Genomic DNA, 114,246 nt, shown 5'->3' on the forward strand with positions numbered 1-114,246 from the left:
CGGCTGGGCCGCGTCCGCCGAACTCAACCGGAGTTTCGTCCCGGAGGCGAAGTGGATCAAGTCCGTGGTGCCTTATGTCGCGTACCAGGCGGCACGCGTCTACCTCAACGGCGCACGGCCGTTCATCGACCGTCTCGACTCGGCGGCGCTCGGCGTGCGTGCCTCGGACAACAGGCATTACTCGATCGACTTCGCCCTGGCCTGGCCCACGGGCGATAAGCCGCCGGAGAGCGAGGACCGCGACATGCGCTGGAATCTCACCTTCAGCTACAAGCTCATGTGACGCATGTGACCGGCTCTTCACGGTCGCGGCGGCAAGATCCTGCGACCGCCAGCGCCGAGTCCCGCCATGCCCCTGTCCCTGCACCCGCCGCCGATCCGCTTCGACGAGTCGCTGGAACGCATCGAGCCGGATGAGACCGAGACCGTGGAACAGCTGATCGAGACGCTGACCCGGATCAACCAGACCACGCTCGAGCACGAGAAGCATGCGCATCGCTCGGTGCATGCCAAGAGCCATGCGCTGCTGACCGGGGAACTGCTCGTTCCGGCCGACCTCCCGCGCGAGCTGGCGCAAGGCCTTTTCGCGCGGGAGGGCAGGTATCCGCTGGTGATGAGGCTGTCGACGGTGCCGGGCGACCTGCTGGACGACAGCGTGTCCACGCCGCGCGGCATGGCGCTCAAGGTGATCGGGGTGGAGGGCGAGCGACTGGCCGGCAGCGACAATGACGTTACCCAGGATTTCGTACTGGTGAACGGCCCGGTCTTTTCCGCGCCGAACGCGAAGCGCTTTGCCGCCGCGCTGAAGCTGGTGGCCGCGACCACCGATCGCGCGGAGGGGGCGAAGAAGGCCTTGTCGGCCGTATTGCGCGGCACCGAACGGGTGATCGAGGCTTTCGGCGGCAGGAGCGCCACGCTGTTGAACCTGGGTGGCCAGCCGGAAACCCACCCCCTGGGCGATACGTATTACAGCCAGGCACCCCTGCGCTTCGGCGATTACGTGGTGAAGCTGTCAGTGGCGCCACGCTCGCCGAACCTGACCGCGCTTACCGATGCCGAGCTCAACGTCAACGGCAAGCCGAACGGTTTGCGCGAGGCGATGGTGAATCATTTCGCGGCGGAAGGCGGCGAGTGGGATCTGCGGGTGCAGTTCTGCACCGATCCCGAATCCATGCCGATCGAGGATGCATCGGTCGCCTGGCCGGAGGAGAAAAGCCCCTACATCGACGTCGCCCGCATCGTCGTGCCTGCGCAACCCGCCTGGAACGCGGCCCGCCGCGCGGCCATCGACGACGGCATGGCGTTCAGCCCCTGGCATGGCCTGGCGGCCCATCGGCCTTTGGGTTCGGTGATGCGCGCACGTCGCGTCGCCTACAAGGTGATGGCCAAGTTCCGCGCGCACCACAACCACGTGACGATTACCGAACCCCGCTCGATGAACGAACTGAAGCTGTGAACTCGCACACGCCTGCAGGAGCCGCTATAGCGGCGAGGGAAACCTGCCTTACCACTTCATGGCTCCATTGGCTTCTCGCCGCTATAGCGGCTCCTACAGGGTATTACCAACCCATGTAGTGACCGCCGTTGATGGCCAGGTTGGAGCCAGTGATCCAGCTGGATTCCTCGGCGGTGAGGAACGCCACGGCGTGCGCGATTTCCTCGGGCCGTCCAAGCCGACCCACGGGAATCTGCGCGATGATCTTGGCGCGGATGTCCTCGGGCACGGCCATGACGAGATCGGTGCCGACATAGCCCGGCGATACCGTGTTCACGGTGATACCGAAACGCGCGTTCTCCTGCGCGAGGGAAATGGTGAACCCGTGTACGCCGGCCTTGGCGGCCGCGTAGTTGGCCTGGCCGTACTGGCCCTTCTGTCCGTTGATCGAGCTGATCTGGACGATACGGCCCCATTGTCGCGAACGCATGCCCTCGATCACCGGGCGGGTGACGTTGAAGCAGGCGTTGAGGTTGGTGTTCACCACCTCGGTCCATTGCTGGTAGTCCATCTTGTGGAACGTGGTGTCGCGCGTGATGCCGGCGTTGTTGACCAGGATTTCCACAGGCCCGGCCAGCTCCTCCACCGCACGGACCATCGACTCCGCCGAGACGGGGTCGGAGACGTCACCGGGCACCATGACCACGTCGATACCGTCGCGGATCATGTCCTCGCGCCATGCGGCGGCGCGGGCCTCGTCGCGGAAGTTGGTGGCGACCCGGTGACCCTGGCGGGCAAGGTAGCGCACGATCGCCGTACCGATGCCGCCCGTGCCGCCGGTCACCAGTGCCGTTCGCTGCGTCATACCTTGCTTCATCCTCGTTCGATTCCCGTGGGTAACCCGTCGCCGGGCAAACGGTTCTTATAGCGTCGCCGTGGCGCCAAGACTACTGCGGCGAAGCGACGCAGGTGCGAATCCGTGCAGCGCGTCGCGCAGCAGGGTTTCCGGTGTGCCCGCGGTAGACGGGGACAAGACACCCAGCCGGTCCAGCGCCGCGCGCAGCGCGGGCAGGGGATCGGCGGCATCCACCGGGAGGGCGGCGGTGGACTTGGAGAGCTTCCTGCCTTCCGCGTCGAGCACCAGCGGGAGGTGCAGGTAACCGGGCGTGGGCAGCGCCAGGAGCCGCTGGAGGTGGATCTGACGGGCGGTGGAATCGAGCAGGTCGGCTCCCCGGACCACATGGGTGATGCCCTGGTCGGCATCGTCGACCACACAGGCCAGCTGGTAGGACCAGAGGCCCTCCACGCGACGGATGACGAAGTCGCCCGCCATTTCGCGCAGGTTCTCCGACTGGGCGCCTTGCAGGTCGTCCTCCCAGTGGAGGCTCAGGTCCGGCGCACGCACGCGCCAGGCGTGCGGGCGGGAAGGGTCCGCGGCGGCCACGCAATGCCCGTCGCGATGGATGCCACCCTGGGACGCCAGGTCCGAGCGGCTGCACCAGCAAGGAAACACCTGGCCGCTTTCGCGCAGCCCCTCGAAGGCGGCGGCGTACGCTTCCTGCCGTTGCGACTGATAGACAGGAGGCTGGTCCGGAGAAAGGCCGAAGGCGTCCAGCGTGGCCAGGATCGTCGCGGCCGACCCGGGAACCTCCCGAGGCGGATCGATGTCTTCGATGCGCACGAGCCATTGGCCCTCGGCGTGCCGGGCTACCAGCCAGCTGCCCACCGCCGCCACGAGGGAGCCGAAGTGCAGGGCGCCGGTGGGGGAGGGCGCAAATCGTCCGCGGTAGCGAGGAAGGGCTGTCATGGGCTGATTTGAGAGGATTCTCAAAGGCGTCTAGCCTGGAAACCGACAAGTGTAGGCGATGCCCAGACAGCGGAGCCGCGCCGGACCGGCTTCCCCCGCGCCGACGGGCTTTCCGCCATTGAATCGTTCACGCTCCGCCCCGAAAACTTGGCACAGGCGGTGCCAATCGCCAGCCGCCATGAGAGAGACAGATCATGTTCAAACGCATTGCCTTGTTCGTCGCGACCAACCTCGCCGTCATCCTCCTCCTGACCTCTGTCTGCCACGTCCTGGGTATCGACCAGTGGGCGGCCCAGCGTGGCATGGGGATCGGCGGGCTCATCGTCTTCGCCTCGGTCTTCGGTATGGGCGGCGCCTTCATTTCGCTGGCCATTTCCAAGTGGACGGCGAAGATATCCACCGGCGCGAAGGTGATCACCGAGCCGCGTAACGAGTCCGAGCGCTGGCTGCTCGACACCGTGCGCCGGCATGCCGAGAAGGCAGGCATCGGCATGCCCGAGGTCGCCGTCTACGACGCCCCCGAAATGAACGCCTTCGCTACCGGCATGACGCGCAACAACGCCCTGGTCGCGGTAAGCACGGGCTTGCTCCAGCAGATGGACCGCGAGCAGGTATCGGCCGTGCTTGGCCACGAGATCGGCCACGTTGCCAACGGCGACATGGTGACGCTCACCCTGATCCAGGGCGTGCTGAACACACTGGTCATCGTGCTGGCCCGCCTCGTCGGCCGCGTGGTCGACAGCTGGCTCAGCGGTGGCCGCGAGCGCGACGGCGAGGGCGGTATCGGTTACTTCGTCGTGGTGATGGTCCTGCAGATCGTCTTCGGCCTGTTCGCCTCCATGATCGTCATGTGGTTCTCCCGCTGGCGCGAATTCCGGGCCGACGCCGCCGGCGCCAGCCTTGCCGGCCGCGCCTCGATGATCTCGGCCCTGCAGCGCCTGTCGGGCAACCACGGCGATACGAGCCTGCCGCAATCCATCCAGGCCTTCGGTATCTCCGGCCACCTGGCCTCGGGCCTCAAGCGCCTGTTCATGAGCCACCCGCCGATCGAAGAGCGCATCGCCGCCCTCCAGGCCGCCCGCTAGAGGGTGTTGCCCCAGGTGAGGGTTTTCTGTGGGAGCCGCTTCAGCGGCGAAGGGTGCTCGCGGCAGGCTTGTCCGCTGCCGCGGGATCGCCGCCGGAGCGGCTCCCACAAGGTCATCCGCTTGGCGGGGGACTTTTTTCGCCGACCGCCTGTCCCCATACTCCGGTGCCTGTCCCACCTTGAAGGAACGGCACCGTGAGCCAGGAAACCCGTAAGTTCGAAGCCGAGGTCGCCCAGGTCCTGCACCTGGTGACCCATTCCCTCTACTCGCACAAGGAAATCTTCCTGCGCGAGCTGATTTCCAACGCGTCGGATGCTTGCGACAAGCTGCGTTTCGAAGCGCTGGCCGACCCCTCCCTGACCGATGGCGATGCCGACCTGCGCATCCAGGTCACGTGGGATCCGGAGGCGCGCACCATCAGCGTGCGCGACAACGGCATCGGCATGAGCCGCGACGAAGTGGTCGCCAACATCGGCACCATCGCCAGTTCCGGCACGCGCCGCTACCTCGAGGCGCTGTCAGGCGAGCACAAGGCGGACGCCCGCCTCATCGGCCAGTTCGGCGTGGGTTTTTATTCGGCTTTCGTCGTCGCCGACAAGGTCACCGTGATCACCCGCCGCGCGGGCCAGCCGGAAGTGGCCGGCGTGCGCTGGGAAAGCGACGGCAAGGGCGAGTACACCCTTGAGGACGCCAATGTCACCGAGCGCGGCACCACGGTCGTGCTGCACCTCAAGGCCGACGAAGACGAGTTCCTGAGGTCCTGGACGCTGCGCGGCGCGATCACCAAGTACTCCGACCACGTGGCCTTCCCGATCCGCATGCCGGCCGACAAGGACGGCAAGCCCGACCCGACGGAATGGACGACGGTGAATTCCGCGTCCGCGCTCTGGTCGCGCGCGAAGAGCGAGATCAGCGACGAGGAATACCAGAACTTCTACAAGGCGCTCGGCCACGACTTCAACGACGCACTGGCCTGGACGCACAACCGCGTCGAGGGCAGCCAGAGCTTCACCACGCTGCTTTACGTCCCGGAACAGCCGCCCTTCGACCTGATGATGGGCGGCCGCGACGAGCGGAAGGGGCTGAAGCTCTACATCAAGCGCGTCTTCATCATGGACGCGGCCGAGGAACTGCTGCCGAACTACCTGCGCTTCGTGCGGGGCGTGGTCGATGCCGACGATCTGCCGTTGAACGTGAGCCGCGAGATCCTCCAGCACAACCGCCAGCTCGAGCAGATCAAGGCGCGCTGCGTAAAGGGCGTGCTCGACCTGCTCGAGCGCATCGCGCGCGACGAACCGGAGAAGTTCGCCACGTTCCTTGCCGGCTTCGGCAATACGCTGAAGGAAGGCATCGTGGAGGACGCGACGAACCGCGAGCGCATCGCGAAGCTGCTGCGCTTCGCCTCCACGAAGGGCGAGGGTGCGGCAAAGACGGTCTCGTTCGACGATTATATCGGCCGTATGGCCGTGGGCCAGGACACCATCTGGTATGTCACCGCGGACAGCTATGCCGCCGCGGCGGGTAGCCCGCAGCTGGAAGCGCTGAAGGCCAAGGACATCGAAGTCCTGCTGATGTCCGACCGCGTGGACGAATGGATGCTCGGTTACCTCACCGAGTACGCAGGCAAGCGGCTGCGCAACGTCGCAAAGGGCGACTTCCCGCTGGACGAGGCGGACAAGGCGAAGCAGGAAGCCGCCGCCACGGCCGCCGCGCCGCTGCTCGAGCGAGCGAAGGCGTTGTTGGGCGATCGCGTGAAGGAAGTGCGTGTGTCGGCGCGGTTGACCGATTCGCCGTCGTGCCTCGCCCTGGCCGATTTCGACATGGCGCCGCATCTTGCCCGCCTGCTGCGCGAAGCGGGTCAGGACGTACCGGATGCGAAGCCGGTGCTGGAACTCAATCCTGAACACGCGCTGGTGAAGCGCCTGGCCGCGGAAACGGACGACGCGAAGGCCGGCGATCTTGCGAGCCTGCTGTTCGAGCAGGCGGAAATCACCGCCGGTGCGCAGCTGGCCGATCCGGCGGGCTTCGTGCAGCGGATGAACCGCGTGTTGCTGGGCTGAGGCGATAGTCGTCGGGTTCCTGCCTGCGCAGGCAGGAACCCAGCGACTCACCTACCCTCGCAAGGCAGCCCGTGACCTCCCGGTTCACCCGCTGTTATCGTCGTCCCCATGTCCGCGCTCCTCATCCTGTTCCTCTGCCTCGCCCTCGGCATCCTCTGTCGCCGCTACGCGCCGCTGCCCGAAGGCATCGTGCCGGGCATCAACTGGTGGGTGTTGAACATCGCGTTGCCGGCCCTCGTGCTGGCGCTGGTGCCGCATGTGCGGATCGATACGCGGCTCTGGTTCCCCGTGGTCGGCATGTACGTCACCTTTTTCGGTGCGTGGGCGCTGTTCGCGTCTCTCGGCAAGGTCTTTGACTGGTCGCCGCGGCGGGTGGGATGCCTCGCCCTCGTCTGCGGACTGGGGAACACGTCGTTCATGGGCTATCCGCTGGTCGAGGCCCTGCATGGCAAGGAAGGCCTGTCCATCGCGGTGATCGCCGACCAGTTGGGCTGTTTCCCGATGCTCGCCGCCGGTGGCATCGTCGTGGCGTCGTTGTATTCGGGACGGGGAGCCGGCGCTTCCGCGATCGTTCGCCGCCTGCTTACCTTCCCGGCGTTCATCGCGATGCTGGCGGGCGTAGCCATCGGCTTCGCCGGCGGCATGCCGCCGGCGCTGGAGAAGCCCTTGCTGCAGATCGGCCAGACCCTGACGCCACTGGCGCTGTTCTCGGTCGGCCTGCAATTCCGTCTGCACCTGCGCCGCGAACAGGTCGGCGCGCTGGCGGCGGGTCTCGGGTGGAAGCTGCTGCTGGCACCGCTCGCGGTGTTCGGCATGGGCATCGCCGCCGGCGTGGGTGGCCTGACCCTCACGGTAGGCGTGTTGCAGGCCGCCATGGCGCCCATGATTTCGGCGGCCATCCTCGCCGACCAGTACGACCTGGAACCCAGGCTGGCCAATACGGTCCTCGGCGCCGGCATCCTCCTTTCCCTCGTGACGATCCCCTTGGGTAACATGCTCCTGCCCGCGGCATGACCTTGGTATTCAACAGTACGCCTGCATCCTCCCTCACATGACCGATACCACGACGCATCCCGGCGTACGCGCCGACGTGTGGCTTTGGGCCGCACGCTTCTTCAAGACCCGCAGTCTCGCCAAGCAGGCGATCGACGGCGGCAAGGTCGAACTCAACGAGGCGGCCTGCAAGCCGGCAAAGTCGGTGCACGTGGGCGATACGCTCCGGATCACTCGTGGCGAAGAGCGGATCGCGTGTGTGGTGGCGGCGCTTTCCGAAAAGCGCGGACCGGCGCCTGAAGCGCGCAAGCTTTACACGGAAACGGACGAAAGCATCGCCGAACGCGAACGGCGCCTCGAGGACCGCCGCCTCACCGGCGGCGCGCTGTTGCGTCCCGACTCCCGCCCCGACAAGCACGCCCGCCGGCTGATCCAGGACCTGAAGAAGACCCTTTGATCCCGCACTCTGTAGGAGCCGCTATAGCGGCGAGAGCACTCTTGCCGACATGTCGCGAGATTCCCTCGCCGCTATAGCGGCTCCTACAAGAGCCCCGGTTTCAGCGCAGCATCTTTCGTAGCTTGTAGAGTTGCTCCAGCGCCTCGCGCGGCGCGAGGTCGTCCGGGTCCAGCGCTCGTAGCGCTTCTTCCACCGGGGAGGGTAGAGGGGGCGCGAACAATCCCATCTGTGGCGCCGCCACGGCAGGTGCGGCCACGGCGGCGGTGACCTCGTGCCCTTGCTCCAGCGCGGCGAGGTAACGGCGCGCATCGGCGATCACCGTCTTCGGCAAACCGGCCAGCGCAGCCACCTGCAAACCGAAGCTTCGGTTGGCGGGGCCGTCCTTCACCGTATGCATGAAGACGAGCTGGTCGCCGTACTCGACGGCATCCAGGTGCACGTTCGCGATCGTCGGAAATTCGCCGGCAAGCTCGGTCAGCTCGAAGTAATGCGTGGCGAAGAGGGTGAACGCGCAACTGGTGGCGGCAAGGTGCACCGCGGCCGCGCGTGCCAGCGAAAGACCATCGTACGTGCTGGTGCCGCGACCCACCTCGTCCATCAGCACGAGGCTGCAATCGGTGGCGTTATGCAGGATGTTCGCCGTTTCGCTCATCTCCACCATGAAGGTGGACTGGCCGCGCGACAGGTCGTCGCCGGCGCCGATGCGGGTGAAGATGCGGTCGATGGGCCCGATGGTGGCGGCCGACGCCGGCACGTAGCTGCCGATGTGCGCGAGGAGCACGATCAACGCGTTCTGCCGCATGTAGGTGGACTTGCCGCCCATGTTCGGGCCGGTGATCACCAGCATCCGCCGGCTCTTGTCGAGCCCGAGGTCGTTGGGTTCGAACGGTTCCTCGCGGACCTTCTCGACCACCGGATGGCGGCCACGCTCGATGTGGATGCCCGGCGCGTCGGTGAGTTGTGGCGCAGTCCAATCCAGCGCCTCGGCGCGCTCGGCGAGATTGGACAGTACGTCGAGTTCGGCCATTGCCGCCGCGGCGACCTTCAGTTCCGGAAGGCGCTCGATCAGCTTGTCCAGCAGCAGTTCGTAGAGTGCGCGCTCGCGCATCAGCGAGCGTTCCTTCGCGGAAAGGACCTTGTCCTCGAACTGCTTCAGTTCTTCGGTGATGTAGCGCTCGGCGTTCTTCGTGGTCTGCCGGCGGGTGTAGTGCTGGGGCGCCTTGTCGGCCTGGGCCTTGGTGATCTCGATGTAATAGCCGTGCACGCGGTTGTAGCCGACCTTCAAGGTCGGAATGCCGCTGGCGGCCTTCTCGCGTTCTTCCATGTCGACGAGGAACTGGTCCGCGTTGGTGGAAAGACGGCGCAGCTCGTCGAGTTCCTCGTCGTAACCCTCGGCAAGCACGCCGCCGTCGCGCAGCAGCACCGGCGGCTGGGAAACGACGGCGGTAGCGAGCCATGCCGCCGTGTCGGCATGGTCGCCGATGCGTTCCACCAGGGCGTGGATCAACGGACTGTCGAGGCCCTCGATGTCCTGGCGCAGGTTAGGGGCCGCGGCAAGGCCGTCGCGCAGCGTGGAAAGGTCGCGCGGCCGCGCGGAACGCAGTGCCACGCGGGCAAGGATGCGTTCCAGGTCGCCGACGCCTCGCAGGCGCTCGCGCAGGCTCGTATGCCGGCGCGAATCGATGAGGCTGCCGATGGCCTGGTGGCGACCGCGCAGCACCTGCCGGTCGCGCAACGGACGATTGAGCCAGCGTCGCAGAAGGCGCGCACCCATCGGCGTCACGGTTTCGTCGAGGACGCCCAACAAGGTATTGTCGACGTTGCCGCTCTGGTGCGTGTCGATCTCGAGGTTGCGCCGCGTCGCCGCATCCATCGCGATCGTCTCGCCGGCGTTCTCCACGGCCAGGCCGGTGAGATGGGGCAGGGCGCTCTTCTGGGTTTCTTCCACGTAGCCGAGCAGGCAGCCGGCGGCCGCGATCGCCAGCGGCATGCCTTCGACGCCGAACCCGAGCAGGTCGCGCGTCTTGAAGAAGCGGCACAGTTCGCGGGTGGCCGTGTCGCCGTCGAAATGCCAGGGCTGACGCTTGCGCAGGCCGGGCAGGGACGAGACCAGCTTCGGCCAGGCCACGTCTTCGCCGACCAGCGTCTCCGCCGGTTGCAGGCGGGCCAGTTCGGCAGCCAGGCCTTCCGCCGTGGTCACTTCGGTGAGCAGGAAGCGGCCGGTGGACAGATCCACCCAAGCCAGGCCGTAGCCCTTGGGACCGGCGGCGATGGAAAGCAGCAGGTTGTCGCGCCGTTCTTCCATCAGCGCGGCGTCGGTCACCGTGCCGGGGGTGACGATGCGCACGACCTCGCGCTTCACCGGTCCCTTGGACGTGGCGGGGTCGCCGATCTGTTCGCACAGCGCCACGGATTCGCCCAGCTTCACCAGGCGGGCCAGGTAGTTCTCCACGGCGTGATAGGGCACGCCGGCCATGGGAATCGGGGCACCCGCCGACTGGCCGCGCTGGGTCAGCGTGATGTCGAGCAGCCGCGCCGCCTTGCGCGCGTCGTCGTAGAACAGCTCGTAGAAATCGCCCATCCGGAAGAACAAGAGGATGTCCGGGTGCTCCGCCTTCGCCGCCAGGTACTGGCGCATGAAAGGGGTGTGCCCGGCGGCGGCCGAGATGTCTTCTGCCAAAGCCATGATTTTTCGAGATTCCATGCCGAAGGCGTGCCACCTGCGGCACGCCGGTCGGACATGATAACGGATGGGCGGGCACCTCCGTCCGGGGGCCTGTTCCCGTGGCGGCTGCGGGGTCCCTTAGGGCAGGAATCGGAAAATGCTAATGTGGTTGCCTGAGGAATTCGATGTTTGCCCGGTCACTACGTACTTGCCGTCCTCTTGAATCCGTAGCCCGGACAAGAGAACGGAGTAGTTTCCTTCAGGAGCGATCTCTACGACGCCGTCCTGTCCAAAATCCGTGTCCGGGCTACCGTCGGGCAGAAAGCGTCTTAGCATGCCCAAGCTGGGCACGCCAAACGTAAAGCCAACAGAAAGAATCTTTCCATCCGGCAGCTGAAGTGCAGATCTCTCATGGGTGCTTACCCTGTCTTCCCTCCAGGGGAGAAGGAGCGGCTGGCCCTTGTTGAAGCCACTGTCGAGGCCTGATGCCTTCGCATCCAAGCGCGCGATGAAGGCGACAGCGGTAAAGTCGCCCGTCTGTCCAACGACGAGGATTTTGCCGTTACTTTGTACCGTCGCATTTGAGATCTCGTCATAGCCAGATGTCATCGGCAGATAAAAATGTCCGTCATAGCCAAAGCTTCGGTCAACGCTGCCATCTGGCTCGCAGCGGGAAATCATCCCGCCTTCGTTTGAGCCGCCGTTCAACAAGATTTTCCCGTCAGGAAGGATTTGCAATCCGTAGAGACCGTTCCTCGGAAAGTCGTAGGCAAATCCATTCGTTCCAAACCCTTTATCCAAGGTGCCGTCGACGTGCAAGCGAAAGAGTAATTTGCCGTTCTTGTTGGGATCGCTCCACGTTATGCTGGCGAGTACGACTATCTTTCCATCGCTTTGGAGGCCTGCCGAGTGCAGGTCGCGAAAACGGCCAGGCAAGTCATCGATAGCCGCACGCCCACCGACTCCGAAACTGCCGTCGAGTTGACCCTGCGGTGTCAGGCGCACGTAGCAAATGTAAAGCGGTGTCTCGCTCCGGTATACAACGCCGCCGATGAGGACCTTGCCATCCGGGAGGACGTTCCTGGTCCTCGAACGAAAGTCGTCCGTGAAGCCGAGTGGCGTCTTCGCGATACCGCCCTGGCCCAAATAGGGGAAATTGGGGTCCAGCGATCCATCCGAAAGGCGACGGACCAGAACAGCGATTTTCGCATATTCGACTCCGATGGTCAGGAACGTTCCGTCCGGCATTAAGGACGAACCGCCGGATCCTCTGGAGTGATAATGAACCTGACCGCTGGTTCCAAAATCGGGATCGGGACTGCCTGCGGGAAGCATTTTGCCGGTATGTTTTCCATTCATGATATGACCTCGCGATTCCCTGCGTGGAGTTTCCCCTGCTGAGCGATTGTATGTCGCGGTGCGAGGCATCGGTCCACTTCGATTGTCCGTGGCGCCCGGTCGCCGTAGCCGAAATGGCCGAAGAAACAATACTCATCACCTTGTCACGCGCGTTTTCGCCTGACGATTTGCGAGATATCCTGTCGATCGCACTGTCCACGCCCGAGCCGTTGGCCTTCACGCGCGCGATAAGGGCGAGCGGGAGATCATTGTTTCCTGTCCCTCGGAGAGCCATGGACCGAATGACCTAGGGCGGCATGCAAAATCGGCACAAGAAGACGGTGAACCCTGCACGGTTTTGTCAACCGGTAGCTGCTAGCCTCACGCGAGGGGATCCGGACAGTTCACGATCAGGAGTTCCAATGCTCGTCAGGCGAAGGAATGGTGCGCGGGCGAACGCCCGCATGCGATGGGTGGCCGTTTTGGCCATGGGGCTGGGGTTAGCGGCGGGGGCCGCGGCGCAGGAGGCGGGGTCGCACGATTACGACACGCAGGATGCGCGGCTCAACGCCGTCTACAAGAAATTGGCGGGCTCGCTCGACGATGCGGGCCGCAAGGCATTGCGCGAGGAAGAGCGGCGATGGATCGCCGGCCGCGACCAGGCGTGCGGTGTCAAGGCCGGCGCGGTCGTCAAGAATATCTGCACCACGACGCAGACCAGTTTCCGCGCCGACGAACTGGAAAAGCGCATGGGTGGCGCGGGCAGTACAGCGGCAACCCAAGGCGCCGAGGCGGTGGCAGGCGACTGGGGCTATCGCAGCGACTGCAATCTGGGCCACTACGTCCAGTTGCACGTTCCGGCGACGGGCTCTGCCGAGGAGGGTATGTGGTCGGATGGCACGCGCACGGAAGGCAGCTCGGGCCGCTTCAAGAGCGAATGGCGCGACGGAAAGCTCTACCTGCGGTTCTGCGCCGACGAGGCCGAGCGCGGCGGCTATCCGGTGTGCCCAGCCTACGGCGATGCGGACGCCTACGTCGTACCCGAAGGCAAGCGCCTGGCCTGGTATCGGACCGATGAGAAATTCACCTCGAAATACGTCTCACTGGAGCGCGTGGCGAAAGGCGGCAAGGCGCCGCTCGACAAGCAGTGCAAGAACGACATGTAACACGCCCATTAACCAGGAGTTGCAACATGCCAGGATTGACTGATAACGAAGCGCGCGCTCTGTCCTATTTCGCCATAGGCGTGAGTTCCGAAGGTAGCGACGTCGCTTACCGACTGAGTTTCGCGGGAAACATCGGCAACGATGCCCAGGGCCATCCCAGGATGCAGCCCGTCGGCAACAGCGGGTTCTCCATCGGCACCCTGCAGACCGACCTCGGGCAACATCCCGAGGTCGCGACCGAACTGACCGATGCCTACCAGGCATGGGCGCACAACGCGCATCCGGAGTGGGCCTTGAGTCCGGCCCAGCGCACGCAGACCATCGCCGACCTTGGTCGTACCGGCCACCAGATCGAGGCCCAGAACGGCCGTCCGCTCGACGCCACGGTGAAGTCGCACCTCGATGCCTTCATGGCCAGCGAAGCGGGCGTCAATTTCGTCCACCAGCACGATACCGCGCAGGTAAACAAGCTGATGACGAATGCCATCGCGCCGCTTCAGCAGACCGACCTTTACCGGCACGCCTCCGAGGCGGATCAGGCCCGCCTCATCACGATGACGGCCAAGCTCTACAACCAGAGCGAGACCTATGGGAACCGTCTCATCGGCGAGCTTCAACGAGGCGAACTCCACAGCGTGGACGCCGTGCGGCACTCCATCGACCGCTATCCGGATTACGTGACCGAGGGACGCGATCACGCGTTGGCAGGTGCGGCCTTGTTCAACGATATGCGAACCACCGGCCCCGATCATCCGCTGCGGCCGGCGTGGGACAACGTGGTCAACCATCCGCTCGTCAATCCGACGCAGCTGGGCAACGATCCGGCGCATCCCAACCTCCCGCACGAATATGCGGCCATACGCGATGCGTTCACCGATCCGGTGCATTCCCGCGCGATGGTACAGGCGCTGGGCCAGGGCGGTTCCTATGCGAAGACCTCCAACCATCGCGGCTTTTACTCGGAAGGGCACGACCTCGTGACCTGGGACCGTTCGGGCCACGGCGAGGCGCTGATGAACGGCCAATGGACATCGGTGAACAGCCGCGACGTGTCCACCCGCGTCAATGCCGATCGCACGCTGGACGTGAACGTGCGCCGTAACGGTGAGGACGAGCGTCTGTTGCACGTGACTCACCCAGGCCACCTGCGTGCCCCGACGTCGGGGCATGCCACCGGCGATCATGTGCAGCATCCGGGCACGCTGCGAGAACACGATCACGCCCCCGCGGTCGGCGACCTTCAACGCCAGCTCGCGCAATTGGGCTATAAGGGCGCCGACGGCCGCACATTGCATCCCGACAACGATTTTGGCGCGAACACGACCGCCGCGTTGAAGAATTTCCAGCGCGAGCACGGCCTGGGCGACGATGGTATCGCAGGGGCGAAGACGATGGGGGCGTTGAACCAGGCCTTGCAGACGCGAGCCGCGGGGCTCGACGACTCCGCGCATCCCGGCAATCCGCTCTATCGGCAGACGCTGGAGGGGGTGCATGCCCTCGATGCCCGGCAGGGACGCACGCCGGACCAGATGAGCACCAACCTCGCCGCCTCGCTTGCGGTAGCCGCGCATGCTCAGGGCCTTTCGCGAGTCGACCATGTGGCGCTCAGCGACGACGCCCAGCGCCTTTACGCCGTGCAAGGAGACCTCAACTCCCCATTCAAGCGGATCGCCGAGATCGACGTGGGCCAGTCCGTCGGCAAGACGATGGCGCAGAGCAGCGCGGAATGGCAGCAGCCGCCCGCACAGACGCAACAGCCGACACAGCCTCAGCCGCAACAGCAGCAACAGCAGCAACCCGAGGTGCATCGGTAACTCAACGTGTGGGAGCCGGCTATGCCGGCGACCCCGCGGCAGCGGGCACGCTTGCCGCGGCTCCCACACAAAGCCTGGTGCCTGTCGGATCGACGCGTCAAACGGCCAGCTGCGGCACGTCCGCCTTTTTCATGAGGCGCGAGGTGAAGTACTTGTCCTGGTAGTAGCGTATCTTCTCGCACATCACAGGATGTGGGATGCCCTCGTAGAGAAATACCTCTTTCTCCGTGCCCATCGCCTTCAGTTCCTGCGGCAGCATCAGCGCACGCCTTTCCTCGCTGTGGCTGCGGGAAACGTCGCCCTTCTTGCTCCTGGTGACGTTTTCGCGGCGCACCGTGGTATAGCCCAGCATGTCCGAATAGTCGTTCGCATCCTGCTGCTCGCGCGGTGCGTAGACAATCTGCAGGGCGTGGTTGGTGATGACGGTGCGCGAGACGTCCTTGCCGTACGTGGCATCCAATTGGGCCATGCTCTGGATGATGGGTAACAGGCGGATGTTGTAGCCGGCCATGTACGAAACCGCCGAAGCGATGATCTCGACCTTGCCGATGGAGGTGAATTCGTCCATCAGCAGCAGGCACTGGTGCTTCAGGCTAGGGTCGTTCTGCGGCAACACCTTGGTGTTGAGATTGATCAGCTGGCTGAAGAACAGGTTCACGATCAGGCGGCTTTCGGCCAGCTTGTTAGGCTGGATGCCGATGTAGACCGTCATGCGCTTCTTGCGCACGTCCGTGAGCAGGAAGTCGTCCTCGCTGGTGGCCGCGTCCAGCACCGGGTTGATCCATGCGTTCAGCGGTTCCTTGAAGGTGCCGAGGATCGAGGCGAACGTCTCGTTGGCCTGGGACAGCAGGTTGGCGAAGGCCGATTGGGCATTCGCACTCAGGCTGGGATCCTTCGACAGACGTGTGTACAGCTCGCGCAGGTCCGTACCGTCGCCCGACGACAGGCGATAGATCATGCCCAGCGTAGGCTTGCTCCGTACCACTTCGGGGCGACCCTTGGCTTCGTCGTCGTCCCATTTCTCGCACAGGTACAGTGAGAAGGCCATGAAGGCGTTGCGTGCCTGGCTGACCCAGAACTTCTGGTCGTCGGACCCATCCGGATAAAGCATCGAGGCGATGCTCATAAGGTCCGACACCCGGAAGGCCGGGTCCTTCGAGACGTAGCTCAAGGGATTCCAGCGATGCGTGCGGCGGTCCTCCGCGAACGGATTGAACAGGTAGATCTTTTGTCCCTGGGACGCGCGCCAGCCGCTGGTCAGGTCGAAGTTCTCCTGCTTGATATCCAGCACCACCACCGATTCCTGGTAGTCGAGCAGGTTCGGGATCACGACGCCCACGCCCTTGCCCGAGCGGGTAGGGGCGGCGAGGATCACGAACTGCTGCCCCGGCAGGCGGACCAGGTTGCCCTTGAACTTGCCCACGAGGATGCCGTTGGGGGCGGGCGAGAGCATCTTCTGCTTGCGCAGGTCCGATGCGGTGGCGAAGCGTGCGTCGCCGTGCATGGATTGCTTCCTGGGCTTGAGAAGGAAGTACAGCGCCACGCACCAGGCGATGAGTGGGAGCACGAAGCCGATGAGACCGGCCGTTTCGATTTTCCACACGTATGGCTGGAACTCGGGCCTGCCCAAGGACTTCACGTACTCGAAGTACGTCTTCCATTCCAGCGGTACGTCGTGCAGGCCGAGGAGCAGCAGCGTGAGGTAGCCGGCGAAGTATTCGCCCACGGCGAGGGCCACGATCACGAGGCCCAGCGCCCAATATCCCCTGTGTTTGGTCATGAACGTCGCTCAGTGATCGTAGGGGGATTGTTCGCCGGTGCCGACGCCTTTCCAGGCGCCCTGGCCAACGCCGGTGCATATCGCCTGCCACTCGGCGAGGGACGCGTAATCGTCCTGCGTGGCGGGACGGCCATAAGGTGTGTTCGGCGGATCGCACGAGGGATCCCACATGAAGGTGCCGGCCGCCGCCGATACGGGCCACCAACATTTCGCAGGGTTCTTCTGTCCATAGGTGCAAAAGACAAACGGGTCGTTGTCACGGTACGTAAGCGCCTGGCCGCTTGCGGCCCCGGCGAACATCGCGGCTGCCAAGAAGATCCATGTTTTCATAGCGAGTCCTGTTTCGGTTGAAGAGTGTCCACCTGCCGGTCACATACCCGGTTGCGGTCGTGCCGGTTGCTGTTGCTCGACGGCCTGCGCGATCTGCTGCGCCTGTTGCTGGGTCTGGCCTTGTTGCAGGAGTATCTGGCTGCTCTTTTCCAGGGGCGTGGCCATCGCCTCCTGGGTGTTCACTTCGGCGACGCGCTTGAAGGCCGACTGTGGATCGCCCTGCACGACATAAGCGCGAGTGGCGTCGCCGTTGAGCGCCACCTGGTCGATGCGCTGGAGATCGGCTTGCTTTGCCGCCACGGTCAGCGATGCGGCCAGTCGGTCGCTGCGCTCGTCCGACGGCCGCTGGTGCTGCCGATCCAGCTCCTGGACGCCATCGCGGGCCTGCCGGAAGAGAGCGTGGTCCGGATGCTCGGGCTGGTCGACGCGAGGTGCGGGTTTGTCGTGATCGAACCAGGAGCCCGGATGGGTCAGGGTGTCCCAGGTACCGGATACCTTGTTACCTATGGCGTGACCCGCGGCACTGGCGTCCTCGGCAATCTCGTGGCCCACACGCTTCGCGGCTTCGGCGACTTCGTGGGCGGCATGCCCAATCGCCTGGCCGGCCGCCGCCACGTCCTTCACCACCTCGTGGCCGAGCCGATCGATCCCTTCGCCGATCTCCTTCGGTATTTCCCAAGTCGCCGACAGCCCCTTGCGGAGATCCATGACGTCGTCGCGGTAGCGATCGATCATGCCTTCGTGGGCGCGGTAGCGGGCCTGGCTCTCGGGGTTGACGATCGACTGGCCGAGCAGCTTGCTGTCCGGCACGAAGTTGTCGATGGCATGGGCATCGAAGTCCGTCGCCTTGATCGGATTGCGCGGCGAGAGGATGCCGCCGTCGTCGCGATAGCCTGCCTTCGAAAGCGTGTCGATATCCTGTTGCGCGGCATAGACCCGCACTTCGCCGAAATGCGGGCTGGCTGCGCTTACGGGATCGCCGGCACGTACGTGATCGATGACCTGGTTTCCGCCTTCGGGTACGCCAAAGAGGCTGGCTGCGCCGTAGGCGTTGAAGGTTTCGCCGTGAAGCCCGAACTTGGCGGCGTTGATCTCGGCCAGCGTGCCTCCCAGCGAGTGACCGGTGACCGTGACCTCGATGGGGTTGGGTGACCGTTCCGATTCGCTGGCGGCGCGGTCAAGTACACGTTTGGTGAACTCGGCGGCCTTGCTTTCCTGGGCGTTGACTCCTAGCAGGACCATGCCGGCATCGACACCGCCATCGTGGATTGGCTCGCGGTCAAATTCCGTACCCCGATAGGCAATGATGATCTCGTGCGTGTCCTGGCGTTGGTATGCAGTCGCCTGCAAGCCCGTGCTGGGATCGTTGATGGTGTCGATGGCCGAGTAGGTGACTCCGTCGAGGTCGAAATTCTTCCTCAGGACGGGATCGTGATAACTCTCCTTCGCCAATAGAGCGTAGTCGGTCGAGCGCAAGCTCACGGCAGTTTCTCCGCCGCTTCCAGCGTCACGGTGAAGGTGTCGTCAGGAAGCTTATAAGCCTTCGGGCTGTCCGCTCCGATATCGATCCGCTCCATCCGTCTGTCGGTATAGGACCCGTTCGCGAAATATCGCGTCACTGAGGAGCTGGCAAAGATGTCCTTGCTGAAAATGGACGGGCTGAAGGTGATAGGCCCGCTTATCAGGCCGGCGCTGACGGCAACGATCGACCAGCGACACACACCCTGACCGAAATAGTCTTCATCCAGAAATTTGTCGACATAAACCTCGGCCTTGTAGACGTTATCGCCTACGCGCTTGAACTCGATGGGCTCGTGCCTCTCGGGTTCCACCGTGGCACCAGTGATGGGCGTCAGAGGCACGCTCGCCGGATTGCTCACCTTGTAATCCGCGTAGCCATCGATGCTGTCGAAGCTTCCGGGTGCACCCTTGACCGTCATGGTGATCTCGTAGCGCATGCGCGGATTCGGGTTGAGCTTGATGTCGGGCTGTTTCATGGTGGCACCGTATGCGTGGGTAGACAGGAGCAGGAGGAGGGCGGAGGTGGCGCTGCTTATCGTCCTCATGGCCCCGCCCCCAGCGTCGCCCGAGCGGCCTGTTGCTGTTGCGACTGCTGCTGTTGTTGATGGTCGGCCAACGCCTGGCCTTGCTGGGCTACCTTCTGCGAGGCTTGGCTGCTGTGCTCGACAGGCGTCGCCATGGCCCGCTGCGTAAACACTTCGGCGACCTGCTTGAACGGTGAGTTGGCATCGCCTTGCATGGCGTAGACCCGGCTGGCGTCCGTGCTCAATTCGACATGATCGATGCGATGCAGGCCGGCCTGTTGCGCCGCGACTGTCAGCGAAGCAGCGAGACGATCGCTCCCACCGTCTGAGACTCGCTCATGCATCGCATCGAGACGGTGGACGCCCTCGAGGGCCTGCTTGTAGATCTCATGGCCAGGGCGCGCCGGCGAGTCGAGCTTTGGCACGTCCTGCGTCTGCTGGTGCTGGAGTGCTTCCGCCGTGCGCGGACCCACGACGCCGTCCGGCGTCAGTCCATGCACACGCTGGAAGTTCTCCACGGCTCCCCGGGTGTGCTCGCCGAAGTGGCCATCGGGCGAAATAGGACGGCCATGCGCATCGTGGACACCAAGCGCGTTTAGCCGCTCCTGTAAGGCCTGCACGTCATGACCCGTGGCGCCTTCGCGCAGAGCGTGCGCCCTGGTCCCGTGCGCGGGTGCATCGTGGGCGGGATGGGCACCGACCGCCGGGGCCGGACGTTCGCTCCAGAAGGTCTCCGGATTCATGGGATGCCCCTTCGGGTCCTTCATCTGGTAGTGCACGTGCTGTGCGTACTGAGTGGCACCGTCAGGGCCGCGTCCGCCCATGTGGCCGATCTCGTCGCCGGCCTCGATATGCTGGCCGACTTTCACCGACTGCGACTGCGTATGCAGGATCTCGTGGCTGTTGCCATCCGCATCGCGGATCTTGATCGTGCCGTACTGCCCGCCGACGAAGGTGACTTCCCCTGCGATCGGCGAATGCACGGAGGGATGGGTGAGGTTGATCCCAGCCTGTCCGCCTTCGTAGTTGAAGTCGGAACCGCCGTGAGGCCCCTTGGCGCGATGCTCGCCGTAATGCCCGGTGATATGCGCCGAGCGATTGCCCTGGTGAGGCAGGATGACATTCATGACGTCCTGGTATGGCATGTGTGTGTCCTCCCTCAGAGCGAATCGTCTTTGACGCGGTAGAGGTGCCAGCAGTCGTCCTTCCGGAAGAAGAACGTCGTCTGGTAGTCGGTGTCCGGCTTGACCAGCTTCACGGCGATCTCGGTCGGACCGCTCACGGTCTGGGTGGCGACGAGTCCGTCCTTCGTCTGGTCCGCCTGGCTGGGCATCACCGGAAAGGCGACCTCGGCCCTGGCGAGCGACTTGGAGACCGGCTTAGGCTCGGGATCGGCGTTGGGATCGACCGAATCGCTTTGCAGCGGATCGGTGACATACGCCTTCTGGATCGCGACATCGTTCTCGAACAACGGCAGGAAGCGGTCGAACTGCTCGGCGGGGCAGGTGGGTGCGGAAGAAGCCGTCGACGCCGGTGTCGCTGCGGCAGCCGGAGCGGTCGTCGGAGTGGGAGCCTTGTCGCAAGCCGTCAACAGAACCGCGGCGAGCAGGAAGGGCAGGGCTGGGATGCGCATCGTCGATCCTCTCAAAGCGGGGGCAGGGACGGCGAGGCCTGTTGCTGGCTCGCCTGCTGGGTCTGTTGCTGTTCGTGGGTGGCCTGGGCGGCGTGTTTCGCGAGCGCCTGGGTGCTCTGCTCCACGGACGTGGCTGTCGCCTGCTGCGTCACGACCTCGGCGACCTGCTTGTGGGGTGACTGAGGATCGCCTTGCACCGCATACGTGCGAGCGGCATCCGTGCTCAGCGCCACGTGATCGATGCGCTGCATACCTTGATGACGGGCGGCGACCGTCAGCGCGGCGGCGAGGTTTTCGCTGTGCTGATCGGGTTTGCGGCTGTGCTCGGCATCCAGGCGGTGCACGGCGTCCTGCGCCTGACGGAACAGCGCATGGTCCGGATGCGAGACGTGGTTCAGCGCCGGCATCGGCGGGTAGCCGGGACTGTGAGGGTGATGATGGTGCGGGCGATGACGCCGGCCGGCTTCGACGAGGTCTTGAGCGTGCTCGATGGCGGATAGGGTATCGTGCCCGGCGACGCCATCCTGGGCGATGCCCGAATGGCGTTGCATGGCCTTCACCGCTGCCTTCGTCGCAGGACCGAAATCGCCGTCCGCCTTCAGGGCGTGACCGTGATCGTCCTTGTACCCCAGGCTGGCGAGGCTGCTCTGCAGGCGACGGACATCCTCGCCATGCGCGCCTTCCTTGAGCAGCGGCGCAGCGTGCGGGTGGGCCGGTGCGTGTGTTGCGGGTCTGGCGTCGGCTGGATGCTGCGAGAGCCGTTCCATGACGTCGGGCGTCAGGCGCTTCTCCCAGGTAGCGAATCGTTCCTGGCGATCCTCCAGGCCGTTGTAGCGGCCGTTGATCGCATGCGTCGCGGCTTTGACGTCTTCTCGCGCGTTCTCGGGCACCCGGTTCTGCCAATACCAGACGGCGATGCGTGCCGCGTTGTTCGATTCCGCGGCCAGTTCCGGGTGTTTCACAAGGTCGAGGTCGAGAGCCTCGCCCGCCGCCCGGTAATTGTCCTTGCCGGTGAGCTGCATGTAACCGCGCCCGCGGTATAGATAGCCCTCACCCGGACGATCGTTGCCATTGCGGCCGCCATACATGAGTTCGGCCAGCTTTTCCGGACGTCCCTGCAAGGCACCGAGGCGCGCGGTTTCCAGCGATTTCTCGCCTTCGCGCCAGGCTGACTGCACAGGGATCTGCGAGATGTTGCGCGTGTAGCGGAAGCTTTCTTCCATCCGGTTGAGGCCGTTGGACTCGTGCGAGACCTGGGCCATGAAGTTGGCCAGTTCCTTTGGCCGGGTGATGCCTGCCGCAGCTGCCGCCGCGAGCAGTTGTGATTCACGATCAATCGCCATGTGTAGCTCCTGTCTGACTACCACGTTCGGCGGGGCTCCCTGCTCGCCCTAGGCCCACCCATCCGGGCGGGTCGATGCCCCTCAGGGCAATGCCACCTCCGGAAGACGCGACGGATCGAAATCGCCGAAAGCGATATCGCCCAGGTCGCCGGCGTTCAGGTCGATCACTTTGCGCGCCCCTGTGTCTTGGTCTTCGACGCGCCGGATCGCATGCGTGACGAACCAGTTCTTGCGTGCGGCAACATAGGTGAAGGTGAATTCGTCGGACCAGCGCTCGCGGCTCCCGCCGCCGATAGCGACCGTGAAGTTGCCGCGTTCGATCCGCGTGTATCCGTAGGGATCGCCGGCGATGCCGCCGCACGTTGCGCAGGGGACGAGGCGCGCATTGGAGACGACCTCCTGGAGCTTCCCCGCATTATCGCGAACGAGGATCTTGACGGTGCGGAAAGGTGCCTCTGTCGACTCAGGCACCCCCGCGGATGGCGGAGCGAGTATCAGCACGACGCCAGTCGAGCCGTCCCCCTTCAGGTCACCGGAAGTGGACTCGAGGATTTTCGCTCCACCGGCCGCGAATGGTTTCAGGTCGTCCATCTTGCTTCCTTTGGTCCCGGTGTCCGACGTCGAGGCGGTTCGAGGCGCTTGTGTGGCGAGAGCGGCGATCGGATTCAGCGAAGAGAGGAGGACCAACAGCGCGAGGGCGACACTACTGTTCATTTAACTCATCCTCATGCGACAAATCATCGAGTGCGTGCAACCCTCCATTCACTGCATGCCGGCCGGGAAGCATTACTGCACTTGCTGCGCGGCGCTACAATCGCTGTAGACCACCTTGCAGCCCTGAGCCGATTGCTCGCAATACCTCATGGCATCGCGCTCCGCCCCCGACTGACTTGAACCACTTGCTACGCCGTGCCCGCCTGTTCCCCAGGCTACTGCGCCACATCCATTGCGGTATGTCATCTCGACCTTGCAGCCCCTCGCGCCACGACTGGCGCAGTCGCGCGTCGCGTCGCGTACAGCATCATTTTCGCTGGCACGTCCGACGACTGTTCCAGCCCCCCCAGTTTCGCTGTCGATGACGATAGCGCCCCAGGTAAGATTCCATTTGGGCGGAGGAGGTTGAGGAACATTGCCTTGGCCTGAATTGTAGTCGGGCATCCCAGGGGCATCTGGCGGTACGCAGTTGCCGCCACCCGTGTTTACACCGGTGGCGCATTGAGCCCAGGCGGCATTGGCCATGAAGGCCAAGCAAGTAGCCATCACTTGAAGAGGTTTCATGCGCAAGGTTCTCATGTGTATCCAGGGTCTTTCGGGTGGTAGCCGGTTTCTTTTTGTTTGAGGTTATCGTTTCCGGCGATGTAGCCCGCCGACGAGGATCCTAGCTGGGAGTAATTCCCGAATGTATGGCTCTGGCCCACGTTTTGACTTGAGCCACCCCGGTCTGGAGCTGTGTAGGAAGGGGGCGTGTAGCTTGGGGTCCCCGGCACGCCATACCCACTTCGCGAACCCGGCGGCTCAGGCTTGATATGCCCGAACGGCGAGTACGAGTTGAATTGGCCCAGGGTACCTTGGAAGAACGCTGCCGCCATCGGCGGGGCGCTGATGATCATGGTGGTGAGCAGGAGGCCAAGGCCACCTTGTTGCAGAGCCATGCTGTTGATGCCGTCGGTGTCGCCGGCGCCGCCAAGGCTTGGCATGGATAGCAGGTATTTCACCGCGAAAGCGGCGGTGACGGCGGCCATCATCTTCATGGCTATGGTGACCATGACGCTGAGCACGGCCAGGGAGAACACTGTGCCGATGCCGTAGAGCAGCCACTTGCTGAAAAGCTGCTTGGTCGGCTCAAAGAGCAGGCACATGATGAAGATCGGGCCGAAGCCGACAAAGAGGGCGAGGGCAATCTTGTTCAGAAGTAGCATGGAGCCTGCGATAACGCTGGGCCCGGCAATGCCGATGCCGGTGAACCAGCGGTCGCGGTCCTTTGCGTCCTGCGCAGCCTGGTTGCCACCCGTATCGATGGCGTCGATGGTGCCCATCGCGACTTCCATGCCGGCGAGATTGTTGTCGATATGCTGGAACGGGCTGCCGTCTTCCCCGGTCACGTACTGGGCGATAGCGGTCGACATGCCGTCGCTCAGTGTCCAGTAGATGGACGACGACGAATAGGCGGCGGAGGTAGCGATGAAGACCACGAGCGTGGCCTTGAGCGAGTCGCCCACCAGCACCATCATCGGCTGGCGAGACTGGCCGGTGACGATACGAAATCCCTGGAACATGATCCAGACAGTCAGCACGCTTACCGCGACGAACCCGATGATCTGGGCCGATCCCGTCAGGAGCTTCCACTGCATGATATCGATTTCAGTGCGAAGGAAGTCGTTGATCGTCTGGAAGAAGACGAACTGGGTCGCCGAATCCAATGGACCGGCGAACATGGCCAGGGCCGGGTGGCCTGTGAGGGTGCTCATGAAGTCAACCATGACGCGGTATTCCGTTCGTGATGATGTCGAGAAGTCGGTCAGAAGCCATTGGACTTACCAATGCCAAGGGTCTGCATGCCATTGGGTTTGGCCGTCTGCACCTCCTCCAGGCTCGCCTTGAGCGCGGCGCCGGTCGCGAGGCCGCTGATGGCGCTGCCGATGTTCACGTCGCCGATCCCCGGCAAAGAGATCGAGTCCCACTTGGAGGGGTTCTTGCCGGTGCTCGCGGCGTTGGCTGCGATGGTCTGCTGGGAACGCAGGAAGCGCAGGTTCGCTTCATAAGCGTAGTTCACCGTCTGCATCTGCTGCTGGTCGAGAGCGATGAGGTTGTAGAGCGCGGTGAGCTTGTTCGTGTTGTCCTCGAGCTTGCCGAACTGGTTCGGGTCTTTGTCCGTGATCGCCTCACGTTCCTTGAGGAGTTCGCGCAACATGGAGTCCCGCGTCTCGGTATTTTTGTACATGGTCAGCATGTACCGGTATTGGGCGTTCTCCAGATCGATAATCTGTTTGCAGACGTCCTGCTGCGGCTGGGCAACGGCCTTGCAGCGCGTGCCATCGTCCAGCACCGTCGAATCCGCTGGAAGCGCCTTCACGGGATTGCCCACCCGCGGTCCCGGCTGGCTGTCCTTGTAAGTGCCGATCTTCAGCTTTTCATTGATGGCATTGATGTTGCCGTTGATCGTCGAGCCATCTCCGAGCGTCTTGCCGAGCACCGTGTTCATGTCGGTAGTCTGCTTGTCGATATCGGTGGTCTTGTCCGCGGTGGTATGCGTGTTCGACTGGATCTGCTCCAGCGTGCTGTTGGCCTGGGCGTCGTTCACGGCCCACTGCGCATGCGCCGCAGGCGCGACGAACCCCAGGGCAAGGAGGAGCGTCGCGATGCCGGCGAAGCGGCGAAGAGGGGAGGTGTAGCGACGATTGTCAGTATGGATAGCCATGGTGGTCTCCAGGGTCAGCGAGCCGCCGAGCGGGCAGGGCGTGTCGTGGGGGCGGCGGGCGACGGCTTCTTGCCGCTGCCTTTCCGGTTTTCGTAGAACGAGGGCAGCCACTGGTCCGGCGTCAGGTCGTCAGGCTTGACGCCTTCGATTTCCGCCTGGCGGGCCAGTACCTCGTGCATGATCTCGATGTTGTCCGTGGATGCGGAAATGACCGCCAACGCGTCATCCATGCCGCGCAGGTTCAGCTGGCATACGGCCGAGGCATGGCCTTGCTTGACGAGGAAGCGGCGCGAGCGCTCGTCCAGGCTCACGACCACCTGGTACTCGGCATCGGTGAGCTTGAGGCCGTCCACGTAATCCTCGCGGCTGGCGTTAGGGTTAGGCAGCAGGATCATCGTGGCGGTCTGCTCGATGAGCGCCGCCGAGATGTCGCTGGCCAGCGCATCTTCCGGGCTCTGCGTAGCGAAAATGCCCATGCCGTTCTGTTTACGGATGGTCTTCTGCTTGTTCTTGGCGAATTCCTTGAGGCCTCCCTTGCCGTCGAGGATCTTCCAGAACTCGTCCATGACGTAGATGAGCCGGCGGCCGTCGATCAGGGCCTCGAGGCGATGCAGGAGGTAGTTGATGACCGGCGCGCGGACTTCCGCATTGTCGATGATTTCGGTGTAGTCGAAACCGATGATGTTGGCCCGCGACAGGTCCACCGTGTCCTGTGGATTGTCGAAGACCCAGCCAAGCGAATTCCCCGCAGTCCACTTGCGCATGCGGATGAAGAGACCGTCGTCGCCGAGGTTCGGCAGGTTCTTCTGAAAGTTCGTCATGCTGCGCAGGTGCATCGGAATGTCGAGGACGGCCTCCACGGCGCGGTAGATGTCCTCTTCCTCGCGCGAGCTATAGACGCTCTTGCCGGCCAGCACTTTGATGAGATCGGCCAGGAACTGCACGTTCTCCTCGGTACGCTCGCACTGGAACGGATTGAACCCGGTGGGCTTGCCGTTCTCCAGGGCGAGGTAGTTGCCGCCGCAGGCGCGCACGAAGATCTCCGCGCCGCGATCCTTGTCGAAGAAGAAGATGGTGGGCGCAGGATCGAGTTTCTGCACCTGGCTCAGGAGGAAGTTGATCAGCGCCGTCTTGCCGGTACCGGACTTGCCGATGACCATCGTGTTGGCGATAGCCTTCTCCCCGTAGGAGTTCTCGGCAGGATGGGTGGCGTGGAAGTTGAAGAAGTACGGCTGGCCATTGGTGGTCTGCAGCGTAGTGACGCAATCGCCCCAGGGATTGTTCTGCTTCTTCCCCGTGGCGAAGTTGTGCAGCGGCGACAGGCCGAGGAAGTTGAGCGAACTGACGTTGGCGAGCCGCGTCCGGTATTTCCAGTTGCCGGGGAACTGCGCGTAGAAGGCCGAAGTGACGGCCAGGTCTTCCTTCACGGAGACGAAGCCGGCGTTGGACAGTTCCGCGCGAGTGGCGGCGATCTGCTGCGACAACATTTCCTGGGCGGTCGAGTACACGGCCATGGTGAAGTGGTACTCGCCGAGCACGAAATTGCCCGACGCGAGCTGGTCCATGGCCTGGTCCATCTCGATGATCTGGCTCACGGCTTTGTCGCCGGAGGAAATCATCATGCCCTTGGTGCGCTCCAGCGCCTTGAGTGCGTCCTGACGGCCCATCGGGCTGAAGGAATGGGTGATGACGTATTCGAAATCGAGGTATTTCAGTCCATTGAGGATGCCCGGATAAGTGCCTTCGACGTATTCCTTGATGTTGAGGATGGCGCCGAAATGGTTGACGCCGTTCGGCGTGGTCAACACGAAATCGCCTGTCTTCGACGAGAAACGCTGGCGGCTGACCGGCAGGTAGTCCTTGACGGCGGCGGTGAGTACCGGCACCGGCTCGTCCAGGCGGTTGAGAATGTAGCCGTAGAGTTCGAGCACTTCGGAGAACACCACGCCGTTCGGGGCTTCGTACATGCCCATGCGGCTGGGGGCGTAATCCTTGAGCACGGCCTCCACGTTGCCCGCAAGCTCCAGGATCGTAGCGACCGCCTGCGCTTGCTCGGACTGGAGCCGTTCGGCGTTGGAGGACTTCTCGACGAATCGCTTACCCGATACCACGGGGCGATAGATCATCGTGAGATATAGCTCGTTCTGCATGAGCTTCTGACCGGACAGCGACTCGTAGTAACCGTCGGACAGATCCTGGTTGAAGCGATGCTCGAACCGGCTCTTGTCCTTGATGCCACGGCGGCGACGGACGTCGTGGACCCAGAACGCCACGTTCACGAAATCCGGCGCACGCAGTGTCTGCAGCATGCGGTTGAAGGTGTTATGACGGTGTTCGATCTCCCATTCCTCCCTGCCTACGAAGGGCAGGCCGCCGAGGCGCCACACGAGCAGAAAGTCGCCCCCCGTCGTCTTGAGGACGGTCGGCGAGACATGGGTCGAAAATGGAATGAATTCGCCGATCGCTGCATCTGGAATGAACATGGCTGGTGTCTACCGTGAGACGCTCTGGAAAGGCCCTGGCAGCAGGGCTGCCAGGGCGAGGGATGCCTTATCGTTTCGCCCTGCCGGGCTCGCGATAACTGTTGGGTGTGAACACCCACGTGCCGTCGTGCTCCGCCAGGTTCCTCACCCGCGTCCGGAACTGCAGGCGCAGTCCGAGCAGCCGGAAGATCATCTCGTCGCGACGGGCCATCTGGCGCATCACGAAGATGGAGGTGGGAATCCACAGCAGGAACCACATGTTGAAGTACATCGCCATCAGCAAACCGCTGCCTGCCCCTACGAAGAAGGGCACATAGGGCACGCCCATGAACATGGGTGGGCGCGTGCAGCCGCGGAAGAGCGCATTCTTATGCATGGAAGTGCAGCAGGTGCATGGCGGTCTGCAGCGACTCCATGAGGAACGTGGTGGCTGCGCCACCGCTGCTGGAGGTGCAGGCGGTCGAGTCGCCGCTACCGCCGACGACCATCTTCGCCACCTGGGCGGCAGCGCCGATCAGTACGCCACCTACGAGGGCCGGGGCGACATCGGCGATACGCTTATGGGCGAAGGCGATCTGGTAGCCGGAGAAGATCACTGCGATGGTCACGACTACGATAGACGCGGCGTTCAGCAGCGAATTGATGTTCTGGAAGAAGCCGCAGACCTTCTTCGAGGTTTCGGTCACGTCCTGGGCCAGGCCGATCGAGGGCAGGAGCAGGGCGGCGGCGATCATGAGGAAGATCGCCATCTTGTTGAGTGACGCGCGGTCGTTCGGGATGCTGGGCAGGTTGGACATCTCGTGATTCCTTCGTGGTGCTGGGCTGGATGCGGCCGATTGTTTGCGGCCGGGTTGAGGACGGCTACGAATAAGGCAGCCGGTTTCGCGATGACAGGCTTCCCCTGACGGCGGAAGCAGGTCAGAAAACGAAGGCGCCATCGGCTCCTCCACGGCGAAGGTCCGCCGGATCGCCGGCGGGTGTGGTGGGCGCCGTGGGCGTGGCGACGGAGGAGGGTGCCGGGTCGTTGGGTCCCTGCACCTGGGGTTCGAAAACGCCGTTGTCGTCGGCGGGACCGGTCCCTGTCGGGTTGGACGACACGCCGATCTGCGACATCACGGCCGCCGTCGCCGGATCGATGGGAATCCTGCCCGGAGTGGCGGGCGGCACAGGCGTCGGCAGGGTCCCACCCGGAAGCGGGATGGCCCCATTCCCCGGAACGAGCGGCATCACCTGGTTCTGCGCCGCCTGCGCCGCTTGCAACGCCTGCGCGATGGACGCGGCGTCGGGCAGTGTGTCGGCCACGGCGGAATTGGGACCGGGTACGATCGCCCGGCTCGGCGGCGGAACCCCTGCCACCTTGGCGACGGCGGGCGCCATGGCGGCCGCGAGTGCGGCATCGGCCACGCTACGCATGGCGACGCGGTAGGCGGAGCCGTCGACGGGACGAACAGGTGTTCCCTTGACCGTTGTCATAGGCTTGGTTACCAGCGGTATCGGTATGGCATTCGCCACCAGCGCGCCCTGGCGCGCCATCGAGTCGAAGATCTTCTGAACGTAGCCGTCCTGGTAGCCGGTGGTGAAGTTCCCGGAGTAGTAGCAGCTGAAGGCCTTGCCCCAGTCGCCACCGGCGCTGGCATAGCACTGCGCGAGGATCTGCGATCCCGCGACCAGGTTCGGGCACACGTCGAACGCCTTCTCGTAGGTATCGAGACCGAACTTGCCGAGGTTCGCACGATTCACCTGGGCGACGCCGAGCGAATAGTTGTAACCCTTCGCTTCGAGCATGCGCGCGGTCGCCACGGCTTCGCCGAGATTTTCCGGCTGGCGCACGAGTTGGCCGCCCACGACGCCGATGGCGTACGGGTTGCGCGACGATTCGACGTTCACGACGTGCTGCATCACCTCCGCCGGTACGGCGAGGTTGGGGCAAGCCATCATTTCCAATCCTGGTAGCACCGTTACAACTCCTGTCTGATGACCGATGTGTTTCGCGTGTTACCCCCCGTCCGGAGCCAGGCCCCGAGCGGGGTTGAAGTCGATGCCGGTAATGTGGCGGCGCCCGGCGTGTGCCTTGATGTGTACGACGATGTCGATCGTGAGCATCAACAATCGCTTGATCGTGGAGAACTCAAGCCCCGCGCCTTCGTTGGACGCTTTCACCATCAGGCCCAGCTGGTCCCAGGTCTGTTCGACACTGCCCGCGTGGCAACTGGTGATCGATCCGGGATGGCCCGAGGCGCAGTTGCGGATGAAGTAGAACGACTCGTCGCCGCGAAGCTCGGCCAGGATGATCCGGTCGGGCTTCATGCGCAGGCAGGCTTCCATGCAACTCTTTGCAGTGATGTTGCTCGCGCTCTGTCCGCCCTTCGAATACAGCAGGTGCACGACGTTCGGCTGGTCGATGAACAGTTCGCGCGCGTCCTCGATGGTGACGAGGCGCTCGTCCGCGGGGATGTGTCCCACCAGGGACTTCATGAAGGTGGTCTTGCCGCTGCCGGTGGCACCGGCAACGACGATGTTCTTCTTGCTCAGCACCGCGTGGCGGAAGAAATCCGCGTAGCGGCGTTCCGCGCGCAACTCCAGCAGCTCCCGGTCCGCTTCGGCGACGGTGTTCGCACCTTCGAGGATCTGGTCGAAGAAGCCATCCTCCTGGTACTGCGCCAAGGTCTTGCTCTGGCGCGACGGCAGGCGGATCGTGATCGAGACCCGCCCGGCTTCGCAGGCGGGCGGAATCACGAACTGCGCACGCTGTCCGGTCGGGAAGGTCAGCGACACCACCGGGTCCACATCGGTGATGCGCTGACCCGTATTGCTTTCGTTGACCACGGCCGTACAGAACTGCCGTGCCCGGTCGAAGGTGAGCGACGGCACGTCCATGCGCTCCCACTTGCCGCGACGCTCCAGGTAAAGCTCACCCGGCTTGTTGATGCAGATTTCGGTGACGTCGGACGACGAAAGGTAGTCCCGAATACCCAGCACTTCGTACTGGTAATCCAGGAAGTCGTTGCCGATGGCGGCGAGTGCGGGTTCGTTCATCGGTCAGTACCGCGCCACCACGCCGCTGAAGTCCACGTCCTTGGCGACGTAGATGGCGAGCACCGTGCCCTGGTTGATCGTGACGGTGGCCGGGCGATTGACCGCACGCTGCACAGCCGAATTGGCGATCTGCTGGATCGTCGCCGCGGTGTTGCTCTCGAACGGGCTCTGCGTGACCACGCCATTGCTGATGGTGGTCTGGCGCGGGCCATGCTCGGCGGCCTCGTACTTGAAGGCATCGCTGAGCAGTGAGATCAGCAGCGCGGCGCCGATACGGCTGCCCCAGTGGGCGTTGTAGTGACCGGGATGGCCGGCACCGCCCAAGGTATCGATACCCGGGCTGGCCATGTTCACGTCGATGCCGGTAGGTGTGACGATGCGGTCCCAGATCACGGCGACGCGCGGGCCGTTCGGCTCCATCTCGTACTTGCCCAGCACCTTCGAGCCCTTCGGCAGGAGCAGTCGCTTGCCGGTGAACGAATACACCGGTTCGGTGACCACGCAGGACGTGAATCCGGGGATGTCGGTGATGATCTTTGTTTCGAGCACGCAGCGGATGAAGGTGCCGCGCAGCATCAGCGTATCGGGGTGGGTAAGCGGCGAGGCGTTGGAGACGTCCGGCAGCTCCTTGGCGCTGTAAGCGGAGTTCACCGGAACACCGCCGCCCCCCACTGCGCCCGGCATCCCGGGAATCATTCCGAACGCGCCGCCGGGACCACCCCGACCGCCACCACCTGTCGATTGCCCGGTACCACCCGCGATCTGCGCCGCTTCGGTGTCCATCATGCGGCGCTCCATGAGCGACGGGCCCGTGCGCGCCGGCGGCATGGCCGCCTGACGCGGCGGGAGCGTGGAAGGCAGCGGCGGAGGCGGCGCCAGCGCGATCGGTTCGGGAAGACGGGGTGCCGGCTCCGGCACCGGTGCGACCCTGGGCGCTTCCGGAATGGTGACCGTCTCTTCCGCCTTGGTCTTTTTCGGCGCCGGCGTGGAGCTGCCGCCGCTCATGAAGAACCAGGCAGCGAAAAGCAGCAACGCGACGATGCCGGCAAGGAACGCGAGGGCACGACGGTTCATCCGGCGGACATCGGCCGCGGCAAGTTGCGGCGCGCCGGCGTCGAGGTCTGGCGGCGGCGCCTGCCGACGCTGGGTCGAATACGGATTGCCTGCGAGCGGGTCGACGTGCTCGCCGCCCTCTTCCGGCGGCGGCACGTGGTCGTCGCGGGTCTCGTCGTCCGGGTGATAAGGATTATTCGGGCTCACTTCTTCGTGTTCCTTCGCAGACCCACGACGTTGTCGTCGTGCCGGATGACCAGGTAGTTGTACGTGCCGTGGACAACGATGGTGTTGCCCTCGACCGTGGTGTTCACCACCGAATCCTCGCCGTGTTCCTTTTCACGCATGTAGACCGTCGGGAAGTTCCCGGTGGGGAACTGCTTCAGGTCGGGCATCTTGATGTAGGTGAAGCGGCCGTCGTCATAGACGTTGATCGGCACCAGCCATGGCGCGGTCTTGCGCTTCATGGCGTAGTCGTAATCGAAGTTGTAGTCGCGCCCCTTGACCAGCGCGGTGTCGAGCTCGGGTGTCTCCGCCACCTTCTTGGTCTCGGCCATGAAGCTGGTATCGGATGGATAGGTGAAGGTGATCTTGTACTGCACGCCCGCACGACGGGCCTGCTCGAGCGTCTTCCAGTCGGTGGCGACCACCTTCAGTTCAAAGATGTACGAGTGTGTCGCGGTACGAATCATCATGTTCGTATCGACGTCGACGTTCTTCGGCTTGACGTAGAACACGTTGTCGCGCCGCGTGAGCTCCCAGCCACTGCTGAAACCGGTGCTGTAGTCGAGGATCCTCTCGTTCGGACTGAGTTCGATCTGCGTCGTGATACCGAGGCCGGTGCGGACCGTGTAGATCTTGTCCGGCTCGTACTGGTAAGGCGTGACCACCTGCGCGCGGACGACACCCGTCAGGCCGGTCGCGACAAGGCACGCGGCCAGCGACAGCCGTAGCAAGGTTCGATGCTTCATCGACGGCGCCCTCCGTTGGCGGCGTTCGGTTGGACGGTGGCGACGCTCTGCGGCGCGGCCGTTTGTGCAGGCATGCCAGCGGCCGGCGCGTTATCGACAGGGATCGGCGACTGCGGCAGCGCTTCCAAGGAAGCCGGCGGCTGCTGCGCGGGCCCCGGTGCGGCGGCGGGAGCCTGCGTCGCGGCGGGTGCCTCGCTTTCCGGCGGCGGGGGTTCGGCGTAGTCGCTGTCCACCCGGTAATCGGTGACCTGGAAGCCGAGCGGATTCTCCACGCGGTATTGGTCGTCCATCTTCAGGTTCGGCTTGTACGAGAACGCCAGCGTGGCAATCTTGTTGTCCAGCGGTACGGTTTGCCCGGACAGCTTGTTGTACACGCTGCGCTGGAAGCGGACGGTCGCCCCCTTTGGTGTCGTGCCGTTGTCGCCGCCGATGAAGATGATGCTGGAGATCTTGACGCGGATGGCGCGATCGCGGCCATAGGTCTTGTACGGAGCGTCCGGGTTGTCCAGCGAGTGCAGGTCGGTGTAACCCTTGGCGACCTTCGGCGCGGCCATCGTCAGCACGGTGGCCCAGTCGCGCAGGTTGATCATCGTCACGTCGAACGATTCGCGCGCCAGGATGAAGTGGGTGACATTGCTGCGGTTGATGGCTTCGCTGGCGGTGATGCGACGATTGACGACGTCGTCGGTGATGCGCGTGACCGAACTCATGCCGGTGTAGGCATCGGCAAGAACGATGTACGGCACCTTTTCCTTCAACGGCAGCATGTAGAAATAGCCGCCGGCGAGGATCAGCGACAGCGAAATCGCGCAGAACGCCACCATCCACGCGCGACGCTCGCTGCGTTGTGCAAGGTCGGAGATCGTGATTTCGAAGTCGACCGATTTCGCTACCGCGGCGTCGATCTTCGGAGATTGCTTCTTGTTGAGCATCGAGGGAGCCTGGTTAGCGGGTCTGGGGCGCGGCGACGTCAGCCTTGCCCGTCGCTTGCGCGATCGGCGGCTGTTTGTCCGGAGTGGATGAGGGTCCGGTAGCGGCCGGTGCTGACGGCACGATGCTGCTGGTCTCCTCGACGACGATTTCAGGCCCATCCACGACCACCGTCACCCCTTGCTGCGCAAAGATCGCGCTCAACTGGCTCATGGCATCGCGGACCTCCGAGGTGTGGATGTCCGCGGCAGCCTTGGGCAGGGTGAAGTCGGAGCGCAGGCGATACGAGAGCTTGGTACCCGTGTCGTTCGTCCAGCGCGTCAGCATCGTTTTCAGCGTGCCGTCCATGGGCGCGGCGTAATAGGTGTACGGCACGGCGAGCGGGATCTCGACAGGCTTGTCGTCGTAACGATTGATCGGTCGCCAGCGACCACCGAAGTCCTTGGCCGACGGCGTCCCGCAGCCCGAGAGAAGGGTGGCCAGCGAGATAACGAGAAGAGCGCAGAGCTTCGAAGACAGGTGTGTTTTCACGCGTGGCTCATAAGTCATTGATAGGCAATGGAGCAGCGGCGACGGGCGCGATGGGGCCTCGCCGCGAGGCGTAGCGTTTAAAACAGCCGGAAAAAGGTTTGAGCTGGAAGGTCGGGAAAGGGTCGTTCCCGACGGAGAAGCCGCGGCGGAAGTTCCGCTGGCGGATGTCCTACCCCTGGCCGGAGCCAGTCTCGAGCCGGCACGGCCTCGAGCGAAATGCAAATCATCCATACAACATCCTGTACAAGCGCCAAGGGCGCCCTTGCATTACGTGCCAGCGAAGAATGGCCGTACGCCTTCGGTGGCGATCACAGATCGCCTACCTAAAGTTGCGTCTACCGAAGCCTTTGGATTCCCCACCCCTTATGCGGACCCTGTCCGCGGCGTAAAGGTAACGCAACAACTGTTTTTTGACTAGGACCTGATACGGCCGTTTTTGCGACACTTGTCACACATTGTGGGCATGTAATATGCCTGAAACGCGTCAAAGTCTTGACGGGTTTCGCGGAGCGAGTGCGAACCGGATACGGATTCTGCCGAATACGCATATGGCTCGTTAAGGTTGCAATGGTAACCATCATGTATGTCCCTATCGAAGCAAAGGCTTTCCGTTCAGCGTGTCGGTCGAGCGACCTCGGGATGACTTTCCATGCCCCATCGGTCTTTGGCTCGGACCTAAACGCTTCTGGAATGCTGATCCAGGCGTAGATCTGCCGGCGAGGGGTTTTGGCCTTTCGAAGGGGTGAGGGGGTGCCGCGCGGAGCAGGCGGACTCGCCCATTGATCCTCGACCGGCGAGACGATGGGCTGGAAGCGGCAGCGGCCCGAAAATACGCATCATGCTGTGTCTTCTCCAACGGTGTGCGCGATGTCATCTCGACAAAAACGGCACCCATAACGAGTCCATGTGAGCAACTGAATGTTGAAATTGTATCGCCAGTCAGGTGTGCTGACAATCGATCCTCGTGTGCAAGAAGCGCATCGACATCGCGGGGAGCCGGGAGTAGAACTTCTCTCTTTGCCCAAGGACCGCCCGTGACTGCCGACTCCATCCCCACCGACGCCCAGCTCGACGACCTGGCCCGGGAGGTCGCCGAGGCCGCGCAGGAGCGACGCCTGATGGTCGCCACGGCCGAGTCGTGCACCGGTGGCTGGATCGCGAAGACCCTCACCGACCTGGCAGGGAGTTCAGCCTGGTTCGAGGCAGGCGTCGTCTCCTACAGCTACAGCGCGAAGGAGGCACTGCTCGGCGTCAACCCGCGTACGCTCGAACGCACAGGCGCCGTCAGCGAGGAAACGGTGCTGGAAATGGTCTCCGGTGCGCTCGCCCGTTATGGTGCGGGCGTGGCCGTGGCGGTCACCGGCATTGCGGGCCCGTCGGGCGGCACACCGGACAAACCCGTCGGCACGGTCTGGATCGGCTGGAAACGCCGCGGGGGCTACGCTCACGCGCGGCTCTATCATTTCGACGGGGATCGCGAGGCGGTCCGACGGCAGACGGTGGCCGCGGCGCTTGTTGGAATGACCGCCGAACTGAAGGGCTGATCGGGGCCGGCTATGGCAAACTTGGCGATTGCGGATCGCAGCCCCTGAGACCACGGTCGGGCAAGATACTCACCTACACACGAGACTGGAATTCACGATGGACGACAACAAGCGCAAGGCGCTGGCGAGCGCGCTCGGCCAGATCGAAAAGCAGTTCGGCAAGGGTGCCGTGATGCGTCTTGGCGACCGCGTCGACGACCAGATCGACACCGTGTCGACCGGTTCGCTCGGCCTGGATATCGCCCTCGGCATCGGCGGTCTGCCGCGCGGCCGCATCGTCGAAATCTACGGTCCGGAATCCTCGGGCAAGACCACGCTGACGCTGCAGGCCATCGCCTCCTGCCAGCGCGACGGCGGCACGGCGGCCTTCGTCGATGCCGAGCACGCCCTCGACCCGAGCTACGCCGAGAAGCTGGGCGTCAACGTCGCCGACCTCCTGGTCAGCCAGCCGGATACCGGCGAGCAGGCCCTGGAGATCGCGGACATGCTGGTCCGTTCGGGCGCCGTGGACATGGTCGTGGTCGACTCGGTCGCCGCGCTCACCCCGAAGGCCGAAATCGAAGGCGAGATGGGCGATTCCCACGTGGGTCTGCATGCTCGCCTCATGAGCCAGGCGCTGCGCAAGCTCACGGCCAACATCAAGAAGTCGAACTGCCTCGTCATCTTCATCAACCAGATCCGTATGAAGATCGGCGTGATGTTCGGCAGCCCGGAAACCACCACCGGCGGTAACGCGCTGAAGTTCTACGCCTCCGTGCGCCTCGACATCCGCCGCATCGGCGCGGTGAAGAAGGGCGAAGAGGTCATCGGCTCGGAAACCCGCGTGAAGGTGGTGAAGAACAAGGTGGCACCGCCGTTCCGCCAGACCGAGTTCGAAATCCTCTACGGCGAAGGTACCTCGCGCGAAGGCGAGATCATCGAACTGGGTGTGCGCGAGAGCCTCATCGACAAGTCCGGCGCCTGGTACAGCTACAAGGGCGATCGGATCGGTCAGGGCAAGGAGAACGTCCGCCAGTTCCTGCGCGACAACCCGGCCATCGCCAACGAGATCGACACCGAACTGCGTGCCCGCCTGCTGGTGAAGCCGGGCAAGGGCGACGGCGCGGTGGCCAGCGACACCGAGCAGGATGCGCTCGAGGAAGTCTGATCCTGGCAAGGGCAAGGGCGATCGGAAGGCCGATCGCCCGACCCGTACCGCCTATGACAAGGCGCTTGGCCTGCTGGCCCGGCGCGAACATTCCCGCCGCGAACTCGCGCAGAAGCTCGAGCGCGGCGGTTTCGCGCGCGACGAATCCGCGGCCGCGGTGGAGCGGCTGGGCGACCAGGGCTACCAGGACGACACCCGATTCGCGGAGGCGCTGGTGCGCAGCCGCGTGGGACAGGGCTATGGGCCCGCCCGCATTCGCGCCGAGCTGCGCAGCCAGGGTCTCGGCGACGCCACCATCCGCCAGCTGGTCGACGCGGCGGAAGTCGATTGGGACGTGCTGGCCGCCCAGCAGCTGCGCCGGCGCTACGGTGCGCCGGTCGCCGATCCCGCCGAAAGAGCCCGCAGGGCGCAATTCCTCTTGCGTCGTGGCTTCGCCGCCGCCACAGTACGTGTTCTTACCCACGCCGATGCGGAAGACGCCGACGACGACTGAAGGCAGCGAGCCTTGATTCTGGACGGAGCGTCCCCCGCGACAGCCTCGCCGCTCCGAAGCCACGATCGCTCATGAAAACAGCCGACATCCGTTCGACCTTCCTCGAATTTTTCCGCTCCAAGGACCACACCATCGTGCCCTCGGCATCGCTGGTGCCGTCGAACGACCCCACGCTGCTGTTCACCAACTCGGGCATGGTGCCCTTCAAGAACGTGTTCCTTGGCAGCGAGAAGCCGGGTTACGTCCGCGCGGCCGACGTGCAGCGCTGCCTGCGTGCAGGCGGCAAGCACAACGACCTCGACGCGGTCGGCTACACCGCCCGTCACCATACGTTCTTCGAGATGCTGGGCAACTGGTCGTTCGGCGACTACTTCAAGCGCGACGCCATCCGCTATGCCTGGGAACTGCTGACCGACATCTACAAGCTGCCGGCGGAACGCCTTTGGGTCACCGTGTACCACACGGACGACGAGGCCTACGACATCTGGCACAAGGAAGTCGGCATCCCCGCGGACCGCATCGTGCGCATCGGCGACAACAAGGGTGCACCGTTCGCGTCGGACAACTTCTGGCAGATGGCCGACACCGGCCCCTGCGGTCCCTGCACGGAGATCTTCTACGACCACGGTCCGGACGTGGCCGGTGGCCCGCCCGGTTCGCCGGACGAGGACGGCGACCGCTACATCGAGATCTGGAACCTCGTGTTCATGCAATTCGACCGCGCACCGGACGGCACGCTCTCGCCCTTGCCGGCACCCTGCGTCGATACCGGCATGGGCCTCGAGCGCCTGGCGGCCGTACTCCAGCACGTGCACTCGAATTACGAGATCGACCTGTTCGCGCACCTGATCGCCGAAGCGGCGCGCCTGACCGGCACCGCCGACCTCGCGAACAAATCGCTGCGCGTGATCGCCGATCACGTGCGCGCCTGTTCCTTCCTGATCGTCGATGGCGTGCTGCCGTCCAACGAAGGGCGCGGCTACGTGCTCCGCCGCATCATTCGCCGCGCGCTTCGCCACGGCTGGATGCTCGGCGTGCGTGGCGATTTCTTCTGGAAGATGGTGGCGCCGCTCGTCGCGGAGATGGGCGTGGCCTATCCCGAGCTGGCCGCGAAGCAGTCCTTCGTCGAGCAGGCGCTGAAGACGGAGGAAGAGCGGTTCGGCGAAACCCTCGAGAACGGCATGCGCCTGTTCGACGATATCGCCGCCAAGTCGGGTCAGATCATCCCCGGCGAGGATGCGTTCCGCCTCTACGACACCTATGGTTTCCCGGTCGATCTCACCGCCGACATCGCCCGCGAGCGCGACATGAGCGTGGACATGGAAGGCTTCGAGCGCGCCATGGGCGAGCAGCGCGCGCGGGCCCGCGCGGCCAGCCAGTTCGCGACGAAGGCGCAGCTTCCGGCCGAGGTGGCCAGCGCGCTGGCGCCCACCGTTTTCACCGGTTACGACGACCTCGACCTCACCGACGCCAGGGTGCTGGCCATCGTCCGCGAAGGCAAGGCCGTGGATCGGCTTGCCGACGGCGAGGATGCATTCGTGCTGCTCGACCGCACGCCGTTCTATGCCGAGTCCGGTGGGCAGGTGGGCGATACCGGTACGCTAAGCAATCCCTCAGGTTTGTTTGCCGTGGCCGACACCCAGAAGGTGGGCGGTGCATTCTTCGCCCACTTCGGCACCTGGCAGGGTTCGGCGCCGCTGGAGAAGGGGGGCGCCGTCGCGGCATCCGTCGACGCCGCGCAGCGCCAGGCGACGGTCCTGAACCACTCGGCCACGCACCTGCTGCACGCGGCGCTGCGCGCCGTGCTGGGCGAGCACGTGACGCAGAAAGGCTCGCTGGTGGCGCCGGAGCGCCTGCGCTTCGATTTCTCCCACTTCAAGGCAGTTACGCCGGAAGAGCTGTCCCAGATCGAGCGCATGGTCAACGACGAGATCCGTCGCAATGCGCAGGCGGAAGTCCACCACATGGGCTACGACGAGGCGATCGACTTCGGCGCCATGGCACTGTTCGGCGAGAAGTACGGCGCCGAGGTGCGCGTGCTGAAGATGGGCGGCTTCTCCACCGAACTGTGTGGCGGCACCCACGTTTCCCGTACGGGCGATATCGGCCTGTTCAAGATCGTCTCGGAGTCGGGTGTCGCGGCCGGCGTGCGACGCATCGAGGCGGTCACGGGTGCCGGCGCCATGGCTCGCGTCGCCGACGAGGAGCGCATCCTGGGCGAAGTGTCAGGCCTGCTGGCGGCCACCGGCGGCGACGTGATCGAGAAGCTGCGCCAGCTGTTCGACCGCCAGAAGAAACTGGAACGCGAGATCGAATCGTACAAGGCCAAGGCGGCCAGTTCGGCGTCCGCCGACCTCGCGGCCTCGGCAGTGGACGTGGCGGGCATCAAGGTGGTGGCCGCCCGCCTGGAAGGCCTGGACGCCAAGTCGCTGCGCGACAGCATGGACGTGCTGAAGCAGCAGCTGGGCGACTGCGCGATCGTCCTGGCGGGCGCGGTGGATGGCCGGGTTTCGCTGGTGGCGGGCGTCGGCGGCGCCGCGCTGGGCAAGGTCAAGGCCGGCGACCTGGTGGCCGAGGTCGCCTCGCGCATCGAAGGAAAGGGCGGTGGTCGTCCGGACATGGCGCAGGGCGGCGGCCTCGACAGTCCGGCCCTGCCGGGCATCCTTGCCGGTATCCCGGCCTGGGTGGAAGCGCGCCTGCGCTGAACGAAACGTGGCCGGGATCGTCGTCGGGGTGCCAGAAGGGCGCTCCGATGCACGTATTCGGGGATTCGTGCGTTGCGTCCCCCGGTTTGGCTCGGCTAGTATCATCCGAATGTCGAAAGCATCCTTCGGCATCGATCCTACGGATCGCGATGGCAGGACAGCTGGTCAGCGACACACACAACTAGAGCCGGGGAAGGCAGATCGGCCTTCGATGGTCGAAACGTCGATCCATTGACGGCAAGCACTCGGGGTGAGGTTGTCGTTGGTGGGGAAGCCAATACCTGATTTTATGGAGTATCAATCATGCTGATTCTGACCCGCCGGGTCGGTGAAACCCTGATGATCGGCGACGAGGTGACCGTCACCGTTCTGGGTGTGAAGGGTAACCAGGTGCGCATCGGCATCAATGCGCCGAAGAACGTCGCGGTTCACCGCGAAGAAATTTACCAGCGCATCAAGAACGAGAACGATCCGGCCGGCCATTCCGGGGACGACCAGTAAAAGCTTTACGGCCGAAGCAAGGCAAAGTATCCTTGCTGGCTCGTTACACGGAGAGTTGCCCGAGAGGCCGAAGGGGCTCCCCTGCTAAGGGAGTATAGGGTCAAAAGCCTTATCGAGGGTTCGAATCCCTCACTCTCCGCCAGTTACGCAAAGCGCCCCGAAAGGGGCGTTTTGCGTTATGGCAGTGCGCCGCTGTCGTCTCACGAGGCCAATGCGGGAAACGACGTAATGCGCAGTTTGGCGCCGGCGTATGGCACCAGGCGCAGGGTGGTGTATGGCTCGTCTTCCATTGCGGGTTTCTTCGGTACGGGGTCGGCAGCGCCTTCCTCCGCTTTCCACGCCACCAGCCGCGCCTTTACTGTGAGCGTCATCGCCGGTGTCGCGCCCGCGAAGGGGCGCTCGCCGACCGGATGCCGTTCCACGGTGCCCGCGTCGCCGGCGGCATAATTCCACGCCGAGGTCGGGTACACCTGCCAGTCGTTGGTGAGGCCGCGCTTGCGCCATTTGACCCAGGCCTCGCCGACCGGTAACGAGAAAACCAGCGGACCCCGACTGAAACTGACAGAGTCGTTGAAGCCTGTTTCGGTGACGACGTCGGCGGGGAACGAAAGCTCGACCTTGTCACCCGCCGCCCAACGACGTTCCACGGTGAGGAAGCCTTCCCCGGGCATCGCCTTCACCGTTTCGCCGTTGATTTTCACCGAAGGCGAGCGGCACCACGCCGGGAGGCGCAGGCGCAGGGGAAACGCCACGGACGAGGCCGGGCGCAGCGTCATGACGATCTCGTCCCGGAACGGATAGTCGGTCTCCTGCTCGATCTCGATGGGCACGCCCCGCGCCACGGTGCCGACACGGCAGGGGGCATAGACGGTCGCCGCAAGGCCACCATCCGCGCAGGCCATCCACAGGCTCGCCGTCAGCTTCGGCCAACCCTGATGGAAGTTGGCCGTGCAGCAGCCGAAGTGCGGATCGAGACCGAACAGGTTCGCCTCGGGTCCGTTCGTTGTCCATGGCCTTCGATGCAGGCTGCATTCCACCTGGTTGGGTTGCTGGTCGTACTGGTGAGCCCACATGTCGTCGGTGAAGGCGGCCGGCAGCGCGTTGTAGGCGATGCGTTCGATCCGGTCGCCGAGGACGGCGTCGCCGGTGATGGCGAGTGCCGTTTCCAGCGAGTACATGGCCTCCACGACCGCGCACAACTCGATGCCCTGCGAAGGGCTGCGCCCGGCCAGATGCTCGTCGGCCGAAAACATGCCGTTGGGCAGGCCGTGATACGTGTCGAGTTGCGCCAGCTGATGGTGGATGGCGGCGCGATCGTTCGCGTCGCGGGAAACCAGCGACCAGACGGGAGACGCCTTCAGCGACTGGGCGACATTGACGCCATGCACCTGCAATCCATCGTCCTCCATGAAGGCGTTCTTGCCGCCTTTGGCTTCGACCAGCTTCGCGTCGGTTTTTTCCCGGAAAGGAAATTCGGCGAACATGCCCTGCCAGTCGTAACCCTGCTTTTTCAGCAGTGCGGCCAGTTCGAGGAGTTTCGGGTCCTGCGTGCGCGAATAAAGCCAGAGAACCGAGGCCACCTCGTCCTGCCAGCGCATGCGTCCCCAGTCGCGTAGCGGCCGTTCCGGCAATGCGCCCAGCTGGTAATGGAAATAACGCGTCATGAAGGGCAGCACGCGCGCGTCGCCGGTCAGCTCCTGGTACTGCGTCAGCACCTTCAGCATGACCATGCGCGGCCACCAGTCGTCGTTCGACGTCGGCCCGAACATGCCGTTGGGCCAGGGATGGTCGAGCGTCCAGTCGATGAAGCGTTGGGCTTTGGCTTTTAGTTTCGGCGAGTCGAGTTGCCATGCCAGGGGCAGCAGGCCATCGACGAAGTAGGGACCGCGCTCCCACGATTCCCCGTTACCGCCCAACCAGCCACTGTGCGGCCCCAGGTCGGCCCAGGTCTCGTCCACCCGGCCGCCGAGTCCTTCCGCCTGGATCTCGAGCTGGCGCCGAAGCCAGCCGGTCGGGCGGATCGAGCCGGCGGGAAGCAACTGGAAGGGCTGCGGCGCGAGGGGCGCCTGCGGAAAGACGGCGGCGGCTTCCGGCTTCGCCGCGGCCCCGGCCTTCTCCGCGGGCAGCAGGGACACCATCGCCCCGAGAACCGACGCCTGGAGAAAACCCCGGCGGCCGGTGAGGGTGGAATCGTGCATTCGGACTATCCTCTCGACGTCGACCTCCTTGTGAATATGTACTACTTTTTCAGTCGAAGGAAGGGCGCCCGGTTACTGCGCCACCATTTCGACGCGGCGGTTCTGCGCCTTCCCCGCGTCGCTCGTGTTGGCAGCGACCGGCGAATACGAAGCGACGCCCTTCGCCGCGAGCCGATCGGCAGCCACGCCGTAATCCTTCGCGAGACTCCGCACCACGGCGGCCGCGCGCTCCTGCGAAAGCGTTTCGTTGTGCGCGAGCGAGCCGGTATTGTCGGTATGACCGACGATGAAGACCTTGAGTCCCGGCGACGCCTTCAATGCCTTCGCCATCTCCGACAATGTGGCCTTCGAATCCGCCGTGATGGTCGCGCTGTCCGTGGCGAAGTGAAGTCCGTACAGCGCGATCTTTCCGTTGGCCCGCAGCGCGGAGGTCATCGCGTCGGCATCGACCTTTACCTGGCCCTGGGCCATCTCCGTGGCTTCGATCACGCGTAGCAGGACACCCACCGGCTGGTCGTCGTCCTGGGACACCATGAGCGCGACGGTGGTTGCACCGCCGCCGTGCCGGTGCGTCGCGAGTACATAGCTGACATGGTTGTTGGTGGCGTCGAGCAGGTCGGTCATCGTCGTACTGTCGCCGCCCAGCGTCGCGATGACCGGATCGGCGAGATCGCCGGCGAAGCGGAAGCCTCCGCAGCCGCCGTCCCGCGTGCCGGGGCCGCAAGTCCAGGCAGACTCGAATCCCGCGGCGGCAAAAGCCTTACGGTAGTTCTCCAGGACCTCGACGGCGCTCTTGCCCTGCGGGATCCGATAGACGATGTCGGTCATCCGGCCCGAGGCCTCGATGTGCTTTTCTCCCGGCCCGGAAGGCAGGCTCGCGCGCCCGAAATCCGCCTCCCTGAAGCCCACGATGTCCGCACCCTTGAAGCGCGAAACCAGCGGATGGTCGTGGCTCTTCGGTATGTCCGCGCCGCAGGCGGCCGAGGAGGCGAGGAGCGCGAACGGCAGGGCAAACACCGGGGACCTGTAACCCATGAGTTACTCCGTTTGAAATCCAATGTTGACAAGAGGGAGGAATATCGGACGGTTTCGTTGTTTCTTGAAGGCAACAACGGCCTTGACAATTGTTGACTAGAAACTGCGCAATTCAGCGCTAACCGATTGATATCGTTGAGAGCATCCAATGATATGAAGTTGATTATTCTGAACTATGACTGAATAAAACTCGGTGGTTGTCACCTTTGAGTGAGAAAGTTCTCGTAGTTTCCTGCTCCAGGTCCCGGGGGAAATCAGTGAGATGTCGGGGCCGCTGGGTGGCGTGGAGGACGATGTCCTACAGGGGGACGGTCACGCTGGAGCGATAAGACGCCAGACCCCTTCGGGGTTCATCCATTCCATGGAGCGACCGAAATATGAAGAAGTGCACCGTTCGTCACGGTATCCGAGTCCGTCAACGCGGCCAGGGCATGACCGAGTACATCATCATCACGGCATTGATCGCGATCGCAGCGATCGGCGCGGTGACCTACTTCGGCGGCACTGTCCGTGCCCAGGTAGGCGGCATGGCCCAGGAACTCTCCGGCCACAAGGCCACGGCCAGCATCGGCGATGCGGAATCGTCCGCAGGCAAAGCCGCGTCGGAAGGCAAGGCAGGCAAGCAGAAGGGCCTGGCCAACTACGACAACAAGACCGCGAAATAACGCCCGGTTTCTTGGCAGCCCGCCGGCGCGGTGCCTCGGCACCCGTCGGCGGGCCATAGGGCGGACCGGCTCGCCGTGGGGGCGACGGTTCATCTCGAATCGCGGGAGGGACAATGCGAACGAACGACAGGACCCGGTCCGGCTTTGCAGGCCACCGGCAGCTTCCGTTTTGCCGCATCGGATTTCATCGGGCGAAGGGCCAGGCGCTGATCCTTGCATGCATCTGCATGCTGGTGTTCTGCATCGGCGTGCTCGTGCTGTTCAATACCGGGCAGGTCGTCAACAAGAAGGTCCAGCTCAACAACACGGCCGATGCGGCCGCATACAGCGCTGCCGTGCAGCAGGCCCGCGCGTACAACATGGTGGCGTATCTCAACCGCGCACAGGTGGCGAACGAGGTCGCCGTCGCGCAGATGGTCAGCCTGCACTCCTACATGAATTACGTGATCACCGGCGCGCGCAATGCGAAGGACGTCGTGCAGGTGATTGCCATCATTGCCGATATCACCATCGTGGGCGCCGAGATCGGCGCCGCGTTGCAGGAAGCGGTGACGGCGCTCAATGAAGTGAAGTCGGTCCTCCAATCCACCCGCGATGCCATGCAGCCGGCGCTTTCGGGCCTCATCTCGGTGCTCAGCGGCGCCAACGTGGCTTACTCGGGCGCGAGCGAGTTCCTTCTCGCGGAGCAGGCGGTCGAGATTCCCCTCGTCGTCAACTCGGTGATCAAGGCAAACACGACGGGTGCGAGCGGAAGCAACGACAAGCCCGCCTCGCTCAGCGCGAAGTCGCTCGTCCTGCTCGAATCGCAGATGCTCTCGGCGCGCTCCTTCGTCCGCCGCTACCGGGTCCCGAATTCCACCAGCACACGGCAGCCGCGCCGGACCGCCGATGCCGACCGCTTCGAGAACGTGGTGATGGAAGCGCGCGACGGGTTCTCGAAGGATCGCAGCCACAGCATGTTCTTCCTGCATCGCCAGGGCGGCACCGATCTGGTCGGATACAACCGGTGGGTCGCCGTGGACACGATGAATCTCTACTTCCACATTCCATTCGTCATCAAGAAGAATGTGCCCATCGCGTGGGGTGGCGCGGCCGCCATCAAGTACGGCATGTCGACCGACTTCAGGCGGCTGGCCCAGCCCGGCATCAACGGCGGGAGAGGCTGGAAGGCCCCTTACCCGTCCGACCACGCCACCTACAAGCCCTATGGCGATGCCTTGAACGCATCGAAAAGCAGGGCGGGCGCCACGGCGCAGATGGTGCTGAAGAGCCCGGCGACACCCAAGGCCAGCGCGGCGATCCTGCGCGGCTACAACGGACTGCAGAGCTACAACGACGTCGCCAACGACACGTCGAGGCAATACGCCAGCCGTACCTACGACAACGACAACGTCGATCTCAAGGTGGGCCCCTATTTCACCGTGCTGGTGGAGCAGGGCATGGCCGATGTGGATACCAGCAGCAACACGCACATGGGCGGGCCGGGCGATGGATCGTTCGTCGACATCAGTGCGCCGGACAAGGCGCAGAACAACAAGATGACGGCACTGTCCTCGGCACAGGTGTTCTTCAGCCGCCCACACGAACTGTTTCCGCGGACGTCCGACGACAACTATCGCGAACTCGGCAGCCTGTTCAGCCCCTATTGGCAGGCACGCCTCGTCGACACGCCCGCCATCGCCAGGACGGAAGTCTTCGGCGCCGACATGATCCCCTGAAGAAAGGATGTTTTGATGCAGTATCGAGTTGGCTTCGCCCCGGTTTATGCGATCGCCGCCGCCGCGCTGGCGCTTGGTTCCACGGCTTGCTCTTCTTCCGGCAATGGCGATGGCGGCAGCACTTCGTCGGGCGACATGCCCTCGGTGCACCTCGAGCAGACGATCGTCATGCTTTCGGGCGGCCGACCGCAGGAAGAGGCCACATACCGGCAGATGCTGGCGGATTGCCAGGCGGCGGGCACGCCGACCACCCCGGTGCCGGCCGGCGACGTGGCGAAGATCGGACGGAAGAAGCTCGTGGAAACCATCGAAGCCGAGCGCGCGAGCAGGCGCATCGACGCGTGGAAGGTCGACGCTACCGCGCCATGTCAGTTCCGCCTTGTGCACTCGGGCGAGCAGGAGATCCAGACGGCGGACGGCAAGTCCTACCGGATCGACCTCGCGACCAACCAGGGCGACGTGCAGGACCTCGGCGCGCCGCAGCCGCGCGAGGCCGTGGACGACGGCGACCTGGACGCCGCGGCCCGCGCCACCGGATGGAAGCGGGGAGGCGAAAGCCAGGTGCAGGGCCAGCGCTGCGAGAGCTGGACGGCGCCGACGGGTGACCGGTATTGCGTCTGGACAGGCGGCACGAAGTGGGGCTTCTCGCGTGCCGGCATCAACGCCCTCGACGGCGATGGGATCACATCCGACGGGGCGATCGTGCTGCAAGCCACGCCCCCGTCAACGGGTTTCGGCTGGGCCGTCCAGACGGACAGCTTCACCGTGGGCAAGGCCGCCGACGAATCCACGTTCGCCGTCCCCAGCGGCGCACGGATCGCCGCGTCCGACTGAGGAGAGCGACATGGGCATGCATCGACGCTGGAGCTCGCATCAACGCGGTCAGAGCCTGACCGAGATGGCGATTGCGTGCATCGTCATCGTGCCCATGTTCCTTCTCGTCAGTCTCCTGGGCAAATACATGCACGTGCGCCAGGAGGCGCAGGCATCGGCCCGGACGGCCGCTTGGGACGCCTCGGTGAGCCCGAAGATCGTGGAGTCCAACGGCGGCCTTCCAGCCATCGCCACCGAAGAGGCACGCATGCGGCTGCACCATCACGGCGACGGCAGCGAGACCTTGCGGACGGGAGAGGGGACGCCGTCGAAGCTCAAGGATCCGATGCTCCAGACCTTCGCCGGCCGCGATCTCGTCCTCGCGCCGAGCGTGAAGCTCACCGCATACACCAACACGGAATCGCCGGCTCCCGCGACCAAGCTCATCGACAAGCTCGGATCGATCGGCGGGGCCATCGGCCTGGACGGCATCCCACCGGATCGCCGCGGCTACATCACGGCCGAAGTGAATACACGCACCGAGCGCATTCGCGGCAAGGACGGGCAGGCGCTGGATTTCCTCGATCCGCTCGACCGCCTCGATCTCGATTTCCATGGAAAGACCGTGCTGCTCGCCGACACATGGGATGCGCGCGGTCCGGGGGAGAACGCGGACGGCGAAGGGGAGAACGACGTGGCGAGGACCGTTCGTCACACCGTCAAGCCGCTGTCGCCCGTATCGGCGTTGCCGGACGGACTGCTCGAGGGCATCCACGACGCCACGAACATCATCGACAAGATTCCGCTCATCGGCACGTTCTTCGGCATCAACGACTGGGTGCCGGGGAAGACCGCCCCCGATATCGTTCCGTCCGACCGCCTGGTGAAAGATGTCCGCCGCTAGGTTCCGTGGATGGCTTGCGGCCCTCCTCTTCGTCCCTCTCTGCGCGGGCGCGGAGTCGTGGCCCAGCGTGGCGATGCCCGATGGCACGGTGATGGCGAGCACGGCCCCCCGCATGATCTTCAACGGCAGCGACATGCGCAGCGAGATCTTCCGCTCCGCGATGAAGCCCGACGCCCTGCTTGAATGGTTCAAGCGGGAGTGGAAGGGCGACTGGGTCAGGGACACGGTCAACGGGTGGGACGTGCTGGGACATAAGGACGGCGACTTCTATGTCACCGTGCAAGTGCGTCCCGACGGCGAGGGAAGCCGCGGCGACGTCGGCATCGTGCGCGTGCCTCCACCCGGCACGCGTCCGCAGCCCATCGGAGAGGGCTTCGCGAGGCCTTCCGCCACCACGGTCGTCAACGACATCAGCTATCCCGACGATCCGCACAACGTGCGGACGCTCGCCATGGTCAACCGCCTTTCGGTGGCGCAGAACATCTCGTGGTATCGCGAGCACATGGCGGCGACGGGCTGGCGGCCCGCGCAGGCGAACACCTGCGGCGATACCGTAGCGGGTTGCATGCTCGCCTACGAGAAAGGGGCCTCGACGACGATGATCACGGTCACACCGGGAAACGGCCTGTCGAACATCGTCGCGAACATCACGGAGGAAAAATGAGGAGGCTCAACGCCCGCTCGCAACGTGGCAGCGCCATGATCGAGTACATCGTGGTGGCGACGTTCGTCGTCATCGTCCTCGTGGCCAACCCCAACGTCATCAAACAGCTCGCCGACGCGCTCAGGGACGTGTACGCGAGTTTCGTCTACACCCTGTCAGCGTCGTGGTTCTAGAGGAAAACGGATGCCCCGTATCAATCGCAATCTGCTCTTCGTGGTCGTGGCCCTGGGGCTCGGCATACTGGCGAGCCTGCTCGCCGTGAAATACGTCAATAACCAGGTGGCCGCGCGCACGCCGGCGGAGGCCAGGACGCAGCCGGTGGTGGTCCCGGTCCGCAACATCGAGAGGGGCGAGATGCTCGGGGAGGACGACCTCTCGGTACGCGACGTGCCGGTCGACCTGGTGCCCGCCGATGCGATCACCCCCGATACCTACGGCCAGTACGTCGGGCAACAGCTGCGGGCACCGGTCGCCAAGGGCGTGCCGCTGTCCGTGGCGTCGCTGGACCTCGTCGCCGATCACTTCTCGAGCATCATCAACCCGGGCGACGTGGCGACCACCATTTCCGTGGACGACACGAATTCGGTCTCCGGACTCATCGTTCCCGGCGATCATGTGGACATCCTCCTCATGCTCGCCAACGACGACCAGAACCAGCGGATCATGCCGCTCCTCGGCAACGTGCTGGTGCTGGCCACCGGCCACCACGCAAAGGGCGTGCAGCAGAGCGAAGGGCAGTCCGCCAACTACTCCAACCTCACGCTGGAACTGGGTCCCCACGATGCGCAGCGCCTGGCCATGGCGAACAAGGCCGGGGAGTTGCGCGTGATCCTCCGCCAGGCCGACACGAAGGAGCCGTTCAACCTCTCGTCGCTCAGCAAGGCGGACCTGCTTCGCCTTTCGCGGCCGGCACGCAAGACATCCGGAATCGAATACATCATCGGGGGTAAGAGCTAGTCATGGAAGCGATGTCATGTTTTGCGCGCGCGCCGCGCCGGAAATGGCGGGGCGCCGTCACGGCGGTGCTGGGACTGATGGCCGGCATCGCCCTCGCGGCCGATGCGCCGCCGATGCCCGAGAGCCTGAACCTCTATGCCGGCCAGGCGGTGGTACATAGCGTCACGGGGTCCATCAAACGCGTGGCGGTGGGAAGCGGCGACCTCCTGGACGTGAAGGTGCTGGGCACCCACGAAGTGGTGATGATCGCCAACCAGCCCGGCGATACGTCCGTGCAGTTGTGGATGACGGACGGGAGCCAGAAGACGGTCCCCGTGCACGTCGTCCAGGGGAATACCGCGCAGGTCGCCGAGGCCGTGCGCTCGATCATGGGCGACGTGTCGTCGCTCGGGGTGAACGAGGTCGGCGGCAACGTGGTGGTGACGGGCAACAATCTGTCGAGCGGGGACATGGACAAGCTCGCCCAGCTCAAGAAGGTCTACCCGCAGATCCTCGTCTTCGCCTCGCCCAATGCCGTGGAGATGCGTCCGACCGTGCTCATGGAAACCCGCATCATGGAATTCGACAAGAAGACCATGGACGAGATCGGCATCCAGTGGGATACCCAGATCAACGGTCCGAGCGGCGGCCTCATCCGCGACTGGAAGACCAATCCGTATTTCAACGTGAGGCCCGACCAGTTCGCCGGGATCGGGAACCTGTCCGGCACGCAGAGCTACTTCGGCATCGCCACGTCGATCACCTCGCGCATCAACCTGGCCATGCAGACGGGCAATGCGTGGGAGCTGGCGACGCCGCAACTGAGCGCCCGCAGCGGCGGTGCGGCGGATTTCCTCGTGGGTGGCGAGGTTCCCGTGGCGACCACCTCCGGCTTCGGCAACGTGGACGTCGAGTACAAGCCTTACGGCATCAAGATGCACATCGAGCCCATCGTGAGCGCGAGTGGCGACATCTCCGCGAAGATCGAAACCGAGATCAGCAAGATCGATCCCACCATCACGGTGCTGGGGAACCCGGCGTTCCTCACCCGGCGCACCAATACCGAGATGAACGTGCACGAGGGGCAGACCATCGTGCTGTCCGGGCTGGTGGACGCCAATGCGACGAAGACCTTCGACAAGGTGCCGGGTCTGGGCCAGATCCCCGTCCTCGGCGCACTCTTCCGCTCGCGCAATTTCCAGGCGAACCGCACCGAGCTCGTCATCTTCGTCACGCCCCACGTGATCGACCCCGAATCGGAGCGGAACCGCGCGCTCGTCGACCGCAGCGAGCAGCTGAAGAACGATCTGCGCCAGACGGCGGGCGCCGACATCGTCGACTGAGGTAGGAACCATGTTCGAAGTACTGATCGAAACGTCCAACCGCGACACGCGACAGGTCCGCTGCCTCAACGACAATTGCGGCATCGGCAAGAGCGAGGGCAACCTCGTGATGCTGCAGGGGTGGAACATCGCCGCGGAGCATGCGGCCTTTCGCGTCCGCAACGGGGCGGTGTTCATCGAGGTCCTCGCGAGTCGCGCGACCGTGACCGTGAACGGCGAGAAGATCAAGGAGGCGCACGGACCGCTGTGCAGGGACGACATCGTCGTCATCGGCGGTTACCGGCTCCGCGTGATGATGGACGAGGCGGCCGCGTCGTCGCCTCCGCCGGGTGCGACCAAGGTGGCCGGTAACGATGCCCCCCTGCGTCCGGTGGCGGTCCCCAAAACGACCGAGTCGAAGGAAGTGGTGCCGGTGCGGCCCGCCGGCCCGAGCCTCAAGGACTACCGCCTCGACGTCCATGCCTCGCTGGTGCGGCAGATGGACCTGCGCCGCGTCGACGTGCACGGCATGAGCGACGCGGACCTGCGCGCCAAGACGTCGGAGCTCATCGACGAGATCATCGCCCGCGAGTTCGCGGATCTCCCGGCCACGATCAACCGCCGCCGCCTGGCCAAGGAAGTACTCGACGAGGCCATCGGCCTCGGGCCGCTGGAAGACCTGCTGGACGACGACTCGGTCACCGAGATCATGGTGAACCGGGCCGACCAGATCTTCATCGAGCGGTCGGGCCGCGTGGAGGAATCTCCCGTGGTGTTCACCTCGGACAAGGCCGTGCTCGCCGCCATCGAACGCATCGTGGCGCCGCTGGGCCGGCGCATCGACGAAAGCTCGCCCATGGTGGATGCGCGCCTCAAGGACGGTTCGCGCGTGAACGCCGTCATTCCCCCCGTGGCGCTGCGCGGACCCAGCCTGTCCATCCGCAAGTTCGCCAAACGGCGTCTCCTGGGCGAGGACCTGCTCAACTTCGGGTCCATCGACGAACGCATGCTCGAGTTCCTGCAGGTCGCCGTCCGCGAGCGCCGCAACCTGGTCGTCACCGGCGGCACCGGTTCGGGCAAGACGACGCTCCTCAACGTGCTCTCGAACTTCATCCCCGACAACGAGCGCATCGTCACCATCGAGGACGCCGCCGAACTGAGGCTCAACCAGCCAAACCTCGTCGGTCTGGAAGCACGGCCGCCGAACCTCGAGGGCAAGGGCCTCATCGCCATCCGCGACCTCGTGCGCAACGCGCTGCGCATGCGTCCCGACCGGATCATCGTCGGCGAGTGCCGCGGCGGCGAGGCGCTCGACATGCTCCAGGCGATGAACACGGGCCATGAAGGATCCATGACCACCGCGCATGCCAACTCCCCGCGCGACGCGCTCTCGCGTCTCGAGGTGATGGTGCTCATGTCGAGCATGGACCTGCCCATGGTGGTGGTGCGCGAGCAGATATCGTCCGCGCTCGACCTGATCGTCCACCAGCGGCGGTTCCCCTGCGGCTCGCGCAAGATCACCCACATCAGCGAGATCACCGGCATCGAGTCGGGCACCATCCAGACCCAGGACATCTTCACCTTCCGTGCGCGCGACCAGGGCGGCCCAGGCGGCAAGGTGAGGGGCGAGTTCTCGCCTACCGGCGCCGTGCCGGAGTTCTACGAGGAACTGGCCGAGAGTGGCGTGCCCGTGGACCTTTCGATCTTCCGCGGCGCGGGGGAGGGGTCGTGAACGGCCAGATCCTTCCCTTCATCGCCGCGGTGTTCCTCTGCACGGCATGCCTCGGCTACGTGCTCACCCGTGTCTCCGCCGTGTTCTGGGGGCGTTATCGCGAGACCTTTACCGAGCAGGCGCGCTTCAACCTGTCGGACATGTTCATGTTCATGGACCCGAAGCGGCTGTTCTACGTGAACGCCGCCGCGCTCGCGATCGTTCCCATCCTCGTCTGGCTGCTGACCGGCAACCTGCTCTTCGCGGCGCTCACGGTGATCGGCCTGGTGTTCCTGCCGCGCAAGATCTACACGCTGCTGCGCCAGCGGCGCATAGACCGCATCCAGCAGCAGTTGCCCGATGCCCTGATGATGGTAGCCAGCAGCATGCGGGCGGGGCTGGGCTTCGCTCCGGCGCTCGAGGGGCTGTCGCGCGATATCGACCCGCCGCTGGCGCAGGAATTCGCGCTCGTCCTCCGCGAGCAGCGCCTGGGCGTGAAGCCTGACGAGGCGCTGGAGAACTTCAATACCCGGGTGCCCATCCAGGACGTCACGTTGTTCGTGTCGGCAGTGGCGATCTCGCGCGATGTCGGCGGCAACCTCGCCGAAAGCATGGCCTCGCTCAGCGACACCCTGCGCCGTCGCCTCATCATGGAGGGGAAGGTCAAGGCGCTCACGGCACAGGGGCGGCTGCAGGGCATCGTGATGGCATTGCTCCCGGTGGGGCTCATCGCCTTCCTGAGCCTGGCCTACCCCGACACCATGCACGACCTCTATCACACGCCCATGGGATGGATCGTCATGGGCATCGCCGCGGTGATGGAGTTCCTCGGTTACCGGATGTGCCGGAAGATCATGAGTATCGACATATGAGCGCGATGTTGATCGTGCTGATCGTCTGCGTCGGTGGCGCGGTGGGACTGGCGTTCTGGGGCATCAACGGCTTCATGCGAGAGGTGCCGCAACAGGACAGGCATTACCAGGATCCGTTGCCGTTCGGCCTGCGCCTGATCTGGCCCCTGGTGAACCTCGCCACCAACCTGATCGGCCCGCACCTCTCGCCCAACCAGCTGGAGCCTGCGCACAAGAAGCTGCAATCGGCCGGACAGGATTTCGTCCTGACACCCGAGCAGCTTTACGGCCTGCGGCTGGCCGCCGTGTTCATCGTGGCGATGCTCGGTTTCCTGGTGCTGTTCATGCTCGACGACCTGGGCCTCGTGCCGGTGCTCTGCATGGTGGCGGTCTCCTTCGCGGTGGGTTGGTACTACCCCGATATGTGGCTGGGCGAACGGCGCAGGAAACGCCAGCGGATCGTGGTCCGCGACCTGCCGACCTTCCTCGATTTCATCATCATGTCGATCGAGGCGGGCCTGAATATCACCGGCGGTATCGAGCAGGCCACGCGCAAGGGGCCCGCCGGTCCGTTGAACCAGGAATTCAATCGCCTGCTTCGCGACCTGCGCTCGGGCCTTCCGCGGGCGGAGGCGCTGCGGCGCATGGCGGATCGCATGGACATGAACCAGATCTCCAGTTTCACCGGCACGCTCATCCAGGCCGATCGCGTGGGTGCCAGCCTCGGCCTCGCGCTGCGTGCGCAGGCGTCGCAGCGCCGCGAGGAGCGTTTCCTCCGTGCCGAGAAGCTCGCGCTCGAAGCCCCGGTGAAGATGATGTTCCCGCTGGTCATGTTCTTCTTCCCGCTGATCTTCCTGGTGCTCGGGTACTTCATCTTCCTGCGCATGAAACAGGAGGGCATCCTGTGAAGCTCGGCGGCATCTACCTCGGGGACACGTGCATCGTCCCGCGCGTGTGGCGTGCCAGCGCATGGTGGGACCGTGCGCGCGGGTTGCTGGGCCGGCGCGCGTTGGGGGAGGGCGAGGGGCTCCTGCTCGAACCGTGCGGGAGCGTGCACACCTTCTGGATGCGCTACCCGATCGATCTCGTTTTCCTCGACGCGCAGGACCGTCTCCTGCGCACGTGCGCGAGCGTTCCGCCGTGGCGCGCACGCGCTGCGCGCGGCGCGTCCAAGACGCTCGAACTACCCGCCGGTGCGCTGCGCGCGCTCGTACTCAACCCTGGAGACCCGTGCATATGGCGCGCATCGTGAAACCTGGCATTCCCGTGGCGGCGCTTTCATGCCTGCTCGCGTTGACCGGCTGCGGCCATCGAGGCGATACCCGGTCGCCACAGACGAGGATGAACACGGTGCTGGCGACAGCCGACCAGGCGGCCAAGGCCTATGCGGGCGGCGACATGCGCCAGGCTGCCACGCTCTACGACAGCGTGGTCAAGTCCATGCCGGACGATCCGGAACTATGGTTCCGCCTGGGGAACGCACGCTTCCGGCTGCAACAGCCCGACGAAGCGGTGGCCGCGTACCAGCACGTGCTCCAGTTGATGCCCACGCATGCCCGTGCCTGGCACAACCTCGGCATCGTGAGGCTCAAGCAGGCGCAGGCCGCCATGCTGGCGAGTTCGGAAGTCGCGAATACCGACAAGGCCCTGGAAGCGTCGAGTGCCGACCTCGCCCGGCGCATCGCGAACATCGAAGACGAACCGGCGGCGGTGTCGACGACGCCACAGGCCGGGAAATCGCCATGATGTCCCGTCGCCAGCGCGGCCAGTCCATCACGGAATTCCTGGTGACCATGTTCGGTTTCGGGTTCCTTTTGCTGGGCCTGTTCCAGGCGATCCTGTTCTATCGCGCAAAGGCGACGGTCGACTACGCGGCACTCGAGGCCGCGCGCGCAGGTGCCGTGCACGGCGCGAGCAAGGCAAGCCTGCGGGAGGGTCTCGCCCGTGGACTGGCACCCCTGTATGCGGCGGCATCCGGTAACCCCGGCAAGGCGGGTGCCGCACTGGCCTTCCTCGATGCGAAGAAGGACATCCTGCTCGGCACCGCGAAGATCGAAGTGCTCGCGCCCACGCGTGCGGCCTGGCAGGGGCTGAAGCAGACGCAATACGACGGCAAGAAGGCCCTGCCGAACGACAGCCTCTATTTCCGCAACGCGTCCGCGGCCGGTGTGTCCGTGCAGGATGCGAACCTGTTGAAGATCCGCGTGACCTACGACTATCCGCTCATCGTGCCGGTCATCGATCGCATGCTGGCCGCCTTCCAGGCGTTCGGCGGTCCCGCGAAACGCGACCTGATCCGGTCGGCGACGCGGGGAAGGGTGGTCTACAGCCTGCCCATCCAGTCCACGGCGATGGTGCGCATGCAGTCGCCGGTGACGGATGCGGGCAACCTGGCGGGCGGTCCGTGATACGGGCGATATCGGCAAGCTGTCTCCTCGCCCTGGCGATCCCGATGGCGCATGCGGCGGAGGAGAAGTCGTACACCGTCTCCGCGATCGGCGTGGGCGACGGCTATCGTTATGTGAGCAAGGAAGAAGGACGGCGGGGCACGGCGTTCACCATCCGGCAGAAAGGCGAACGTATCCGCGTGGACATCGACGCCGGCTCCCACCACGGCACCACCTGGGGCGATGGCAAGACGAGCTGGATGGTGGTGGACGATCAACCCGTGGCCCTGCCGTTAGGAGGAAAGGCGAGCCCCAAACCGATCGTCTACGACCTGGACGCGCCGTGCACCCGGATGCTCGCCACCTGTAGCCATGCGGAAGGCAAGATGCTGTTGGGACACCGCGCCGCGGGTTGGGCCTATCGCAACGCTGGCGGCCGAGGCCCGGATGGCACCGACAGCGGGACGCTATGGATCGACAAGGAGACGGGTGTCCTGCTCGAAATGCGCGGCGAGGATGTCGGCCGGCGTCATTACGAGTGGCGAGCGACCGCGGTTTCCTTCGAGCCCATCCCGGACGGCATCTTCGCGCTGCCCGCCGGCGTGCAGAAAATGAAAGGGGCGCCGAAGCCGATGAAGCGCTGAGCCGCATCGCGCTACCCCGGCGAGGACCCAAGAAAAAAGGCCCGGAAAGCTCGCTGAGATGCGATTTTCCAAGGCCTTGATTCTTCGAATATTGGTCGGGGAGACAGGATTCGAACCTGCGACTTCTACGTCCCGAACGTAGCGCTCTACCAGGCTGAGCTACACCCCGACGGGAGCCGCGTATATTAGCCATGGGCCGGTTCCTTGGCAACAGGTGCCCGCACTTTTTTTACCTGGGCCGTGGCCCTGCATGGCCATCTGCTAATCTAGGCGGCTGCCGCCTGGCGGCCTCCGTAAAGCCTGTCCGAAGAGGAATTGCATGGCACTCACCCCGGCCCGCACCATGCCCGGTGTCCTCGAGCTCCTGCCGCTCGACCAGATCGCGTTCCAGCGCATGCTGGACACGATTCGCCGCAATTACGAACGGTTCGGCTTCCTGCCGATCGAAACCCCGGTCATCGAGTACAGCGACGTGCTGCTCACGAAAACGGGGGGCGAGACCGAGCGCCAGGTGTATTTCGTCCAGTCGACCGGCGCCCTTGGCGCGGCGGAAAAGGGCGGGGTGCCCGAACTGGCCCTCCGCTTCGACCTGACCGTGCCGCTTGCCCGTTACGTGGCCGAGCACGAGCACGACCTCAGCTTCCCCTTCCGCCGCTACCAGATGCAGCGGGTCTATCGCGGGGAGCGCGCACAGCGTGGCCGCTTCCGCGAGTTCTACCAGTGCGACATCGACGTCATCGGCAAAGACTCCTTGTCCGTCCGTTACGACGCCGAGATCCCCGCGGTCATCTATAGCGTGTTCCGCGACCTCGCCATCGGTCCGTTCACCATCCAGCTGAATAACCGCAAGCTGATGCGCGGCTATTTCGAGAACCTCGGCATCGCCGACCCGGAACGGCAGATGCTGGTGCTGCGCGAGGTCGACAAGCTCGACAAGCGAGGCCCCGATTACGTGCGCGACACGCTCACGGGCGAGGCATTCGGCCTTTCGGCGGAGGCCGCGGCGAAGATCCTCGGTTTCGTCCAGGTACGTTCCACGTCGGTGGCGGAGGCCTTCGACAAGCTCGACGCCCTCGGCACCGGTTCGGACACTTTCGAACAGGGCAGGGCGGAACTGAAGGAAGTGCTCGGTCTTATCCGCGACTTCGGCGTGCCGGAGACCCATTTCGCACTCAACCTGTCCATTGCCCGTGGACTGGATTACTACACGGGCACGGTCTACGAGACGACGCTGAACGATCATCCGGGCATCGGCTCGATCTGCTCGGGAGGCCGTTACGAGAACCTCGCCGGCCAGTACACGAAGTCGCATCTTCCCGGGGTGGGTATTTCCATTGGCCTGACTCGCCTTTACTGGCAGCTTCGCGACGCCGGACTGGTGTCGACCGCGGAGAGCACCGTCGATGCCCTGGTCACGCAAATGGATGCGGCCCAGATGCCCACCTACCTCGCCGTCGCCGGCGAACTGCGGAACGCCGGCATCGCCACCGAAGTCGTGCTGGAGGGCGGCAAGCTGGGCAAGCAGTTCAAATACGCCGACCGCGCCGGTATCCGCTTTGTCCTGGTCATCGGCGAAGACGAGATCGCCAAGGGCGTGGTCACCGTCAAGGACCTGCGCCGCGAAGACCAGTTCGAGGTGTCGCGCGCCGACCTGGTGAAGGCGCTGCGTGTCGAACTGGCCCAGGCCGAGATCGGCCGCTGATTTCCCCTTCCATCGACGTCCGACGGCCCTACCCATGACCAGCAGCATCCTCCTCGACGGCCGCAGCCTCACGCGCGCGCAGGTCGCCGCCATCGCCCGCCAGGGCTTCACGATCCGCCTCGACGAGGCGCAGCTGGCGAAAGTGAAGCGGGCCGCCGACTTCCTTGCGGAGAAGGTGGGCGGTGGCGAACCGATCTACGGCGTGACCACGGGCTTCGGCAGCAATGCCGACAAGTTGCTGGGTGCGCACCGCGTACGCGATGAACTGCCCGGCGGCAATCCGGAGCCGCGCGAAGGCACGCTGCTCGAGGAGCTGCAGCACAACCTGATCATCACCCACGCGGTGTGTGTCGGTAAGCCCTTCTCGGCCGACGTGGTGCGCGCCATGCTGGCCATCCGCGTGAACACCTTGATGAAGGGGCATTCGGGCATTCGCGTGGAAACGTTGCGTGCGCTGGCCGAGCTGTTGAACCGCGACGTGATCCCCGTGATCCCGGAGAAGGGTTCCGTGGGTGCCAGCGGCGATCTCGCGCCGCTCTCGCACCTCGCCATCGTTCTGCTCGGCGGCGGCGAAGCGTTCCATAAGGGCGAACGGATGCCGGGGGCGAAGGCGCTGGCGGCGGCCGGCCTGGAACCGGTGCGTCTCTCGTTCAAGGAAGGCCTCGCGCTGAACAACGGCACGACGCAGATGCTCGCCACCGGCGTGCTCGCGCTCGACACGATGGACATGCTGATCCGTACGGCGGACCTCGCCGCGGCGATGACCCTCGACGCCTTTGCCGGGCGTACGGGCGCTTACGCGGAAGAGGTGCACGCCCTCCGTCCCCATCCGGGCCAGGTCGAGGCGGCGCGCAACATCCGCGGTCTGCTCGAAGGTTCCACGCTCGCCGATATTCCATACCACCTCGTGCCGCGCTTCCGTTCCTGGCTGTCGGACTCGTGGTCGGAACCCGCCGAACAGGCCTACCGCTTCGACATCGGCTGGGATTGGGTGCCGGCCACCCAGCGTCACGGCAAGGAAGCGTTCTACTCGCGATTCCTGCCGTTCAAGGGTGGCAAGAAGCACCAGCCGCAGGATGCCTATTGCCTGCGTTGCGCTCCCCAGGTCCACGGCGCCGTGCGCGACGCCTGGGAACAGGCCTGCCGCGTCTTCGACGTCGAACTCAATGCGGTCACCGACAACCCGCTGGTGTTCCCGGACGCGAAGGATGCCGAGGTCATCGAAGACCAGGTCATTTCGGCGGGTCACTTCCACGGCATGCCGCTCGCCCTCGCCATGAGCTACGTGAAGGCGGCGATTCCCGTGCTGGCCTCCATCTCCGAGCGGCGCACGGCGAAGCTGGTGGACCCTGCGAACAACGACGGCCTTCCGGCCTTCCTCATCGGTAACGAGGATGCGACGGACTCCGGTTTCATGATCGTGCAGTACACCGCGGCGGCGCTGGTCAACGACCTCGCCACGCGTGCGCACCCGGCCTCGGTCTACTCCGTGCCCACCAGCGCCAACGCCGAAGACCACGTGTCGATGGGCGCCAACGAGGCGCGCCACGTCCTGGAAATGACCGAAGACCTCGGCCACGTGCTGGCGATGGAGCTGTACACCGCTGCGCAGGCACTCGAGTACCGGCAGGACATGCTCAACGCGGCGCGTTCGCTCGCCCACCGTGGCGACTTGCATGCCCTGGCCTCCAAGATCTCCGGCGCGCCGCGCGCGGACTCGCCGCATTACGCGCGTTTCGAGAGCGAAGTTCGTGCCCTGATGGACGCGCTGGCCTCGGCCGAGGATTTCCACGGCGGTCGGGCGGTGCGCACTGCCTTGACCACGTTGCGTGAGCACGTGGCCTTCATGCAGCGCGATCGCGCGATGGACGGCGACGTGCGCGCCGTATGCGAACTGGTGGCATCCGGCCGGCTGGTGGCCGCGCGGTAAGCCTAAGGAGTGGCAGGCCTCGCACCCGAGGCCGTTCCCGTGGCGGGCGACCAGTCTTCGATCGTGCCGGCGCGCACGCCGGCGAGGTACTGATAGAGCTGGGCGTCGTTGACGAGGCCCAGCTTCGCCATGGCCGAGCGCTTCTGTCGGCTGATGGTCTTGAAGCTGCGGCCCATGCGCTCGGCGATGTCGGACAGCCCTTGCCCTTGCGCGAACGCGCGCAGTACCTCGATTTCCCGGGGCGACAGGCGTGTGATGAGTTCGTCGTGCCCCGCCGCGCAATCCGCTTCGTGGAACAGCCGGCGAATGGCCGGACTCAGGTAGGAGCGGCCCACGTCGGCCGCATGCACCGCGACCGGAATGTCGCGCAGGTTCGTGCGCTTGTCGAAGATGGCGGCCACGCCCATGTCGAGCAGGCTGCGCAGGATGGCCGGGTTCGAGAGCATGGTGAGGACCACGATGCCGATATCCGGCCGGATGGCGCGGATGCGCCGGATCATGGGCATGCCGTCGGGCTGGATACCCTCCGGCATGGAATAGTCGGTGACGACGACGTCGCACGGGTTGTCTGAAAGGGCCTCGAACAGGGTGTCGGTATCGTGGGCGCGGGCGACGACGTCGTATCGGTGCGCCTTGAGAATGGTTTCGACCCCCGCGACGACGACCGGGTGATCGTCGGCGATGATCACGGTGCTCGGCATGGTAGGGCTCACGGCATGGAATGGGGCCATGGTGGCGAGCGCCTGCCTCGAAATATATGGAAGAAAAGCGCAATCGCGTCCCAGGCGCTTGCCACGGGCCGGTTGCGCAGCTACGATGAGCTATCGTATTAACGCGTTAGTACATTATGAAGCGACGCTCCCTGGCCCCGGAAACCCCCGCCGACTCCGCCGAAACCAGCCTTTGCGAAGCTCTCGCGGGCCTCTCCACGGTGGAGGAGATGCGCGCCTTCCTGCACGACCTCTGCACCCCGGCGGAGATCGAGGTGATGGTGGACCGCTGGCGCGTCGTGCCGCACCTCCTGGAGGGTCGGTCCTACCGCGAGATCCACGAGCGGACGGCGGTCAGCATCACCACCATCGGACGGGTCGCCCGTTACCTCAACCAGGGTAACGGCGGGTACATGGCCGCCGCGGCGCGCCGCAACGGCGGAGGTGCGGCATGAAGCCGCGCGATCGCCTGCGCATCGCCATGCAGAAGTCCGGCCGGCTCACCGAGCCCGCCCAGGAGCTGCTGGCGCGTTGCGGCCTGAAGTTCCGCCAGAGTCGCGACAAGCTGTTCTGCTTCGGCGAAGGCGAGCCGGTGGACCTGCTGCTGGTCCGCGACGACGACATTCCCGGACTCATCGCGGAAGGCGTCTGCGACCTCGGCATCGTCGGCCGGAACGTGCTGCGCGAGTTCCAGTTCTCGAACGTGGAAGCGGGTACCGGGCTGGACGAACTGCGGCCGCTGGGCTTCGGCCACTGCCGCCTTTCGATCGCCGTTCCCCAGGAGGACGCCTACGACGGTCCCGCGCAATTGGGCGGGCAGCGCATCGCCACGTCGTATCCGGGCCTGCTCGGCGAGTGGCTCCGGTCCAACGGCGTGGACGCGAAGGTGGTGATGCTCGCCGGTTCCGTGGAAATCGCGCCCAGACTCGGCACGGCCGATGCGATCTGCGACCTCGTTTCCAGCGGTGCCACGCTCGTCGCCAACCAGTTGCGCGAAGCCGCGGTGGTGGTCGAGAGCGAGGCCGTGCTGGCGGGACGCCGCGAGCTTCCGGCCGACGAGCGCGGCGAGATCGCCGAGTTGCTCCTGCGCCGGCTCGACGGCGTGATCCAGGTGCGCGATTCGCGCCTGATCCTGATGCAGGCACCCCGCCATTCCCTGGCGGAGATCACGCGCCTGCTGCCCGGCGCGCCCGTCCCGACGCTCACGGCGGTCGACGGCGCACCGGACCAGGTCGTGTTGCAGGCGCTGTGCGCCGGCTCGGTGAGCTGGCGTCAGCTGGAGGAAATGAAACGCGCCGGTGCCCGCGACATGCTGGTGCTGCCGGTGGAGAAGATGCTGGCATGAAGCGGATCGACTGGAAGACCCTGGACGAAATGGGGCGCGTAGAGGCATTGGCACGGCCCGCGCAGTCGCGCGCGCCCGGCTTGCGCCAGGGCGTGGAAGCGATCGTCGCCGAGGTCCGTGCGCGAGGCGACGCGGCGTTGTTCGAACTCACGGCCCGCTACGACGGCGTCGAGTTGGACGATCTCGCCGTCACGGCGGAAGAGTTCGACGCCGCCGAGGCGCGCCTCCCGGCGGAGCTCAAGGCCGCGGTGCTCGAAGCGGCAGGGCGCATCGCGTCCTTCCATCGCGAAACGGCGCCCGTGCCGGTCGCCGTCGAGACGGCGCCGGGCGTGCGCGTCGAGCGCGTGCTGCGCCCCATTCGTCGCGTGGGGCTATACGTTCCCGCGGGTGGCGCGCCACTGCCGTCGACCGCGATCATGCTCGGCGTACCGGCGACGATCGCCGGCTGCCGCGAGGTGCTGCTGTGCACGCCCGTGCAGGCGAACGGACGTTGCGACGATGCCGTGCTCTTCGCGGCACGCGCGGTGGGCGTCCATCGCGTGTTCAAGGTCGGCGGTGCGCAGGCCATCGCCGCGATGGCCTATGGCACGGCCTCCATCGCCCGTTGCGACAAGCTGTTCGGCCCCGGCAACGCCTGGGTCACGGAAGCGAAGCTGCAGGTGGCGGGCGATCCCGCCGGTGCGGCCATCGACATGCCGGCCGGTCCGTCGGAAGTCCTCGTGATCGCCGACGATTCGGCCGATCCGCGCTTCGTCGCCGCCGACCTGCTGTCGCAGGCCGAGCACGGCCCCGATTCCCAGGTGCTCCTCGTCAGCCCGTCGAGCGGATTGCTCGATCGCGTGGAGGCGGAAGTGGAAAGTCAGCTTGGCCTGTTGCCTCGCGCCAACATCGCCGGCATGGCGCTGGGCGAAAGCCGGCTGGTGCTGGTGGGTGGCCTCGACGAAGCACTGGAGGTCAGCAACCGTTATGCACCGGAGCACCTCATCGTCCAGACGGTCGAGCCGCGCGCGTTGCTCGACGGCATCGAGTCGGCGGGCTCGGTTTTCCTCGGCGAGTGGACGCCCGAATCGATCGGCGACTATTGCAGCGGCAGCAACCATGTCCTGCCTACCTACGGCTACGCGCGCAGCTACAGTGGCGTGTCCGTGGCCAGTTTCCAGAAACAGGTGACCGTGCAGGAACTCACCGCCGACGGATTGCGCGGCATCGGGCCTTGCGCGGCGATTCTTGCCGAGGCCGAGCAACTGGAGGCGCACCGCCGCGCGGTCACCTTGCGGCTCGCCGCCATGGATGCCGTCGCATGAGCGTCCTCGACCTCGCCCGGCCGGATATCCGCGCCCTCGCGCCGTACTCAAGCGCGCGCATGGAGGCACAGGGCGGCACCGTGCTGCTCAACGCGAACGAATCGTCCCGGCCGCCGAACATTCCCGGCGGCGAAGGACTCAACCGCTATCCCGACCCGCAGCCGCCCGCACTGGTCGCATCGCTGGCGGAGCTTTACGGGTGCGATCCGGATCGCGTGCTCGCGACACGCGGCAGCGACGAAGCCATCGACCTGCTGGTCCGGGCGTTCTGCCGGGCGGGCCAGGACGCCGTACTGGTCTCGCCGCCGACCTTCGGCATGTATGCCGTGTGCGCACGGATCCAGGGCGCGGCAGTGATCGAGTCGCCGCTCGACGCGTCCGGCGCGCTGGATGCGGACACCCTGCTTTCCGCCGTGAGTCCCGCCGTGAAGCTCGTCTTCGTCTGCACGCCCAACAATCCGACGGGAAACCTCGTCGGCGTGGACGTGCTCGACCGCCTGGCGCGCGAGCTTGCCGGCCGCGCGGTCCTGGTGGTGGACGAGGCCTATGCGGAATTCAGCGGCACGGCCAGCGCCGTGTCCCTGATCGACGCGTACGACTACGTGGCCGTGCTGCGCACGCTCTCGAAGGCGTGGTCCCTGGCGGGCGCACGCGTGGGCGCGCTGGTGGCGCGACCCGACGTGATCGGCCTGCTGCGCCGGATCATTCCGCCCTATCCGCTGCCTTCCCCGTGCGTCGATGCCGCGTTGGGCGCGCTGTCCTATGAAGGCCGCCGCGTGCAACGTCACCACCTCAATGAAATCCTCGCCGAGCGTGCACGCATGTTCGCGGAACTCGCGCGGGTGCCCGGGGTGCGCGAAGTGCTTCCCTCGCACGCCAATTTCCTTGCCGTACGCTTCGACGATGCGCCGGGAACGTATCGCCGCCTCCTCGCGGCGGGTGTGGTGGTGCGCGACATCACGAAATATCCCGGTCTCGGCGACGCATTGCGCATCACCGTCGGTACCGGCAACGAGAACGACCGCGTGCTTGCGGTCCTCGGAGCGGGCGCATGAGCCGGAAAATCCTCTTCGTCGACCGCGACGGCTGCCTGATCGAGGAACCTGCCGACGAACAGATCGACAGCTACGAGAAGCTGGCACTGATGCCGGGCGTGATCGCGGCGTTGCAGCGTTGCGTCGCGGCGGGTTACGAACTGGTGATGGTGACCAACCAGGACGGGCTGGGCACGCCGTCGTTTCCGCAGGCCTCGTTCGATGGCCCGCACCTGCTCTTGCTGCGCATCCTTTCCTCGCAGGGCATCGTCTTCCGCGAACAGCTGATCGATCGCAGCTTCGCCCACGAGTGCCGCGACACCCGCAAGCCGGCGACGGGCCTGGCCCGGCACTGGCTCGCCGACGACAGCTGGAGTCGCGCGCAGTCGGCCATGGTCGGGGACCGCGACACCGACCTTGCTTTCGCCGCGAACATGGGCGTGCGCGGTTTCCGCGTGGGGCAGGGCGGGATGGCCTGGAGCGAACTGGCCCATGCGCTGCTCGACGCGCCGCGCACGGCGGAAGTGGTCCGGGGCACGCGGGAGACGTCGGTCCGCGTGTCGGTCGATCTCGATCGCGTCGGCGACCCCGTCGTCCACACCGGCCTCGGGTTCTTCGACCACATGCTCGAGCAGATCGGCAAGCACGGTGGCTTCGCGCTGGACCTGCGCTGCGACGGCGACACGCACGTGGACGAGCACCACACCATCGAGGATGTCGCGCTCGCTTTGGGCCAGGCGTTGCGCCAGGCCCTGGGCGACAAGCGCGGCATCGGGCGCTACGGCTTCGCGCTGCCCATGGACGAAAGCGCGGCACGCGCCGAACTCGATCTCTCCGGGAGGCCGTACTTCGTTTTCGACGGATCGTTCCCGCGTGAGCGGGTGGGCGACATGCCGACGGAGCTGGTGCCGCATTTCTTCCGTTCGCTGTGCGAAACCCTTGGCGCGAACCTGCATCTGGCGGTGCACGGCGAGAACGCGCACCACATGGTGGAAGGCTGCTTCAAGGTCGTGGCGCGCACGCTGCGCCAGGCGATCCGGCGCGATGGCGCCGACCTTCCGAGCACGAAGGGTAGCCTCTGATGCGGGTCGTCCTCGTCGATGCCGGCGGCACGAACATCGGTTCCGTGCGTTACGCCTTGCAGCGCCTCGGTACCGATGCCGAACTCACGTCCGACGCCCAGCGCATCCGCGCGGCAAGCCACGTCATCCTGCCGGGCGTCGGCGCGGCAGGGCCGGGCATGCGCATGCTTCGCGAGGCCGGCCTCGTGGACGTGCTGCGCGGGCTGACCCAGCCGGTGCTCGGCGTATGCCTCGGCATGCAACTGCTGTGCGAGCATTCGGAGGAGGGCGATACCGAATGCCTGGGCGTCGTTCCCGCCACGGTACGCCGGTTTGCCGAAAGCCCGGGACGGCGCGTGCCGCACATGGGCTGGAACGCCTTGCACGTGACGGCCTGCCACCCGCTCGTCGCCGGTTTGCGCGAAGGCGATGCGGCGTATTTCGTCCATAGCTACGCCGTGCCCACCGGCGACTACACGCTCGCGTCGAGCGAGCACGGTCAGCCCTTCGCGGCGGTCGTCGCCGCCGGCAACTTCATGGGCATGCAATTCCATCCCGAGCGCTCGGCGGGCCTGGGCGCGCAACTCCTGCGGAATTTCCTCTCCTTATGACGCTTCCCATTCCCGCGATCGACCTGCGCGATGGCAAGGTCGTCCGCCTCTACAAGGGCGACTACGCTCGGCAGACCACCTTCGCCTTCGAGCCCGAGGCGCTCGCCGCACGCTACGCCGACGAAGGCGCCGGATGGCTGCACGTGGTCGACCTCGACGGTGCGCGGTCCGGGCATTTCGAGAACCTCGCGACCATCGCCGGCATCGCCTCAAGCGGGCGCCTGCGCGTGCAGGCAGGCGGTGGCATCCGCGACGAAGACGGCGTGCGCCGGTTGCTGGAGGCGGGGGCCGATCGCGTCGTCGTCGGCAGCGTGGCCATCCGCGATCCGGAAACCGTCGCCATGTGGATCGGCCGTTACGGTGCCGACCGCATCGTGCCGGCATTGGACACGCGCTTCAGGGACGGGGAGTGGAAGCTGCCCAGCGCGGGATGGACCGCCGACGAAGCGCGCACGCTGGACGACCTGGTCCCCTGGTACGAGGCCGCGGGCGCGCGCCATCTGCTTTGCACCGACATCGACCGCGACGGCACGATGAGCGGCCCGAACGTCGCCCTCTACCGCCATCTGGGCACGCTGGCGCCGGCGCTGGAGGTGCAGGCGTCCGGTGGCGTACGTTCCCTGGAGGACGTCGCCGCGCTGGCATTGCAAGGCAGTGCCGGCGTCATCCTCGGAAGGGCGCTCCTGGAGGGCGCCTTCACGCTGGCCGATGCCTTCGCCGTGGCGGAGCGGGCGGGCGCGTCATGCTGAGCCGTCGCATCGTGCCCTGCCTGGACGTACGCGATGGCCAGGTCGTGAAGGGCGTGCGCTTCCGCGACCATGTCGTCGTGGGCGAGATCGTCGAACTCGCGCTGCGCTATCGCGACGAGGGCGCCGACGAACTCGTCTTCTACGACATCACGGCGAGTCCGGAAGGGCGAAGCGTCGACCGCCACTGGGTGGAGCGGGTCGCGCGCGAGATCGACATTCCGTTCTGCGTCGCCGGCGGCATCCGCAGCGTCGAGGACGCGCGCGCCGTGCTGCACGCCGGTGCCGACAAGGTGTCGATCAACTCGCCCGCGCTGGAGCGCCCGGCGCTGGTCGGCGAGCTTGCCGATGCCTTCGGCGTGCAGTGCGTCGTCGTGGGCGTGGACAGCCTGCGCGACGACGACGGCGAATGGCGCGTGCGCCAGTACACGGGCGATCCCTCGCGTACGCGCGCGCTGCGCAAGCGCACGCTGGATTGGATCGACGAGGTGCAGCAGCTTGGCGCGGGAGAGATCGTGCTGAACTGCATGGGTACCGATGGTGTCCGTCGCGGCTACGACATCGAGCAGCTGAAGGCCGCGAGGGCCATGAGTCGCGTGCCGCTCGTGGCGTCCGGCGGTGCGGGTGTGCCGGCGCACTTCACCGAGGTTTTCCGCGAGGCCGACGTCGACGCGGCACTCGCGGCAAGCGTCTTCCATTCCGGCGACATCGGCATTCCCGCGTTGAAACGGGAGCTGCGCGCGCAAGGCATCGAGGTGAGGCTATGAACGGCTTGAACGCGGATTTCGCCAAGGGCGGCGGCCTGCTGCCGGCGATCGTGCAGCATGCGCGCACCGGCGAGGTGCTGATGCTGGGATACATGGACGAAGCCGCGTTGAAAGCGACGAGGGATCGCGGCCTGGTCACGTTCTTCAGTCGCAGCAAACAACGCCAGTGGACGAAGGGCGAGACCTCGGGGAACACGCTGGCCGTCGTCGATGCGCGCCTGGACTGCGATGCGGATACGATCCTGGTGCGTGCGCTTCCGGCGGGTCCGACCTGTCATCGCGGCACGTCGAGCTGCTTCGGCGACGACGTGCGGCCTTCGCTCGGCTTTCTCGCGGAACTGGATGCGCTGGTCGCGGCCAGGCATGCCGAGCGTCCCGCCGGCAGCTATACGACGTCGCTGTTCGAAGACGGGATACGCCGCATCGCGCAGAAGGTGGGCGAGGAAGGTGTGGAAACCGCGCTTGCCGCGGTGGCGCAGGACGACGATGCGTTGATCGGCGAGGCCGCCGACCTGGTGTTTCATCTGATGGTGGCGCTGCGCGCGCGCGGCATCGGATTCGATGCCGTGGTGGCAAAGCTGGCGTCGCGGCATGCGCCGGCGGACGTGTCGCGAGGCCCTTGAGTCGCTGGGCTACAGGATTTCCAGCACCGCCTCGGGAGGCCGCCCGATCGCCGCCCTGTCGTCATGGATCACGACAGGCCGCTCGATCAGCTTCGGCGTCGTCGCCATCGCCTCGATCAGCTGCGCCCGCGAGAGAGTCGCCGGCAGCGCGGCATATTCGTCTTCGCCCTTGCGCATCAGCGCGCGCGGCTCGAGCCCGAGCAGGCCGAGCACGCGTTCGATCTCGGTCGCCGAAGGTGGCGTGGCCTGGTAGTCGACGATCGACGGCGACAGGCCGCGGGCCTGCAACAGCGCCAGCGTTTCCCGCGACTTGGAGCAGCGCGGGTTATGCCAGATCGTCAACATGGCGCTTACCGGTTGCCGCCGCGATTGCCGCCGCCCGGGCGTCCGCCGCGGTTGCCGCCGGGACGCGGGCCGCCGGTGCGATTGCCGCCACCACCCGGACCGCCGGTGCGATTGCCGCCGCCGGGACGGCCGCCGCGATTTCCGCCGCCTTCGAAACGGCTGCCGGAGGCGCGATTGCCTTCGTTACGCGCCGGACCCTGGCCCGCCGCGCGGTTGCCGCCCGCATTGCCCGAACGTCCGCCCGGACGCGGACCACGGTTGCCGGCGGTATTGCCGGCCGTGTTGCCCGCCGTATTGCCGCCACCGGTGCGGCTGTCGCCCGCGAACCAGGTGCGGATCGACGGCAGTTCCTGCCCCGGTGCCACACGGCGCGACTTGCGCTGGGCACCGCCGCCCGACCGTTCCGGACGGGCGACGTTGCCGTTGACCTCGCGGCGCTGGCCGCCGCCGGCGCCCTGCGCGCGACCGCCGCGGCCGCCACGCCCGCCACGCGGGTTGTCGTCGCGGATACGATCAAATGCGGTGAGTTCGCGGGCTTCGTCATGCCGCGCCGAGCTCCAGGCGCCAGTGGCGCGGGTGTCGGGACGGTACTCGGTGACGTGGCGCGGTGCGCGGCGCTGGTGCACCACCGCGCTCAGCGTCAAGACGGGGTCCGGTGCACCGAGGCCGGCGCGCTCGCGCAGTTCCTTGATGGCGGTCTCGTCGAGCGATTCGCAATCGCCACGGCGTAGCGCTCGCGGCAGCTCCACCGAGCCGTAACGGATGCGCTTCAGGCGGCTGACGAGGAAGCCCTGCGAATCCCACAGTCGGCGGACTTCGCGATTGCGGCCCTCGCGGATGGTGACGCGGAACCAGCTGTGGCTGCCGCCGCGGCTGATGATGCCGATCTCGTCGAAGCGGGCGGGGCCGTCTTCCAGTTCCACGCCGGCCTTGAGCCGCTCGATCGTCTCGTCCGGCACTTCGCCGTGGACGCGGCAAAGGTATTCGCGCTCGAGGCCGCTCTTCGGGTGCATCAGCGCGTTGGCGAGTTCCCCGTCGGTCGTGAGCAGGAGCAGGCCCGTGGTGTTGATGTCGAGGCGGCCCACGGCGACCCAGCGCGCGCCACGCAGGCGCGGCAGCTGTTCGAACACGGTGGGGCGACCTTCGGTGTCCTCGCGGGTGGTCACCACGCCTTCCGGCTTGTGGTAGACCAGGACTTCCGCGTCGCTGCGGTTGTCGGTGGCGACGACGAACTGCTTGCCGTCGAGGACGACGCGGTCGCCGGCGTGGACGCTGGCGCCGATCGTGGCGACGGTGCCGTTGACCTCGACCTCGCCGGCCTGGATGCGCTGTTCGAGCATCCGGCGCGAGCCGAGCCCGGCGTTGGCGAGGACCTTGTGCAGGCGCTCCTCGAGTTGGGGGGTGCCTTCGGCGGCTTCGTTGCCGCCGCGTTTCAGGGTGAGCAGGGAACGCTGTGGCGCATTCATGCGCGTGACTCCTCGGTATCTTTCTCGGCGTCGCCGTCTTCGGCGTCGCTTATGGGGTTCTCTGCCTCGTCGGCAGTGGGGGAAGCCGCGGCGACGTCGTCGCCGTCAGGCACTTGGTTCGAGTCCTCGACCGCATCGCCTTCGGCATGCGCGGTCTCGGGGGATTCCTGGTCTTCGCCGTCGGGCATCGCGGCCCGGGCCGGCGCGGGCTCCGCATCGCCTTCGAAGCGCATCTGCGGATTAAGTTCCTCGAGGTCGCGAATTTCCGACAACGGGGGCAGGGCGTCCAGGGACTTCAGGTTGAAGTAGTCGAGGAAGGCGCGGGTGGTACCGAACAGTGCCGGCTTGCCCGGTACGTCGCGGTGGCCCACCACGCGGATCCATTCGCGTTCTTCGAGCGTCTTGATGATGTTCGACGACACCACCACGCCGCGGATCTGTTCGATTTCGGGGCGGGTGATCGGCTGGCGGTAGGCGATCAGCGCCAGGGTCTCGAGGAGGGCGCGCGAGTAGCGGCTCGGCTTTTCGGCCCACATCCGCGAGACCCACCCGTGCACCTCCCGCCGCACCTGGTAGCGCCAGCCGGATGCGACCTCCACCAGCTCCACGCCGCGCCCCTCGCAGTCGGCGCCGAGGGCCGCCAGGGCCTGCGTGAGTTCGTCCGTGCCGATCTCCTCGTCCTCGCCGAAGATCGCCTTCAACTGCGCGATGGTCATCGGCTGTGTCGACGCCAGCAGCGCCGCTTCCACGATGGGTTTGAGCTGTTCGGGTTGCATAGGCCCTTGGATGGTGGTTTCGTGGCCCCTGGGGGAGCCGTCAGGCGAGCGCTTCTTCCGACGCGGCCTCGGTCTGTACCTTCGTCTTCAGGTAGATCGGCCCGAGGGCCTCTTCCTGCACGATTTCGATGAGCATTTCCTTAGCCAGCTCGAGCATGGCCAGGAAGGTGACCACGACGCCGAGGCGACCCTCGCTCACGTCGAACAACGTTTCGAAGCGGTGGAACCCGCCGCCTTCGCTCAATGTGCCGAGCAGGTCGCCCATGCGCTGGCGAACGCTGAGCGGTTCGCGCTGGATCGCATGGTGCGTGAACAGGTCGGCACGGTTGAGCACGTCCTTGAGCGCGAGCAGGAGCTCCTTGAGATCCAGCGGGGGCGGCACGCGTACCACGTTGTGCTCGCCGACGAAGGCGTGGACCACCGTGGTGTCGCGTTCCAGGCGCGGCAGTTCGTCGATATCCGCCGCGGCCTTCTTGAAGCGTTCGTACTCCTGCAGGCGACGGACGAGTTCCGCGCGGGGATCCTCCTCCACGCCTTCCTCGGCCGGCGGCCGCGGCAGCAGCAGCCTGGACTTGATCTCCGCCAGGATCGCTGCCATCAGCAGGTATTCCGCCGCGAGTTCCAGTCGCATCACCTCGCGCATCATCTCGATGTAGTCCATGTACTGCCGGGTGATTTCGGCGACGGGGATATCGAGGATGTCGAGGTTCTGCCGGCGGATCAGGTAAAGCAGCAGGTCCAACGGACCTTCGAACGATTCGAGGATAACTTCGAGCGCGTCCGGCGGAATGTAAAGATCCTGCGGCATTTGCAGCACCGGCTGCCCGCGCACCAGCGCGAGAGGCATTTCCTGCTGCTGCGGGATGCCCGCGAAGGCATCCTGGGTTTTTTCGACCACCTGGACTGCGGTTGTCTCGTTAGTCATCGGCACACGTCAGAAGGGTCGCGGGAGCGACCGGTAGCGCAACAATCGATGCCGTCCGGCGGCTTTACCGCCACCTCGCCCGGCATGCCACGCGTCGTCGCCGACGAGCGATAGGCATGGCCGCTGGACACCCCAGGAGGGTCACCGTCTGTGAAGGAACGTCGGGAGCAGAGCGCGGCCGGTCCCGCGAACGGACCGGTGAGGGCGCGACGCCCGAATAAGTTCACCCGATTGCCATACAGGGTATCGCCTGTGCCGATCCAAGTCCAGCGGCGGCGCCGGGCGGCCGGGCCTTGCGGCACAATAGTCCCATGCACCCCGCCCAGCGCGCCATCATCCACGTCGACATGGACGCCTTCTACGCGTCCGTCGAGGAGCTGGACGACCCCTCCCTGGTGGGCAAGCCGGTGATCGTGGCCGGGCTGGGCCGCCGGGGCGTGGTGTCGACGGCGAACTACGAGGCGCGGAAATACGGGGTGCGCTCGGCCATGGCCACGTCCGAGGCGCGCCGGCGCTGCCCGGACGGGATGTATATCGTCCCGCGCCATGAGCGCTACCAGGCCATCTCGACCGTGGTCTTCGGTGTCTTCGCCGAGTTCACCCCGATGATCGAGGGCCTGTCGCTGGACGAGGCCTTCCTCGACGTCACCGCCAGCCTGAGATTGTTCTCATCGATCGAGGCGATCGGCCGCTGGATCAAGGGCGAGATCCGGTCACGCACCGGCCTCAATGCCTCGGTAGGCATGGCGCACAACAAGCTGCTCGCCAAGCTGGCCAGCGAACTGTCGAAACCGGACGGCTTCCTGCGCATTCCCCCCGACGAGGTCCGCGGGTACCTCGACCCGCTGCCGATCGGGCGCATGTGGACGGTGGGCAAGGTCGCCGAGGAGGCCCTGCACAAGGTGGGCATCCGCACCATCGGCGATCTCGTCCGCGCCGATGCCTGGCGCCTGAACAAGGCGGTAGGCGAACGCCACGCGGCCCAGCTGCGCGAACTGTGCCGGGGTGAGGACCGGCGGCCCGTGGTCACGGACGCGCCCGAGGTGTCCATCGGCGCGGAGTGGACGTTCGAATACGACCTCGAGGAACTCGCCATCGCCGAGGCGTGGCTGCTTCGCCAGTGCGAGCGGGTAGGGGCACGGGCAAGGACGCGGGGGGTGAGCGCCCGCACGGTGTCGGTGAAGCTGCGCGAGCCGCCGTTCACGACCCACAGCCGACAGGCCCAGTTGCCCGTGCCGGGCAATGCCACGCCGGAAATCTATGCCGTGGCACGACGCTTGCTTCAAATCTGGTGGAACCAGCACCCCCGGCCGAGACTGCGTCTGCTGGGGGTGACCCTGTCGGGTTTCGACGCCAGGCACGGCGACGAACAGCAGGACATGTTCGCCGCGCCGGTATCGGACAAGCAATCCGACGGTGTACAGGATCTCATCAACGGGCGCTTCGGCGCCGGGGCCCTGGTTCGGGCGGGTGTTCTGAAAACGCGCGGGAACGAGTGAGCGCTGCGGTATATGTATGCGTCATCCCGGCTGCGCTAATGTGTCCGTTTGTGACACGGAACGTAAGTGGACGAGGTGCGTCATGCCGATAACGACTGGCACGGACGAGGTATCGGGATGGGTGGAGAAGCTGATGTCGAACGATAAGGAAGACCCGCACCCGCGCTATCGCCACGCGCGGATGCGAGTGCAGACCGCGGTGCTCATGAGCCGTGGCGGCGAGGCGCACCCCACCGACCTGGTCGACATCTCGGCCACGGGCGCGCTCCTGCGCCGCCCGCTGGGCTGGCGCGGCGAGCCCGGCCAGACCTGGATCCTCGACATGATCTTCGGCCACGATCTGCACATCCACCTGGAGGCCTCGGTGGCGCGCGTATCGGCGCGGCAGATCGGCATGGAATACACGCTCATCCCGGAGGACAAGCAGGCCTCGCTATGGGAGCTGCTCGGCGGTTACGCCGATACGCTCGAGGCCTGGCAGGACGACTGAACCGCACCGACTGTAGGAGCCGCTATAGCGGCGAGAAGCCAACGGAGCGATGAAGCGGCGAGGCAGGTTCCCTCGCCGCTATAGCGGCTCCTACACAAGCCGCTTCGGCCTTCAGGTGCTGTGCTTCTTCCTCTTCTCCTCGTCGCGCAACTCGCGGCGGAGGATCTTGCCGACGTTGGTCTTCGGCAGGGCGTCGCGGAATTCGATCTGTTTCGGGCGCTTGTAGCCGGTGAGGTTTTCCCGGCAGTACGCCTTCAGGGCCTCGATCGTCAGCGACGGGTCCTTGCGGACCACGAAGAGCTTCACGATCTCCCCGGAGTGCTCGTCCTCCACGCCCACCGCCGCGACTTCGGCCACACCGGGATGGTGCATCACGACGTCCTCGATCTCGTTCGGGTACACGTTGAAACCGGAGACCAGGATCATGTCCTTCTTGCGGTCGACGATGAACGCCTGGCCGGTTTCGTCCATGCGGGCGATGTCGCCGGTGCGCAGCCAGCCGTCGGCATCCAGCACCTTCGCGGTTTCCTCCGGCTGGTTCCAGTAGCCCTTCATCACCTGCGGGCCGCGGATGCAAAGCTCGCCCGTTTCACCCAGGGGCAGCACCTTGCCGTCCTCGTCGCGGATCTGCGCGTCGGTGGCCGGGATCGGATAGCCGATGGAACCCGTGTAGTCCTTGATGTCCACGCGGTTGGCGAAGGCGACGGGGGAAGTCTCGGTAAGGCCGTAACCCTCGATGATCGGCTTGCCGGTCACCTTCTTCCAGCGCTCCGCGACGCTTCGCTGCAGGGCCATGCCGCCGGCCATCGTCAGGTGGAGCCGCGAGAAATCGACCTGGTCGAATCCCGGCGTGTTCAGCAGGCCGTTGAACAACGTGTTGACGCCGGTGATCGCGGTGAACGAGGTCTTCCGCAGTTCCTTGACGAAGCCGCGCATGTCGCGCGGATTGGTGATGAGGTGGTTCAGGCCGCCCAGGCTCGTGAAGATCAGCCCGTTCACGGTCAGCGAGAAGATGTGGTACAGCGGCAGCGCCGTGATGATCGTTTCCTCGCCCGGCGTGGCGTGGCCCGCCACCCAGGGGCGGGTCTGCAGCATGTTCGCGATCATGTTGCGATGGGTGAGCATGGCGCCCTTCGCCACGCCCGTGGTGCCGCCGGTGTACTGCAGGAAGGCGACGTCCTCGTGGGCGATCTCCACCGCCGGCATCGGATGTGCCTTGCCGCGCTCCAGCGCGTCGCGGAAGCGCACGGCCTTCGGCAGGTGGAAGGGGGGCACTTCCTTGCGCAGGGTCTTCACCACGAAGTTGATGATGTTGCCCTTCGGGAAGCCGATCATGTCGCCGACGGCGGTCGTGACGATGTGCTGCACTTTCGTGCCGTCCAGCGCCTGCTGGGCCGTGGCTGCGAAGTTGTCGAGGACCAGCAGCGCCTTCGCGCCCGAATCTTCCAGTTGGTGATGCAGTTCGCGCGCCGTGTACAGCGGATTCGTGTTCACTACGGTCAGGCCGAGGCGCAGGGCACCGAACAGTGCGATGGGGTACTGCAGCAGGTTCGGCAGCATGATCGCGAGGCGATCGCCCTTCTTCAGGCCGAGTTCGCCGGAGAGGTACCCGGCGAATGCCCTGGACAACTCGTCCAGGTCGCCGTAGGTGAGGACTTTGCCGAAATTCGCGAACGCAGGGCGGTTGCGAAATTTCTGAAAGGATTCATCGAGGAGGGCCGCTATGGAGCGGTATGCGTTGACGTCGATGTCGGCGGGAATGCCGGCCGGGTAGTGGTCAAGCCACGGACGCTCGATGCTCATGAATCGGACGGACTCCAGGAAGTGTGACGCATGCACGATTGTCGTGCGGTCGCGAGGCATTGGAGCATACGCGCGCGTATAGCGGCAAGCCGCATTGCAGCGGTATCCCGGCAGGAGGAAAGCACGATGGGAAAGGTGGGAAAGCTGATGCTGTGCCTTTTGCTCGCGAGCCTGTCCGCGTGCCGCCACGCGCCCGACGAGGATCGGGTGCGCGAGGCGATCGCGGCGATCGCGGAAGCGGCCGAGGCGGGAAAAGCGGGGGATACGGTAGAGGCGTTGACCGAGGACTTCGAGGGAAACGCGGGTGCGCTCGATCGGCGCGGGTTGGCCAATCTCGTCCGCCTGTACGCGTTGCGTGGACAGACGGTCCATGTGCTGATGGGCCCGACCGAGGTGACGCCACGTGGCGACCGCATGGTTGCGACCTTCACCGTGACGCTGACGGCCGGTGCGGGTGTACTTCCCGACAACGCCGGCGCTTACGAAGTGGAGACCGGCTGGCGGAAGGACGGTAGCGAGTGGCGTTGCTTTACCGCCACGTGGAAACGCGCCTTGTAGTCGCAGAGCCTTGTGGGAGCCGCTTCAGCGGCGATCCCGCGGCAGCGGGCAGTCTTGTCGCGAGCACCCATCGCCGCTGAAGCGGCTCCCACAAAAAACGCCCCGGTTTCCCGGGGCGTTCTTCAGAGCCTTGTCAGGCCGCCTTCGCCAGCTGGCGAAGCACGTACTGCAGGATGCCGCCATGGCGGAAGAACTCGCGCTCCTTCGGGGTCAGCAGCAGCACCTTCACGGTGAACGACTTGACCGAACCGTCCGGGCGCGTGGCCTTGACCGTCGCCGTCTTCGACTCGCCGCCGTTCAGGCCGGTGATGTCGAATACCTCGTCGCCCTTCAGGCCGAGCGTCTGCGCGTTCTCGCCGTCCTGGAACTGGCAGGGCAGGACGCCCATGCCGACCAGGTTGGAGCGGTGGATGCGCTCGAAGCTTTCGGCGATCACGGCCTTGACGCCCAGCAGCAGCGTGCCCTTGGCCGCCCAGTCGCGCGAGGAGCCGGTGCCGTATTCCTTGCCGGCCAGGACCACCAGCGGCGTGCCATCGGCCTTGTACTTCATGGCGGCATCGTAGATGGCCATCTGTTCGCCGGTCGGGATGTACTTGGTGTAGCCGCCTTCGACGCCGTCCAGCATCAGGTTCTTGATACGGATGTTGGCGAAGGTGCCGCGCACCATCACGTCGTCGTTGCCGCGACGCGAACCGTAGGAGTTGAAGTCCTTCGGTTCCACGCCCTTCGAGATCAGGAAGCGGCCCGCCGGGCTGTCCTTCTTGATGGAGCCGGCCGGCGAAATGTGGTCGGTGGTGATCGAGTCGCCGAAGATGCCCATGGCGCGGGCACCGTGGATGTCCTCGATGGTGCCGGCCTCGGCGGTCATGCCGTCGAAGTAGGGCGGGTTCTTGATGTACGTGGAATCGTCCCAGGCGTAGGTCTTGCCATCCGGCGAGGCGATCGCGTTCCAGCGGCTGTCGCCCTTGAAGACGTCGGCGTAGCTGTCCTTGAACATCTGCGGGCTGATCGCGCCGGCGATGGCGTCGGACACTTCCTGATTGCTCGGCCAGATGTCCTTCAGGTACACGGGCTTGCCATCGCTCCCCGTGGCGATCGGATCCTTCGTCAGGTCGATGTTCAGCGTGCCGGCCAGCGCATAGGCGACCACCAGCGGCGGCGAGGCCAGGTAGTTCATCTTCACTTCCGGATGCACGCGGCCTTCGAAGTTGCGGTTGCCCGAGAGCACGGACGCCACGGCGAGGTCGCCGTCGGCGATGCCCTTGCTGATCTCGGCCGGCAGCGGGCCGGAGTTGCCGATGCAGGTGGTGCAGCCATAGCCGACCACGAAGAAGTTCACCTTCTCCAGCTCTTCGAGCAGGCCGGTCTTCTTCAGGTACTCGGTGACGACGAGCGAGCCTGGGCCGAGCGAGGGCTTCACCCAGGGCTTGGAGGTAAGGCCACGCGCGGCGGCCTTCTTCGCCACCAGGCCGGCGGCGAGCATCACGGCCGGGTTGGAGGTGTTGGTGCACGAGGTGATCGCGGCGATCACCACCGAGCCGTCATTGAGGCGGAAGGACTTGCCGTCCTTCTCCACCAGCACGCCGTCGTCGTCGAGCTTGTTGCCTTCGTTGCCGACGGCCGTGCCGCCGCCTTCGTTGTTGAAGCGCGACACGTCGCCGTTCTTCGGCTTGCGGTTGGCGGTGAGCGGGCCCACGGCGTCGAGGAAGCTCTGCTGCACGCCTTCCAGCAGGACGCGGTCCTGCGGGCGCTTCGGACCGGCGAGCGAAGGACGCACGTCGGCGAGGTCCAGTTCGAGCACGGTAGTGAATTCCGGCTCCGGCGTGTTGATGTCGTGCCACAGGCCCTGGGCCTTGGCGTAGGTTTCGACCAGGGTGATGTGAGCCTCTTCGCGGCCGGACAGGCGCATGTAATTCAGCGCTTCCTGGTCGATCGGGAAGATGCCGCAGGTGGCGCCGTATTCGGGGGCCATGTTGGCGATAGTGGCGCGGTCGGCCAGCGGCAGGTTCTGCAGGCCGTTGCCGAAGAACTCGACGAACTTGCCCACGACACCGAGCTTGCGCAGCATCTGGGTGACGGTGAGGACGAGGTCGGTCGCGGTGACGCCCTCGGCCAGCTTGCCGGTGAGCCGGAAGCCCACGACCTGCGGGATCAGCATGGACGACGGCTGGCCGAGCATGGCCGCTTCGGCCTCGATGCCGCCCACGCCCCAGCCCAGTACACCGATGCCGTTGATCATGGTGGTGTGCGAGTCGGTACCGAACACGGTATCCGGATAGGCGAAGGACTCGCCGTCTACTTCATTGGTGAACACGACGCGGGCAAGGTTCTCCAGGTTCACCTGGTGGACGATGCCCGTGCGCGGCGGCACGACCTTGAAATTGTTGAAGGCCTTCTGGCCCCAGCGGAGGAACGAGTAACGCTCCTGGTTGCGCTCGAACTCGATGGCGACGTTCTGTTCCAGCGAGCTTTTCGAACCGAAGGCGTCCACCTGCACGGAGTGGTCGATGACCAGCTCGGCCGGCGCCAGCGGGTTGATCTTGTTCGGGTCGCCGCCGAGCTTCGCCACGGCATCGCGCATGGCGGCCAGGTCGACCACGCAGGGAACGCCGGTGAAGTCCTGCAGGACCACGCGCGCCGGCATGAAGGAGATCTCGGTGTCGGGCTCGGCCTTGGCGTCCCACTTGGCGACGGCCTCGATTTCCTTCGCCGTGACGTTCACGCCGTCTTCCTGGCGGAGGAGGTTCTCCAGCAGGATCTTCATCGAATAGGGGAGGCGCTTGATGTCGAAGCTGTTGCCGAACTTGGCCAGGCTCGCGATGGTGTGGCGCTTGCCGTTGACTTCGATACTGTCTCGGACCGAGAACGAGTCTTTCATGCTGTACTCCTGGCGTGGTTCTAAAGCTGGGGAGGCCGGACGGACCCTTGCGGGCCGCCAAAGGCGTCGATTATCGCGCAGTCTGCCGTTCGTGTGCGACCGCCATGGGGGTCTCTATGGCTAGAATGGCCGGTCGGCGGCTAAGGTCGCGCGAATCTTGGGCGCGAAAAGGATGAGGGTGGCGGTCCATGGGCGCAAACGCATTTGATGGCATGCAGCGTTCGATGATTTCGATGGCCCTGTCGTCGGTGTCCCTGCGCGACCTTGCGCTCGTCCAGGCGGTGGCGCGTGAAGGAAGCTTCAACAGCGCCGCCCGGGCCATGTACATCAGCCCCTCGGGTCTTTCCCACCAGGTACAGAAGGTCGAGCAGGCGCTTGGCGTTCCCCTTTTCGAGCGCGGCGGACGGCGTGTCGTACCCACGGCCAGCGGGCAGCGCCTGCTCGGCTATATAGAAGAGGTGCTCGCCTCGGCCGAGCATCTCGAGCACGCCGCGCGGGTGGGCGACGTCGCCTTCGGCGGGGAGCTGAGGCTCGGCGTGCCGTCGACCCTCGGGCCTTACCTGCTGCCGCATTTCATCGAGCCGTTTCCCCAGCGTTTTCCGGGGGCGCGGCTGACCATCTCGGAGGGCAAGCCCCGGGGCCTGCTGCGCCGGCTGCACGAAGGGGAGCTGGATGCCGTGCTGGCGCCGCCCGCGGCCACGGTCGCGGGGTTGGACGCCGTCCCGCTGTTCTTCGAGCCCTACGAGCTGATGTTCCATGCGGCGCATCCGCTGGCGGGGCGGGGGTCTGTGGCGCTCACCGAACTCGACGCGTCCGAGGCCACCCTGATGGCCGAGAGCCACGGCAATGGCGTATCGGACCTGGGTATGGCGGGATCGGCGCGGCCGGAACGCATCCAGGATCTCAGCATCGAGAGCCTCGCCACCCTGGTGGCCCTGCGCGGCGGTTACACGCTGGTGCCGATCCTGGCGCACGAGCGTCTGGGGTCGATTCCCAACGTGGTGATGGCCGCGGTGGAGGGCGCGCGGCCGGGGCGGCATATTTCGCTGTATTGGCGCAGCGCTACGCCGTGGCGCGAGGATCTCGCCGGCTTCGGCGAGTTGCTTCGGGCACTTGCGGAGAAAATCCCCGGCCTCGACGCCGCGGGCGTTTAACCGCGCTTTGTGTGGGAGCCGCTTCAGCGGCGATGGGTGCTCGCGGCGAGCTTGCCCGCTGCCGCGGGATCGCCGGCATAGTCGGCTCCCATAAGGAGGCGCGTCAGCCGCCGTCGTCCAGCGTCGATCCGGTCAGGAGGCCGCGGGCCAGCATCGCGCACTGCTTGCGCGAGATGAGCAATTGCCATTGGCGGCCGCCCAGCTGGTGCCACAGCACCGCGGAGCGCACCGACGCCAGCAGCGCCGCGCGCACCTTGTCCACATTGCCTTTCTGCTGCAGGTACGCCGGCGTGCCCGTGACCATCACGCGCGGCTTCAAGGTGGAAAGGGTGGAGGCGTAGAGCTCGGCGAGGCGCGCCGCGACGTTCGGATGACCGAGGCCGAAATGCTCCACCTGTCGCTGGGCGGACACGATGCCCTCGCGCAGCCGGTCGAGGAGGCCGCGATTGCGCGACAGCGAGCGTTCCAGGCGAAGCACGGTGATCGCCATGCGCATCACGGCGACGTCGCGCGTCTCGTCCTCGAACTGCGCCACCAGCGTGCGCAGTCCGCGTCGCACGCCGGACACGCCCCCGTAGACCGCCGCCACCGAATCGGCGTCGATGCGGAACACACTGGCGAGACTTGTCTCGAACGCCACCTCGTCGCAGCGGCCGTCGGTAGCCAGCTGCTGGGCAAGGGCGGCGCCCTGGAAAACGCCTGCCAGGGCGAGGACGCGTTCTTCGTTCATTCGTAGTGCCTGGAAGAAAATGGGGAATGCGTGCTTCGTGTAGGAGCCGCTATAGCGGCGAGAAGCCTACGGAGCCGTGAAGTGGTGAGGCGCGTCGTCCTCGCCGCTATAGCGGCTCCTACAAAGGTGGGCGATGTGTTCATGAAGGCAGGCCGCCGTAAGGCGCATCGGTGGCTGCGATCACCGCGCCGCCCAGGCAAACCTCGCCATCGTAGAGAACCACCGACTGGCCGGGTGTGACCGCGCGCTGGGATTCGTCGAAGACGACATGCAGCCTGTCGCCACGCACGTCGACCGCGCAGGCCTGGTCGGTCTGCCGGTAGCGCGTCTTCGCGGTGCAGCGGAAGGTGAGCGCGGGCGGCTCCCCGGCGACCCAGGTCGGATCGGTGGCTTCGAGGCGGGTCGACTGCAGCCAGCGGTTTTCGCCGCCCTGCGCGACGATCAGGGTGTTCGTGCCCACGTCTTTGCCGACGACATACCACGGCTCGTTCGGCGCATCGGTCCGGCCGCCGATGCCGAGGCCGTTGCGCTGACCCAGCGTGTAATACATCACGCCCTGGTGTTCGCCGATGCGACGTCCGTCGGGATCGACCATCGGACCGGGCCTGGCCGGCAGGTACTGGGCGAGGAATGCGCGGAAGTCGCGCTCGCCGATGAAGCAGATGCCGGTGGAGTCCTTCTTCGCGTGCGTGGGCAGGGCGGCCTCGCGGGCCATCTCGCGCACGCGCGGCTTCTCGATCTCGCCCACCGGGAAGAGGGTGGCGGACAGCGGCTCCTGGCCCAGCGCGTGGAGGAAGTAGCTCTGGTCCTTCGCCGTGTCGACCGCGCGCAGGAGCCGGTAGCGGCCTTCGTGGAAGTCCACCCGCGCATAGTGGCCCGTCGCGATCTTTTCCGCGCCGAGGGCGCGCGCGTGTTCCAGGAAGGTCTTGAACTTGATCTCGCGATTGCAGAGCACGTCCGGATTCGGCGTGCGGCCGGCCGCGTATTCGGCGAGGAAGTAGGCGAACACGCCGTCCCAGTACTCGCCCGCAAAATTTCGCGAATGGAAGGGGATGCCGAGGCGCCCGCACACGGCCAAGGCGTCCTTGCGGTCGTCGTCGGTGGTGCAGGGGCCGGAGCGGTCGTCTTCTTCCCAGTTCTGCATGAACATGCCCTCGACCTCGTGCCCGGCCTGCTGGAGCAGGAGGGCCGCGACCGAGGAATCCACGCCACCGGAAACGCCGAGGATCACTTTCACCGATGCGCACCCGGAAGCAGGCTGGTCACGGTGTCCAGCGGTAGCCGGCGCCCGTCCAGCCACGCGTCGATCGCGTCCAGCACGAGCGGCGTGCGCAGGCGCTCGCCGAGCGCCTCGATCTCGTCCCGGCGCAGCCACAGGGCGCGGTGGATCCCCTCGTCCAGTGGGCGCAAGGCGTCGTGCGAGAGCACGTGGCCGGCGAAGGCGAAGCGGAGCACCTGCTCGCCGTGTTCGTGACTGGTCCACTGCCAGACCCCGAGAAAGGCGTCCAGCGCCACGTGGTGGCCGGTTTCCTCGAGGGTCTCGCGGATCGCCGCGGCCTGCAGCGTCTCGCCCGGGTCGAGATGTCCGGCGGGCTGGTTGTAGGCGAGGCGGCCCAGGGCCTCTTCCTCGACCACGAGGAAGCGGTCGCCGCGCGCGATGACGCAGGCCACCGTGACCCTGGGGCACCACACGTTTCCGCTGGAGGGGGTTGTCTGCGACATCGGCTTAAGGAGATAGGGGCTCTGGAAAAAGGCCTATTGTGCCATTACCTGTGGTAACCGGCCCGAAAGCGGGCCGGATTCCGGTGTATAAACGAATCGCGTATCGAAGGCTCCGAATTAATGTCCCAAGAACACGAACACGACCAGGAAAGTGAGCGCGGGCATGGTCTCGCCGTCGAGACCTCCCGTCCGGAAACGGCCAGGCCGCCTCTGTTCCAGGTCGTCCTGCTGAACGACGATTTCACGCCGATGGATTTCGTGATCGAGGTGCTGCGCAGTTTCTTCGGCATGGACCAGGAGCGGGCGGTGCAGGTGATGCTCCATGTCCACACACGAGGTAAGGGCGTCTGCGGCGTTTTCACCCGGGAGGTGGCAGAAACCAAGGTGACTCAGGTCAACGAATACTCACGGTCTCATCAACACCCGCTCCTGTGCACTATGGAAAAGATGTAGCCGATCCCCCATCTGGAGTTCATGCGGCATTGACATGGGGCTGGTCCCCGCCGCCCACAGCTATCGGAGACGGTCCGTATGTTCAGCAAGGATCTCGAAGTCACCATTGGGCACTGCTACAAGCAGGCCCGCGAGCAGCGCCACGAATTCATGACCGTGGAGCACCTGTTGCTCGCCCTCACGGAAAACACGTCCGCCCTGGCCGCCCTGCGTGCCTGTGGGGTGGACCTGCCGCGCCTGGCGGCCGACCTGCAGCGGATCATCGCCGAGACGGTACCGGTGCTCCCGGCCGGCGACGAGCGCGACACCCAGCCCACCCTGGGCTTCCAGCGCGTGCTCCAGCGCGCCGTGTACCACGTGCAGTCCTCGGGCCGTAAGGAAGTCACCGGCGCCAACGTGCTGGTGGCCATTTTCGGCGAGAAGGACTCCCACGCCGTGTATTTCCTGCACCAGCAGGAAATCACCCGCCTGGACGTCGTCAACTACATCTCGCACGGCATCGCCAAGATCGGCGACGAGTCCGCCTCGGCGGCCCCGAATGCCGAGCGTGACGGCGAGGAGGGGGGCGAGGGCAAGGGCAACCCGCTCAGCGAATACGCCTCGAACCTGAACGAACTGGCCATCCAGGGCAAGATCGACCCCCTGATCGGCCGCCAGGACGAGGTGGAGCGCACCATCCAGGTGCTCTGCCGCCGCCGCAAGAACAACCCGCTCTACGTGGGCGAGGCGGGCGTGGGCAAGACGGCGCTGGCCGAAGGCCTCGCCAAGCGCATCGTGGAAGGCCAGGTACCGGAGGTGCTGGAAGACTGCACGATCTGGTCGCTGGACCTCGGCGCGCTGGTCGCGGGTACCAAGTACCGCGGCGACTTCGAGAAGCGCCTGAAGGCGGTCATCGCCCAGCTCAAGAAGCAGCCGAACGCCATCCTGTTCATCGACGAGATCCACACCATCATCGGCGCCGGTTCGGCGTCGGGCGGCACCATGGACGCCTCGAACCTGATCAAGCCCATGCTGGCGTCGGGCGAGTTGCGCTGCATCGGTTCCACCACGTTCCAGGAGTTCCGCGGCGTGTTCGAGAAGGACCGCGCCCTGGCTCGCCGTTTCCAGAAGATCGACGTGGTCGAGCCCACCGTGGCCGACTCCATCGAGATCCTGCGCGGCCTGAAGAGCCGGTTCGAGGAGCACCACTCGGTGGAGTACACCGGTGAGGCGCTGCGTGCCGCGGTGGACCTCTCGGTCAAGCACATCCCCGACCGCCTGCTGCCGGACAAGGCCATCGACGTGATCGACGAGGCCGGCGCCCGCCAGCGCCTGCTGCCGGAAGACGAGCGGACCGGCAAGGTGGACGTGCCCGAGATCGAGTACATCGTCGCCAAGATGGCGCGCATTCCCGCGAAGCAGGTGTCCGCGTCGGACCGCGACGTGCTGCGCAACCTCGAGCGTAACCTCAAGATGGTCGTCTTCGGCCAGGATGCCGCGATCGAGGCCCTGGCGTCGTCGATCAAGATGGCGCGCTCGGGACTGGGCGATCCGTCCAAGCCGATCGGCAGCTTCCTGCTCGCCGGCCCGACCGGTGTCGGCAAGACGGAAGTCACCCGCCAGCTCGCCATGCAGCTGGGCATCGAGATGGTCCGCTTCGACATGTCCGAGTACATGGAAGCGCACTCGGTCTCGCGCCTGGTCGGTGCGCCCCCGGGGTATGTCGGTTTCGACCAGGGCGGCCTGCTCACCGAGCAGATCACCAAGCATCCGCACTGCGTGCTGCTGCTGGACGAGATCGAGAAGGCCCATCCGGACGTCTACAACATCCTGCTCCAGGTCATGGACCGGGGCGTGTTGACGGACACGAATGGCCGCGAGGCGAACTTCAAGAACGTGATCATCGTGATGACCACGAACGCCGGCGCGCAGTTGGCGTCCCGTCGCGGTATCGGTTTCGTGAAGCAGAACCACTCGCTGGACGCGATGGAGACCATCCGCCGCATGTTCACGCCGGAATTCCGCAACCGCCTGGACGCGATCATCCAGTTCAATGCCCTGGACTTCGACCACATCCTGCGCGTGGTCGACAAGTTCCTGATCGAGCTGGAAGCCCAGCTGGCGGAGAAGAAGGTGAGCGTGGACGTGTCGCCGGAAGCCCGCCGCTGGCTGGCGGAGCACGGCTTCGACCCGCAGATGGGCGCTCGTCCGATGGCCCGCGTGATCCAGGACAAGGTGAAGCGCGCGCTGGCCGACGAACTCCTGTTCGGCAAGCTGGCCGACGGCGGGAAGGTCTCGCTTTCGGTCGAGGGCGACGAGCTGCACGTGGAAACGGAGTCGGCGGAGCCGGCGACGGCAGAGGCGTGAACCCCGGTGCGGGACCTGCGGGAGCCGGCTATGCCGGCGATCCCGCGGCAGCGGGCAAGGGTGCTGTAGGAGCCGCTACAGCGGCGAGAAGCCTACGGAGCGATGTAGCGGTGAGGCGGATTCCCTCGCCGCTATAGCGGCTACTGCACAAGCATCCCGCACAAAACAAAAAGCCGCGGCGCGTGCCGCGGCTTTTTTCGTTCCGAACGAAGTCGGCGCCGGGCGCCTTACTTCATGCGGTAGGTGATGCGCCCCTTGGTCAGGTCGTAAGGGGTCATTTCGACCTTCACCTTATCGCCCGTGAGGATGCGGATGTAATGCTTGCGCATGCGGCCGGAGATATGGGCGGTAATGACGTGCCCGTTCTCGAGCTGCACGCGGAACATGGTGTTGGGCAGGGTCTCCAGGACCGTGCCTTCCATTTCGATGACGTCGTCTTTTGCCATGTGTCCCGGGTCGGCAGACGGCCGGAATGGCCGCATAAGTCCTCTAGTATGCCATAGGATCAGCCGAACTGCTCGTCCAGCTTCTTTCGGATCTCATCCTCGATGGTGCCGCGCAGGGGCGAGAGGAGCATGCCCAGCTCCGCGGTGACGTGCACGTCGCTGGCGGAAACGGCGATCGCGCCCTTCACTCCCGAGCGCGCGAAGGTGAGGGTGTCGCCCTGCCAGGTGCCTTCCGTGCCGAATTTCTCGCGCATGCGCGCGGCCACCTTGTCGACCACGGCCCGGGCGTTCTCCACGGTGGTTCCGTGGGGACGGCGGATGTCGATCTTCGCCATGGAAGACTCCTCGATTCGGAAAAGGAGGAGTCTAGCAGGCCCCCGGCGGAGGCGAGTCGCACCTCACGCTTCGTACGCCACGACGCGCGCTCAACTGCCCCTTTGCGTTCAATTAGATACCGCACTCTGCTAAAGTCGCGTCGTCAACGTCCCGGTCCCTCCATGCGCATTGAATTCGTCAGCTCGGCACGCGGTGATTTCCACTGGTCACGGCCCGTGCTCACGATCGGTCGTGCGGACGAGTGCGACCTCGTCGTGTCCGAGGCCCAGGTGGCCGCCCGCCACGTCACCATCCATCGCGACCGTCGCGGGCTGGTGCTCAAGGTCGAGCCCGGGGCAGGGCGCGTGTACGTCAACGCGCGGCCCGTTCGCGAGCGGGCGCTGCTCCGGCCGGGCGACAGCCTGTCGCTCGGCGACTGCCGCATGCTCGTGCGCGACGACACCGACCTCGATGCGCGCGAACGGGCCGCGCCGACGGAATCGCGTTGCACGGTGGCCCTGCGGCCGGTGGCGGGCCCTCTTTCGGGGCGCGTGGTCGCGGTGGGCGATCGCCTCGAGCTCGGCTCCACGCACGGCGCACTGCCGCTCGAACTGCCCGGCAACGATGCCGCGCTGCTGACCCTGGCCTGGGACGACGGGGAGCTGGTGCTCGACGCCTCGCGCGTGCCGGCGCGCCACGCCGTTCGCGTCAACGGCGTGAAGGCGGTGCGAGCGTCGCTGCAACCCGGCGACCAGATCGGCATCGCGGCGCACCGGTTCGTGCTCGAAGGACCGGGCTGGGCCGCCGAGCCCGTCGTGGTCATGCCGGAACCCGAGCCGGAGCCGGCGTCCCGCGAAGCGGAAGCGCCGCGCGGCGACGTCTGGTGGCTGATCCTTACCGCGGCGTTGCTAGCGCTCGGTATCGCGGCGGTCCTGTTCGTCCAGTTCTAGTTACGAGTAAGGATCTTCGCGATGCCTTGTGGGAGCCGGCTGCGCCGGCGATCCCGCGGCAGCGGGCCAGGCGCCGCGAGCAATCATCGCCGCTGAAGCGGCTCCCACAGAGAGCGGCTTGCCGCCGTGCGTGTGGGCATAATGCGGGTTCCTCCCCGTAAGCGAGAACGAAGTGAGCAGAGCGTGGAATTTCAGCGCCGGCCCGGCGGCGCTGGCCGAAGCGGTCCTGAAGCGGGCGCAGGCGGAGATGCTCGACTGGAACGGTTCCGGGGCCTCGGTGATGGAGCTTTCCCATCGCGGCAAGCGCTTCATGGAACTGGCCGCGGCCACCGAACGGCGGTTGCGCCGCCTGTTGGACATACCGTCGAACTACAAGGTGCTGTTCCTGCAAGGCGGTGCGACCCAGCATTTCGCTCAGATCCCGATGAACCTCGCGCCGGAAGGCGGCACGGCCGATTACATCGTCACCGGGATCTTCAGCAAGAAGGCGGCGAGCGAAGCGGCGTTCCATGTCGACGCGCGCGTCGCCGCCACCTCGGAATCGACCGATTTCCTCACGCTTCCGCCGCGGCCGGCATGGCGATTGAATCCGCAGGCCTCGTACGTCCATTACACGCCCAACGAAACCATCCGCGGCCTCGAGTTCCATGAGATTCCGGATGTCGGCGACGTGCCGCTCGTGGCGGACATGTCATCGAACATCCTCGGCGCGCCGCTGGACGTTTCACGGTTCGGAATGATCTACGCGGGCGCGCAGAAGAACATCGGCCCGTCCGGCCTCGTGCTGATGATCGTTCGGGACGACCTGCTGGCACGTCCGCCGCGACCGATCGCGAAGATCCTGCGCTACGCCGAGCAGGCGGCGAACGATTCGATGCTCAACACGCCGAACACCTGGGGCTGGTACCTCGCCGGCCTCACCTTCGAGTGGATCGAGCAAGAGGGTGGCCTCGCCGCCATGGCCGAGCGTAACGCGCGCAAGTCCGCGATGGTTTACGACACCATCGACGGCTCGAATGGTTTCTATCGAAACGATGTGGAGCGTGCCGCGCGTTCGCGCATGAACGCGTCCTTCGTGCTGCACGACGGCGCGCTGGACAGCATGTTTCTGGCCGAATCCGAGGCTGCCGGCTTCATCGGCCTCAAGGGGCACAAGGCCGTCGGAGGCATGCGCGCCTCGCTCTACAACGCGGTGTCGCCGGCCGCGGTGGAAGCGCTCGTGCAATTCATGCGGGACTTTGCGGCGCGGCACGGTTAAAGTCGGAAGTCGCCGCGGTGCAACATGGCCTCGCGGCGCAACCGTTTCACCTGCAACCACTCAGCCGCCTGGACGTCCATGAGCAAGACCCCTGCCGATAAACAAGCCACGCTTGCCGAAGCGCGTACGCGCATCGACAGCATCGACCAGCAACTGCAATCGCTCATCAGCGAGCGCGCCCGTTGGGCGCAGCAGGTCGGCCGGGCCAAGGGCCCGTTGAAGGCGGCGGTGGAATATTACCGGCCCGAACGGGAAGCCCAGGTGCTTCGCGGCGTGATCGACCGCAACGACGGCCCGCTGCCGAACGCGGAACTCGTGCGCCTGTTCCGCGAGATCATGTCGTCCTGCCTGTCGCAGCAGCAGCCGCTGAAGATCGGCTTCCTCGGCCCCGAAGGCACCTTCAGCGAGCAGGCCGTGCGCAAGCACTTCGGCCATGCCGCTTACGGCCTCCCGCTGGGCAGCATCGAGGAAGTCTTCCAGGAAGTCGCCGCCGGCAACGCGGATTTCGGCGTCGTGCCCGTGGAGAATTCGGGGCAGGGCATGATCCAGATGACGCTGGACATGTTCCTGGTATCGAAGGCCACCATCTGCGGCGAGGTGGAGTTGCGCGTCCACCAGAACCTGCTGTCGCTGAGCGGCGAGCTGAAGGACGTGAAGCGCGTTTATTCGCATCCGCAGTCGTTGCAGCAGTGCCAGGGCTGGCTGCGCGTCAACCTGCCGCACGTGGAGCGCGTGCCGGTGTCGAGCAACGCCGAGGCGGCACGCACGGCGAAGCTCTCGCCGGAGTCCGCCGCGATCGCCGGCGAGACGGCAGGGCGCGTCTACGGCCTGAAGACCGTCGCGGGTCCCATCGAGGATCGCTCCGACAACACCACGCGCTTCCTGGTGATCGGCCGCTCGATCTTCCCGCCGTCGGGTAACGATCGCACCTCGCTGCTGGTGTCGGTGCGCGACAAGCCAGGCGCGTTGTTCGACGTGCTGAAGCCGCTCGCCAAGCACGACATCAGCATGAACCGTATCGAGTCCCGTCCGGCACATACCGGGAAGTGGCAGTACGCGTTCTTCATCGACGTGTCCGGCCATGTGGACGATCCGGCCCTGCAGGCCGCGCTCGAAGAAATGAAACCCGCCGCCGCGGACGTACGCGTGCTCGGCTCTTACCCTGTCGCCCTCCCATGACGTCCCCTTTCGATGCAGCCGCGCTCGCCAACCGGGCGACGTCGGCACTCCGCGCCTACGATCCCGGTCACGACCTGCCCGCGCTGCGCCTGCGCTTCGGCGCCGTCATTGCCGAACTCGGCTCCAACGAAAACCCGCTGGGTCCGAGCCCCCGCGCGATGCGCGCCGCCACGCAGGTGCTCCAGGACATCTGGCGCTATCCCGACCCGCTTGGCGCCTCGCTGAAGCGCAGGCTGTCCGAGTCGCAGGGAGTGCCCGTCAACGGCATCACGCTCGGTAACGGATCGCACGAGCTGTTGATGCTGCTGGCGCAGTGCTTCGCGGATGCCGAGCATCCGGTGGTGCACTCGCAGTTCGGCTTCGCGGTGTTCCCGATCGCGGCGGCCGCGGCGGGCGCGCCATCGGTGGCCGTGCCCGCACTCCCCGCCGATCATCCCGAAGCGCCTTACGGGCACGATCTCGAGGCGATCGCCAAGGCCGTCACCGCCGACACGCGGCTGGTCTACCTCGCCAACCCGAACAATCCCACGGGTACCTGGTTCGGCGACGCGACACTGGAGGCCTTCCTGGGCAAGGTCCCGGCACAGACACTGGTGGTCGTGGACGAGGCTTACCACGAGTATGTCGACGCGGAGGGTCTGAGCACCGCGGCGCGCCTGCTCGACCGTTTCCCGAACCTCGTCGTCACGCGTACCTTTTCCAAGGCCTATGCGCTCGCCGGCCTGCGTATCGGCTACATGCTGAGCCATCCGTCCGTGGCCGCCGTCTGCGAACGTCTGCGCGAGTCGTTCAACGTGAACACGGTGGCGCTCGTGGCGGCGGAAGCCGCGCTGGGGGACGATGAATATCTGGCCCGGGTGCGCGAGACGAACCGCCGCGACCGCGCCTGGCTTGCCGAAGAACTGTTGGCGCGAGGCTATCGGGTGCTGCCGTCGCAGACCAACTTCCTGCTCGTGGACCTTGGGCGCGACGCCGCGTCGTTCGAGGCGCACCTGTTCGAGCGCGGTGTGATCGTGCGTCCGATGATCGGCTACCGGCTGCCACATACGGTGCGCGTGAGCATCGGGAGCCGGGCGGAACTGGAACGCCTGCTGGAGAACCTCCCGTGAGGCGGGTGGACTGGACCAGCCGCGCGGGCGGCCCCCTGCGCGGCGGGATCGTCGTGCCGGGCGACAAATCCGTTTCGCATCGCGCGCTGATGTTCGGCGCCATCGCCGAAGGTGTGACGCACATCCGCGGCTTCCTCGAAGGCGAGGACACACGCGCCACCGCCGCCATCCTCGGCCAGCTCGGCGTGCGCTTCGAGACCCCGTCGGCGGGAGAACGCGTCGTCCACGGCGTGGGCCTCCACGGTCTTCGGGGCAGCGTCGAGGTGCTCGACTGCGGCAACGCGGGAACCGGCATGCGCCTGCTCGCCGGCCTGCTCGCGGGGCAGGCCTTCGACTCCACCCTGGTCGGCGACGAATCGCTGTCGCGCCGGCCGATGCGCCGTGTGACCGATCCCCTGGCGTCGATGGGCGCGTCGATCGACACGACCGACGGCAAGCCGCCGCTGCGAATCCATGGCGGTGCCGCGCTGCACGGCGTGACCTACCATCCGCCGGTCGCCAGTGCCCAGATCAAATCAGCGCTGCTGCTGGCAGGCCTCTACGCGGAAGGATTCACGGAGGTGGTGGAACCCCATCCGACGCGCGACTACACGGAGAGCATGCTGAAGGCTTTCGGTTGGCCCATCGACTATTCGCCGGGACGCGCGCGCCTCGAAGGCGGCCATGTGTTGCGGGCGGTCGACGTGGATGTACCGGCCGACTTCTCGTCCGCGGCGTTCTTCGTCGTGGCCGCCTGCATCGTGCCGGGTTCCGACGTGCGCCTGAAGGCCGTTGGCCTCAATCCGCGGCGCACGGGCCTGCTGGCGGCACTTCGCCTCATGGGTGCCGACATCGTCGTGGAGAACGAGCGCCGCAGTGGCGGCGAGCCCATCGGGGACCTCGTCGTCCGCTACGCGCCACTGCACGGCGTGGAGCTGCCGCTGGAGGTCGTTCCCGACATGATCGACGAGTTCCCCGCATTGTTCGTCGCGGCCGCCGTGGCCGACGGCACCACGACGATCCGCGGCGCGGCGGAGCTGCGCGTGAAGGAATCCGACCGCATCGCCAGCATGGCCAGCGGCCTGAAGGCCTGCGGGGTGTCGATCGAGGAGCTTCCCGACGGTGCGATCATCCGCGGCGGCCCCATCGGGGGCGGTCACATCGACAGCCATGGCGACCATCGCATCGCCATGAGCTTCGCCATCGCGGGGCTCGTGGCCTCGGCCCCCATCGCCATCGGCGACTGCGCCAATGTCGCAACCTCGTTCCCGGGCTTCATGGAACTGGCGAATGGAGCGGGATTCCACCTCGTCCAAGCCTGAGGAAGCCCAAACTGTAGCAATTGTCTTTGTGGGAGCCGCTTCAGCGGCGATGGGTGCTCGCGACACGCTGGCGCGCTGCCGCGGGATGGCCGGCACAGCCGGCTCCCAGAAGGTTCCCTCAGGGCCCGCTTCTGTAGGAGCCGCCATGGCGGCGAGAGCACTCTTGCCACGTGTTCGCAAGGTTTCCTCGCCGCCATGGCGGCTCCTACAAGGGCCGCGAAGGCGCTACGCTTCCGTTTCCCGAGGACTCGGATACCCCCCATGGCTGCAAAGATTCCCCCGTTCGTCGTCGTGGTGCCCGCGCGCTTCGGCTCCACCCGGCTTCCGGGCAAGCCGCTGCTGAAGATCGGTGGCGAGTCGATGATCCGGCGGGTGGCCGCGAGAGCGGGGCAGGCGGGGGCGGCGCAGGTGGTGGTCGCCACCGACGACGAGCGCGTGGTCCATGAACTCCGCGGCTGTGGCGACATCCTGGTCTGCATGACCCGGGAGGACCACGCCTCGGGCAGCGACCGTATCGCCGAGACCGCGGGTTACTTCGGCTGGCCGGACGATACCGTGGTCGTGAATCTCCAGGGCGACGAGCCGTTCGCCCCCGCCGCGGGGATTCGCGCCGTGGTGGCCACACTGGCCGGCGACGAGGCGCCCATGGCCACCCTGGCGACGCCCATCGAGGAAGCCGGCGAGCTTTTCGATCCCAACGTGGTCAAGGTCGTTCGTGGCGGCAACGGCAGGGCGCTGTACTTCACCCGCGCGCCCGCCCCGTGGGCCCGGGACGCTTTCGCCCGCGACCGGGGCGCACTCCCGCCCGACGTGCCCTTCCTGCGTCATATCGGTATCTACGCCTACCGGGCAGGCTTCCTGCGCCGCCTGGCGGCCCTGCCGCGGACGCCACTGGAGCAGGCCGAATCGCTCGAGCAGCTCCGCGCCCTGGAGCACGGCTACGCCATTTCGGTCAGCCCCACCCCCGAACCCTTCCCCCCCGGTATCGACACAGCCGAAGACCTGGCCCGGGCCGAGCGCTGGCTGGCTGGGCAGGTCCGGGAGAAGTTGTAGGGTTTTTCCTGCACATGGCCGTGGACCGGCCCTACAAGCAGCGCAGGACTTCACCGAGCGCGCGAGCAAGGGCCCCGACGTAATCTAACCCCGTCGCCACACTCACCCCTAGCAGGACGGCGACGCTCCCAAGGAAGGTCCTCGCCGGCATGGCCCATCCCCATGCCGGCGTTTTCGCGTCCGCGATCCGCCAACGCGGTAAAATGACGGAATGGAGCACATCGAGTCGCATCCGTTCGACGGCAAGGCCTTCGTCCGCCATCTCACCACCTCTCCCGGCGTCTACCGCTATTTCGATGCGGAAGACGAGCTTCTGTACGTCGGCAAGGCGGCCAACCTCAAGAAGCGGGTAGGCAACTACTTCCTGAAGCCGCCGATGGACCCGCGCATCGCGTCGATGGTGTCGCAGATCGCCCGCGCGGAGGTCACGCTCACGCGCACGGCCGGCGAGGCGCTGCTGCTCGAATCCCAGCTGATCAAGTCGCTGAAGCCGCGATACAACATCGTGCTGCGCGACGACAAGAGCTACCCCTATATCTACCTGTCCGGCGGCGAGGACTACCCGCGCCTGGCCTTCCATCGCGGGGCCAAGACAGGCCCGGGACGCTATTTCGGGCCGTATCCGAGCACTTTCGCCGTGCGCGAGAGCCTCGGCCTGATGCAGAAGCTGTTCAAGGTGCGCCAGTGCGAGGACAGTTACTTCAAGAACCGTTCGCGCCCCTGCCTGCAACACCAGATCGGTCGCTGCAGCGCGCCCTGCGTGCGCCTCATCGACGTGGACGACTACAAGAGCGACGTGCGCCACGCCGAGATGTTCCTGGAAGGGCGCAGCAGCGCGGTGATCGATGAGTTGGCCGCGTCCATGGAGGAGGCCTCGCGCTCCCTCGCCTTCGAGCGTGCGGCCAGCCTGCGCGACCAGGTGGCCGCGCTGCGCAAACTGCAGGCCCAGCACTTCGTGCAAGGCGCCAGTGCGGACATGGACGTCATCGCCTGCTGCATGGAAGGCGGCATGGCCTGCGTGAGCGTGCTGTTCTTCCGCAATGGCGTCAGCCTCGGCTCGCGCGACTTCTTCCCGCGCCTGCCGACGGACGCCTCGATCTCGGACGTGCTCTCGCAGTTCATCGCGCAGTACTACCTGGAACGGCAGGTACCGCGCGAACTGGTGCTGAGCGATCCGGTGGAGGACATGGACGTGCTCGCGTCGGTCCTGTCCGATCATGCCGGTTACACCGTGTCGCTGAAACCCAGTGTCCGCGGCGAGCGGGCACGCTTCCTCGAGATGGCCCAGCGCAACGCCAGCGCGGCGCTGACCTCGCGTCTGGCGAGCCGGCACACGCTGCTGGCGCGCTTCGACGACCTGCAGAAGGTGCTGGAGCTCGATGCCGCCCCACGGCGCATCGAATGCTTCGACATCAGCCATACCCGTGGTGAGCTGACCGTCGCCTCCTGCGTGGTGTTCGGGCCGGAAGGACCCGAGAAGTCCCATTACCGGCGTTTCAACATCGCCGGGATCACGCCGGGCGACGATTACGCGGCCATGCACCAGGCCCTGACCCGGCGCTTCAAGAAGGTGGTGGAAGGTGGCGCGAAGCCCGACATCCTCCTGATCGACGGCGGCCTGGGACAGGTGGCGCAGGCCGTGGACGTGCTGCGTGAGCTTGGGGTGGAAGAGGGCATCCGCGTGGTCGGCGTGGCCAAGGGGCCCGGCCGCCGTGCGGGCGAGGAGACCCTGGTGCTCGCCGACAGCGGCAAGGCCCTGCACCCGGGAACCTCGTCGCCGGCCCTGCACCTCGTGGCCGCCGTGCGCGACGAGGCGCATCGCTTCGCCATCAGCGGCCATCGCCGCCGCCGCGAGGCGGCACGCGAGCGGAGTACGCTCGAGGACGTGGCAGGAGTGGGCGCGCGTCGCCGCGCGGCGCTGCTGAAGGCCTTCGGTGGCCTCGCGGGCGTCGAAGCCGCGGGCGTCGAAGAATTGATGAGCGTAAAGGGCATTGATCGCGGCCTCGCAGAGCGCATCTATGCCATGCTGCACCCCTGAACGAATGGACGTGCGGCCTTCGGGTTCCGCTTCCTGCACCGGCTGACTTATGCGAATCAATCTTCCCACGTGGCTGACCTTGTTCCGGGTGCTTCTGCTCCCCGTCATGGTCATCGTCTTCTACCTGCCGTTCCGCGGCGCGAACCTCGCGGCCGCGGTCGTGTTCGTGCTCGCCGCGGTCACCGACTGGCTGGACGGTTACCTGGCGCGGCGGCTGAACCTCACCTCGGCCTTCGGCGCCTTCCTGGACCCGGTGGCCGACAAGCTCATGATCGCCGTGACCCTGTTCCTGCTGGTGCAGTCGCACCGGGGCGGCTGGCCGGGCATCCTGATGGCCGTGACGGCTTCGATCATCGTGGGCCGCGAGATCGGCGTGTCGGCGCTGCGCGAGTGGATGGCCCAGATCGGCGCCCGGTCCAAGGTGAAGGTGGCCTTCCTCGGCAAACTCAAGACCGCCATGCAGATGGTGGCCCTCGTGGTGCTCCTGCTCCAGCACGACGCGGAAACGCTGCGCCTGTACCACGTAGGCGAGGCGATGCTGGTGCTCGCTGGCGTCCTCACCATCTGGTCCGGCCTCGACTACCTGCGCGCCGCGTGGCCGAGCCTGCGCGAGGATTCAGGAGAAGTGAAAAAAAGTGAAAAAAAGACGGTGCAAAGTGGTTGACACATTCCCCATCTGATCTAAAATAGCCGGACAACGACGCGGGAATAGCTCAGTTGGTAGAGCACGACCTTGCCAAGGTCGGGGTCGCGAGTTCGAGTCTCGTTTCCCGCTCCAAGTAATTCCACAAAGCCTCGGTCCGCCGAGGTTTTGTTTTTTAAGCGCTTCGCGGATACTCTTCGCGCTGCGCAAGCGATGGCCGGGTGGCAGAGTGGTCATGCAGCGGACTGCAAATCCGCGTACGCCGGTTCGATTCCGACCTCGGCCTCCATCGCATTCCAAGGCGCACCCGCTCACGCGGTGCGCCTTTTTTCTTTCCGCCCGGATGGCGAAACCGGTAGACGCAAGGGACTTAAAATCCCTCATCCGAAAGGGTATGTGGGTTCGAGTCCCACTCCGGGCACCATCGGCAAGTTCAATACCCCGATTCGCCCCCTCGATCCTAAGTGGCCGACTGCCCAGGGAGCATGCGGAGCGACAGAGTCGCCGAAGCATTGGCGAGGGTGGACAGCACTTGCGGAAGCCGACGACGCTTAATCTCTATGCGCGTCAAGTTGCGCTCTGCCTCAATCCGGCGGCACGGTGGGCTGCAACATGCACCATCAGCGCCATCGCAACAACCGACCACATTGAACTCCTGTGCTGCACGGGCCACGGCGCCTTCTGAAATTCGCTCTTTAGAAAACTCGCGGAACAAGAGCCGAAGTTCTTTCCTTATAGGCCGCATAGACCTCGCCGAAGGTCTCCCCCAGCATGCGTTCCTCCATTCGGAGCTTGCGCCAGAATGAAGCGAAAACGATCAGTATGGCGAAGATGCCACGCACGTCGCCTACCTGGATCGCCGTACCGACAAACGCCATGAGAATTCCTGTGTAGATGGGGTGCCGGATATAGCGATAAGGGCCGGCTTCAATCAGTTCGTGATCCTGCTTGATCTGCACGACGCTGCTCCAGTTGCGGCCCAACAGGTAACGCGACCAGCAGGCGAGCGCGACTCCCGCGGCTACGATCAGGAGGGCCACGGCAAACACGGGGGCGGTATGTGGCACGATGCCTTCGCGCAGCCAGTTGCGCCCATACCATTCGCCCGGGCCAAGCAGTACGAAAGCGAGCGCCAACGGCAACCAGTAAAGGAGAAGCCGGGTCATCCACGGCTCGCCACGCGCGACGGTCTTATTGCCGCGGGCACTCCAGAGCCACCAGGCGAGCAGGACATACCAACAAGCGCTGATTCCCAGCTTCAGCCAATCTTCTGTCTTCATCCATTCCCCTTGATCGGCGGGCCCCAGTTCCCGCCGCTGTCTGGAATATTGCACTTCGGGGTCGGATTGCCTAGTGGGGTTTCCCGTGACGCTCAAGCGTGCAAGGGTCGAGTCAGCATGGGTTTCGGTAAGCGGACGCGAAAGCGGAACCGCGTCCCCACTAATGATTCACGACGGCATCACCGTTACGCAGCGCTAATTCGAGCCAGAGGAGGCCCGAACATGCTGCAATTGAATCCCGCGCTACCGCTCAATACACCAAAGGGGGAGGGCTTCGCCCACTTCCTGATCGATTATGGTCCGGAGTCCGATCTTTACTGGACAGTGTTCATCACCGAGACCGGGGAGATATGGACTTTCGCGAACAAGGACGTGCGCGCCTCGAAGAACATTACCCTGGGTCGAAGCTCGCCGTCGCAGCCGCCCCGGGCCCCCGCTCGCGGCGTGTCGTCGGAAGGACGAGGGCCCGCGCTTGTTCCGCTGAACGGGAAGGACGGGTAACTCGAGGGAAGAGCTAATCGCGGCTCACGAGCCATGCATTGGGCAGGTGCAAGCTCTCGCATCCCCGCTGGCATACCAGTGCGGTGCGGGGACCGGAAAACTCGAGGTGGGTACCGTCCGCCAGTTCGAGCACGAGGTCGCCTTGTTTCGAGGCGTCGGTCTCATGGGCCAGCCCGTTCTTCACGACGGTGACTTCCACGGTGAAGTTGTCCGGTCCCCACGACCAATTGGCTACGCCTTCGTCGCCGTCGATCCGGATTTCGGCGGCATCCCCTTTTTTACCGCTGACGAGGTGCCATGTTTCCTGCGAGCAGGCGGAAATCATGGTCAATGTGCCTGCCAGCGCGAAGATCGCGATACTCCTCATGACGTCCGCTCCCCGATACCTGCCCCTGTATCGGCAGCGGACGCCGTTCCTTTAGCAAGATCGATCAGAAGTCGTAGTTCATTCCCAGTCTTACATAGCGCGGCGGTTCGAGCACGGTGGCCGTGCCGTAGAGGTCGTTCCGCTGGGAGGGCGTGGCCTTGGAGTTGTTCTGCGAATAGATCGCAAGCGGGCGCTGCTCGTCGAAGACGTTGAACACGCTCAGGTCGAAAGACAGGTGGTGGTCCGCGAACGCCGGGGAATAGTCGAGGTTGAGGTCGACCTGGCGCGTCCACGGCAGGTCGCCCTGCTTTCCGGGCGGCGAGGGCTGCCCGTCGCACCAGTGGTAGAGGCTGCCGTAGCCGTTGGGGCCATTGGTCGCCGGATCGTCGGGTGTCGGCCCGTAGAAACCCAGGCAATAGCGGGGAGCGCCCGAGGCGACCCTCACTACGCCGGAAACCATCCACTCGGGCGAGAAACGGTACACGCCGTTCAACTTGAGCTGGTGGGTGTGGTTGTTGCTCAGCAGGCCATTGGCGTTCTCCATGACGTAGGCATTGTCCCAATCCTGCGTGACGCCCACCGAGTCGTCGCCGCGGCTGGCGGTGAGCAGGCCCGACGAGTTGCCGTAGCTTCGCGAGAATACGTAATCGACCCGGCCACCCCAGGGCCCTTCGGCCAGGGGGTGCTCCAGGAACATCTCCAGGGCGTAGTAGTTGCGTTTGGGGCCTTGCCTGAACCCCCAGTCGTCGTCGCTCATCGGTACGGTCACGTACCCACCGGTCGTCGCGACCTCGAAGTCGTTGGTCTTGCCGGGATTGAAGATGTAGCAGCTGCCGCGGTTGGCGACGACCTGGTCGTCGGTCAGACCGTACTGGTCCTTCGCCTTGCCGATCAGCAGGTTCGCACTGTCGCATACATCGTCCGAAATCTGCCGGAGCTTGCGGAAGGTACCCTTGACGCCGGCGATCCAATGGTCGCCGAGCGCCTTCGTGGCGCCCAGGATGAATTCGTCCTGGTATTCCGCGCCGAGATTGGTCGAGGCGACTGTGCGTGGATCGGGGGCCGAACCCGTATGGCCGTTGACGTAGAAGCTGCCGAACTGCGCGAGCCCGGTGGGCATGCCATTGGGCGCGATGCCCGTATAGGTGTAATAGCTGCGCTGCCACTGGTATCCGGTAGCGCCGTCGTAGGCCGTGTTGTTGTTGATGGCGAGGTAATACCGGCCCAGGTTACCGAACACCTTGAGCGTGGCGTCGCCGAACACGTCCCAGCTGAAACCCGCACGCGGGGACCAGTTGTGGTCCTGCGAGGTGAACTTCACGCTGCTGTTGTTGTAATTGTCGAACGAGTCGTTCCGCACGCCGAGACTGAGCAGGAAGCGGTCGCTGACCTGCCAATTATCCTCGAGGTACTGCGCCCGTTCGACGGTCTTCACACCTGACGCGCCGTTGGTGATTTCGTTGACGACGTAATAGCCGCGGCCGCCGGGCGCGCCGATGCCGTTGGCGAGGTCGATCGCGCCGGCGCTTTGTCCGTAGGTCCAGGTGGATTGGTTGTTGCCCTGGTCGATCGTCTCCGGCTTGTCGTTGTCGACGCCGAGGTTGATCGTGTGGTCGCCGAGCTTCCATTCCAGGTTCAGCTGCAGGCTCGTGTTCTGCGAGCCCTGGTCGGGTGCGGACAGCGACGAGATGGTCTGCGAATTGCTGATCGACTGTCCGCCGTTCAGCAGCGGATCCTGGTCGGTGATGTTCTGCAGGTAGGGGAGGGTGGGGTCGTAACCTGCGGGAGCGCTGTAGTCATGCAGTCGCATCCGCCCCCACAGGGCGGTGAAGGTGACATCGTCGGTGACGTAGCTGGTGAACTTGCCGATATATGCCGTGCCACCGGTTTTCGTGAAGACCGACGGGACGGCCTGGCCATTCGTGCCGAGGTCCGCGTAGTTGAAATTCCTGTTCTGGCCGGAGCCGGATTGCTCGCTATGGATGCCGGTCACCTCGAGGATGTTGTTGTCGGTGATGTTCCAGTTGATCTTCGCGTACCACTTGGGCGTCTTGTTCCTGTAGTGGAGCCGCGACGATTGTGCGGAGAGGTTCGAGGGATCGGCATTCGTCGCCGTGGTGTCCCCGCGTGTCGTGTCCTGCTCCGCCGCCGCGAACAGGTACAGGCGGTCGGCGATCAAGGGGCCGCCGATGTAGGCGCTATAGGTCGTCGTCCAGCTCTTGTCCTCTTCCCGGAAGTCGTAAAGCTGACCGGCGAAGCGGTTCCGCGCATAGCGGATGTTCTCCGGCGAGGAGGCGAGCGAGCGCGGGCTCCACTGGGCCTGGAAGCCATAGTGCCAGGTATTCGTGCCGCTCTTTCCCACCTGGTTGATGACGCCGCCGTCCGAGCGTCCGTACTTGGCGCTGTATCCGCCGGTGAGCACCTCCTGCTGGTCGATGGCGCCATAGGGCAGTTGCAGCGCTCCTTCGCCCTTGTAGGGGTCGGTCGTATTGAATCCGTTGATGTAGTAGGCATTCTCGGCGCCGCTCGATCCGCCGAAGGACACCAGGTTCCCACCGCCGCCGATGCGGCTGGCGTACAGCGCGCCCGAAGTCGCCGTGCCGGGGGCGAGCAGGGCGATGTCTTCGGCCGTTCTCGCAAGGGGCAGTTGCCGCAGCTGCTCGGCGGAAATCACCGTGCGCGAATCCACGGTCGTTACGTCGATGGCGGGTTGGGCATTCGCGGACACCGTTACACCGCCCAGATTCGTCGCGGCGGTGGATGTCGCCGCCGCGGTGCCTGTGAAGTCGATCTTCGCGGCGCCACCGACGCGGAGCGCCACGTTGCCATGCGTGGAGACGACGGCACCGCCTCGAAGGAGGCTGACGGCATACGTGCCGACAGGCAGCGATCCGGCCTGATAATGACCCGAGGCATCCACCGCCACCTCGCGGCGCACACCGTTGGAGCCTTCGACGCGAACGGTGTCACCCGAACCGCCGCCGGCGATCGCCCCGAAGACCGAGCCCGTGGTCGATTGCGCGGCGACCGTACCAGCCAACGCCATGCCCATGCACAAAACGAGGAACTTCCGCGTGTCGGTCATCGTGACGTACCTTCTCGAGGGTTTCGGTCACCATGACCGATGCGGACCGGGTGGTGATGTGAGCAGCGTCACGCGACGAAGCGTAGGCCTTTGTCGGATTGACGCCCGGGGACGCGGCTGTGTAGCGTTGTCGGGAGATATAGCGCATCGCACAGCTGAGGGAGCGACACATCGTGAAACCTGTGACCACGCGTAACCTGCACGGCCAAGTGGTCCGGGAACTGGGTCAGCTGATCGTCAGCGGCAAGCTGGCGCCGGGTGAAGGGTTGCCGCGCGAGGAAGTCCTCGCGGAGCGGATGAAGGTGAGCCGCACGGCCCTGCGCGAGGCCATGAAGGTATTGGTGGCAAAGGGCCTCATCGAGTCCCGTCAACGTACCGGGGCGCGCGTGCGCGATGCGATGTACTGGAACCAGCTCGATGCCGACGTGCTTGCCTGGCGCTGCGCCCTGATGCCTACGGACAGCTTCGTCGAGAAACTCATCGAGATGCGCGAGCTTATCGAGCCCGCGGCCGCGGCGGCAGCCGCGAAGCGGCGCACTCCCGGGCAACTCGCCGAGCTGAAGGTCGCTTACGAGGCGATGGCCGCCTCGGAAGACCTCGACGCCTGGGCGGAGGCCGACCTGGCCTTCCACGAGACCCTGCTGCGCGCGACCAACAACGAGCTCATGGTCTCCTTGTTCTCCGTGATCGAGACGGCTCTCGGCACCTTCTTCCTGCTTTCCGCGCGGAATGCGGCGAACTTCAAGCTGGCGCTCCCATACCACGAGAAGGTCTATGAGGCGGTGCGTAAACGCCAGCCCGAGATGGCGCGGCAGGCCATGCTGAGCATGGTGGCGGAGTCGCGCAACAACATCCGCGGGCGCGGCCGCCGCACGAAATCGTCCTGATCCCCCGGTTCCGGCCGTTTCCGGCCATGCTGCGCCGCAGCTTGCAGTCGGATAATAATAAAATACTACAATTCAGCCCATCGACGGTCGGGCGGGTGTAGTGCCGGTCGGGGCGTCGCGGGGAAACGGTTCGGGATCGGCAAAGAGACGCACGAAACCAACGGGGCGACAGGTCGTCCTCGAGGGTGGTCTGCGGCCTGCGTCCGGCCCCGGTTGAGGCAAATGGCAGTCCATCCATAGAGGGGAGTCGGAATGCAGCGGAAGGTGTTGGCGTTGTCTGTGCGTAACGCGTTGGCGGGCATGATCGGTATCGGTCTCATCGGCGGTTCCTTCCAGGCCCATGCCCAGGAGGTGGCTTCCGCGGCGCCGGCGGCGCCGGCGGGCCCGGTCGCCCAGTCGCAGGACACGGCGGCCGCGACCACTCGGGATGGGAAGGTCAAGGACAAGAAGGCCGTGACCGACCTGGGCGGCGTGCAGGTGACCGGCCAGCTCCAGTCGCTGTACCTCTCCCAGGCAACCAAGCGCGATTCGATCAGCGTCGTGGACTCGGTGTCCGCCGAAGAAGCGGGCAAGTTCCCCGACCAGAACGTGGCCGACGCGCTGCAACGCGTGCCCGGCGTGTCGGTGAACCGCGGCGGTGGCGAGTCCAACCAGATCACCGTGCGCGGCTTCGGCCCGAACTTCGTCAACGTGCTGGTGAACGGCCGCACGATGGCGACCGCCGCCACCGACCGCGCTTTCGACTTCGACGTGCTGCCTTCGGAGATCATCCAGCAGGCGGTGGTCCAGAAGACAGCCACGCCGGATACGGAAGAGGGCGGCATCGGCGGCACGGTGAACGTCATCACGGCGCGTCCCTTCGACTTCAACGGCTGGCACGCGGCCGGCAGCGCGGCGGCGGTGAACGATCATACGGGCGGCGGTTTCGGCGGCAAGACCACGCCGAAGGTCTCCGGGATGCTCGGCAATACGAACGCGGACCACACGTTCGGCTGGCTCGCCTCGGTCGTTTACTACAAGCGCGACCACGTCCAGCAGACGATGGACACGGGCGGCTGGCTCGCCAACCAGGACTTCTCGCGGATCAACCCGGCGTACACCAACGTCTCGTTGCCGCAGACCTTGCAGGGGCAGTCCACCCAGGAAACGCGCACCCGCCGTTCGTTCAACGGCGCGATCGACTGGAAGCCCGCCGACGACTTCACCGTGAAGGTGGACGGTTTGTTCTCGGAATACCAGGTGGATTCCGACGTGCGCGGCTTCGGCCTCTACACCAACACCGGCATCATCAATTCGATCACGCCGGATGCCAACAACACCGCGCAGCATTTCGGCGTGGATGCCTCGGGCGGCATGGCGAACGACTATATCGTCAGCTCGGTGCCGCGCGATGCCTTCAATACCCAGGTTGGCGCGAACTTCAACTGGCAGATCGATCCCTCGATGCAGGTGGATTTCGATAGCGCTGTCTCGCGCGCCTGGAACAAGAAGTCGGCGGACAGCAACTTCACGGTACTCGGAACCCGCAACATCGGCGCGACGCCCGAGTGGCAGAACGGCGGCAGCAACCACCTGCCGAGCTGGAGTGGCTTCCTCCCCACCGACGATGTCGACGCACTGCATGCGCACGTGCCCAACCAGGGTACGCAGAGCGCCAACGTCACGGACGCCATCTTCGAGAACAAGCTGCATTTCTCGAAGAGTTTCCTCGACGGTGCGCTGGCCCGGCTGGATTTCGGCGTCTCGAACACGCAGCGCAAGAAGACCAAGCTCACCTACAAGACACCCGACGACGTGGCCTGCGCGGTCTACTGCGGCTACGCCGTGAACGTGCCCGCCGATGCCGTCGATGCACACGTGTTCAACGGTGGCAGCCTGGTGGACGGCGTATCGTCGACCTTCCCGCACCAGTGGGTCACCTACGACGTCAACAAGCTCTTCGAATACCTGGCCTCGCCGGCGGCGTACAACCAGCTGGCGAACCCGGCGGCCTTCCAGGCGGCGCTCGCGGCCAACGGCGGCAGCTTCGCCGCCCGCCCCGATCCCAGCTCGTATGCGCAGATCAAGGAACATACGACCTCGGCCTACGGCAGCGCCACGTTCGAGCAGGATGCGTCGATGCCGTGGACCCTGAACGTCGGCATGCGCTATACGAAAACCGATACCACGTCGCGCGCGTTCTCCATCCCGATCCTCGCGATCGCGGTGAATCCGGCCGATCCGACCAATGCCATTCCCACCTATGGCTCGCTGACGCCGATCTCGCAGAAGGGCGATTACCACTACTGGCTGCCGTCGGCGAACTTCAAGCTCAACCTGCGCGACGACCTGGTCTTCCGCGCGGCGGCCTCGAAGACGCTGACCCGCCCCGATCTGGGCGACCTGGCGCTGAACGTGAGATACAACTTCCGTCCGCAGGACCAGACGATCGACCAGGGCAACGCCAACCTGCTTCCGTACGTGTCGAAGAACTACGACGCCGGCCTGGAGTGGTATTTCAACGACACCAGCTATACCGCGATCGACCTGTTCTACAAGAAGGTCAGCAACTTCACCACGAAGATCACCACCAATACGACCCTGCTCGGCTTCCCGTTCCAGCTGACCGAGCCGGTGAACCTCAACGACGCCACCATCAAGGGCGCGGAGCTGACCTTCAACTACCAGTTCACGAAGCTGCCTGCGCCTTTCGACGGCCTTGGCGTGGCGACGAACTACACCTACGTCACCAGCGACACCTCGATCAGCTCCGACCATCTTGCCAGCACGGGCCGTTTCGCGGTCCCGGGCATCGGCAACTCGTCGAATTTCAGCCTCTACTACCAGAAGGGGCCAGTGGAGCTGCGCGCCGCATATAACTGGCGGCAGAGCTACCTCACGCTGCTCGCCGGCAACCAGGGGCAGCCCACGTCCGTCAAGTCGTACGGCCAGGTGGACCTGAGCGCCAGCTACAACCTCAACAAGCACGCGTCGATCTTCCTGTACGCCACGAACCTCACCAACGAAAATATTTACCAGTACCAGCTGCTGAGCGACCGGCTGAGCTACGCGGAGGCGAATGGCCGCACGTTCTTCGTCGGCGTGCGCGGCTCGTTCTGACCGCATGACCGAGCCCGTCCCGCTCCAGCTGCGAAACGATTCGCTGCGCCTGTGCGTCTTGCCGTGGATCGGCGGCGGCATCGCCAGCCTGGAGTGGAAGGGGCGCGGCGATGCCGTCGCCCTGATGAGGGGCTGGGACGGGGCCCCCGATCCCAACCATCTCGCCTGTTACCCCCTGCTGCCGTGGAGCAATCGCATTGCCCACGGCGGCTTTTTTCATCGGGGACGCGAGGTGACGCTCGCGCGCAACCGTGCCGACGACGCATGGCCCATCCACGGCAGCGGCTGGCAGCGCGAATGGACGGTGTCCCATCACGACGACCTGACACTCGCGTTGACGCTGGACGAATCGGTGCCGGAGGCCTACAGCTACCGTGCACTCCTCGGTTATCGTCTCGATGGGGACACACTGCGTGTTCGCCTTCGCGTGACGAATACCGGGGAGTTCTCGTTGCCGTTCGGACTTGGCCTGCATCCCTTCTTTCCGCTGCACGGTGGAGTGCGGCTGTCCGCGGCCGCGCAGTCGGTGTGGCAGAACGATGGCGTCTCGCCCTTGCCGGTGCGCCGCGAAGCCGTGCCGGAGGCCTGGGACTTCGCCCGGAACCGCCCGTTGCCGGCCGGCGGACTCAATCATGCCTTCGACGGCTGGACGGGCGAGGCGGCGATCGAATGGCCGGCGCTGGCGCTCCGTCTCCATGTCGAGTCGGATGCGGGCAGGTATGTTCTCTACGTACCGGAGGGCGGCTCGTTCTTCTGCTTCGAGCCCGTGGACCATCCGATCGACGCCGTGCATCTCCCGGGCGGCCCGCTCGCTCATGGCATGACCGACCTGGCGCCCGGCGTCAGCCTGGAACGATCCTTCGCCTTCCGCGCGGAAACATGGCGATAGACAAGGAACAGCGCGACGTGAAACGTACGTCTCCAACGATCCGCCTCCTCCTCGTCCTCGCGGCGGGCCTCTTTGTCGCCACGATCGCGGATACCGCCGTCGCGGCGCCCTCGAAGGACGCCGTGCCGCGCTACGACGCGGCCCATCGCGTCTTCCGCCTCGACGCCGGCGACGTTACCTATGCGATGGGCGTGAACGCCGATGGCATCTTGCAGACGCTTTATTGGGGAGCGCGACTGGCGCCGGACGATCCGCTCGGTCCCGCCGTTCCCGCGCCGGAGCGCTCGTCGTTCGATCCGGCCGGCAGTCTCACGCCGCAGGAGTACGCGGGTTGGGGTGGAGCGATGACCGCCACGCCCGCGTTGAAGATTCGCCTGGATGACGGCAATCGCGACGTCGTACTGCGCTACGACAGCTATCGCATCGACAGGAACGCGTTGTCGATCCGCCTGCGCGATGCGCAGGCCGGCGTGACGGTCGACCTGCGCTATACGGCGGATGCGGCCACCGGCATCGTGGGACGTTCGGCCCACATCGAGAACACGGGCAAGCAGGCGTTGACGATCGACAGCGCGGCGGCCGCGACATGGAACCTCCCGCGCGGCGACTATTCGCTGCGTTATCTCACCGGTACCTGGGCGGGGGAATGGCACCTGCAGACGCGCGCGGTGACGCCGGGGGCCACCGTGCTCGAGAGCCGTCGCGGCAGCACCGGCGACGAGAACAATCCCTGGTTCGCCATCGGCCGCGGCGACGCATGGAACGAAGAGCACGGCGACGTCTGGTTCGGCGCGCTGGCGTGGAGCGGCTCGTGGCGCATCCAGGTCGACGAGGACATTCTCGGCCAGGTCCGCGTCACCGGCGGTTTCAACCCGTTCGATTTCGCGTATCGCCTGCCCCCGGGGCAGGGCCTCGACACGCCGGTGTTCTATGCGGGCTACACGACGCGGGGCGTCGGTGCCGCGTCGCGCCTCATGCATCGTTTCGAACGCGAGCGCGTCCTTCCCGGTGGCGCGGACGCCAAGCTGCGTCCCGTCCTCTACAACTCATGGGAGGCCACCGAGTTCAAGGTGGACGAGGCAGGGCAGGAGCGCCTTGCGGAGAAGGCCGCCGCGCTCGGCGTCGAACGTTTCGTCGTGGACGACGGCTGGTTCGGCGCGCGGGACAGCGACCATGCCGGCCTCGGCGACTGGGTGGTGAACCGGCGCAAGTTCCCGAACGGGCTCAAGCCGCTGATCGACAAGGTGCATGGCCTCGGCATGAGCTTCGGCCTGTGGGTGGAACCGGAAATGGTGAATCCGGACAGCGATCTCTATCGCGCGCATCCGGATTGGGTGCTGAACTTTCCAGGCCGCGAACGCAGCGAAGGCCGCCACCAGCTCGTGCTGAACCTGGCCCGAGAGGACGTGAAGGCCCATGTGCTCGAGGTGCTCGACGGCCTGCTTCGCGACAACGACATCCAGTTCCTGAAGTGGGACTACAACCGCAACTGGTCCGAGCCCGGCTGGCCGCAGATGCCGGCGGACGAACAGCAGAAGGTGTACGTGGCGTACGTGCGCAACCTCTACGACATCCTGCGCGTATTGCGCGCACGGCATCCGGAGGTGGAGATCGAGTCGTGTTCCGGCGGCGGTGCGCGCGTGGACCTCGGCATCATGGCGCTCACCGACGAAGTCTGGCCCTCCGACAACACCGATCCGTCCGACCGGCTCTCGATCCAGGACGGCTTCAGCTATGCGTACGCGCCGGCCACGATGATGGCCTGGGTCACGGGTTCGCCGAACTGGGTGAACGGCCGCAGCACCTCGCTGGATTTCCGCTTCCTTTCCGCCATGCAGGGCGGCCTCGGTATCGGCGCCAACCTGCTCGAGTGGACGCCCGCCGACGAAGCCTCGGCGCGCGGTTACGTCGCCGAATACAAGAAGATCCGTGCGACGATCCAGCGGGGCGCCCTATACCGGCTGATGTCGCCGCAGCGGCGCGCGCCCTGGTCGGCGACGGAGTCGGTCGCCGCCGATGGCAGGCAGGCCGTGCTTTTCGCGTTCCAGCGCCAGGGCGAGGAAGCGCGGCCGTTCCCGACGCTGCGCCCGCGCGGACTGGACCCGGCGGCGCGTTACCGCGTTCGCGCGATCCACGGGAAGATGGCGCCGGGCACGCCCAGCGCGGCGAGCGGGTCATACTGGATGGAACGCGGCATCGACCTCGTCATGAAAGGCGACCTCCAGGCGGCCGGTCTGGTCTTCGAACGCGAGGGGAAGTAAGCGTGGAGACGGTCTAGCTCCAGACTTCACGTCGCTCCAATGCGGTGGCGGCGACGCTGTCGGCAACGCGCGACGATCAGGATGGGAGGACGGCCATGGCTACGGTTGTATCGGGTTCTCACACGAGCACGATCGGTGCGCTCGCGGCGGGCAAGCTGCTCGCCAAGGCCACGGATGGGCGCTGGGGCCCCGCCATCCTCATCCTCGCCGGCATCATCCTGCTGCGGAAGCGCGCCGCCGCACGGTCGGCGCGCCGCGCACGCGCCGACCGCGATCCGATGGATGCGGCGCACTGACGACTACTTCTTTCCCTGGTTGTCTTCGCCGGTGTCGTCCAAAGGGTCGCCGGAGGCGTCGGTCGGCGGCTGCTCCGTGGGGCCGCGCCTGTCTTTCGGGGGCGTATCCTGGCCCGGCTCCTGCGGTGGGAGATTTTTCTCATTGGCCATGGGGATTCTCCGTCGGGGGAGCGTCCACCTTGACCGGCCGTTGCTGACGGCCGCGTGCCCAGCGTGTGAGCGGTGTGTCGCGGCTCGATGCCATGCTCGAGCGTGCAGGCGGGCGTGGGAAATCGGCGCGCACCTACGTCGCGCTGCGGCAAGCGACGACGCGATCATCAGGCTGTGCGTTGGCGCGCGGCGCGGGGATACCGCTACATAAAGCCGGTCCAGGTCACGATCATACCCTCACGCTGGTTGTCTCGCCTGCACATCTGGCATTGTATGCATTCGCAGGCGGCGCCCGGTCCGAACCGTGCGTCTAGAACAGTCGGCCCAGGGAGGGCACTAGATGATTAACGTTATTTTGGTCGATGACCATGAACTGGTCAGGACCGGCTTTCGAATGATCCTGCAACAACAGGCCGATCTACGCATCCGCGGGGAGGCAAGTTCGGCGGAAGAGGGCCTGCGCCTCATCCGTTCGCATTCGCCGGATATTGCGCTGGTCGACGTCCACATGCCGGGCATGAGCGGCGTGGAACTGACGGAGCGGATCATTCGCGCAAAGCTGCGCACGAACGTCGTCATCCTGACGGTCGTGGACGACGCGCGGTTTCCCAAGCGCCTGCTGGACGCCGGCGCTCTCGGCTACCTCACGAAGGGCTGTTCGTCGGACGAACTGTTGAGCGCCGTACGCCAGGTCGCGTCGGGGCGCCGTTACCTCGCACCCACCGTGGCGCAGCAATTGGCGCTGGCCACCCTCGACGGCTCCGATTCGCCGTTCGATACCCTTTCCACGCGCGAGATGGAAGTCTCGATGATGCTCGTTCGCGGCATGCCGCTCACTTCGATCGGTGAACGGCTGAATCTGAGCCCGAAGACGGTCTCGACCTATAAGCAGCGCCTGATGGAGAAGCTGCATGTCGAGCATGTCGTGGGCCTTGCGCACCTGATGACGGTGCATGGCCTGCTCGATACGCATAACCATCAGGTCGGGAGTTGAAACCGTTCTGATGCCGATAAAAAAACGCCGGGCTTAGCCCGGCGTTCTTTTATCTGGATCACTGCTCGTTGTGTGGCTCGTGCCTCGGGCGGGTGAGAAGGTCGCCCTGCGCCGGCGGTGTCCAGCCGGGCGTGGGTGCCGGCGGCGGACCCGGATGCGACACCGGCGACACGTTCGATGCCTCGGCAGACTTCGGCGTGGCCTGGACCGCGGGAGCCTTCGTCTCTTCTTCCCCCGTTTCCTGCGCAGGCGCCTCGCTCACCGTTTCCTTCACCACCGGGGCCGGGGCGGGAGCCGCGGCGGGGATCGGAGCGGGAGCGGGAGCCGGAGCCGGAGCCGGCGTCTTCTCGACAGAAGCCGGTTCATCGGCTGGAGCCGGCGGCGTCTCCTGCGAGACGGCGGTCGCCTCGCGGGACGTCTTCACGACGGGTGCCTCTGCCTCATCCGGCAGGAAGCCACGCGCCGGCGCGTCGAGGCCCACGCCAGCTGCCGGGGGAGCAACGGCCACGACATCTTCGATGGCGGGAGGCTCGACCGGCGTGGGGGCCGCCATCGGTGCCGCGGCGGGTACCGGTGCGGAGCCCGTCACCGGCGCGCTCTTCAGTGGCGCATCCGATTCGGTCTGGCGGCGCTCGGTGGTGCGGGTCTGGGCCGAATCCGCCGGCGTGGCCGCGTCGGCGGCGTGCGTCGAGTGCGTCATCGCGGCCGGACTGCCGGGAATCGGCGGCAGCTTCGGAAGGGTGGGAAGGGTGAGAGCGGACGGGACGGACTCGTCGTCGGAGGGCTCCGCGGGGCGCGTCGCCAAGCCGGTCGGTGCTTCCACGGCGAACGCATTCTCTGCGGCGGCCGCCGTGTCGAGCACCGGCGGCACGCTCGGGCCCGAGCGCGCGGTCTCGACCGGCATCTCGTCGTCACCGTCCTCGTCGTCGAGATCTTCGACGCTGTTCACGCCCTCGATCGCACCGGCCTGGGCGCCGTCTTCCTGGCGACGACGGCGGCGGCCGCCACGGCGGCCGCGACGACGGCGCTGGCCGCCCTCGGTTTCCTTGGCGCCTTCGCTCGGCGGGATGCCCGAGTCGGCGGCGATCGTCGCCTCGATGTCGGTGACGGGTGCGTCGGCAGGCGTCGACGCCAGCTTCTCGTCAGCCTTGGCAGCGACGGGGGCGGGCGCCTTTTCGACCGGCGCGCGAGGCGGCACGGGCGGCTGGGTCTGGACGGCGGTTGCCGCGGCCGTGGCGGTCACGGCCTTTTCGACCTTCTCGCCCTGGGGCTGGCGCTCGCCGCGCGGCTGGCGGCGGTTCTCCCCCTGGGCGGCCTGTTCCTGGCGGCCCTGGCGACCCTGCTGCTGGCCGTCCTTCTGGCGGCCCTGCTGCTTGTCTTCGCCCTGGCGAGCGGACTGCTCGCCACGGCCCTGCTTGCCACCCTTCGCCTGCTGGCCGCGGGCCTGTTGCTGGGCGTTATCCTTGCGCTGGCCTTGCTGGCCACCACGCTGCTCGCCACTCTTGCCGCGACCTTCGGTGCCGCGACGCTCGTCGCGACGGCCACCGCGCTCGCCGCGGCCGCCCTGACGGGCGTCCTCGCGGCGGGCAGGCGCCGCAGGCTGGGCGGCGGGAGCGGCGGGAGCGCCGCCACCGAACAGACTGCCGAAGAGGCGGGAGAAGAAACCGCCGGTGGAAGGGGCGGGTGCGGCCTGGCGCGCGGGCTGGGCCGGCGCGGCAGGAACCTCGACGTCGTCGTCGCGCAGCGGAGCCGGCGTGGACGGCACCACGCCGGTGACCAGCGGCTGCTCGCCGCTGCCCAGCGCCTGGCCCATCTTCGGAAGCGCGGTGGCCACCGCGGGCGTGGTCCGCTCGTAGCTCGGCTTGCTGTGCTCGCCCATGTCCGCTTCGCGGATGCGGGTGATCTCGAGGTGCGGCGTTTCCAGTTTGTCGTCGGCGACCACCACCACGTGCACACTGTGGCGGAGTTCGATCTCGACGATGCTGGCGCGCTTCTCGTTGAGCAGGAAGTTGGCGACCGCCGGCGGCGCCTGCACCAGGACCTGCCCGGTGTTTTCCTTCATCGCGTGTTCTTCGATCAGGCGCAGGGTCGACAGCGCCAGCGATTCCACGCTGCGGATATGGCCATGGCCTTCGCAGCGCGGGCAGACGATCTGGGTGGCCTCGCCGAGGCTAGGACGCAGTCGCTGGCGCGACATCTCGAGCAGGCCGAAGCGCGAAATGCGACCGATCTGGACGCGGGCGCGGTCGGCCTTGAGGGCGTCCTTGAGGCGCTCCTCCACCTCGCGCTGGTGGCGCGGGCTGTCCATGTCGATGAAGTCGATGACGATGAGGCCGCCCGCATCGCGGATGCGCAGCTGGCGGGCGATCTCGGTGGCGGCCTCGAGGTTGGTGTTGAACGCCGTTTCCTCGATGTCGCTGCCCTTGGTGGCCTTCGACGAGTTGATGTCGATGGCCGTGAGCGCTTCCGTCTGGTCGATGACGATCGAGCCGCCGGAGGGCAGGCGTACGTTGCGCTCGAAGATGCTCTCGATCTGGGTCTCGATCTGGTAGCGCGAGAACAGCGGTGTCGGATCCTGGTACAGCTTCAGCTTGCGCAGGTTGTTGGGCATCACCTGCTGCACGAAATCGCGGGCGTCGCTGAACAGCGATTCCTCGTCGATCAGGATTTCGCCGATGTCGTTACGCAGGTAGTCGCGCAGGGCACGGATGAACAGCTTGGATTCCTGGTAGATCAGGAACGGGGCCTTCTGCGAGTTCGCGGCGGCCGAGATCGACTTCCACAGCTGCAGGAGGTAATCCAGATCCCACTGGAGCTCCTCGGCGTCGCGGCCCATGCCGGCGGTGCGCACGATGAGACCCATCTCGTCGGGCACCGAGAGGTGCTCCATGGCTTCCTTGAGGGCCTGCCTGTCTTCGCCCTCGATACGGCGCGAGACGCCGCCGGCACGGGGGTTGTTCGGCATCAGCACCATGTAGCGGCCGGCCAGGCTGATGAACGTGGTGAGGGCGGCGCCCTTGTTGCCGCGCTCCTCTTTCTCGACCTGGACGATGATTTCCTGGCCTTCCTTGAGGAGTTCGCGGATGTTCGACTTACTTTCCGCGTTCGGGTTGAAGTACTCCCGGGCGACTTCCTTCAGCGGGAGGAAGCCGTGGCGCTCGGCGCCGTAGTCGACGAAGCAGGCTTCGAGGGAAGGTTCGACGCGGGTGATGCGGCCCTTGTAGATGTTGGCCTTTTTCTGTTCCCTGGACGGGATTTCGATGTCGAGGTCGTAAAGGTTCTGGCCATCGACGATGGCCACACGCAACTCTTCGCGCTGAGTCGCGTTGATCAACATACGCTTCATTTGTAGGTTCCTCGGCCTTGCCGCGCGGCCGCGCGCCGCGGTGGCGCCCATGTGGCGGCCTGCCGGGGATCGCGCCGCAGCGGTGAGGCTTCAAGCGGCATGGGATCCGGGACCGATACCTGGACCCGGCGTGATTCGTGAATAAGCGCCTTGCAACCGGTCCGCATCCCTACGGATTAGCCGGACAACCGCAACCCGAACCGCTACGATGTGGGGTGTCCCCGCCTTCCGACCCCTCGGACGGAACGGCGCGACACTCGCCTTACGCGGCGGCACCGGCACCCCGCGAGAGATGAGTCTTCAGCGGAGCCTGGCGCTCGCCGAGTATCCTATCAATTTCGAGTTTTATCAATGCAGACGGCAACTTCCCTCGACGGCGGCCAAGGTGTGCGCCAGGTCGAAATCGGTCCCGAACGGGACGGTCAGCGCGTGGACAACGCGCTGATGACCCTGCTCAAGGGGGTGCCGCGCAGCCTGGTCTACCGCCTGCTGAGAACCGGGCAGGTCCGCATCAACGGCAAGCGCGCCAAGCCGGAAACCCGCCTCGCGCTGGGCGACATGCTGCGCATCCCGCCCGTCCGCGTGGCCGAGCGCGAGGAGGGCGTGGCGCCGTCGGGCATGGTGAGGGCGGTGGCCGACTCGGTCATCTTCGAGGACAAGCACTTCCTCGTGATCGACAAGCCGGTGGGCATCGCCGCCCACGGCGGCAGCGGGGTGAGTCACGGCGCCATCGAGCTGCTTCGCGCCGCGCGGCCGAACGAACACCTGGAGCTGGTCCACCGTCTCGACCGCGACACCAGCGGCGTGCTGGTCCTGGCCCGGTCACGTCCGGGGCTCACCGGCCTCCAGGCGCTCATCCGGGACAACGAGGTGACCAAGCAGTACCTCTGTCTCATGACCGGGACGCCGCGCAAGGCGAAGTTCGACGTCAATGCACCCCTCCTGAAGTCCGTTCTCCACGGAGGCGAACGGATGGTGCGCGTGGACGACGCCGGCAAGCCTTCGCTCACCTTCTTCCAGGAGCTGGAGCAATATCCGGGCGCGCGGCTGATGCAGGCCACCCTGGGCACGGGCCGCACCCACCAGATCCGCGTGCACGCCCAGTACGTCGGTCACCCCCTGGCGGGCGACCCGAAATACGGCGACGAGGAAGCCAACAAGCGCTTCCGCGCCAAGGGCTTGAAGCGCATGTTCCTGCACGCGTCGAGGA

At 65.7% G+C, this 114,246-nt stretch carries 102 protein-coding genes, 5 tRNA genes and 1 pseudogene (2 of these 108 only partly in view); 65 read left to right on the top strand and 43 right to left on the bottom strand.

Annotation, left to right across the window (positions count from 1 at the left end; translation table 11 throughout):
* Positions 1–283, top strand: partial view of a ShlB/FhaC/HecB family hemolysin secretion/activation protein gene (locus HBF32_RS00495; RefSeq protein WP_166697688.1) — the 3' portion only. Its footprint begins 1,382 nt before the window's first position; the window shows 283 of its 1,665 coding nt (coding positions 1,383–1,665); the start codon falls outside the window, past its left edge; its stop codon occupies positions 281–283.
* Between the two features lie 66 nt (positions 284–349).
* The gene (locus tag HBF32_RS00500) at positions 350–1,456 is read left to right on the top strand and encodes a catalase family protein (protein ID WP_166697689.1); all 1,107 of its coding nucleotides are present in this window, start codon (positions 350–352) and stop codon (positions 1,454–1,456) included.
* Positions 1,457–1,559: 103 nt separating this feature from the next.
* Here HBF32_RS00500 and phbB read toward each other — a convergent pair whose 3' ends face one another.
* Together phbB and gluQRS are read right to left on the bottom strand one after the other, a co-directional pair.
* Positions 1,560–2,300 carry an acetoacetyl-CoA reductase gene (gene phbB, locus HBF32_RS00505; protein WP_166697690.1) on the bottom strand — a complete coding sequence of 247 codons (741 nt, stop codon included), beginning with the start codon at positions 2,298–2,300 and terminating at the stop codon, positions 1,560–1,562.
* Between the two features lie 57 nt (positions 2,301–2,357).
* Positions 2,358–3,242: a tRNA glutamyl-Q(34) synthetase GluQRS gene (gluQRS, locus tag HBF32_RS00510; RefSeq protein WP_166697691.1), complete on the bottom strand. Its 885-nt coding sequence runs from the start codon at positions 3,240–3,242 to the stop codon at positions 2,358–2,360.
* A 194-nt stretch (positions 3,243–3,436) separates the two neighbouring features.
* Here gluQRS and htpX point away from each other — a divergent pair, with 194 nt between their 5' ends.
* The 4 genes from htpX (at position 3,437) to HBF32_RS00530 (ending at position 7,837) form a co-directional block, all read left to right on the top strand.
* Positions 3,437–4,327: a protease HtpX gene (gene htpX / locus HBF32_RS00515; RefSeq protein ID WP_166697692.1), complete on the top strand. Its 891-nt coding sequence runs from the start codon at positions 3,437–3,439 to the stop codon at positions 4,325–4,327.
* A gap of 194 nt (positions 4,328–4,521) precedes the next feature.
* On the top strand, positions 4,522–6,387 hold the full coding sequence (gene htpG, locus HBF32_RS00520; protein WP_166697693.1) for a molecular chaperone HtpG: 1,866 nt from the start codon (positions 4,522–4,524) through the stop codon (positions 6,385–6,387).
* Positions 6,388–6,495: 108 nt separating this feature from the next.
* Entirely contained in the window at positions 6,496–7,401 is a 906-nt protein-coding gene (locus tag HBF32_RS00525; RefSeq protein ID WP_166697694.1) for an AEC family transporter, read from the top strand.
* A 37-nt stretch (positions 7,402–7,438) separates the two neighbouring features.
* The gene (locus HBF32_RS00530; protein ID WP_166697695.1) at positions 7,439–7,837 is read left to right on the top strand and encodes an RNA-binding S4 domain-containing protein; all 399 of its coding nucleotides are present in this window, start codon (positions 7,439–7,441) and stop codon (positions 7,835–7,837) included.
* Positions 7,838–7,937: 100 nt separating this feature from the next.
* Here the strand turns inward: HBF32_RS00530 and mutS are convergent, their stop codons facing one another.
* Both mutS and HBF32_RS00540 read right to left on the bottom strand, forming a co-directional pair.
* A complete protein-coding gene (mutS, locus tag HBF32_RS00535) occupies positions 7,938–10,523 on the bottom strand; it encodes a DNA mismatch repair protein MutS (RefSeq protein ID WP_240147769.1) in 2,586 nt (861 codons plus the stop codon).
* A gap of 117 nt (positions 10,524–10,640) precedes the next feature.
* Positions 10,641–11,861 (bottom strand): NHL repeat-containing protein, encoded by a 1,221-nt coding sequence (locus HBF32_RS00540; RefSeq protein WP_166697697.1) that lies wholly within the window; start codon positions 11,859–11,861, stop codon positions 10,641–10,643.
* A 401-nt stretch (positions 11,862–12,262) separates the two neighbouring features.
* On the opposite strand from HBF32_RS00540, the gene HBF32_RS00545 reads away from it, so the two are divergent.
* On the top strand, positions 12,263–13,006 hold the full coding sequence (locus tag HBF32_RS00545) for a lysozyme inhibitor LprI family protein (RefSeq protein ID WP_166697698.1): 744 nt from the start codon (positions 12,263–12,265) through the stop codon (positions 13,004–13,006).
* 26 nt (positions 13,007–13,032) lie between these two features.
* Entirely contained in the window at positions 13,033–14,820 is a 1,788-nt protein-coding gene (locus HBF32_RS00550) for a peptidoglycan-binding domain-containing protein (RefSeq protein ID WP_166697699.1), read from the top strand.
* 97 nt (positions 14,821–14,917) lie between these two features.
* Here HBF32_RS00550 and HBF32_RS00555 read toward each other — a convergent pair whose 3' ends face one another.
* From HBF32_RS00555 to HBF32_RS00650, 20 genes and pseudogenes are all read right to left on the bottom strand, one after another.
* Positions 14,918–16,600 (bottom strand): type IV secretory system conjugative DNA transfer family protein, encoded by a 1,683-nt coding sequence (locus HBF32_RS00555; RefSeq protein WP_166697700.1) that lies wholly within the window; start codon positions 16,598–16,600, stop codon positions 14,918–14,920.
* Between the two features lie 9 nt (positions 16,601–16,609).
* Entirely contained in the window at positions 16,610–16,930 is a 321-nt protein-coding gene (locus tag HBF32_RS00560; RefSeq protein WP_166697701.1) for a hypothetical protein, read from the bottom strand.
* Between the two features lie 39 nt (positions 16,931–16,969).
* Positions 16,970–18,412 carry an XVIPCD domain-containing protein gene (locus HBF32_RS00565; protein ID WP_166697702.1) on the bottom strand — a complete coding sequence of 481 codons (1,443 nt, stop codon included), beginning with the start codon at positions 18,410–18,412 and terminating at the stop codon, positions 16,970–16,972.
* A complete protein-coding gene (locus HBF32_RS00570) occupies positions 18,409–18,927 on the bottom strand; it encodes a hypothetical protein (RefSeq protein WP_166697703.1) in 519 nt (172 codons plus the stop codon). Before HBF32_RS00570 ends, HBF32_RS00565 begins: the two co-directional genes overlap by 4 nt.
* Positions 18,928–18,992: 65 nt before the next feature.
* Entirely contained in the window at positions 18,993–20,120 is a 1,128-nt protein-coding gene (locus HBF32_RS00575; RefSeq protein WP_240147770.1) for an XVIPCD domain-containing protein, read from the bottom strand.
* 14 nt (positions 20,121–20,134) lie between these two features.
* The gene (locus tag HBF32_RS00580) at positions 20,135–20,608 is read right to left on the bottom strand and encodes a hypothetical protein (RefSeq protein WP_166697704.1); all 474 of its coding nucleotides are present in this window, start codon (positions 20,606–20,608) and stop codon (positions 20,135–20,137) included.
* An 11-nt stretch (positions 20,609–20,619) separates the two neighbouring features.
* Positions 20,620–21,951, bottom strand: a complete 1,332-nt coding sequence (locus tag HBF32_RS00585) for an XVIPCD domain-containing protein (protein ID WP_166697705.1) — start codon at positions 21,949–21,951, stop codon at positions 20,620–20,622.
* 81 nt (positions 21,952–22,032) lie between these two features.
* On the bottom strand, positions 22,033–22,542 hold the full coding sequence (locus tag HBF32_RS00590) for a hypothetical protein (RefSeq protein WP_166697706.1): 510 nt from the start codon (positions 22,540–22,542) through the stop codon (positions 22,033–22,035).
* A gap of 195 nt (positions 22,543–22,737) precedes the next feature.
* On the bottom strand, positions 22,738–23,244 hold the full coding sequence (locus HBF32_RS19675) for a DUF4189 domain-containing protein (protein WP_166697707.1): 507 nt from the start codon (positions 23,242–23,244) through the stop codon (positions 22,738–22,740).
* Complete coding sequence (locus tag HBF32_RS00600) at positions 23,241–24,431, bottom strand: TrbL/VirB6 family protein (protein WP_425482166.1); 1,191 nt, start codon at positions 24,429–24,431, stop codon at positions 23,241–23,243. The genes HBF32_RS19675 and HBF32_RS00600 overlap by 4 nt, the downstream gene beginning before the upstream one ends.
* 38 nt (positions 24,432–24,469) lie before the next feature.
* A complete protein-coding gene (locus tag HBF32_RS00605) occupies positions 24,470–25,480 on the bottom strand; it encodes a hypothetical protein (protein ID WP_166697605.1) in 1,011 nt (336 codons plus the stop codon).
* Complete coding sequence (locus HBF32_RS00610; RefSeq protein ID WP_166697708.1) at positions 25,384–27,852, bottom strand: VirB4 family type IV secretion/conjugal transfer ATPase; 2,469 nt, start codon at positions 27,850–27,852, stop codon at positions 25,384–25,386. Before HBF32_RS00610 ends, HBF32_RS00605 begins: the two co-directional genes overlap by 97 nt.
* 67 nt (positions 27,853–27,919) lie before the next feature.
* Complete coding sequence (locus HBF32_RS00615; protein ID WP_166697709.1) at positions 27,920–28,228, bottom strand: VirB3 family type IV secretion system protein; 309 nt, start codon at positions 28,226–28,228, stop codon at positions 27,920–27,922.
* Complete coding sequence (locus tag HBF32_RS00620) at positions 28,221–28,649, bottom strand: TrbC/VirB2 family protein (protein WP_166697710.1); 429 nt, start codon at positions 28,647–28,649, stop codon at positions 28,221–28,223. Before HBF32_RS00620 ends, HBF32_RS00615 begins: the two co-directional genes overlap by 8 nt.
* A 352-nt stretch (positions 28,650–29,001) precedes the next feature.
* A pseudogene (locus HBF32_RS19680) lies at positions 29,002–29,808 on the bottom strand (lytic transglycosylase domain-containing protein); the annotation flags it as partial.
* Between the two features lie 39 nt (positions 29,809–29,847).
* Positions 29,848–30,888 carry a P-type DNA transfer ATPase VirB11 gene (gene virB11, locus HBF32_RS00630; RefSeq protein ID WP_166697712.1) on the bottom strand — a complete coding sequence of 347 codons (1,041 nt, stop codon included), beginning with the start codon at positions 30,886–30,888 and terminating at the stop codon, positions 29,848–29,850.
* A 3-nt stretch (positions 30,889–30,891) separates the two neighbouring features.
* Entirely contained in the window at positions 30,892–32,148 is a 1,257-nt protein-coding gene (locus HBF32_RS19565; RefSeq protein WP_166697713.1) for a TrbI/VirB10 family protein, read from the bottom strand.
* A complete protein-coding gene (locus tag HBF32_RS00640; protein ID WP_166697714.1) occupies positions 32,145–32,912 on the bottom strand; it encodes a TrbG/VirB9 family P-type conjugative transfer protein in 768 nt (255 codons plus the stop codon). The genes HBF32_RS19565 and HBF32_RS00640 overlap by 4 nt, the downstream gene beginning before the upstream one ends.
* Positions 32,909–33,844: a VirB8 family type IV secretion system protein gene (locus HBF32_RS00645; protein ID WP_166697715.1), complete on the bottom strand. Its 936-nt coding sequence runs from the start codon at positions 33,842–33,844 to the stop codon at positions 32,909–32,911. Before HBF32_RS00645 ends, HBF32_RS00640 begins: the two co-directional genes overlap by 4 nt.
* Positions 33,845–33,857: 13 nt before the next feature.
* Complete coding sequence (locus HBF32_RS00650) at positions 33,858–34,373, bottom strand: hypothetical protein (RefSeq protein ID WP_193570309.1); 516 nt, start codon at positions 34,371–34,373, stop codon at positions 33,858–33,860.
* A 1,034-nt stretch (positions 34,374–35,407) separates the two neighbouring features.
* Here HBF32_RS00650 and HBF32_RS00655 point away from each other — a divergent pair.
* From HBF32_RS00655 to HBF32_RS00680, 6 genes are all read left to right on the top strand, one after another.
* Positions 35,408–35,917, top strand: coding sequence for a nicotinamide-nucleotide amidohydrolase family protein (locus HBF32_RS00655; protein WP_166697716.1), 510 nt, complete (start codon positions 35,408–35,410; stop codon positions 35,915–35,917).
* Between the two features lie 97 nt (positions 35,918–36,014).
* A complete protein-coding gene (gene recA, locus HBF32_RS00660; RefSeq protein WP_166697717.1) occupies positions 36,015–37,064 on the top strand; it encodes a recombinase RecA in 1,050 nt (349 codons plus the stop codon).
* Positions 37,045–37,557 (top strand): regulatory protein RecX, encoded by a 513-nt coding sequence (locus tag HBF32_RS00665; protein ID WP_166697718.1) that lies wholly within the window; start codon positions 37,045–37,047, stop codon positions 37,555–37,557. Before recA ends, HBF32_RS00665 begins: the two co-directional genes overlap by 20 nt.
* Positions 37,558–37,628: 71 nt before the next feature.
* Positions 37,629–40,262 carry an alanine--tRNA ligase gene (gene alaS, locus HBF32_RS00670; protein ID WP_166697719.1) on the top strand — a complete coding sequence of 878 codons (2,634 nt, stop codon included), beginning with the start codon at positions 37,629–37,631 and terminating at the stop codon, positions 40,260–40,262.
* Positions 40,263–40,565: 303 nt separating this feature from the next.
* Complete coding sequence (gene csrA / locus HBF32_RS00675) at positions 40,566–40,763, top strand: carbon storage regulator CsrA (RefSeq protein ID WP_072323041.1); 198 nt, start codon at positions 40,566–40,568, stop codon at positions 40,761–40,763.
* 49 nt (positions 40,764–40,812) lie between these two features.
* Positions 40,813–40,905: transfer RNA gene (locus tag HBF32_RS00680), tRNA-Ser, on the top strand.
* Positions 40,906–40,963: 58 nt separating this feature from the next.
* Here the strand turns inward: HBF32_RS00680 and HBF32_RS00685 are convergent.
* Both HBF32_RS00685 and HBF32_RS00690 read right to left on the bottom strand, forming a co-directional pair.
* Entirely contained in the window at positions 40,964–42,961 is a 1,998-nt protein-coding gene (locus HBF32_RS00685; RefSeq protein ID WP_166697720.1) for a beta-L-arabinofuranosidase domain-containing protein, read from the bottom strand.
* 72 nt (positions 42,962–43,033) lie between these two features.
* Complete coding sequence (locus tag HBF32_RS00690; RefSeq protein WP_166697721.1) at positions 43,034–43,996, bottom strand: OmpA family protein; 963 nt, start codon at positions 43,994–43,996, stop codon at positions 43,034–43,036.
* 431 nt (positions 43,997–44,427) lie between these two features.
* Here HBF32_RS00690 and HBF32_RS00695 point away from each other — a divergent pair, with 431 nt between their 5' ends.
* The 15 genes from HBF32_RS00695 (at position 44,428) to HBF32_RS00765 (ending at position 56,611) form a co-directional block, all read left to right on the top strand.
* Complete coding sequence (locus HBF32_RS00695; RefSeq protein WP_240147771.1) at positions 44,428–44,661, top strand: pilus assembly protein; 234 nt, start codon at positions 44,428–44,430, stop codon at positions 44,659–44,661.
* 113 nt (positions 44,662–44,774) lie between these two features.
* Complete coding sequence (locus HBF32_RS00700; RefSeq protein WP_166697723.1) at positions 44,775–46,379, top strand: pilus assembly protein TadG-related protein; 1,605 nt, start codon at positions 44,775–44,777, stop codon at positions 46,377–46,379.
* 15 nt (positions 46,380–46,394) lie between these two features.
* Complete coding sequence (locus HBF32_RS00705) at positions 46,395–47,213, top strand: hypothetical protein (protein ID WP_166697724.1); 819 nt, start codon at positions 46,395–46,397, stop codon at positions 47,211–47,213.
* Positions 47,214–47,229: 16 nt separating this feature from the next.
* A complete protein-coding gene (locus HBF32_RS00710; protein ID WP_166697725.1) occupies positions 47,230–48,096 on the top strand; it encodes a TadE/TadG family type IV pilus assembly protein in 867 nt (288 codons plus the stop codon).
* Between the two features lie 67 nt (positions 48,097–48,163).
* Positions 48,164–48,760, top strand: a complete 597-nt coding sequence (locus HBF32_RS00715; RefSeq protein ID WP_166697726.1) for a hypothetical protein — start codon at positions 48,164–48,166, stop codon at positions 48,758–48,760.
* On the top strand, positions 48,757–48,933 hold the full coding sequence (locus HBF32_RS00720; RefSeq protein WP_166697727.1) for a hypothetical protein: 177 nt from the start codon (positions 48,757–48,759) through the stop codon (positions 48,931–48,933). The genes HBF32_RS00715 and HBF32_RS00720 overlap by 4 nt, the downstream gene beginning before the upstream one ends.
* A 10-nt stretch (positions 48,934–48,943) precedes the next feature.
* A complete protein-coding gene (gene cpaB / locus HBF32_RS00725; RefSeq protein ID WP_166697728.1) occupies positions 48,944–49,717 on the top strand; it encodes a Flp pilus assembly protein CpaB in 774 nt (257 codons plus the stop codon).
* Between the two features lie 2 nt (positions 49,718–49,719).
* On the top strand, positions 49,720–51,039 hold the full coding sequence (locus HBF32_RS00730; protein ID WP_166697729.1) for a type II and III secretion system protein family protein: 1,320 nt from the start codon (positions 49,720–49,722) through the stop codon (positions 51,037–51,039).
* A gap of 10 nt (positions 51,040–51,049) precedes the next feature.
* Positions 51,050–52,750: a TadA family conjugal transfer-associated ATPase gene (locus HBF32_RS00735; RefSeq protein ID WP_166697730.1), complete on the top strand. Its 1,701-nt coding sequence runs from the start codon at positions 51,050–51,052 to the stop codon at positions 52,748–52,750.
* Positions 52,747–53,601: a type II secretion system F family protein gene (locus HBF32_RS19570; protein WP_338039718.1), complete on the top strand. Its 855-nt coding sequence runs from the start codon at positions 52,747–52,749 to the stop codon at positions 53,599–53,601. Before HBF32_RS00735 ends, HBF32_RS19570 begins: the two co-directional genes overlap by 4 nt.
* The gene (locus HBF32_RS00745; RefSeq protein WP_166697731.1) at positions 53,598–54,488 is read left to right on the top strand and encodes a type II secretion system F family protein; all 891 of its coding nucleotides are present in this window, start codon (positions 53,598–53,600) and stop codon (positions 54,486–54,488) included. The genes HBF32_RS19570 and HBF32_RS00745 overlap by 4 nt, the downstream gene beginning before the upstream one ends.
* Positions 54,485–54,832: a DUF192 domain-containing protein gene (locus tag HBF32_RS00750; protein WP_166697732.1), complete on the top strand. Its 348-nt coding sequence runs from the start codon at positions 54,485–54,487 to the stop codon at positions 54,830–54,832. Before HBF32_RS00745 ends, HBF32_RS00750 begins: the two co-directional genes overlap by 4 nt.
* Positions 54,817–55,326: a tetratricopeptide repeat protein gene (locus HBF32_RS00755; RefSeq protein ID WP_166697733.1), complete on the top strand. Its 510-nt coding sequence runs from the start codon at positions 54,817–54,819 to the stop codon at positions 55,324–55,326. The genes HBF32_RS00750 and HBF32_RS00755 overlap by 16 nt, the downstream gene beginning before the upstream one ends.
* On the top strand, positions 55,323–55,988 hold the full coding sequence (locus tag HBF32_RS00760; protein WP_166697734.1) for a TadE/TadG family type IV pilus assembly protein: 666 nt from the start codon (positions 55,323–55,325) through the stop codon (positions 55,986–55,988). Before HBF32_RS00755 ends, HBF32_RS00760 begins: the two co-directional genes overlap by 4 nt.
* A 44-nt stretch (positions 55,989–56,032) precedes the next feature.
* The gene (locus HBF32_RS00765; protein WP_166697735.1) at positions 56,033–56,611 is read left to right on the top strand and encodes a hypothetical protein; all 579 of its coding nucleotides are present in this window, start codon (positions 56,033–56,035) and stop codon (positions 56,609–56,611) included.
* Between the two features lie 92 nt (positions 56,612–56,703).
* On the opposite strand, the gene HBF32_RS00770 is transcribed toward HBF32_RS00765, so the two are convergent.
* Positions 56,704–56,780 (bottom strand) — tRNA-Pro (locus HBF32_RS00770).
* Positions 56,781–56,930: 150 nt separating this feature from the next.
* Between HBF32_RS00770 and hisS the strand changes: the two genes are divergently transcribed.
* Positions 56,931–58,313 (top strand): histidine--tRNA ligase, encoded by a 1,383-nt coding sequence (gene hisS / locus HBF32_RS00775; RefSeq protein ID WP_166697736.1) that lies wholly within the window; start codon positions 56,931–56,933, stop codon positions 58,311–58,313.
* Between the two features lie 34 nt (positions 58,314–58,347).
* Entirely contained in the window at positions 58,348–60,243 is a 1,896-nt protein-coding gene (locus HBF32_RS00780) for an HAL/PAL/TAL family ammonia-lyase (protein ID WP_166697737.1), read from the top strand.
* Positions 60,244–60,245: 2 nt separating this feature from the next.
* Here HBF32_RS00780 and HBF32_RS00785 read toward each other — a convergent pair whose 3' ends face one another.
* Positions 60,246–60,944, bottom strand: a complete 699-nt coding sequence (locus tag HBF32_RS00785) for a response regulator (protein WP_166697738.1) — start codon at positions 60,942–60,944, stop codon at positions 60,246–60,248.
* 146 nt (positions 60,945–61,090) lie between these two features.
* On the opposite strand from HBF32_RS00785, the gene HBF32_RS00790 reads away from it, so the two are divergent.
* Genes HBF32_RS00790 through hisIE form a run of 9 tightly spaced genes read left to right on the top strand, consistent with a single transcriptional unit; the run spans position 61,091 to position 68,444 of the window.
* On the top strand, positions 61,091–61,408 hold the full coding sequence (locus HBF32_RS00790; protein ID WP_166697739.1) for a YerC/YecD family TrpR-related protein: 318 nt from the start codon (positions 61,091–61,093) through the stop codon (positions 61,406–61,408).
* Entirely contained in the window at positions 61,405–62,298 is an 894-nt protein-coding gene (hisG, locus tag HBF32_RS00795) for an ATP phosphoribosyltransferase (RefSeq protein ID WP_166697740.1), read from the top strand. The genes HBF32_RS00790 and hisG overlap by 4 nt, the downstream gene beginning before the upstream one ends.
* Positions 62,295–63,602, top strand: a complete 1,308-nt coding sequence (gene hisD, locus HBF32_RS00800) for a histidinol dehydrogenase (protein WP_166697741.1) — start codon at positions 62,295–62,297, stop codon at positions 63,600–63,602. The genes hisG and hisD overlap by 4 nt, the downstream gene beginning before the upstream one ends.
* The gene (hisC, locus tag HBF32_RS00805; RefSeq protein WP_166697742.1) at positions 63,599–64,657 is read left to right on the top strand and encodes a histidinol-phosphate transaminase; all 1,059 of its coding nucleotides are present in this window, start codon (positions 63,599–63,601) and stop codon (positions 64,655–64,657) included. Before hisD ends, hisC (HBF32_RS00805) begins: the two co-directional genes overlap by 4 nt.
* Positions 64,654–65,718 carry a bifunctional histidinol-phosphatase/imidazoleglycerol-phosphate dehydratase HisB gene (gene hisB / locus HBF32_RS00810; protein ID WP_166697743.1) on the top strand — a complete coding sequence of 355 codons (1,065 nt, stop codon included), beginning with the start codon at positions 64,654–64,656 and terminating at the stop codon, positions 65,716–65,718. Before hisC (HBF32_RS00805) ends, hisB begins: the two co-directional genes overlap by 4 nt.
* On the top strand, positions 65,718–66,308 hold the full coding sequence (gene hisH / locus HBF32_RS00815; RefSeq protein WP_166697744.1) for an imidazole glycerol phosphate synthase subunit HisH: 591 nt from the start codon (positions 65,718–65,720) through the stop codon (positions 66,306–66,308). The genes hisB and hisH overlap by 1 nt, the downstream gene beginning before the upstream one ends.
* A complete protein-coding gene (locus HBF32_RS00820; RefSeq protein WP_166697745.1) occupies positions 66,305–67,057 on the top strand; it encodes a 1-(5-phosphoribosyl)-5-[(5-phosphoribosylamino)methylideneamino]imidazole-4-carboxamide isomerase in 753 nt (250 codons plus the stop codon). The genes hisH and HBF32_RS00820 overlap by 4 nt, the downstream gene beginning before the upstream one ends.
* Positions 67,051–67,821: an imidazole glycerol phosphate synthase subunit HisF gene (hisF, locus tag HBF32_RS00825; protein WP_166697746.1), complete on the top strand. Its 771-nt coding sequence runs from the start codon at positions 67,051–67,053 to the stop codon at positions 67,819–67,821. The genes HBF32_RS00820 and hisF overlap by 7 nt, the downstream gene beginning before the upstream one ends.
* Complete coding sequence (gene hisIE, locus HBF32_RS00830; protein ID WP_166697747.1) at positions 67,818–68,444, top strand: bifunctional phosphoribosyl-AMP cyclohydrolase/phosphoribosyl-ATP diphosphatase HisIE; 627 nt, start codon at positions 67,818–67,820, stop codon at positions 68,442–68,444. Before hisF ends, hisIE begins: the two co-directional genes overlap by 4 nt.
* Before the next feature lie 9 nt (positions 68,445–68,453).
* On the opposite strand, the gene arsC is transcribed toward hisIE, so the two are convergent.
* The 4 genes from arsC to HBF32_RS00850 are packed head-to-tail and all read right to left on the bottom strand — an operon-like array spanning position 68,454 to position 71,878.
* Positions 68,454–68,789, bottom strand: coding sequence for an arsenate reductase (glutaredoxin) (gene arsC, locus HBF32_RS00835; protein WP_166697748.1), 336 nt, complete (start codon positions 68,787–68,789; stop codon positions 68,454–68,456).
* 5 nt (positions 68,790–68,794) lie between these two features.
* Entirely contained in the window at positions 68,795–70,255 is a 1,461-nt protein-coding gene (locus HBF32_RS00840; RefSeq protein WP_166697749.1) for a pseudouridine synthase, read from the bottom strand.
* Entirely contained in the window at positions 70,252–71,031 is a 780-nt protein-coding gene (gene scpB, locus HBF32_RS00845; RefSeq protein WP_166697750.1) for an SMC-Scp complex subunit ScpB, read from the bottom strand. The genes HBF32_RS00840 and scpB overlap by 4 nt, the downstream gene beginning before the upstream one ends.
* Before the next feature lie 40 nt (positions 71,032–71,071).
* A complete protein-coding gene (locus HBF32_RS00850; protein ID WP_193570381.1) occupies positions 71,072–71,878 on the bottom strand; it encodes a segregation and condensation protein A in 807 nt (268 codons plus the stop codon).
* A 389-nt stretch (positions 71,879–72,267) separates the two neighbouring features.
* Between HBF32_RS00850 and dinB the strand changes: the two genes are divergently transcribed.
* A complete protein-coding gene (gene dinB / locus HBF32_RS00855; protein WP_166697752.1) occupies positions 72,268–73,455 on the top strand; it encodes a DNA polymerase IV in 1,188 nt (395 codons plus the stop codon).
* A 133-nt stretch (positions 73,456–73,588) separates the two neighbouring features.
* A complete protein-coding gene (locus HBF32_RS00860) occupies positions 73,589–73,945 on the top strand; it encodes a PilZ domain-containing protein (protein WP_166700390.1) in 357 nt (118 codons plus the stop codon).
* A 111-nt stretch (positions 73,946–74,056) separates the two neighbouring features.
* On the opposite strand, the gene HBF32_RS00865 is transcribed toward HBF32_RS00860, so the two are convergent.
* Positions 74,057–75,748 carry an AMP-binding protein gene (locus tag HBF32_RS00865; RefSeq protein WP_166697753.1) on the bottom strand — a complete coding sequence of 564 codons (1,692 nt, stop codon included), beginning with the start codon at positions 75,746–75,748 and terminating at the stop codon, positions 74,057–74,059.
* Positions 75,749–75,874: 126 nt separating this feature from the next.
* Between HBF32_RS00865 and HBF32_RS00870 the strand changes: the two genes are divergently transcribed.
* Positions 75,875–76,306: a nuclear transport factor 2 family protein gene (locus HBF32_RS00870; RefSeq protein WP_166697754.1), complete on the top strand. Its 432-nt coding sequence runs from the start codon at positions 75,875–75,877 to the stop codon at positions 76,304–76,306.
* Positions 76,307–76,439: 133 nt separating this feature from the next.
* Here HBF32_RS00870 and acnA read toward each other — a convergent pair whose 3' ends face one another.
* Positions 76,440–79,184 carry an aconitate hydratase AcnA gene (acnA, locus tag HBF32_RS00875; RefSeq protein WP_166697755.1) on the bottom strand — a complete coding sequence of 915 codons (2,745 nt, stop codon included), beginning with the start codon at positions 79,182–79,184 and terminating at the stop codon, positions 76,440–76,442.
* A 212-nt stretch (positions 79,185–79,396) separates the two neighbouring features.
* On the opposite strand from acnA, the gene HBF32_RS00880 reads away from it, so the two are divergent.
* Positions 79,397–80,338 (top strand): LysR family transcriptional regulator, encoded by a 942-nt coding sequence (locus tag HBF32_RS00880; protein ID WP_166697756.1) that lies wholly within the window; start codon positions 79,397–79,399, stop codon positions 80,336–80,338.
* Positions 80,339–80,441: 103 nt separating this feature from the next.
* Here the strand turns inward: HBF32_RS00880 and hflD are convergent, their stop codons facing one another.
* The 3 genes from hflD to HBF32_RS19170 form a co-directional block, all read right to left on the bottom strand.
* Complete coding sequence (hflD, locus tag HBF32_RS00885) at positions 80,442–81,068, bottom strand: high frequency lysogenization protein HflD (protein ID WP_166697757.1); 627 nt, start codon at positions 81,066–81,068, stop codon at positions 80,442–80,444.
* 139 nt (positions 81,069–81,207) lie between these two features.
* The gene (mnmA, locus tag HBF32_RS00890; protein ID WP_166697758.1) at positions 81,208–82,305 is read right to left on the bottom strand and encodes a tRNA 2-thiouridine(34) synthase MnmA; all 1,098 of its coding nucleotides are present in this window, start codon (positions 82,303–82,305) and stop codon (positions 81,208–81,210) included.
* Complete coding sequence (locus HBF32_RS19170) at positions 82,302–82,790, bottom strand: NUDIX hydrolase (RefSeq protein WP_166697759.1); 489 nt, start codon at positions 82,788–82,790, stop codon at positions 82,302–82,304. The genes mnmA and HBF32_RS19170 overlap by 4 nt, the downstream gene beginning before the upstream one ends.
* 120 nt (positions 82,791–82,910) lie before the next feature.
* On the opposite strand from HBF32_RS19170, the gene clpS reads away from it, so the two are divergent.
* Both clpS and clpA read left to right on the top strand, forming a co-directional pair.
* Complete coding sequence (gene clpS / locus HBF32_RS00900) at positions 82,911–83,243, top strand: ATP-dependent Clp protease adapter ClpS (protein ID WP_166697760.1); 333 nt, start codon at positions 82,911–82,913, stop codon at positions 83,241–83,243.
* Positions 83,244–83,321: 78 nt separating this feature from the next.
* Positions 83,322–85,589: an ATP-dependent Clp protease ATP-binding subunit ClpA gene (gene clpA, locus HBF32_RS00905; RefSeq protein WP_166697761.1), complete on the top strand. Its 2,268-nt coding sequence runs from the start codon at positions 83,322–83,324 to the stop codon at positions 85,587–85,589.
* 227 nt (positions 85,590–85,816) lie between these two features.
* On the opposite strand, the gene infA is transcribed toward clpA, so the two are convergent.
* Both infA and HBF32_RS00915 read right to left on the bottom strand, forming a co-directional pair.
* Complete coding sequence (gene infA, locus HBF32_RS00910) at positions 85,817–86,035, bottom strand: translation initiation factor IF-1 (protein ID WP_072323067.1); 219 nt, start codon at positions 86,033–86,035, stop codon at positions 85,817–85,819.
* A gap of 59 nt (positions 86,036–86,094) precedes the next feature.
* Positions 86,095–86,370, bottom strand: a complete 276-nt coding sequence (locus HBF32_RS00915; RefSeq protein ID WP_166697762.1) for a polyhydroxyalkanoic acid system family protein — start codon at positions 86,368–86,370, stop codon at positions 86,095–86,097.
* A gap of 162 nt (positions 86,371–86,532) precedes the next feature.
* Between HBF32_RS00915 and HBF32_RS00920 the strand changes: the two genes are divergently transcribed.
* The 11 genes from HBF32_RS00920 to HBF32_RS00970 all read left to right on the top strand — a co-directional run bounded on the left by HBF32_RS00920 (position 86,533) and on the right by HBF32_RS00970 (position 96,305).
* Positions 86,533–87,300: an FHA domain-containing protein gene (locus HBF32_RS00920; RefSeq protein WP_166697763.1), complete on the top strand. Its 768-nt coding sequence runs from the start codon at positions 86,533–86,535 to the stop codon at positions 87,298–87,300.
* A gap of 172 nt (positions 87,301–87,472) precedes the next feature.
* Complete coding sequence (serC, locus tag HBF32_RS00925; RefSeq protein ID WP_166697764.1) at positions 87,473–88,558, top strand: 3-phosphoserine/phosphohydroxythreonine transaminase; 1,086 nt, start codon at positions 87,473–87,475, stop codon at positions 88,556–88,558.
* 78 nt (positions 88,559–88,636) lie between these two features.
* Positions 88,637–89,737 (top strand): prephenate dehydratase, encoded by a 1,101-nt coding sequence (pheA, locus tag HBF32_RS00930; RefSeq protein ID WP_166697765.1) that lies wholly within the window; start codon positions 88,637–88,639, stop codon positions 89,735–89,737.
* Positions 89,734–90,846, top strand: a complete 1,113-nt coding sequence (gene hisC, locus HBF32_RS00935) for a histidinol-phosphate transaminase (protein WP_166697766.1) — start codon at positions 89,734–89,736, stop codon at positions 90,844–90,846. The genes pheA and hisC (HBF32_RS00935) overlap by 4 nt, the downstream gene beginning before the upstream one ends.
* Positions 90,843–92,147: a 3-phosphoshikimate 1-carboxyvinyltransferase gene (aroA, locus tag HBF32_RS00940; RefSeq protein WP_166697767.1), complete on the top strand. Its 1,305-nt coding sequence runs from the start codon at positions 90,843–90,845 to the stop codon at positions 92,145–92,147. The genes hisC (HBF32_RS00935) and aroA overlap by 4 nt, the downstream gene beginning before the upstream one ends.
* A 261-nt stretch (positions 92,148–92,408) precedes the next feature.
* Positions 92,409–93,200 (top strand): 3-deoxy-manno-octulosonate cytidylyltransferase, encoded by a 792-nt coding sequence (gene kdsB / locus HBF32_RS00945; RefSeq protein WP_166697768.1) that lies wholly within the window; start codon positions 92,409–92,411, stop codon positions 93,198–93,200.
* 211 nt (positions 93,201–93,411) lie between these two features.
* A complete protein-coding gene (gene uvrC, locus HBF32_RS00950) occupies positions 93,412–95,238 on the top strand; it encodes an excinuclease ABC subunit UvrC (RefSeq protein WP_166697769.1) in 1,827 nt (608 codons plus the stop codon).
* A gap of 49 nt (positions 95,239–95,287) precedes the next feature.
* Positions 95,288–95,902: a CDP-diacylglycerol--glycerol-3-phosphate 3-phosphatidyltransferase gene (gene pgsA, locus HBF32_RS00955; RefSeq protein WP_166697770.1), complete on the top strand. Its 615-nt coding sequence runs from the start codon at positions 95,288–95,290 to the stop codon at positions 95,900–95,902.
* Positions 95,903–95,940: 38 nt separating this feature from the next.
* A tRNA-Gly gene (locus HBF32_RS00960) sits at positions 95,941–96,016 on the top strand.
* A gap of 80 nt (positions 96,017–96,096) precedes the next feature.
* Positions 96,097–96,170, top strand: a tRNA-Cys gene (locus tag HBF32_RS00965).
* A 48-nt stretch (positions 96,171–96,218) separates the two neighbouring features.
* Positions 96,219–96,305 (top strand) — tRNA-Leu (locus HBF32_RS00970).
* Between the two features lie 271 nt (positions 96,306–96,576).
* On the opposite strand, the gene HBF32_RS00975 is transcribed toward HBF32_RS00970, so the two are convergent.
* Positions 96,577–97,161: a methyltransferase family protein gene (locus tag HBF32_RS00975; protein ID WP_166697771.1), complete on the bottom strand. Its 585-nt coding sequence runs from the start codon at positions 97,159–97,161 to the stop codon at positions 96,577–96,579.
* 222 nt (positions 97,162–97,383) lie between these two features.
* On the opposite strand from HBF32_RS00975, the gene HBF32_RS00980 reads away from it, so the two are divergent.
* Positions 97,384–97,662: a hypothetical protein gene (locus HBF32_RS00980; protein ID WP_166697772.1), complete on the top strand. Its 279-nt coding sequence runs from the start codon at positions 97,384–97,386 to the stop codon at positions 97,660–97,662.
* Between the two features lie 13 nt (positions 97,663–97,675).
* Here HBF32_RS00980 and HBF32_RS00985 read toward each other — a convergent pair whose 3' ends face one another.
* Both HBF32_RS00985 and HBF32_RS00990 read right to left on the bottom strand, forming a co-directional pair.
* Positions 97,676–98,029, bottom strand: a complete 354-nt coding sequence (locus HBF32_RS00985; protein WP_166697773.1) for a hypothetical protein — start codon at positions 98,027–98,029, stop codon at positions 97,676–97,678.
* Positions 98,030–98,093: 64 nt separating this feature from the next.
* Positions 98,094–101,114 (bottom strand): TonB-dependent receptor, encoded by a 3,021-nt coding sequence (locus HBF32_RS00990; RefSeq protein ID WP_166697774.1) that lies wholly within the window; start codon positions 101,112–101,114, stop codon positions 98,094–98,096.
* A gap of 173 nt (positions 101,115–101,287) precedes the next feature.
* On the opposite strand from HBF32_RS00990, the gene HBF32_RS00995 reads away from it, so the two are divergent.
* From HBF32_RS00995 to HBF32_RS01020, 6 genes are all read left to right on the top strand, one after another.
* Complete coding sequence (locus tag HBF32_RS00995; RefSeq protein ID WP_338039719.1) at positions 101,288–102,001, top strand: FadR/GntR family transcriptional regulator; 714 nt, start codon at positions 101,288–101,290, stop codon at positions 101,999–102,001.
* 279 nt (positions 102,002–102,280) lie between these two features.
* Positions 102,281–105,100, top strand: a complete 2,820-nt coding sequence (locus HBF32_RS01000; RefSeq protein WP_205287675.1) for a TonB-dependent receptor — start codon at positions 102,281–102,283, stop codon at positions 105,098–105,100.
* 4 nt (positions 105,101–105,104) lie between these two features.
* A complete protein-coding gene (locus HBF32_RS01005; RefSeq protein WP_166697776.1) occupies positions 105,105–105,989 on the top strand; it encodes an aldose 1-epimerase in 885 nt (294 codons plus the stop codon).
* 17 nt (positions 105,990–106,006) lie between these two features.
* Complete coding sequence (locus tag HBF32_RS01010) at positions 106,007–108,250, top strand: alpha-galactosidase (protein ID WP_338039720.1); 2,244 nt, start codon at positions 106,007–106,009, stop codon at positions 108,248–108,250.
* Positions 108,251–108,345: 95 nt separating this feature from the next.
* The gene (locus HBF32_RS01015) at positions 108,346–108,546 is read left to right on the top strand and encodes a hypothetical protein (protein WP_166697778.1); all 201 of its coding nucleotides are present in this window, start codon (positions 108,346–108,348) and stop codon (positions 108,544–108,546) included.
* Positions 108,547–109,036: 490 nt separating this feature from the next.
* Positions 109,037–109,690: a response regulator gene (locus HBF32_RS01020; RefSeq protein WP_166697779.1), complete on the top strand. Its 654-nt coding sequence runs from the start codon at positions 109,037–109,039 to the stop codon at positions 109,688–109,690.
* A gap of 58 nt (positions 109,691–109,748) precedes the next feature.
* Here the strand turns inward: HBF32_RS01020 and HBF32_RS01025 are convergent, their stop codons facing one another.
* Entirely contained in the window at positions 109,749–113,036 is a 3,288-nt protein-coding gene (locus HBF32_RS01025) for an Rne/Rng family ribonuclease (RefSeq protein WP_166697780.1), read from the bottom strand.
* A gap of 351 nt (positions 113,037–113,387) precedes the next feature.
* On the opposite strand from HBF32_RS01025, the gene HBF32_RS01030 reads away from it, so the two are divergent.
* Positions 113,388–114,246 carry the 5' portion of an RluA family pseudouridine synthase gene (locus HBF32_RS01030; protein ID WP_166697781.1) on the top strand. It continues 89 nt past the right edge of the window, so 859 of the gene's 948 nt are visible here — the first part of the coding sequence; the start codon lies at positions 113,388–113,390; the stop codon falls past the right edge of the window.

Origin of the sequence: Luteibacter yeojuensis (assembly GCF_011742875.1) — a bacterium.
GTDB classification, from domain to species: Bacteria; Pseudomonadota; Gammaproteobacteria; order Xanthomonadales; family Rhodanobacteraceae; genus Luteibacter; species Luteibacter yeojuensis.

Coding starts and splice junctions, on each gene's coding strand:
- HBF32_RS00570 (WP_166697703.1), bottom strand. CDS start 18,927: ATGAAACAGCCCGACATCAAGCTCAACCCGAATCCGCGCATGCGCTAC.
- infA (WP_072323067.1), bottom strand. CDS start 86,035: ATGGCAAAAGACGACGTCATCGAAATGGAAGGCACGGTCCTGGAGACC.
- HBF32_RS00580 (WP_166697704.1), bottom strand. CDS start 20,608: ATGCGCATCCCAGCCCTGCCCTTCCTGCTCGCCGCGGTTCTGTTGACG.
- HBF32_RS00760 (WP_166697734.1), top strand. CDS start 55,323: ATGATGTCCCGTCGCCAGCGCGGCCAGTCCATCACGGAATTCCTGGTG.
- hisIE (WP_166697747.1), top strand. CDS start 67,818: ATGAACGGCTTGAACGCGGATTTCGCCAAGGGCGGCGGCCTGCTGCCG.
- HBF32_RS00975 (WP_166697771.1), bottom strand. CDS start 97,161: ATGAAGACAGAAGATTGGCTGAAGCTGGGAATCAGCGCTTGTTGGTAT.
- HBF32_RS00590 (WP_166697706.1), bottom strand. CDS start 22,542: ATGGACGACCTGAAACCATTCGCGGCCGGTGGAGCGAAAATCCTCGAG.
- HBF32_RS00600 (WP_425482166.1), bottom strand. CDS start 24,431: ATGGTTGACTTCATGAGCACCCTCACAGGCCACCCGGCCCTGGCCATG.
- gluQRS (WP_166697691.1), bottom strand. CDS start 3,242: ATGACAGCCCTTCCTCGCTACCGCGGACGATTTGCGCCCTCCCCCACC.
- kdsB (WP_166697768.1), top strand. CDS start 92,409: ATGGCTGCAAAGATTCCCCCGTTCGTCGTCGTGGTGCCCGCGCGCTTC.
- hisS (WP_166697736.1), top strand. CDS start 56,931: ATGGCACTCACCCCGGCCCGCACCATGCCCGGTGTCCTCGAGCTCCTG.
- pgsA (WP_166697770.1), top strand. CDS start 95,288: ATGCGAATCAATCTTCCCACGTGGCTGACCTTGTTCCGGGTGCTTCTG.
- HBF32_RS00880 (WP_166697756.1), top strand. CDS start 79,397: ATGCAGCGTTCGATGATTTCGATGGCCCTGTCGTCGGTGTCCCTGCGC.
- HBF32_RS00745 (WP_166697731.1), top strand. CDS start 53,598: ATGAGCGCGATGTTGATCGTGCTGATCGTCTGCGTCGGTGGCGCGGTG.
- HBF32_RS00585 (WP_166697705.1), bottom strand. CDS start 21,951: ATGGCGATTGATCGTGAATCACAACTGCTCGCGGCGGCAGCTGCGGCA.
- HBF32_RS00850 (WP_193570381.1), bottom strand. CDS start 71,878: ATGCCTCTCGCGCTGGTGCGCGGGCAGCCGGTGCTGCAAATGCCGCAG.
- HBF32_RS00980 (WP_166697772.1), top strand. CDS start 97,384: ATGCTGCAATTGAATCCCGCGCTACCGCTCAATACACCAAAGGGGGAG.
- HBF32_RS00705 (WP_166697724.1), top strand. CDS start 46,395: ATGCAGTATCGAGTTGGCTTCGCCCCGGTTTATGCGATCGCCGCCGCC.
- HBF32_RS00755 (WP_166697733.1), top strand. CDS start 54,817: ATGGCGCGCATCGTGAAACCTGGCATTCCCGTGGCGGCGCTTTCATGC.
- HBF32_RS00865 (WP_166697753.1), bottom strand. CDS start 75,748: ATGAGCATCGAGCGTCCGTGGCTTGACCACTACCCGGCCGGCATTCCC.
- dinB (WP_166697752.1), top strand. CDS start 72,268: ATGCACCCCGCCCAGCGCGCCATCATCCACGTCGACATGGACGCCTTC.
- HBF32_RS00500 (WP_166697689.1), top strand. CDS start 350: ATGCCCCTGTCCCTGCACCCGCCGCCGATCCGCTTCGACGAGTCGCTG.
- recA (WP_166697717.1), top strand. CDS start 36,015: ATGGACGACAACAAGCGCAAGGCGCTGGCGAGCGCGCTCGGCCAGATC.
- HBF32_RS00540 (WP_166697697.1), bottom strand. CDS start 11,861: ATGAATGGAAAACATACCGGCAAAATGCTTCCCGCAGGCAGTCCCGAT.
- virB11 (WP_166697712.1), bottom strand. CDS start 30,888: ATGAACGAACCCGCACTCGCCGCCATCGGCAACGACTTCCTGGATTAC.
- HBF32_RS01020 (WP_166697779.1), top strand. CDS start 109,037: ATGATTAACGTTATTTTGGTCGATGACCATGAACTGGTCAGGACCGGC.
- HBF32_RS00620 (WP_166697710.1), bottom strand. CDS start 28,649: ATGTCCAACCTGCCCAGCATCCCGAACGACCGCGCGTCACTCAACAAG.
- pheA (WP_166697765.1), top strand. CDS start 88,637: ATGAGCAAGACCCCTGCCGATAAACAAGCCACGCTTGCCGAAGCGCGT.
- scpB (WP_166697750.1), bottom strand. CDS start 71,031: ATGCAACCCGAACAGCTCAAACCCATCGTGGAAGCGGCGCTGCTGGCG.
- phbB (WP_166697690.1), bottom strand. CDS start 2,300: ATGACGCAGCGAACGGCACTGGTGACCGGCGGCACGGGCGGCATCGGT.
- hisC (WP_166697742.1), top strand. CDS start 63,599: ATGAGCGTCCTCGACCTCGCCCGGCCGGATATCCGCGCCCTCGCGCCG.
- HBF32_RS00785 (WP_166697738.1), bottom strand. CDS start 60,944: ATGCCGAGCACCGTGATCATCGCCGACGATCACCCGGTCGTCGTCGCG.
- HBF32_RS00915 (WP_166697762.1), bottom strand. CDS start 86,370: ATGGCGAAGATCGACATCCGCCGTCCCCACGGAACCACCGTGGAGAAC.
- HBF32_RS00990 (WP_166697774.1), bottom strand. CDS start 101,114: ATGACCGACACGCGGAAGTTCCTCGTTTTGTGCATGGGCATGGCGTTG.
- HBF32_RS00780 (WP_166697737.1), top strand. CDS start 58,348: ATGACCAGCAGCATCCTCCTCGACGGCCGCAGCCTCACGCGCGCGCAG.
- hflD (WP_166697757.1), bottom strand. CDS start 81,068: ATGAACGAAGAACGCGTCCTCGCCCTGGCAGGCGTTTTCCAGGGCGCC.
- HBF32_RS00730 (WP_166697729.1), top strand. CDS start 49,720: ATGGAAGCGATGTCATGTTTTGCGCGCGCGCCGCGCCGGAAATGGCGG.
- HBF32_RS00690 (WP_166697721.1), bottom strand. CDS start 43,996: ATGGGTTACAGGTCCCCGGTGTTTGCCCTGCCGTTCGCGCTCCTCGCC.
- HBF32_RS00575 (WP_240147770.1), bottom strand. CDS start 20,120: ATGCCATACCAGGACGTCATGAATGTCATCCTGCCTCACCAGGGCAAT.
- HBF32_RS00790 (WP_166697739.1), top strand. CDS start 61,091: ATGAAGCGACGCTCCCTGGCCCCGGAAACCCCCGCCGACTCCGCCGAA.
- uvrC (WP_166697769.1), top strand. CDS start 93,412: ATGGAGCACATCGAGTCGCATCCGTTCGACGGCAAGGCCTTCGTCCGC.
- hisF (WP_166697746.1), top strand. CDS start 67,051: ATGCTGAGCCGTCGCATCGTGCCCTGCCTGGACGTACGCGATGGCCAG.
- hisD (WP_166697741.1), top strand. CDS start 62,295: ATGAAGCGGATCGACTGGAAGACCCTGGACGAAATGGGGCGCGTAGAG.
- HBF32_RS19675 (WP_166697707.1), bottom strand. CDS start 23,244: ATGAGAACCTTGCGCATGAAACCTCTTCAAGTGATGGCTACTTGCTTG.
- HBF32_RS00700 (WP_166697723.1), top strand. CDS start 44,775: ATGCGAACGAACGACAGGACCCGGTCCGGCTTTGCAGGCCACCGGCAG.
- HBF32_RS00665 (WP_166697718.1), top strand. CDS start 37,045: ATGCGCTCGAGGAAGTCTGATCCTGGCAAGGGCAAGGGCGATCGGAAG.
- acnA (WP_166697755.1), bottom strand. CDS start 79,184: ATGAAAGACTCGTTCTCGGTCCGAGACAGTATCGAAGTCAACGGCAAG.
- HBF32_RS01015 (WP_166697778.1), top strand. CDS start 108,346: ATGGCTACGGTTGTATCGGGTTCTCACACGAGCACGATCGGTGCGCTC.
- HBF32_RS19170 (WP_166697759.1), bottom strand. CDS start 82,790: ATGTCGCAGACAACCCCCTCCAGCGGAAACGTGTGGTGCCCCAGGGTC.
- cpaB (WP_166697728.1), top strand. CDS start 48,944: ATGCCCCGTATCAATCGCAATCTGCTCTTCGTGGTCGTGGCCCTGGGG.
- HBF32_RS00840 (WP_166697749.1), bottom strand. CDS start 70,255: ATGAATGCGCCACAGCGTTCCCTGCTCACCCTGAAACGCGGCGGCAAC.
- HBF32_RS01025 (WP_166697780.1), bottom strand. CDS start 113,036: ATGAAGCGTATGTTGATCAACGCGACTCAGCGCGAAGAGTTGCGTGTG.
- HBF32_RS00860 (WP_166700390.1), top strand. CDS start 73,589: ATGTCGAACGATAAGGAAGACCCGCACCCGCGCTATCGCCACGCGCGG.
- HBF32_RS00550 (WP_166697699.1), top strand. CDS start 13,033: ATGCCAGGATTGACTGATAACGAAGCGCGCGCTCTGTCCTATTTCGCC.
- HBF32_RS00870 (WP_166697754.1), top strand. CDS start 75,875: ATGGGAAAGGTGGGAAAGCTGATGCTGTGCCTTTTGCTCGCGAGCCTG.
- HBF32_RS00920 (WP_166697763.1), top strand. CDS start 86,533: ATGCGCATTGAATTCGTCAGCTCGGCACGCGGTGATTTCCACTGGTCA.
- HBF32_RS00610 (WP_166697708.1), bottom strand. CDS start 27,852: ATGTTCATTCCAGATGCAGCGATCGGCGAATTCATTCCATTTTCGACC.
- HBF32_RS00735 (WP_166697730.1), top strand. CDS start 51,050: ATGTTCGAAGTACTGATCGAAACGTCCAACCGCGACACGCGACAGGTC.
- HBF32_RS00985 (WP_166697773.1), bottom strand. CDS start 98,029: ATGAGGAGTATCGCGATCTTCGCGCTGGCAGGCACATTGACCATGATT.
- HBF32_RS00695 (WP_240147771.1), top strand. CDS start 44,428: ATGACCGAGTACATCATCATCACGGCATTGATCGCGATCGCAGCGATC.
- htpX (WP_166697692.1), top strand. CDS start 3,437: ATGTTCAAACGCATTGCCTTGTTCGTCGCGACCAACCTCGCCGTCATC.
- hisH (WP_166697744.1), top strand. CDS start 65,718: ATGCGGGTCGTCCTCGTCGATGCCGGCGGCACGAACATCGGTTCCGTG.
- HBF32_RS00685 (WP_166697720.1), bottom strand. CDS start 42,961: ATGCACGATTCCACCCTCACCGGCCGCCGGGGTTTTCTCCAGGCGTCG.
- hisB (WP_166697743.1), top strand. CDS start 64,654: ATGAGCCGGAAAATCCTCTTCGTCGACCGCGACGGCTGCCTGATCGAG.
- hisC (WP_166697766.1), top strand. CDS start 89,734: ATGACGTCCCCTTTCGATGCAGCCGCGCTCGCCAACCGGGCGACGTCG.
- clpA (WP_166697761.1), top strand. CDS start 83,322: ATGTTCAGCAAGGATCTCGAAGTCACCATTGGGCACTGCTACAAGCAG.
- HBF32_RS00645 (WP_166697715.1), bottom strand. CDS start 33,844: ATGCTCAACAAGAAGCAATCTCCGAAGATCGACGCCGCGGTAGCGAAA.
- hisG (WP_166697740.1), top strand. CDS start 61,405: ATGAAGCCGCGCGATCGCCTGCGCATCGCCATGCAGAAGTCCGGCCGG.
- HBF32_RS00560 (WP_166697701.1), bottom strand. CDS start 16,930: ATGAAAACATGGATCTTCTTGGCAGCCGCGATGTTCGCCGGGGCCGCA.
- HBF32_RS00530 (WP_166697695.1), top strand. CDS start 7,439: ATGACCGATACCACGACGCATCCCGGCGTACGCGCCGACGTGTGGCTT.
- mutS (WP_240147769.1), bottom strand. CDS start 10,523: ATGGCTTTGGCAGAAGACATCTCGGCCGCCGCCGGGCACACCCCTTTC.
- HBF32_RS00615 (WP_166697709.1), bottom strand. CDS start 28,228: ATGCATAAGAATGCGCTCTTCCGCGGCTGCACGCGCCCACCCATGTTC.
- HBF32_RS00640 (WP_166697714.1), bottom strand. CDS start 32,912: ATGAAGCATCGAACCTTGCTACGGCTGTCGCTGGCCGCGTGCCTTGTC.
- HBF32_RS00555 (WP_166697700.1), bottom strand. CDS start 16,600: ATGACCAAACACAGGGGATATTGGGCGCTGGGCCTCGTGATCGTGGCC.
- HBF32_RS00820 (WP_166697745.1), top strand. CDS start 66,305: ATGACGCTTCCCATTCCCGCGATCGACCTGCGCGATGGCAAGGTCGTC.
- HBF32_RS00710 (WP_166697725.1), top strand. CDS start 47,230: ATGCATCGACGCTGGAGCTCGCATCAACGCGGTCAGAGCCTGACCGAG.
- HBF32_RS00720 (WP_166697727.1), top strand. CDS start 48,757: ATGAGGAGGCTCAACGCCCGCTCGCAACGTGGCAGCGCCATGATCGAG.
- csrA (WP_072323041.1), top strand. CDS start 40,566: ATGCTGATTCTGACCCGCCGGGTCGGTGAAACCCTGATGATCGGCGAC.
- HBF32_RS00765 (WP_166697735.1), top strand. CDS start 56,033: ATGGCGCATGCGGCGGAGGAGAAGTCGTACACCGTCTCCGCGATCGGC.
- arsC (WP_166697748.1), bottom strand. CDS start 68,789: ATGTTGACGATCTGGCATAACCCGCGCTGCTCCAAGTCGCGGGAAACG.
- HBF32_RS00525 (WP_166697694.1), top strand. CDS start 6,496: ATGTCCGCGCTCCTCATCCTGTTCCTCTGCCTCGCCCTCGGCATCCTC.
- clpS (WP_166697760.1), top strand. CDS start 82,911: ATGTCCCAAGAACACGAACACGACCAGGAAAGTGAGCGCGGGCATGGT.
- alaS (WP_166697719.1), top strand. CDS start 37,629: ATGAAAACAGCCGACATCCGTTCGACCTTCCTCGAATTTTTCCGCTCC.
- HBF32_RS01005 (WP_166697776.1), top strand. CDS start 105,105: ATGACCGAGCCCGTCCCGCTCCAGCTGCGAAACGATTCGCTGCGCCTG.
- HBF32_RS00545 (WP_166697698.1), top strand. CDS start 12,263: ATGCTCGTCAGGCGAAGGAATGGTGCGCGGGCGAACGCCCGCATGCGA.